Below are 115,343 nucleotides of genomic sequence, written 5' to 3' on the forward strand. Positions count from 1 at the left end.
TGGGGTTACCCATGTGAGAGTAAGTCATCGCCAGCTTTTAAATCTAAAAAGCCCCCTCAAAGCGAGGGGGCTTTTTTTATGGTTAATTCATAAATTAGCTATTTACCTAGTAAATAGCATTTTTGATAAAAGAAAACTTAGCTCAAGTGCCATTTTAAATGCTGTTATAAAGAAAAATGAGTAATATATAATCCAAAAATAGATCTTTCTTAAAAATATGCAAATTAAAAAAGTTGTACCAATTATTTTAAGACAACATGATTTAGGATTACAGTTTTTAGTATTTCAACATCCTTTGGCTGGGATTCAGATTGTAAAAGGCACTGTGGAGTTAAATGAAAGTTTAGAAGAAGCTGCTTTACGCGAGCTCTTTGAAGAAGCAGGGATTCAAAGTACTCATATACAAAGTTTTTTAGGTATTCATTGTCCAAAAGAAAAAGGACCAGATTGGTATGTTTTTGTATGTGAAACGCAGGAAAATCTTTTAGATCAATGGGTACATTATTGCCATGATGATGGTGGTTTAGAATTTAAATTTTTTTGGCATTTTTTATATACAAAACCTACGAGTGACTGGCATTCACTATTTCAGGACTTATTGGTATTTATTCAAGATAATTATGAATCAAAATATAAATGATTATCATGTTTTCGTAAGACTGTCATAAAAATGATTTTAAATGATGTAACACCTTTATTTAAAAAGATTTATATGAAAAAGCTTACTTATTCTTTGTTGACTCTAGTCATTTTAGGATTAACTGCATGTAATGATGATGACAATGATGTGCATAATGAATCTACTATCACAGTGCCAACCTTAGTTTCATTTGCTCGATTAGATGTTGAAACTTATGCTTCGGGACCAAATTCAGGAAGTTTTGTCAAAGGTGCTAATGGTATTTTTCCACCATTTAAAGGGCAACCAGTGCAAGGTTTTTCTGGTGCTTTAAAAAACGGTGATGGTACTTATATGGTCATGGCTGATAATGGTTTTGGTACACAGGATAATTCTTCAGATTTCCTATTACGAATTTATCAAATTAAGCCTGATTTTCGAACTCAGACGACTGGCTCTGCAAAAGTTCAAGTCATGAGCTTTATTCAGTTACGTGATCCAAATAAGCTGATTCCATTTGATATTATCAATCAAAATACAACGGATCGTTTGTTGACAGGTGCAGATTTTGATCCAGAATCGATTCAAAGAACAGAAGATGGTAGTTACTGGATTGGAGATGAATTTGGTCCTTATTTGCTACATTTTGACAAAGATGGTGTACTGATTGATGCACCAATTTCATTGCCGAATCCCCTCAAAAAAGGGACAGAATTGCGTTCACCTCAGAATCAACTGAATAAAGCCAATATTAACTATGTTGAACCTTTAACACAGCAGAGTGGTGGTTTTGAGGGGATGGCATTGTCGAAAGATGGGCAATATTTATATCCATTACTAGAAAAACCATTAATAGGTGAAAGCAATAAGCAGTTACTGATTTCACAGTTTGATATTAAGAAAAAAGCGTATACTGGAAAATATTATTATTTTACTTTGAATGATAAAGCAACAAATATTGGTGACTTCCAACTCTTTGATGACAAGTCAGGTATTATTATTGAGCGTGATCCGAGTCAAAATAAGTTAGATGCTTATAAAAAACTCATTAAAATTGAACTAGGTGAGTCTGGTCAGGCTGTAAAGCGTTCTGATCTTGTCGATTTGATGAATATTGCTAATCCTCATCATTTATATGGCACAATTCGAGACGGAGATATTGGAACTGAAAAGAATTTTGCTTTTCCATTTGAAACAATTGAAGATGTAATTATTGAAAATAGCACAACGTTAACTGTGTTGAATGATAATAATTTTCCTGGTTCATCAGGGCGTAATGGAAAACGTGCTGATGATAATGAAATTATTCAAATTAAATTACCTCAAGCACTTTATTAAATTTTAAGCAGATAAGAACAAGCCCCTTCATAAAAGGGGTTTTGTTTTTATGTAGTTCTAAAACAGGCGTATACTGAACAGACATAAGGAGTGATTATGTCTGATTTAGCCGAAAATGCAGATTATATAGAATATGGTAGTAAGTCTTTTATGGCGATTTTACTATCTTTGTTTTTGGCAGGTTTTGCGGTTTTTTCATCGTTGTATTGTGTGCAACCGATGATGCCATTTTTGGCAAAGTTTTTTCAGATTTCTCCAACTCATAGTAGTTTTCCACTGTCATTTTCGACCATTGCTTTGGCTTTAGGGCTCCTTTTTGCTGGCTTAATTTCGGATCGTTTTGGTCGTAAGCCGATTATGGCAATCTCATTATTTTCTACAGCGAGCTTACTCTTACTAAGTGCATTTTTACCTTATTGGGAGGTATTTCTTGCAACCCGAATGATGGTTGGATTAGCAGTAAGTGGCGTTGCATCTGTTGCCATGACTTATATTGGCGAAGAAATTGCACAAAAAGATGTCGGCTTTGCTATGGGACTATATATTTCAGGAACAGCAATCGGTGGAATGGGTGGGCGCTTGATTGCAGGCGTATTGCTGGATTATATTTCATGGCAAACAGCAACGATGGTTATCGGTGTGCTTAATTTATTGATTGCTTTGGTTTTTTATATTGCTTTACCAGCTTCTAAACACTTTAAGTCTTATCCAATTCAATTTTCTCGTTTTATCCAATCATTTAAGAAAAATTTATCTGATCCTAAGTTACGGTTGTTGTTTGCACAAGGTTTTATTCTGATGGGATGCTTTGTCACTGTGTTTAATTACATGAGTTATCATCTTTTGGAAAAGCCTTTTGAACTGTCACAAACTTGGATCGGTTTAATTTCGATTGCTTATTTATCAGGAATTTACAGTTCACCACGTGCAGCCAGTTGGAGTAGAAAGTTTGGTCGAGACAAAGTTTTAATTGCAATGTTTACCACGATGATTCTTGGTTTATGGATCATGTTAATCCCTTCACTTTGGGTTATTTTAATTGGATTATTGATCTTCACCTTTTCATTTTTCGCAGCGCATTCAACCTCAAGTAGTTGGGTTTCGGTTCAATCTTTACAGTATCGTGCGGTTGGATCATCACTGTATTTATTTTGTTACTATTTAGGTTCAAGCTTTTTAGGAAGTGCTAACGGTTTAGTCTGGGAAAAGTATGGATGGTTGGGATTAATCCTGACCATCACAATGGTATTATTCATTGGTTTATTTATTGCCTTAAAACTACATCAAATGCAAAAAATGACGATACATCATTAATGTTTTAAATTACTTTGAATAAACTCAATACTACTTTTTTTCAATTGCTCCAATGCTTCCGCTTCTACAGGATAATGTCCGCCTTTAGGTAATAATACGACTTGATGCGGAACTGAGAGCCGATCTAAAACAGGTTGACTCAGTTTAAGTGGTGTCCAGTGATCTTCAGCAGGCTGCGTCAATAGAACTGGACATTGACTAAAACTGGATAAATCATATTTAGGTTTATAATTCATATAACTATTTAGAAATTGAATAGACATACTATTACCTGCTGAAGTGTTATCTTGCAGCATAATTTTTAATGCTTTTTTATTATTTGTTAAGGCATACATTTTAGAAACAAGGGACATGGGTAATGGAATACTTTTCACGACTGGGGTCATTGCTCCAATTTTCATACTTGGAAGAAGAGCAGGGCTTAAAGGGCTAAAACGCATGGTTGCTTTTTTTACACCTACTCTTTGTTGGTCTAGAAAAGTCATTCCAATGATGCCTTTAATATTTCTATTTTGCATTGCGACATGCATAGTTAGCATACCACCAGCAGATAAACCATAAAGAAAAATTGGACGATCATCTTTTTGAGCTTCAGTGTTGACAAAATCATTGACCAATTGCACCCAGTCATCATAACGAATTGCACTTTTTGAAGGATATTCAGTTAGCCCATAGCCTGGTAAATCGAGTGCTATAGTTTCATAACCTGCTTGTGCTAAAGGATGCCCTAAAATTAAACTGAGCTGTCTACCATTCGTTCCAACGCCATGTAATAAAATTATTTTCGCGGTAGATTGTGGTTGTGGATAGGTGTCAACATGAACACGGTAACTGTGCCATGACCAAAAATATTCTTGCGGTGCATTTTCATTGGTGAGTCGATATTGTTCTGGTAACTGATTTTGTAAATCTTTCCATGCTTTTTGTTCGGTATAAGTTTTGGCTTTGAGAGAAGAAGCCGATACAAATGTATATAAAAATACGATAAAGGATAAAAAAATCTTTTTTAGAACCATGATGCAGTTCTCGTTTTATTGTTTGAGTGAGATTAAGTGAATTTTTTGAAAAAAGATGTGCAAAAATGTTTGTTTATAAGTATTTTATGATCATTTTTGCCAATTTTATAAATTAGTCATTGAATTTAAATAAAATATAAAATCAACCATTTGTCGGATTTTTATTCGATTACAACTCAAATAGCAAATATCGCTTTTAAAAAGTGATGTATTTTCAAGTAATTTATAAAAAAGAAGTAAATTTTCAGTTATTTATTTTTGTGTGTTTTTTAATCAAGCAACATGAGGTAAATTCATGTTAAAATGATCAACTTTCATCTTAGATCTCTCCCGATCGCCAACTGCCAATCGAGAAATTCACCATGTCGACCGCTTATACTGCTCAAACTGCGCCTACTGCGTTGTTTGATTATGACAAATATTGGGCATCGTGCTTTGAACCCGCACCATTTTTGCCAATGTCACGTGAGGAAATGGATTTACTCGGCTGGGATAGTTGTGACTTTATTTTAGTCTGTGGCGATGCCTATATCGACCATCCTTCTTTCTGTTCAGGGATTATCGGACGTACTTTGGAAGCGCAAGGTTTCCGTGTCGGGATCATTGCACAGCCTGACTGGACTTCTGCCGAAGCATTTAAAGTTTTAGGTAAACCGAATATTGCGTGGGGCGTGACCGCAGGCAATATGGACTCCATGATCAACCGTTATACGGCTGACCGTAAAATTCGTTCGGATGATGCTTATTCACCTGATAATCAACCGAATAAACGTCCAGACCGTGCCGCGACAGTGTATTGCCAGCGTGTACGTGAGGCGTATCCCGATGTTCCTGTTTTGTTGGGCGGTATTGAAGCTTCTTTGCGTCGTATTGCGCATTATGACTATTGGTCAGACAAAGTTCGTCGTTCGGTGTTGATGGACTCGAAAGCTGATTTACTCATGTATGGTAATGGTGAGCGTTCGATTACTGAAGTCATGCACCGTCTGGCACGTGGTGAAAAGATCACAGACATTACCGATGTGCGTGGTACAGCATTTATTATCAATAAACATAATCGTGCGTCTAAAGCGAAATTTGTTGAAATTGCTTCAAATGATGTCGATGCGATTGGTCGTGTAGACCCGATCATCAATCCTTATGTGATGACGGAAGATTTGGACGGTTGTGAAATTGAAAAAGATAAGGGCAATTCTTTAACTCAATATCAAAATTTTCAGAAAGAACTGGTTGCAAATCCAATCGTCCGTGAAGGCGATAATTTGGATGAAAATACTCAAATTGTCCAATTACAGCCCGCATCTAAAGCCATTAAACACAAATTGCCACCACGTGAATTGGCAGTGATTCGTTTACCTGCATTTGAAGAGGTGGCGAAAGATCCTGTTTTGTATGCACACGCTAACCGTATTTTGCATTTGGAAACCAATCCGGGGAATGCACGAGCAATGGTTCAGAAGCATGGTGAACGTGATGTATGGTTAAACGCACCGCCGATTCCGTTGACCACAGAAGAAATGGATTATGTGTTTGACTTGCCTTATGCACGTCTGCCACATCCCGCATATAAAGATGCACGTTTTCCTGCATTTGACATGATTAAATTCTCTGTGAATATCATGCGTGGCTGTTTTGGTGGTTGTACTTTCTGTTCGATCACAGAACATGAAGGTCGTATTATCCAGAACCGTTCTGAAGAATCCATTTTGCGTGAAGTGGAAAAAATTCGTGATACAGCACCGGGCTTTACTGGGATTATTTCAGACTTGGGCGGACCAACGGCAAATATGTACCGTTTGGCGTGTAAAGACCCTGAGATTGAGAAAAACTGTCGTAAACCTTCATGTGTATTCCCAGGTGTATGCCAGAACCTACATACAGATCATGCGCCATTAACACAGTTGTATCGTAAAGCACGTGCTTTGCCGGGCATTAAAAAGATTTTGATTGGTTCAGGACTACGTTATGACTTAGCGGTATTAAACCCTGAATATGTCAAAGAGCTGGTACAGCATCATGTCGGTGGCTATTTAAAAATTGCGCCTGAGCATACCGAAAAAGGTCCACTCAACAAGATGATGAAACCGGGCATAGGCACTTATGACCGTTTCAAGCAAATGTTTGATCGCTTCAGTAAGGAAGCGGGTAAGGAACAGTATTTGATTCCGTACTTTATCGCTGCGCACCCAGGTACGACTGATTATGACATGATGAACCTTGCGATCTGGTTGAAAAAGAATGGCTTCCGTGCCGATCAGGTACAGACTTTCTATCCATCACCAATGGCAACTGCGACCACCATGTACTACACAGGTAAAAACCCACTGGCGAAAGTGGCACGTTATACTGAAGATGTAGACATCGTTAAAGGTGAGAAGCGTCGTCGTCTGCACAAAGCCTTCTTGCGTTATCATGATCCAAACAACTGGCCTTTACTACGTGACGCACTGAGAGAAATGGGTCGTCAGGATTTGATTGGAAATTCGAAACAACATTTGATTCCGACCTATCAACCTGCAAGTGTTGAGGGTGAGTACAAGTCTGCACGTAAGAAAAACTCAAGCGTGGCGGGTGACTCACAAAAACGTACTGGTGAACAAGGTAATCGAAGCAAAGCAGGACAAGCTCAGTCACGTCCATCGAATACTAAAAAACGTCCTGAACGTGGGCAGATCTTGACACAACATACAGGTTTACCACCACGTGAAACAGGTGATAAAAAACCGTTTGGTGGCAATGTGAAAGCGAAGTCTAAGCCAAAAAATAAAGCTTAAGTTTTGAAATAGAAGAGGATGTGTAAGCATCCTTTTTTATTGCTTTAAATTTAGGCAAAAGTTATATTGAGACTTTCTTTTAAGGGCTCCGATGTCCTTTATTTAAAATAATATGACAGAAAATATATCAACTTATACAGTAGAAGAACTCGCCAGAATAGAAGAATTTGAAGCTCCCTATCTACAAAAAATTGCAGAAAGAGGAATTACTCAAAACGATATTGACGCATTAAATACAATTAATCATCAAGCCCTAGTGACTAAAAAGCAAAACAAAGATGACATTATTTTATGGCTTCTTGAACATAGTAATTTTGCTACAGAAGACTATATTTATCCCTATATTTTTAGCCAATATTTAAGAAAAAATAATATTGAAATTGAGCGACCTTTATGGGTTGCACCAAATGAAAGAATGAATCATACACATATATCGGCTGATAATAAATATTATATATTTGATTTACGAATCGGTGGCAATGATGTCTTTATTTCAGGTAGTTTAAAGTTATATGAAACAAAAGATTATTATTTTCCTGAGTTCAAAATCTATAATGATGTTTATATAAAATTTTTTGATGGAACATACGAACTTTGGAATTATCCCGAAGAACAATTTCCACCTGTTTATGAACATACGACTTTATATGATGAGTATACAGATAAATTTTATATCATAGGTGGTTTAGGTTCGGGCGATCGGCAACGTAAAAATATCACCGAAATTTATGCATTAGATTTAGAAACCAAGGATATACAGAAGATAGAGGCTTTAGGTGAATCTCCTCCGTGTTTACATAGTCATAGCGTTAAAATATGGAATCGTGATTTAATCGAAATGAAAGGTGGATTTATTCTGCACAAGGGTATTGCGATTAAAAATTTGTATATTTGGTATTTTAATTTAAAAACAAAAATGTGGTTAACGCAAAATTCTGAAAAATATCAACATTGGATAATTCAAGCAGCTGAAAATGATGAGTTGTTTTTACAAACTTCTCAAGAAATTTTAAAAATGGAAGAAGAAAAATTTTATTCAGTTAAATTTATTGAAGAGCATAAAGAACATTTATTCAAAAACTATAAATATCAACCTAGGTATCAGCTATATCCGCAATTATATCATGCTCATGAAGCTATATATGTATCTAAAATAGAAGGTTTTCCATATCTGAATCCAATTTATCAATGTATTTTACAAGGTCAGGTATATCATTGTTTTGAAGGGTACAATCGAGTTGAAGTCGCATTTCAGGCATCTACTTCAAATGAGTTTCAACAGTTTATTATCAAAGATTTAACATCTAAACTTAAACAAATTTCAGGTCATGATATAGTCGCTGAAAAATTAAGTTAAGAAATAAAGCATGTGTAAACATCCTTTTTCATCTAAAAAATTAAATTGTCTAACAATATTTTGATTATTTCATCGGTTAAAGTTGAATTGCATGAGCATTATCGCTATAAATGGATATAAATGTCATTTCTTTGTCATAAGAAAAAGATATTTTTAATGTCGTTATTGATCAAATCAGCAATACATAAGTAAATGATCAAAAATCTAAAGTATAAGATGGGATCTTATATGTTAGATGGTAAATTGAAGTTATTGATGGAAAAGTGAAATAAAAGACGGTAATAAATCGTTTTAAATTATAAAAATAGATAAGGAAAGGAAATCATGGATTTAATGATTCTTGTGACCCTCGCTATACTCGCTATTGTGAGTTTGATTGCTTATAATGGTTTGAAAAATAAGCAAAAAGTGGATAGCGTGTTACGCCAACGTGCAGTTTTTAATTCGCATGAATTAATGACTTATAGCCGTATAAAAGAAATTTTACCTACAGCCAATATTTTGGCTCATGTTTCTTTTGATGCATTATTAACAACCAAGTATTTACATACACGTCGTAAATATCAAAAAATGTTTGCAGATTTTGTTATTTTAGATCAAGACTTTAAAGTTATTTCAATTATTACTTTAAATGATCCTAATGCTTTGAAAAGAATGAGTACTGATAATAATCAAGATACCTTGCTAGAAATGGCAGGTTATCGTGTGATTCGTTATTTTGGTGTACCAGAATATCAAAAATTACGTGAAGATTTTTTTGAAGATTATATTCAAACACATGATGTACATGCTTTAGATGCTTCATCAGCTCAATTAGAAATATACGCTGAGCGTATTGCCCGCTCTCGTGTTTATGGATAATGATAAAAAATGCATGGCTGAGCATGCATTTTTTAAATATAAAATTTAAAGAATTTGTAGAACAAACAACCGAATTTGAATCATAAATTTAATTCTGATTATTCATTGATTATTCAGGTTTTACTGCAACAACCGTCATTTCAACCAATACATCAGGATGATAAAGTTTAGCTTCTACACACGTTCTTGGTAGAGCTTCAATATCTGCAACCCATGCATCCCATAGTTCATTAAATGCAGCATAGTCATTTTCAATATCTTTTAGATAAATGGTGACGGACATGATATGACTTTTGTCCGTGCCTGCATCAGCAAGAAAACGATCAATGATATCTAAAGTCTGTTGAGTTTGACCTTGAATATCCAAGCTCAGGTCAGAAGCGAGCTGACCCGCCAGATGTACTAAATTGCCTGAAATGGCAATTTCAGAAAAGCGTTTTTCGACATGTAAGCGTTGTACAGCCATGCAAATATTCCCATTGTCTTGATACTGTTCAGTGTAGGGGATTATTAATGATCTGCAAATCAGCTTTATGCAGTTTTAGTATAGTTATCTATACATCTTAATTTTTTCATGTGGAAAATCAGTAGACAATGTGCATCTGGACAAATAATTAGATTGCCCAAATTTAAAAATGGAATCTGTTGAGTTCGCAATAGATTTAGGCAATCAGCAAGGCTGCATTGTAGTGGGCAGAGTTGTTGTATTTTTCTTACAGAATCAATGATTAAGTGATGCATGGTAAGCTCCGTGAAATGGATAAAATGATGGATGGCATTGCACCATCCATAGATGAAAATTAAGGTTGAGGAGGTGTATAAGATTTTAGTTCACGATTAGGTCGATGGCTGATCTGATACCAGTCGATATTACGGGTAATGAACATCACCACAGCGAGTAGGACAAAGGCAATGACAGAGCCGATAAGGAAAGTCTTGCCTGAAGACTGCAACAGCATATACATGATGGCGTAGAGTGAACTGAGAATAATGCCGAATAAGATTGCAGGTTTAAAACCTTTCATCACGAAGAATAAGTACCATGTCATTAAGCCGACACAAGCGATACTCGCCACGACATATGCCCATGCAAAGGCATAGTACTCGCTGATCGAAAGGAGTAGAACAAAGAAAATCCCTTGTGCGATTGCAACCAAAGAGTATTGAATTGGGTGAATACGTAAGCTTTTCAGCACTTCAAATAAGAAGAAACAACCAAAGGTGATGATAATAATGACAATACCGTATTTAATCGCACGGTCAGTTTGAGTGTAGACATTTACCGACTCTAAAAATTCAGTGCTTAAACCACTTTCAGTGATGGCTTGACCTTCTTCATAAGCTGCTTCTGCAGTCGCAGTATTGCTAAACTGACGTAGACATTCATTATTATCACATTCGGCAAGTCGATTCATATTTTGATTGCCTAGTGCAATATTTTTCCATTGAGCACTAAATTGTTGATGACTACTGGTTTTTTCAAAGGGTAAATTTTGCCCAGAATATTTGGCATCTGCCCAGTTCCCTTTAGCTTGGTAGCTGATATGACGACTGGTTGGAACAAGAGTAAATTTACCTAGACCGAGCAGATCTGTATTTAAGTCAAAGCTAAAACCATTTTGTATGGCTTGGATTAACTCAGGATATTTTTTGGCAGAAATACTCATAAAGTCAAAACTAGAACGACTATTGCTTTGGCTGCCCATTTCAAAGGCATATTTTTTATTGAGTATTTGCAAGGTCGGTTGTGTGTTTAAACCTCGTGGATCATGGATTGGAAATACGATTTCGGATTTATCCCATTGATAATGATGGGCTTCCAATGTTGGTTTTTGAAACATACCTTTGGCAGAAAGTTGCGCGTTATAACTGATGGCGCGATAAATCGTACGTTTATAAGTATCATTAGAAACATTAAAATTGGCTTGCCATTGTGTGCTATCTGCATTGATCAGCATGACATGTTCTTGAATACATGAGTATTGCTCATTGTTTTTATTGATACATGTGCTTGCTTCTTTATCTTTATAAGGCACACGGATAAAGGGCGAAATAATGGTTTGTGGGCTGATGTTATTACGTGAAATTTCATTGAGGAAGGCTTGTTGGTAGCCTTGTCGTTCATAGACAAGACTGGAGATAAACAATAAACCTGCCGAAAAGATCGCTACGAGAATGACAATCGCAATGATTTTAAGAGTGAGAAAACTCGAACGCATGATGGTGTCCTGAATCTTATTGTGTCAGGACATAGTCTGCAAAAGTGCTGTGCGTTTTATTTGTTTTACTGTTGAGCTTTGTGTGAAGTTTAGGTGAATTTTGATTGGATCAATGTTCTAAGGCAATTGAATTTTGACCATCACGCCACGCTGATGAGGTTGTAGTCGGGCAATATGATTCGTTTGAATATTTTCAATACTAATCTGCCCATGATGTTGTTCAATCACTTGTTTGACAATACTCAGACCAATCCCCGAACTGCGTTGCTGTGACACAGGACGGGGCAGAGAAAAATAGGTTTCAAAAACTTGGTTCAGCGCATAATCAGGAATCCATTCTCCTTCATTAAAAATATGCAGTGCTGTTTTTTGCTGAGGCAGTCGGTGTAGCTGAATCAGAATTTTTGCCGATTCTGCGGAAAAATCGAGGGCATTGTCTAGAAGATTGGCGAGCGTTTGTTGAATCCAAAAACGATCAGCCATCATCATGCACTGAGCATCCAGATCAAGTAGACACTGTATATTTTTACTGTGCAACTGACTGGCGTGTTGGTCGAGCACTTGTTGAATGAGTTCAGCCAGATCAAATGTTTGCAGCTCAAGCTGATGTTTGGATTTTTCCAGTCGGGTCAGCAATAACATTCGATCAATCAGGCTTCTTAAACGCTGACTTTGGGTATGGATATGTGTGGCAAACTGTTGTTGGTCATACAGTGGCAAATCTTCTTTGAGCAGTTCGGCACTGGCTTGAATGGCAGTCAGCGGGCTTTTTAGTTCATGGGTCAGTGTATTGACATAATGTTCCACATAGGCCCGATCTTCAAGTTTTTCCCGCATGGTTTCAATGGCTTGAGCCACAAGATTCAGCTCCTGTGCTGAACGGAAATGTGGCGTCTGATTGACAGGTGCAAGTGCCTGTGCGTATTTACGTACCCGATCAATGCTGTGTTTCAGCCAATAAGCGACTAAACTGGCTAAAAATAAACTCAGTAAGGTAATCCAGAGGGCTTGTTGAAATAATTGATTTTCTGAACGTTGAATATAGGGTTGTACCGAGCTGTTTGGTTTACCAATGCTGACCACCCCAATCAGTTGCTGCTGTTGATTGACCTGATAATAAATTGGCGCTGCAATGTACATGGTACTGCTGTCACTATCTTCTGCATAACTGCGGGTTGAGCGTACGCCGTATTTACCTTGCAGGGTCAGATAGACATCATTCCATCTGGAATAGTCCTGACCTGTCGCAATGCCCTGAGAATCATAAATGACAATGCCTTTGGCATCGGTAATATAAATCTGTTGGTTAATTTCTTTTTTGTTGTGCTGCCAGATGGTGGCATTCAGTTTACGGTTCAGTGCTTTTTGAATTTTTTCATCGAACTGCGGAGTGCTGACCTGATGCTCATATACATCTTGTGCGACCAACATGGCAATAATATTGGCATTTTCCGCTAAAGTATCTTCGACCACCTGACGTACATTGGGTTTGACTTGCTGGTTAAATGTATAAGACATGAACCACAAACCGAGCAAAATGATCAAACCAAAGAAAAACCAGATACGAATGAAGATAGACATGTTTTAGCTGATCCGTTTTAAGCGATAGCCAAAACCACGATGGGTTTCAATCGGGTCTTGTTCGGGTGCAATTTGTTTGAGCTTATTACGGATACTTTTAATATGTGTATCTACAGTTCTTTCTAAACTATGTTCAGGATGCTCCCAGACATGATCCATTAACTGTTGCCGACTAAAGACTTGTTCAGGGCGGTCAATCAACAATTTAAGCAGACGATATTCATAACGGGTCAGTTGCAGCAACGTACCAAAATATTGAATTTGCAAAGCTTCATCTATACATTGCCAAACAGTGGATGAACCCAACTGAGCACTTGAATCAGACATGTTTTGCACAGCTTGTAATTGTGCCTGTATTTCCATTCTGCGCCAGATGGCTTTGATTCGAGAGACAATTTCACGAGAACTAAAGGGCTTGGTACAGTAATCATCCGCTCCAATTTCCAACCCCACAATCCGATCAATTTCATCATCACGGGCGGTTAAAAACAGCAGGGGAGTATGGCTAAACTGACGGATTTTTTTACAGACTTCAAAACCATTTAAGTCAGGTAAGCCGATATCTAAAATAATAAAATCAAAAGCTTGCTGCTGAATATATTCAATCGTTTGAAGCCCTGTATTTGCCCAAGTCACTTGCCATTCTTCACGTTCAAGTGCATAACGCAGTGGCATTAAAATTGCGGCATCATCTTCGACACACAGAATCTGTTTTTTATTATTCATATTGCTGAAAATATCTTTGAAAATCAGTTTGAGTGTACTGAATTTTAATTTTTTAGGCGAATCATTTCAGTGAAGTTTAGGTGAACTTTAAAAGAGAGAGAATGTTTTGATTTACAGCTTGGGGAAGGGTATTTTGTATAATGAAGCGTTGTACAACGAATTTGAAATAATAAATTTATCCATCGATATTGTCTGAGCGCCCTGTAACATTCGGATTTGATCGTCACGCCAATCACAGGACAGCAGAGCAAAAGTATTGGTGACTTTTGATCTCTCAGCTACTACATGGATAATGTAGCGCGTGGAATAGATTACTCTAATTTAGCGTAAACAGGGTAAATATTTGTACAAAATAGGTTCTTTTGCTTTAAAAATAGCCAAAAGTATAAGATGAAAAATTATGATGAGCCAGTTAACTCATTTTTACCATAAAGAAAGTTGGTTTTCTTGTTGAGCTTCAGCGAGTTGGTAGAGTCCAACACCAATCAGACGAAACTGTAAATGTTCAGCAATTTGCATTTCACTTAATAAAGTCTGTACCACCTGAATCATATCTTGCTGTGAACTAAGTGCCTGTTTAAAACTTTTACTGTGTTGTAAAACCTGAAAGTTTTTAAGTTTGAGTTTAACCGTTACGCCACGTGCTTGAAGTTGTTTTTTGACTAAAGCTTGCCATACTCGTTCAATGAGCTGGTTCCAATGAGGTGTGCACTGCTGTAAGGTCAGATCATCATCAAAGGTGGTTTCATTGGAAATTTGCTGACGTTGGCGCTCAGCCTCAACGGGACGTTCATCAATGCCTTGAGCATATAAAAATAATTGTTTGCCATATTTTCCAAAATGATGAATCAGAATATTTTCTTCAATTTTTTGTAAGTCTCCTAAAGTTTCGAGCTTGAGGCTATGTAATTTTTCTTGTGTAACTTTGCCCACACCTGGAATTTTTTTTAGCGGTAAATTCTGAATAAAGTGCTGTACCTGACTGGGTTTAATAACGCAAATTCCATTGGGTTTATGCCAGTCAGAGGCAACTTTGGCAAGAAATTTATTCGGTGCAACCCCTGCGGAAGCAGTCAGCCCAGTCAGCCTGAAAATATCGGCACGGATTCGTTCTGCCACTTCAGTTGCGCTTGGAATATTTTGCAGATTTTCTGTGACATCCAAATAGGCTTCATCTAGAGACAACGGTTCAATCAAGTGAGTATATTGCTGAAAAATCTGATGAATTTGGCTAGACACGGCACGATATTGATCAAAATGCGGTTCAATCACAATCACTTGCGGACACAGTTTTCGAGCTTGTGACATAGACATGGCTGAGCGTAGACCAAATGCACGTGCAGGGTAAGACGCTGCCGCAATCACCGCCCGAGGATGGTGTGAGGAAATCACCACAGGTAAATGTTTTAATTCTGGTCGCTCTCTCAACTCGACGGAGGCGTAGAAAGCATCCATATCAATATGAATGATTTTTCTCATAAAACACAGTATCAAATCGCTGTGGAATGATTCTAACTGATCTCATGATAAATCGGACGAGAAATTGTGAATTGAAATGTTTATTGCGACCTCAATTGTCTTTTTAAAGTTTTTAAAAAATCATGTAAAGATGAAACTTAAAGATGATTTTGCTCTAAAAACCTGTTCCATTGATCTAAATCTCCATGAAAAACATTTAAATCTACAGGTTTGGCTATACCTTGAATTTTGCCTTGATTACTGCGTTGCCAAAATGTCCAAGGACGACCATCTTTTAAGTCGGGTTGATCTTGATATTCACGAATCCAAATGGGCGTATTTTTAAACTCCCCAATTAAAATGATGTTATAAAAATTTTTAGAGGTATAAAAAATCGGTTGTTTAGCAAAATGTTGTTGCAGTTGATCATGCATGATCTTGATTTGTTTCAATAACTGTTCTTTGGTAAAAGTGTTGATGCAATTACTGTCATATTCTAGATCTATCACGGGCGGCAGAGCATCTGGCTTATTCGGCACACTGCGAATAAAATTTTCAGCCTGAATTTTACCCTCACGACAGAGACGAAAAAAATGATAAGCACCTACTCGCATGCCTCTTTCACGAGCCTCTAGCCAATATTTTTGAAAATGATCATCTTGATAATCACCTCCTTCAGTGGCTTTTATATAAACGAACTGATATTGCTCTGGTGAAATTTTTTTCCAATCAATTTTGCCTTGATGGTGTGAAACATCAAACCCTTGAATTGGATAAGGCTCAGCAGAAGCGACATTGTGATGGAATAAGGTCAAATATAAAATTACCACGCAGCAACACAATGCCAAAGTCATGGCGCTATAACGGATTAGAGTTAGCTGTTTGATAATGGTTTTTTTTGACATTGTGGTTCTGATACAGAGGATGCCGATAGTTTAACGTGATCGACATCTCAATACGATCTTTGTTGTTTTACAAAGTTTAAATGATACGGTTTTTCGGAATCTGATAGAAAATAATGGCGGTGATAATATTTATAACACCTAAGCAAATGAGTGTGCTATGAAATGCTAAAGTAATTTCTGCTTCACCAAAATAGCTTGTAAAGACATTCAGTAAAGTCCCCGCTAAAGCAACACCTATACTCATCGACAGCATCATGATCATGGATAAAAAACTATTGCCACTACTGGCATCTTGCTGTGGTAAATCCTTGAGTGTTAAGGTATTCATTGCGACAAATTGCAATGAATTTAAGGTGCCAAAAACAAAAAAATGTAATGTTCTTAACCATATTGGTGTATCAGCATTCGTTAAGGCAAAACTGGCGATACAAGCACCAACAAGGACAGTGTTGACGAGCAATAAGCGACGATAACCAATTCTGGAGATGATCGGGCGAATAATGGGTTTGGAAAATAACGAACCGAGCACAATAGGTGTGAGCATAACCCCTGTCATAAAGGGTTCCATTTTAAAGGCAACTTGCAGCATTAATGGCAAAATAAAGGGAATGGCATTACTACCAAAACGTGCAAAAAAATTACCTAAAATCCCAATAGCAAAAATTTTATTTTTAAATAATTTACTGCGGAATAAGGCATTTTGATGGGTATGAGCATGGTAAGCATAAATGAATGCTGCCAATACACCTGCAGTCAATAAACCGATACTAAAATAGCGAGAAACTTCATGACTGGTGATATTTTCAATACCCAGTGCGAGTCCAACCATTGCAATGACTAAGAGTATAAAACCACTAAAATCAAACTTTTTAATTGTTGGCTCAGTGATATTGGGCATGGCTTTAAAAGTCACGAAAATACCTAATAAGCCGATAGGCAAATTAATCAAAAAAATCCAATGCCATGAAGCAAATTCAACCAACCATCCACCAAGAATAGGTCCCATTAAAGGTCCCATCAGCCCTGCGAGACTCATTAAACTCATGGCAGACAAAAACTGTTCACGAGGAATGATTTTCAGCATAGCAAGACGCCCAACAGGCAATAACAATGCACCACCAATGCCTTGTAGCACTCGAAAAGCGATCAACATATTAAAGTCATTGGAAAATGCACATCCTAATGATGCGACAGTAAAAATGACGATGGCAGAAAAAAAGATATTTCGTACACCAAAACGGTCAGCCAGCCAACCACTGAGGGGAATACAGGCTGCGACGGAAAGAACATAACTGATGACCACACCATGCATACGCAAAGGGTCTTCCTGTAAGCTCTTTGCCATTGCAGGAAGGGCAGTATTAATAATGGTCGTATCCAGTCCTTGCATAAAAAAGCCAATAGAAACTAAAAAGACCAAGAGATAGAACTCAGGTTGTAACTTTTGATGCAGTGGCGTGGCAGTCATGGCTGTATTGAATTTGACCAATCGGATGAATAGTGTAGAACAATCATTAAGTTAAATCTGTAAGAAAAGATTGTTTTCTTAAAGTATGAAATTTTATATATATTTGAGCGAATGATTGAGCCAATTTTTTGTATATTTTTTAATTTTTTGCAAAATATGAGAAATTAAAAGTTTGAAAATTTATGAAAATGTCATAATCTCGCACACTTTATCAAAATGAAGAATGTGATTTTATGCATTTGACTCGAGGTTTGGTGCAATGAGCATTGATATATTGATGATCATCGGCTTTTGTCTCGCTGCTTACTCAATTGTTGGCAATGATGTACCTCAGACATTAGGCACGTTTATTTCATCGAATGCACATCGTCCATGGTGGATCCTTTGGTTATATACCAGCACTATTTTAACGACAGTTTTATTATATGGTTGGTGGGTTTCAGGTATAGGTGATGCATCGTATGGGCGTTTAGAAACGATACCTTTTCCTAAGGAAGGAATGACATGGTTATATATCATTCCACCGCTGATTTTATTGTTTTTAACACGCTTTGGTATTCCTGTAAGTACAACTTTTTTAGTCCTCACGATTTTTTCTCCAACCAGTTTAAGTGCGATGCTGACCAAGTCAATGATGGGGTATGCCGTCGCATTTATTGTTGGAATTATTATCTATCGCTTTGTGATGAAAAAAGTCACAATTTACTTTCATGAAACACGCCATCAAGCGACCTCTAAAAAGTGGGTTGGCATTCAATGGGTAGCAACAGGCTTTTTATGGAGCCAATGGTTGATCCAAGATTTAGCCAATATTTTTGTTTATGTTCCGCGCGTTGTTCCATTTTGGTTCATGTTATTTGCCATCGCTGTATTTATTATTTTATTAGGAATGGTGTTTTATCAACGTGGTGGAGCCATTCAAAATATTATTGATACAAAAACGGGTGTGCAAGATATTCGTTCTGCGACCATTATTGATTTTATGTATGCATTAATTTTGTTGGTGTTTAAGGAACTCAGCAATATTCCAATGAGCACAACATGGGTGTTTTTAGGTTTGCTTGCAGGTCGGGAATTTGCAATGGCGATGCATTTACACGAAGTCAATAAATACCGCACTTCACGTAATGTCAGTAAAGATGCGATGAAGTTATTGTTTGGTTTAGTAGTGAGTATTTTACTTGCACTGGTGTTACCGTGGGCATATCACTGGATTGAAAATTTACTTTAAATAAAAGATAAAAAATCGAGCCAATTGCTCGATTTTTTTTATCTCTATGATGTTGAGTTTAAATAACAAATTTCTTTGGTGTTTGTAGGTTCTTAATCGCACTAAAAATCTCAGCTTCTGTTTCACAGACAATCAACTTTGCACGATGCTGAGGAGGCAAGAAGCCTTCTTGTACGGCATGATCAAGTTGCGCAATCATATGATTATAAAAGCCATTTACGTTATAGAGCATCATGGGTTTCTGATGTTGATTCAGTTGTCCCCAAGTTGCAATTTCTAAAATTTCTTCAAAAGTACCCAAACCACCAGGTAATGCGACAAAAGCACTTGCACGCTCTGCCATCATTGCCTTACGCATATGCATATTTTCGACTACATGTAGTTCTGTTAAATGATTATGTGCAACTTCGTAGTCCAACATAAACTCAGGAATAACACCTACAACTTCACCGCCATGTTCAGTGACAGTATCTGCGACTTGCCCCATTAAACCAATACTTGCACCACCATAAACAATACCAAAACCATGTTCTGCAATACCTTGAGCCAATTGGATTGCCTTTTCTTTATACACTGGGTTATGACCAAAACGAGAACCACAATACAATGCAATTAAAACTTGAGTTGCTTTATGTTCAACAGGGAGAGTTGTTGAAATTGGATTTGCTAATACATTATTCATAAATTATTTTTCACCTTCTTTATCATCTTAAACCTTTATTTTTCATTATTATTCTACGGTATAAATATGACAAGATTGCATCAAGTTATGTTTAGTTTGCAATAATTTGTAATGTAATTGATATTTCGGTTTGGCTTTGATTGTAATTATTATAGATTTTGAAAAAAAAGATGAATTCCTAAAGAGTCTTGATATAATTCAATTCTGTTTTACAACATCTGAATGAACATGGGTAGTGGTTGTAGTCGCTCCGAAAAAATACATTTTTTATCTATAACAAAAGCATTCCATCAATTGAATCTAAATTCTATTTTATTCAAAAATCTAATGCATCACCGTAACATGGAGGTTCACCATGGTTTTTGAATGGATGTCTGATCCATCAGCATGGGTTGGTTTAGCCACGCTTGTTGTACTTGAAATAGTTCTAGGTATCGATAACCTCGTTTTTATTGCTATTCTGGCGGAAAAGCTACCACCAGAGCAGCGTAATAAAGCACGTATCGTCGGTCTGATGCTGGCACTTTGTATGCGTATGGTGCTGCTTGCTTCTATTGCATGGGTGATTACGCTAACGAAACCACTATTTCATATTCTTGAACACCCATTTTCTGGGCGTGATTTAATCTTACTCTTTGGTGGCGTTTTCTTACTATTCAAAGGTACGATGGAACTTCGTGAACAACTTGAAGGGCATGGCGCAATTAAAGAAGAAAATCCTGTTCATGCTGCCTTTTGGATGGTCATTGTTCAGATTGTTGTGCTTGATGCGGTGTTCTCTTTAGATAGTGTTATTACTGCGGTAGGCATGGTAAAAGAGCTTTCTGTGATGATGATCGCTGTCGTGATAGCAGTTGGAATCATGCTATGGGCATCTAAACCATTGATGGATTTTGTCAATAAGCATCCGACTATTGTGATCTTATGCCTTTGTTTCTTGATGATGATAGGTTTCTCCTTGATCGTCGAAGGATTTGGCTACCATATTCCAAAAGGTTATTTATACGCTGCAATTGGCTTCTCTGTGATGATTGAGTTCTTCAACCAAACGATGCGTAAAAATCAAGAAAAAATGGTCACAACGACAGACTTACGTTTTCGTACTGCATCGGCAGTACTGCGTATGCTTGGTGGAAAAAGCACTTCAAATTCAGACAATCAAAATAGTAAGGCTGATGACGTTTTAGCAACACAAGCATTGGCAGATGAGATTTTTGACTCAGAAAATAGTGCTTACCATAGCGTAATGGTACAAGGGGTTTTAGGTTTATCTGAGCGCCCTGTTAAATCGGTAATGACACCTCGCCCAGAGCTGGAATGGCTAGATTTGGATGAAGATGAAGCAACAATTAAAGAAAACCTAATGTCGATGGCACATTCCCGTCTCATTTTAGCGCATGGCGAATTAGATAATATTGCAGGGATTGTTCCCACGCATAAAGTGTTAAATGACTATATTGAAACAGGTATTCTAGATTTTGAAAAACATCTACGTGAGCCTGTCATTGTGCATGAAAATGCACAAGTTTTGATGGTGATGGAACAATTACGTCAAGCACCCTTGCAAATGGCAATTGTATTGAATGAATATGGATCAATTGAAGGAATTGCGACACCAATTGATGTACTTGAAGCTATTGCAGGTGAATTTCCTGACGAAGATGAATTAGAGGCTGCGGCAGAAAGTCTAGAAGATGGCTCTTTAATGTTAGAAGGGTCTACAGATATTCGTCATGTTTCATTATTACTAGGTCGTGACTTGGTTGATGAGTCTGAGCAATATTCTACGCTTTCAGGTTATCTTCTTTTCCATTTAGGACGATTACCACAAAATGGCGAACGCCTAGAGGCGGATGGTTATTTATTTGAGGTCGTCACAATGGATGGTCACAAAATTGACAAAGTTCATATTGTTGCTTTAGAACAGAAGCAAGATGATTAATTTTGCACACCATTTTTTAAATAAGCTGCTTATGCAGCTTATTTTTTTATATAAAAAATAATGAACGGGTGGTTTTTAAGTAGCGTTTTATCCTCAAAATAGATGATTCAAATTTAAGGTTCACTCTGCACATGTACTAAAAGATGTATAGAAATAAGATCAACACCGATATGAGTCATATTTGATTTAAAAAAAAGAGCGTATATCAAATACGCTCTTTTTTATTTCTAGTTTATGACTCTTTATTGAACTTCATTAATCAAGTTTTCTAAGGAATCATGAGATTCTTGACGTGGTGTTGATGGTTGTTGAGTACGATTATTCATTGCAGGTGGAGCTTGACGCGTAGGTGCAAGTACTTTTTCAACATCATTACTTTGACCTGGTAAATCATCAAAGTCATTTGATGGATTACGAACAGGTGCAACAGGTGCAGGACGATAAATTGGTCGAGCCAATGGTGGAGAAGTACGATATTGATCTTTCTTCGCCTGAGAATTATCTTCACTTGCTGCTTGATCACGTTGATCTCGTGCTACAGGGTCTTTAGCATCCTTGTCTAAACGAACCCATGCTGATGGTGTGCCTTCTAGGGCTTTACCCATAAAGTTTGTCCAAATCGGTAAGGCTGCAATACCACCATATTCACGACGACCAAGTGTTGATGGTTTGTCAAAACCAACCCATGCAATCGTCACTAATTTACCATTGAAGCCAGCAAACCAAGCATCTTTAGCATCATTAGTCGTTCCTGTTTTACCCCCAATATCATCACGACCGATTTTTAAAGCTGCACGACCTGTACCATGTACAATTACGTCACGTAAGATATTTGCCATATCAAAAGCAGATTGAGATTTTAAAATACGTTGTGCTTGACGATACTTACTTTGCTCTTCTTTACTCAGTTCTTTTTGCTCAGTTTTTTCTTCATTAGCTAAAGTCTGATTGGTCATTTCAATGACTTCATCATCTGGTGTAGTCGCTTCAGCATCTACTGTATCGTTCTTTTCATTAATACATGAAATACAAGCATATTCTGGCTTAGCTTCGTAAATGGTTTTACCATAGGCATCTTCAATACGGCTAATGAAATGAGGTTGAACACGATAACCTCCATTTGCAATTGCTGCATAACCTGTCGCCATTTGCACAGGTAACACTTGTGGTGTACCTAATGCAATCGTGAAGTTACGAGGGATTTGATCTTCTTGTAAACCAAAATCCATCAACAATTGTCGAGCACGTTCTACGCCAACACTTTGTAATAAACGTACAGAAACAGTATTACGAGATAAATACAAAGCACGACGTAAAGGAATCATCCCTAAATAACGACCATCAGAGTTTTTAGGCGACCAACGTCCGATGGTAATTGGATTATCATTCACCATACTATAAGGGGTCATACCACGCTCAAGCGCTAAAGCATAAATAAATGGTTTAATGGTTGAACCTGGTTGACGCCAGCCTTGCAAAGCACGGTTAAATTTAGACTGATAAAAATTATATCCACCAACCACAGCTTCAATTGCACCATCATTTGGGTTAATGGCAATCAATTGTCCTTGTACTTTAGGAACTTGAACCAATGACCATGCCGTTTTTTCTTCATTTGGTCGAAGGCGAATAATGTCTTTGACTTTAACGATTTGTGAAGCACGACTAAAACCACCGCCGACACTGTTGGCATTACGATAAGGGCGAACCCACGACATACCTGACCATGGCACAGTGACTTTTGAACCATCTTGCATTAAAGCATCAAAACTATTGGCATAAACTTTAACAACTTGTGCTGGATAGGTATTGGCATAGGCAACAAACTCATTGAGTGGTTTGTCATGCGCTTCAGGACCGCGCCAACCATGACGACGATCATAATCTTCTAAACCTTTTTGAACAGCTTCTTCAGCATATTGTTGACGTTTGCTGTCAATTGTTGTGTAAATTTTATAACCAGAATCAGTTGCTAATTCACCAAATTTTTCAACCAATTCAGAGCGAACCATTTCACCTACATATGGAAATTTATTACTAATTCCACGAGCAGGCATACTTAAATTAATTGGTTCAGCCACTGCTTTTTGATATTGAGCTTGGTTGAGATAGCCTAACTGTAACATACGCCCCAAAATCCAATTACGACGCTCTAAAGCACGTTCAGGATTTGCAACAGGATTGTATTTTGAGGGTGCTTTCGGTAGACCTGCAATCATTGCCATTTGCGCAATGCTAAGTTGATCTAAATTTTTGTCATAATAAATCTTCGCAGCCGCTGCGATCCCGTAAGCATTTTTACCTAAGAAAATTTTATTGACATAAAGCGTCATGATATCTTCTTTAGATAAATTCTGTTCAATTTTTCTCGCTAAAAAAACTTCAGTTAACTTTCGCTTTAAGGTTCGTTCAGGAGAAAGATAATAGTTTTTTGCAACTTGCATGGTGATGGTTGAACCACCTGTTTGGGCACCTCCAGTGACAGATTCACTGACAGCACGTCCTAAACCTTTAAAACTTACACCGCTATGTTCAAAAAATGAAGAATCTTCAGCAGCTAAGAATGCATGAATAAAATTTTTGGGTATTTGATTGTATTCAACAGGTACAGAAAGTTTGCCGCCATACTCTGCAATTAATTGATTATCAGCAGTATATACCTGCATAGGTTTAAGTAATGGCGCCTTTTTTAAAGAGCTCATTTCTGGTAATGATGGCGCAATATAGAGGTACATTCCATAAAAACCCATCGGTATTGCTATTAAAATAATGATAATCAGCAAAAAAAATGGATGAACATACCCTGAACGAGATAGCTTTTTCATAACAAGTAAGTTTTAATAAGAGCTAATAGCAAACTAATTGACGGTCAGTATAGCTTTTCATTTAGCAGATTGTTAGATGACTTATTGTATCTATAAAAAATTTAGACCAACTGCAATCGGTTTGTGACGTTTTTGGGGATAAAAATAATAGGAATTTAATCGTGCTTAGAATAAGTCGTAAGCAAGTTAAGGGGCTTATAGGGGTAGATATTAGTTCGACCTCTGTAAAGATATTAGAACTCTCTGTTAAGAACGGTCGTTATTGGGTGGAAAGCTATGGACTAAGTCCATTGTTAGATGGAAGTGTGGTTGAAAAGAATATTCTCAACCCAGAAGCGGTATCCGATGCTTTAGAGCGTGCGGTTAATCTTGCGAATCCTCACTCTATGAACGCGGCTGTGGCAGTGACGAACTCTATGGTCATCCAAAAAGTGATCGAAATGGATGCAGACATGAATGATGATGAGCGTGAAGTTCAGATTCGTATGGATGCAGAGCAATACATTCCGTTTCCTTTGGATGAAGTGAGCCTAGATTTTGAAGTTTTACCTGACAAATTAGCAAACCCAAATCGGGTCAATGTTGTTTTGGTTGCAACAAGAACTGAAAATGTGGATTCACGTGTTGAAGTTCTAGAAATGACAGGACTTACAGCGAAAGTTGCAGATACAGAAAGCTATTGTATAGAACGTGCTTTTGAGGTGTTCTCAGATACACTACCAATGGGTGCAAATATGGTCGGTATTTTAGATATCGGTCATACGATGACAACACTTTCAGTGATGCAAAATGGCAAAATTATCTACACTCGTGAACAGGTTTTTGGTGGCAAACAGCTCACTCAAGATGTGCAAAGTCGTTATGGCTTGTCTTTTGAGGAAGCTGGGCGTGCGAAAAAAGACCGTACTTTACCTGATGATTATGAAACAGAAGTTCTGATTCCATTTCTTGAAGCCGTCGTTCAACAAGCAGCGCGTTCTTTACAATTCTTTTTCTCATCTTCACAGTTTAATGAAATTGACCATATTTTATTGGCTGGTGGAAATGCAAATATCCCTGGACTTGCGAAATTATTACAACAAAAATTAGGTTACCGTGTCACGGTGGCAAATCCATTTTTACAAATGGGATTTTCTCCACAAATTGACCTTAAAAAAATAGAAAATGATGCACCATCATTGATGGTTGCGTGTGGCTTAGCAATGAGGAGTTTTGATTAATGGCAAAGATTAATTTACTCCCATGGCGTGAAGAACTAAGAGAACAACGAAAAAAGCAATTTGTTGCGATTAGTATTGGAATCGCTGTATTGGGGTTTATCATCGTATTATTGGCTTGGTTATATTTCAATGACAGATTGGATGATCAAGAACAAGCAAATCAACTGGTTGTAAGTACCAATCAAAATTTAGATACACAATTAAAAACATTAGATGGTTTGCAAGAACAACGAAATGCCATTATTGAACGGATGAAACTCATTCAAGGTTTACAAGGGCAACGTCCTGTAACTGTGCGTTTAGTCGATGAGTTAGTGCGTGTGGTTCCTTCAGCAATGTACATTACTAAATTTACTCGTGTTGGAGATAAATTTACGATTGAAGGAAAAGCTGAAAGCCCAAATACAGTTGCTGATTTACTGCGTGGTTTAGAAGCTTCAGAATGGTATAGAAATGCGTTTATGAACTCATTCCTTGCGGCAGAAGAAAATAAAAATAAACCGACTACATCAGTTGTACCAAGAGCTGAAGAGTCTTATGGAAGTTTTGTTGTGAGTGTGGATCTTGGAGAAATTGCACAACCTGCAACAACAGATCCTGACCAAACTCAAGCAGTTGGGGGTGTTAAATGAGTCGCCAAGAACTTGATAAAATAGATTCGGTAAAAGATACACCAAAAAAGAAATCTATGTCGGTTGATAAATTTTTTCAACAATTTAACACACTTGATATGAACAACTATGGAAGTTGGCCTATTTCGGTCAAAATTACCTGTTGGTTGTTTATTCTTTTTGTTGTGTGTGCGATTGGGTATTTTTTAGTTATTAAGCCTAAGCTAGATGCGATTGATTCAGCACGAGCACAAGAACAAACTTTATTAAATGAGTTTAAAGAAAAAGATTCTAAACTGAGAAATTTACAGCAGTATCAAGCTCAGTTACAACAAATGCAAATTGATTTTACTCAACAACTTGAGCAACTTCCTAAAGAAACTGAAGTTCCTGATTTAGTTGAAGATATTAATATGACAGGCGTAAACTCAGGTCTGAAATTTAAAAATATTCGACTTGAAAATGAAGTTCGACAAGAATTCTTTATTGAACAACCTATCGCAATTGAAGCAACAGGGGATTACCACTCTTTTGGTCGCTTTGTGAGTAGTGTTGCGGCTTTACCGCGTATTGTAACTTTACATGACTTTACGATTACAGCAGAGCAAGCAAAAGACAGTAAATCTGATGTTCCAACAGTAAACTATTCTTTAAAAGCAAAAACTTATCGTTATATTGGTACTGATATTGAAACAGTGAAAACAGACAATACCACACAAGCTGGTGTGAATGCTCCTGCTGTTCCATCAAGTTCAGCTTCACCTACAGCTACGTCAAGTTCAAGTGACTCTTCAAATACAACAAGTAAAACGGGGAGAAAGTAAGCATGAATTTATTTAAAATGATTGGCGGCATTTCTCTTGCTGTTGTTCTTGTTGGATGTGACTCACGTATTGACGCTGTGAACCAACAGATGGCTTCGATTCGTAGTCAGCCACCTTTACCGATTGAGCCAGCACCAAGCTTTGATGCTGTTCCAAGTTTTGATTATTCGGCACAACAATTACGCAGCCCGTTTTTACCAAGTTCATTGGCAAATGAACTCAAAATTATGGCTGGAAAAAGGGTTTATCCAAATCTTGCTAGACAACCTGAACAATTAGAAAGTTATGCACTTGAAAACTTAAATTTCAAAGGCAGTATGAAAGCACAGAGTGGGCAAATTGTTGGGTTAATCCAAACACCTGATGGCAAAGTGGAACGTGTGCAAAAAGGTAATTATTTGGGGATGAATCAAGGGCGAATTATTTCAATCAATCCAACTCGAATTGATCTTTTAGAAATCGTACCAGACGGCAGAGACGGTTATATTGAAAGACCTCGTAGTTTGATACTTATCGGTCAATTAGATTGAGAATGAATGAAGGAATAACAATGAAAAATAGTATTAAAAATTTTTGGGGTGGGGACGGCATATTTATGAACACTTATTTACGTCAATTTTCGATGGCAGCAGTGTCAATCGCAGTGATGCAAGCTGCGGCAGCACAAGTAACAATGACGAACATTGTACCTATGCAGCTACCAGGACAAGGTACTGAAATTCGTGTAATGTTCAATGGCTTACCACCGCAACCTCAAGCTTATCAATTAGAATCACCATCTCGTTTGGTACTCGATTTTAATGATACAAAGCCAGCACTGAGCCAAACTGCAATTCCTGTATCAAGTTCTGAGGCATCTTCTATTAATGTTGCTTCTGATGAGAAGCGTTCACGTTTAACTGTTAATTTAAATAATAGTGGTGCATTTACAACACGTGTTGAAGGTAACACTTTTATTTTAAAAATTAATAGTGCAAATCAAGCTAATGCCTTGGAAAATTTAGGACCAAAAGTCACACAACCTGCTCAAGGTGTGGCTGATATTGGTTTCCAACGTGGAAATAAGGGTGAAGGTCAAGTCAGCATTAATTTAGCTGGTGTGAATACGCCTGTAGATGTTCAACAACAAGGCAGTAAAGTTGTTGTTCGTGTCTTAGGCAATAAAATTCCAGCACATTTGATTCGTCGTTTAAATGTCAATGATTTTGCTACACCAGTTGCAACGATTGATGCGCATAATGATGGCAGTAATGGTGTGATTACGATTCAGTCTACAGGTAGCTATGAATACATGGCTTATCAGGCTGAAAATAAACTGACGATTAGTCTAAAAAGACCTGAAGATACACGACCAAATAAACCAGCATCTAGCCAATCATACACAGGTAAGAAGATTTCACTCGACTTCCAAGATATTGAAGTTAGACGTGTTTTACAACTTCTTGCAGATTTTACAGGGGTGAATATGGTTGCTGCTGACTCAGTTCAGGGCAATATTACCTTGCGATTAAAAGATGTACCTTGGGATCAAGCATTAGATATTATTCTTAAAACGAAAAATTTAGATAAACGTCGCAGTGGTGATGTGATCTGGATCGCACCTGTACCTGAGCTAATCAAATCTGAAGAAGATGAAGCAAAAGCGATTGCTCAAAGCATAAAACTTGCACCAATTCAAACTGAATATATTCAGCTAAGTTATGCCAAAGTTGCTGATGTATTAAAGTTATTAGAGGATTCACGTAATAGTAAAGGGGCAGAAGCAAATAGAACGGCAAATGATACTTCTCTAGCCCTTGAAAGTTTACTCAGCTCACGCGGCAGTGCGGTTGCTGATACACGAACCAATACTTTAATTATCAATGATACGGCTACAAATATTGATAAAGTTCGTAAAATGGTTGACCTACTCGATGTTTCTGTAAAACAAGTGATGATTGAGGCTCGTATTGTTCGTGCATCTACAGGTTTCTCCAAAGAAATGGGCGTGAAGTGGGGCATTCTTTCTCAGGGTGTAACGCGTAATAATGACTTACTTGTTGGTGGTAGTGATCAAACACTTTGGGATTTAAAGACACCTGACGATGATGGTAAATATACGATTACAACACCACAAAACTTAAACGTCGATTTAGGTGTGGCAAATGCTGCAGGTAAAATCGCCTTTGGTTTAATTAGTTTGTCTGACTTTATGCTTGATTTAGAACTTTCTGCTTTACAAGCTGATGGTTATGGCGAGGTAATTTCTACACCAAAAGTCATGACAGCAGATAAACAAAAAGCCAAAGTGGCTTCTGGTCAACAAATCCCATATACCACGACGACAAACTCAGCAGCAGGATCAACTGCAACTACAGAATTTAAAGATGCTTTGCTTAGTTTAGATGTGACACCAAGTATTACACCTGATGGTAAAGTGCAAATGCAGTTGAATATTAGTAGTGATTCTGCAGGTGGTGTTGCACCAAATGGGGAAATCATTTTGAATAAAAATGAAATCAATACCAATGTGTTGGTGGATAATGGTGAAACTGTAGTATTAGGTGGTATTTTTGAGCAAGAAACTCAGAACACCACGACTAAGGTGCCATTCTTTGGTGATTTACCATATATCGGAAGCTTATTCCGAAAAGATGTGAAAAAAGATAATAAACGTGAGCTGTTAATCTTTGTTACACCAAGAATTATTAATGACAGTCGTAGCAGAAATCATTAATATACTTTCAATGAAAGCAATTCAATAGGTGACTCCTTGCCAAGCAAAGAGTTTGATTCCCTACCAAATTTATATTTGGTAGGGCCAATGGGAGCAGGAAAAACCACTGTTGGTCGACATTTGGCAGATCTGTTAGGGCGTGATTTTTTAGATAGTGACCATGAAATTGAGCGCAAAACTGGCGCAACAATTCCTTGGATATTTGAAAAAGAAGGTGAACACGGATTTCGCTCTCGAGAGTCTACAGTTATAGATGAATTAACCAAGAAACAAAATTTAGTTTTAGCAACAGGCGGTGGTGCAGTCACTCAAGTGCTAAATCGAGATTATTTAAAAAATCGTGGAATTGTGATTTATTTATATACACCTGTAGAACTTCAATTACAAAGAACATATCGAGATAAGAATCGTCCTTTATTGCAAGTCGAAAATCCTGAACAAAAACTGAGAGAGCTCCTGAATATAAGAGATCCACTTTATCGTGATGTTGCTCATTATATTATTGAGACTAATCAAGGTGCGGCACGGGATTTAGCACAACGCATTTTACAATTGATTATTTCAAAAGAAATTATTTAGTACGAGTTGTTAGGCATAGGTATTCATGCAAACTTTACATGTTGAACTTGGTGATCGTCGTTATCCAATTTTTATTGGTAGTCATTTAAATCCACAACAATTACTTGAGCCTTATATCAAAGGTCAGCAAGTGATGATTGTAACCAATACGACTGTACAAGCGTTGTATTTAAATCATTATGTTGAGTCAATTGGAAAATTAGATAAAAAAGTCGCGACTTGTATTTTGCCCGATGGTGAGAAATATAAAAATATTGAGCATTTAAACCTGATTTTTGATGCATTACTTGAAGCGAATTTTAATCGTGATTGTACTGTGTTGGCTTTGGGTGGTGGTGTGATTGGTGATATGGCTGGTTTCGCTTCAGCTTGTTTCCAACGAGGCGTTTATTTTATCCAAGTACCGACCACTTTGTTATCTCAAGTTGATTCAAGTGTGGGAGGGAAAACGGGTATTAATCATCCTTTAGGCAAGAACATGATTGGTGCATTTCAGCAGCCTCAAGTTGTTTTAGCCGATATGGCACAGTTAAAAACATTACCTGAACGTGAATTATCAGCGGGTCTAGCAGAGGTTATTAAATATGCTTTGCTTGGGGATGAACAATTTTTAACGTGGTTAGAAGCAAATATAGATGGCTTGGTTGCTCAAGACCCTGAACTTTTAGCAGAAGCTGTTTATCATTCATGTGCGCATAAAGCACGTATTGTTGCCAATGATGAAAAAGAGCAAGGAGAACGTGCTCTTTTAAATCTCGGTCATACTTTTGGTCATGCAATTGAATCTTATATGGGATATGGGGTTTGGTTACATGGTGAAGCTGTTGCAACAGGTATGGTGATGGCAGCAGATTTATCACAACGTATGGGATGGATTTCGATTGAAGATCTTGAGCGTACAAAAAAAATCATACAACGTGCGAAATTACCTATAGTATGTCCTAAAATTCCACTTGATGAATTTTTAGCATTTATGTCGCATGATAAAAAAGTATTAAATGGGCAACTTCGTTTAATATTACTGAAGCAACTTGGTCAAGCTGTCATCACGAAAGACTTTGATGTTGAGCTGATGAAGCAAGCAATTCTAGCGAATCAAATATAAAAAGGTACGTTTTACATGGCAGCAGTTCGAAAAAATTGGCAAAATATTCAACAATATATTTGGTTAATTATAGGATTGCTGTGCTTTGTTGCAGCACTAATTTTTTGGGCATTAACAGATACCAAAGAATTGGTTGAAGTTGTCAATCCTATAGAAGAAACTCAAGTACAAATTCAACCTGAAAAAGTGGCTGCAACGACTCATCTTGGTGCATTGATGGATGAAGTACGACCACTAGAATTGACAACACGTGTCGTGGCATCAGGAGATCATGAGCCAGAATTTCGTGGTAATCGCTTTTTTGATGAAAATAAAAAAAATTACATCGTAGAATTATTTAAATCTTCAAATGAAGATGTGATTCGTGGATTTTTAATTAAGCAAGCTGATCGTAAAAATTTTATTTATTTTCGTTTAAGTGCAGAAGATCAAGCAGAGCAATATGTTGTTGCATATGGTGTCTATAAAAATGATGACCAAGCGAAAGCAGGGTTACAGCAACTTGCTGCTTTAAAACTTCCACCTTCAATTCAACCTAGAGTTGTAAATTTAGAAGCTTATTCAAGTTTGGTGAATGATCTTGGTTCAGATGAAATGCTTGGTGGAAATAAGTTATATGCCATTAACTTAAGATCTGCACCATTACCTATCATTGATGAAACCTTACTGGCTGCTCAACCTAAGCCTGTTGTACAGCAGCCACAACGTAGCACAACAACAAATACAAGCGCAGCTGTAAGTCCTCGTAAAGAAGAAACGGCAGAAGTTAAAAAACCTGTAGCAACGACACAGTCACAAACAGCACCTACCAATACATCAACAACGACGACGGAAAAAAAGCCAGTAACGCATGAAATTAGTGATCCATTTAACTAAATGGTGCTAAAATAGAGCAAATTTGGAGCGAAATAAAAGCAATAGCACAAAAATGGTGCAAATAAAGATAGGTAAAATAAAGCAAGAATATTAAAAGATACTTTATTTTTATAAGATTTGAGTTGTTTAGTGAATGAAAATAAAGTTTGGCATATTTTTTGCTTTATTGGTGCACTAATGAAGTTGATTGTCCCTCTTTTGGAGCAATATAGTTTGATTAGTGTACAATTTTGGTCAGAACCATTGCTTTAAATGAGTGCATGAAGTAAGAAAAAATTTCTTGCAATTTAATCCAAAACTGACTGGAGTAGTGTGAATCTAAGGTGTATTACTAAATAGAAGCTTAATACGCTAAATGATTTTAAATATTAGATTTTTTGCCCATATGGGCGTTGATTAAAAGAAGGGTACGCTATGCACATGCCATCGCCTAATACTGTAGCTCCCGCTCAAGGTTTATACCAACCGGATGAGTTCAAAGATAACTGTGGTTTCGGTTTGATCGCCCATATGCAGGGTGATGCAAGTCATGACTTAGTCAAGACCGCAATTCATAGTTTAAGTTGCATGACGCATCGTGGTGGTATTGCTGCAGACGGTAAGACAGGCGATGGTTGCGGATTATTATTGGCAATGCCAAAAGCATTTTTCCGTGAAGAAGCAAAAAAAATTAGTGATATTACGCTCAGTGAAATTTTTGCAGTCGGCACAGTATTTTTAAATTTAGATCCAGCACTTGCAGCACATGCCAAACAAATTTTAACTAAAGAAATAGAAGAAGAAGGTTGTCGTGTCATCGGCTGGCGTGTTGTGCCAACCAATAATGATGCTTTAGGCTCAATCGCCATGCAGTCATTGCCTGCATTTGAACAGATTTTTGTCAATTGCCCAATGGGTGTGACAGAGGTTGAGTTCAATCGTAAATTGTTTATGGCACGTCGTCGTGCTGAGCAGCAAATCAGCAATGACCCGTATTTCTATGTCACAACCTTATGCTCGACTGTGATTAGTTATAAAGGTTTGATGATGCCTGCATATATTGCAGACTTTTATACTGACCTTGCAGATGAGCGTTTAGATTCTCACATTGTGGTATTCCATCAGCGTTTCTCGACCAATACTTTACCGCGCTGGCCATTGGCACAGCCATTCCGTTATTTGGCACACAATGGTGAAATCAATACCATTACAGCGAACCGTAACTGGGCAGCAGCACGTACACCTAAATTTGAAAACCCATTATTACCGGGTCTGACTGATCTGAACCCAATCGTAAACCGTACCGGTTCAGATTCTTCAAGTATGGACAATATGCTTGAGATTTTAGTCGGTGGTGGTATGGACTTGTTCCGTGCGCTGCGTATGTTGGTACCACCAGCATGGCAAAACGTAGAAACTTTAGATGCAGACTTACGTGCATTCTACGAGTTCAACTCAAAACATATGGAAGCTTGGGATGGTCCTGCGGGCTTGGTGATTCAGGATGGTCGTCATGCAATTTGTATGTTGGACCGTAACGGTTTACGTCCTGCACGTTGGGTCATCACCAAAAATGGTTATATCACTTTAGCTTCGGAAATTGGTGTTTGGGGTTACGAGCCTGAAGATGTTGTGTCTAAAGGTCGTGTCGGTCCAGGTCAGATTTTGGTCATTGATACACATACAGGCAAAATGCTTGATACCAAAGATGTCAGCAATCACCTGAAAAAAATGCGTCCATATCGTGAATGGCTACGTGAAAACTCAGTTCGTGTACAAGGCAGTCCAGAACTTGAAGAATATTTATGTGACCAAGGCTTAAAAGGCGATGCCTTAAAAGCAGCACAGAAAATGTTTATGGTGACTTTTGAAGAGCGTGATCAATTGTTGCGTCCAATCGCTGAAAGCGGTCAGGAAGCGGTTGGCTCTATGGGCGATGACACCCCGATGGCAGTTTTGTCACGTCAGGTTCGCCATGTAACGGATTATTTCCGTCAGCAGTTCGCCCAAGTCACTAACCCGCCAATTGACCCATTACGTGAGTCGATTGTGATGTCGTTGGAAACTTGTTTGGGGCGTGAGCAAAATGTCTTTGAACAAGGTCCTGAACATGCAGATCGTTTGATTGTTTCAAGTCCTGTTCTGTCAAATTCGAAAATGCATCAGATTCGTACCAGTGGTCGTAAAGGCTATGAGATTGCTGATCTTGATCTGAATTATCCTGAAGCAGAAGGTCTGGAAGCAGCAATTTCACGTATTTGTGAAGAAGCAGCGCAGGCGGTGCGTGATGGCAAAACATTATTGGTGATTTCAGACAAGAAAATCCGTGAAGGTTTCTTACCGGCAAACTCTGCAATGGTCACAGGTGCCATTCACCACCACTTGATTCATGTCGGTTTACGTACAGATGCCAACATTATTGTTGAAACTGCGCTTGCACGTGATCCGCATCAGTTTGCGGTGATCTTAGGTTTTGGTGCAACGGCAATTTATCCATACCTTGCTTATGATGTCATCAATGATTTGATTGCCAAAGGGGAATTACTTGGTGATCCGATCCATGCACAAGCCAACTTCCGTAAAGGGATCGATAAAGGCTTGCTGAAAGTCCTGTCAAAAATGGGGATTTCAACGGTTGCGTCCTATCGTGGTGGTCAGTTGTTTGAAGCTGTTGGTCTGTCTGATGAAGTGGTTGCCAAATGTTTCACAGGTGTGCCTAGCCGTATTAAAGGTGCGACTTTTGAAGACCTTGAAAATGATCAGAAAAAACTGGCTGAAACCGCGTGGAAAGCACGTAAGCCAATCGATCAGGGTGGTTTGCTGAAATTTGTATTCGATAAGGAATATCACGCATTTAACCCAGACGTGATCAATGCGCTACATAAATCAGTACGTTCTGGCAACTATGCTGACTTTAAAGAATATGCAGAGCTGGTGAATAAACGTCCGATAGCCACCATTCGTGACTTATTAAAACTGAAAACTGAGAATTCAATTCCGCTTGAAGCAGTTGAGTCAGTTGAAGAAATTCTGCCACGTTTTGACTCAGCAGGCATGTCATTGGGTGCATTATCTCCTGAAGCGCATGAGGCAATTGCGATTGCGATGAACACCATTGGTGGGCGTTCAAACTCAGGTGAGGGCGGTGAAGATCCTGCACGTTATGGCACCATCCGTAACTCAAAAATTAAACAGATTGCATCTGGTCGTTTTGGTGTAACGCCTGCTTATTTAACTTCTGCGGAAGTGTTGCAGATTAAAGTGGCACAAGGTGCAAAACCGGGTGAAGGCGGTCAGTTACCAGGTGGTAAAGTGAATGGCTTAATTGCACGTTTGCGTTACTCTGTACCGGGTGTGACCTTGATTTCACCACCACCGCACCATGATATTTACTCCATTGAAGATTTATCGCAATTGATCTTTGACTTAAAACAAGTCAATCCTCAAGCGATGGTGTCTGTGAAACTGGTATCTGAGCCGGGTGTGGGAACGATTGCGGCAGGTGTGGCAAAAGCCTATGCTGACTTCATTACCATTTCAGGTTATGACGGTGGTACGGCAGCATCTCCACTTTCTTCGATTCACCATGCAGGTTCACCGTGGGAATTGGGTTTAAGCGAAGCGCATCAGGCACTGCGTGTGAATGACTTGCGTGGCAAAGTTCGTGTACAAACCGATGGTGGTTTAAAAACAGGTCTGGATGTTGTAAAAGCAGCCATTCTTGGTGCAGAAAGCTTCGGTTTTGGTTCTACACCAATGATCGCATTAGGTTGTAAGTATCTGCGTATTTGCCATTTAAATAACTGTGCAACGGGTGTTGCAACACAACAGGATCATTTACGTCAGGAACACTACATTGGTGAACCTGAAATGCTGATCAATTTCTTCCACTTTATTGCGGAAGAAACCCGTGAATGGTTGGCAGCACTCGGTGTTGCGTCATTAAAAGACTTGATTGGTCGTACTGATCTGCTTGAAATGTTACCGGGTGAAACTGAAAAACATGCACACCTTGATTTAAGTGCATTGCTTGAGTCGCATCCATCTGCGGAAGGTAAAGCACAGTACTGTCAGGTTCAGGGCAATGAGCCATTCGATAAAGGTGTATTGGCGGAGAAAATGGTGGCAGAAATGCTGCCTGCAATTGAAGCAGGTACAGGTGGTGACTATCACTTCACCGTAGGTAACTGTGACCGTTCGATTGGTGCGCGTATCTCAGGTGAGATTGCCAAACGCTATGGCAACCTGAGCATGGAAGCGCATCCTGTAAAAATGAACCTGAAAGGTACAGCAGGTCAGTCACTTGGCGTATGGAATGCAGGCGGTTTACACATCAGCCTTGAAGGTGATGCCAACGACTATGTCGGTAAAGGTATGGCAGGCGGTCGTGTATCGATCTTCCCACCAAAAGGTTCACCATTCCAGACTCAGGAAACCGCAATCATTGGTAATACCTGTTTGTACGGTGCAACTGGCGGTAAGCTCTTTGCAGCAGGTACAGCAGGCGAGCGTTTTGCAGTACGTAACTCAGGCGCATTTGCCGTGATTGAAGGTGCAGGCGACCATTGCTGTGAATATATGACTGGCGGTATTGTCACTGTACTCGGTAAAGTTGGACACAACTTTGGTGCAGGGATGACCGGTGGTTTTGCTTATGTACTTGACTTGGATAATGATTTCGTAGATTACTACAACCATGAACTGATCGAGTTAAACCGTATTTCTACAGAATCAATGGAAGAACATAAAGAATTCCTGCTTCGTATTCTGGATGAACATATTGCTGAAACGGGCAGTGCCTGGGCGTATAAGATCCGCAATGAGTTTGATTTCTACAGCCGTAAATTCTGGCTGGTGAAACCAAAAGCGGCGAATTTACAAACGCTTTTGAAAAGAACTCAAGCAGATCCACAATAATTCTACGACTCAAATATTAGGTAGGTGTGGATAACTTCAACGATATACACAAGTGAACGTATAGAAGTTATCCTCGCTCACCCACGGAGATTGACATGGCAGAACGCCTCAATAATGACTTTCAGTTTCTGGATGTAGCACGCCAAGATCCAGAGAAAAAAGATATTAATGTCCGCAAAGCAGAGTTTGTGGAAATTTATAAACCTTATACAGCAGAAGTGGCAGCCAATCAGACCCATCGCTGTTTAGGTTGCGGTAATCCTTATTGTGAATGGAAATGTCCAGTCCATAACTACATTCCGAACTGGTTAAAATTGATTGCGGAAGGTCGTATTTTCCAAGCGGCTGAACTGTGTCATCAGACCAACACTTTGCCTGAAGTCTGTGGTCGTGTATGCCCACAAGACCGTTTGTGTGAAGGGGCATGTACCCTGAATGATGGTTTTGGTGCAGTGACTATTGGTAATGCTGAAAAATACATTAACGATACTGCATTTGCACTCGGCTGGCGTCCAGACATGTCGTCTGTGAAATGGACAGACAAAAAAGTGGCGATCATTGGTGCAGGTCCTGCGGGCTTGGGTTGTGCAGACATTTTAGTGCGTAATGGTGTAAAACCAGTTGTATTTGATAAGCGTCCTGAAATTGGTGGTTTGCTCACATTCGGTATTCCAGAATTTAAAATGGAAAAAGATGTGATGAAACGTCGCCGTGAAATTTTCACAGGCATGGGCGTGGAATTTCGTTTAAATACTGACATTGGTACAGATGTCACCATTGACCAGTTACTTGCAGACTATGATGCTGTATTTATGGGCATGGGAACTTATACCTACATGAAAGGTGGTTTCGCAGGTGAAGATCTGGATGGTGTGGTTGATGCACTCGATTTCTTGATTGCCAATGTCAATCGTACTCAAGGCTGGGAAAAAGATCCATCTGAATACATCAGTGTAGAAGGCAAAAAAGTCATCGTACTTGGTGGTGGTGATACTGCGATGGACTGTAACCGTACGTCTATTCGTCAGGGTGCAAAGTCTGTGACGTGTGCATACCGTCGTGACGAAGAAAACATGCCGGGTTCACGTCGTGAAGTGAAAAATGCCCGTGAAGAAGGCGTGGAGTTCCAGTTCAACCGTCAGCCGATTGAAATTGTCGGTGAAAATGGCAAAGTGACTGGCGTCAAATTTGTAACCACACAGCTTGGACAACCTGACAGCCGTGGTCGTCGCAGCCCTGAACCTGTACCGGGTTCTGAGGAAGTGTTACCAGCAGATTCAGTTTTATTGGCATTTGGTTTCCGTACTTCTCCTGCTGATTGGTTTGGTGCTTCAAACATTAACCTTGATGGTTCAGGTCGTGTGATTGCAGCGGAACAGCAACAATATAAATTCCAGACATCCAACCCGAAAATATTTGCGGGTGGCGATATGGTGCGTGGCTCTGACTTGGTTGTAACTGCAATCTGGGAAGGTCGTCAGGCAGCAGAAGGTATTTTGGATTACCTTGACGTTTGATTGGACGATAACGTTTAAATTCCAAAGACCCATTTCCAGAACCCGCAGCAATGCGGGTTTTGTTTTTACGATGAAAGGTAAAGTAAGAATGTAAAATTTTATGTTTTTATTTTTTAAGTAAATATTGATTATTCAATTATTTATGTTCAATTTTTGGTTTTACATTTTGTTGGTCATTGGCTTAAATGACATGATTATCTTTTTTGTCAATTGTGTGATCATTTTGGCAATATACAAATGAATTTGATCTGTCACTATAGGATCAAATTCCAACAAATATAGGATTATCCCTATGACAGTTGCTCAGGTTGCGAAAGAAAAATCATATTTAAATCGTCCTAAAGCGATTGGTATTAAAGTGCGTAAGCCAAGCTTTAATCCGAAAAATATTCGTCGACATTTTTTTGCGAATTCTCCTGTAATGTCGCATTTATTGACAGCACTTTCATCAACCTTTCCAATTGGTGAACAGTTTTTTGTGCATAGTGTACGTAATGTTCGTGACAAAATTACGGATGAGAAGTTACAGGCTCAGATTGCGGCTTTTATTGGTCAGGAAGCGATGCACTCTAAGGCACATGCAGATTTTAATGATGCATGGCGTCGTGATGATTATAATCTAGATAGCTTTCAAGCTTGGTTAGGACGTCGTGATGCATTTATTAAAAGTGTGCATCCAAAATTACAATTGGCAGTCACGGCTGCATTTGAGCATTTTACAGCATTGCTTGGTGGCTATATTTTACGTCATCCTGAAGTGTTACAAACCTTAGATGACGATGCGATTAAGCTTTGGGTTTGGCATGCGATTGAAGAAATTGAACATCGCGCTGTGGCTTTTGATGTATATCAAGCGATTTATCATGATGATAAAGTGCGCCGTTCAGTCATGCGTAATGTGACAACTGGTTTTGCAAGTTTGACGTTTTATTCTGCAACACGTTTGTTTATGCAGGATTGGAAGAAAAGCTTACCAAAAGTACCTCAGAATCTTTTTGGAATGTATATGATTTCCAAGATGTTGATTTCATTGATTCCTGAATATTTGTCATATTACAAAGCAGATTTTCACCCTGATGAAATTGATTATTCAAAAATCGTGGCATATTGGAAAGAAAAACTGGCAGATGATTATGGGATGGAGAGCTTCCAAGAAGATGTACATCCACCTTTGTATAGCTAAATAAAATTTTATAAAAACCAATGTTCAGCATTGGTTTTTTTATCTTTGAAAATGCTGATCACGTTATCGTCTTTCTTTATAAAGCCAGATTTAAGTATTTAAAATTAACTTTTATAAAATGAGCATTTACAGATTGAAAATGCTCATTGATTTAAATGACGTGTTTAGATCTCGTCATCTTCAAATTGTTTGATTTTACGCTGACGTTGCCATGGTAATGGTCGATCTAAAGCTTCGGGTACATCTCCTGAGGTTGAGCGTAAACGTAAATGGATGGCTGCTTGTGCGATTAAATTTGCAGATACAGGTGCTGTGATAAATGCAAATAGCGTAATGAGTAACTCAGCAAAACCAAAACGTCCTTGAAATGCAGCATAAATCATTGCTGCTAATAATACGCTACCTAAGCCTAAGGTACTGGATTTGGTGGGTGCATGTAAACGCATGAATAAATCGGGCAATTTAACCATGCCGATTCCACCAACCAATAAGAAAAATGCGCCAATAATCAAAAAGAACGAAACAATAACTTCCATGATCAGTTGCATATTTGTTTCCATATCGTGCTCCTAATCAATGACATGACCAATGGTAAAATAACGTGCTAAAGCGGCAGTTGAAACAAAACCAAGCATAGCGACTAATAATGCACCTTCAAATAGATTGGTACTTGCCCAATAAATACTGAGTAAAATGACTAAACAAGTTGCATTTAAGAACAAAGTATCTAAAGCCAATAGACGGTCAACAATAGAAGGTCCAATAATTAAACGATATAAACATAAGAACATTGAGATGGTCAGCGCCACTAAAAAAATTCCCAATGCATATTGCAAAATAATCATTGATCATCTCCTTGAGTGGCATTAAAAATGGCAATTAAAGGCATTTCATAACGGCTTTTGATCTCTTGAACTTCTGCTTCTGGGTCATCCGAACTGAGAGAATGAACCAAAATATCCCCTCGTTCTTGGTCAATTCCTGCGGTCACTGTACCGGGTGTTGTGGTAATGATCATTGCCAATAATGTATTTACATGTTCATGATCGGTATCTAAAGGTACACGATACCATTTGGGTTTTAGGTTTTTGGTTGGACCTAAAACTTGCTTAGCCACGCGAATATTGGAAAGAATAATATCCCAGAGCACGACAAAAAATAACTTAAATGCCAAAGCCCAATGAATATTTGGCGTACGTACAATAAAAGGTTGTATCAGCTTAGGAATGATTAAACCCAATAAGACAGCACAAAAAATATCAAAAGGATCAAAACTATGCCCCAACATGAGCCAACTTAAAGCCACCACTAAAGAAACAAAAGGATGGGGTAAACAGCGGTCAAGGAATGAAATATTTTTTTTCATTTATTGCTCCATAGGCTGTAATTTAGTGTCATCAAGCGGGGTTAATTCATGTTCCTGATGTTGAATTTGCCGTTGCTTATATTCAGAAATATGATCACCTTTTAGTGTATCTGGCGAAATAATATAAGGAATAAAATGCGCATTTGCATCTGGGTTTTCGCCACCATATTTTGTTTCAGGTAGGTAGTTTGGATCAAAAGGTTGTACGCTAATATACTCTTGGTCACGATCTGTTTTTAAAATCGTTTCTTGATATAAGTCAGCATCTTTGAGTTGTTTTGCTGTCAGTTCTAAATAATGAACAATGGGTTGAGCGCAAATTACATAGAATATCAAACCCGTTAATAACAGATAAATGGTTTTATCATTACGAGCAGGGGCTTGATGAGGTAATTTTTGATATGCAGCAAAAGCTTCTTCTTTTGGATTATCTTCAGGCGTCGTTGCACGCCAAAACAGTACAAAACCTGCACGTGTAAATGCAATAATGCTCAACAAACTGACCAATAAAACAATCACAATAATCCATATTTGATATGGAGAATCTGCTGTCGCTTGTAAAATCAGAACTTTACCTAAGAAGCCACTGAAGGGGGGTAAACCCGCCATCATCAAAGCGATGATAAAAAATGTGATTGCAACAACTTTGTCTTGTTTCATTTTAGGCGCAATTTTGAGATGGTCTTTAAATTGCCCACGTTGTGACGTAATCCAACCACACAATAAATAAAATGAGGCAGCTATGATGGTACTGTGTACCATATAATATAGACCTGCCATCCATGCAGTTTCATTGAGCAATGAAACTGCAATCAAAATGGTGCCTACAGAAGACAAAATCATAAAGCCAACAAAACGTCTTAAACGTTCTGCACCAAGCGCTGCAATTGCACCATACAGCGAAGTCACTAGTCCGATCGGTAATAGCCAATTGCTAAAAATCTGTTGTCCCCATTCATCATGAAAGACTGTTCCATTGACTCTTAAAATGGCATAAATACCCACTTTGGTCATGATGGTAAACAGTGCTGCAATCGGAGTCGCAGCAACTGCATAGGTTTTCGGTAGCCAAAACCCTACAGGCAGCATAGCTGCTTTAATACCAAAAACAACAAAGAGTAATAGCCCACCTGCAACGGCTAAAGTATGTTGATCATTTTCTAAAGTTGGGATGATTCGAGCAACATCCGTCATATTTAGACTACCAACACTGCCGTAGATCATGCCTAAACCAATGAGGAAGAGTGCAGAAGCCAGTAAGTTGATGGTGACATAGTGAACACCAAGTTGAAAACGAGCTTTACCTTGCCCATGTAATAACAATACATAGGATGCCATCAGCAAAATTTCAAAAAATACGAACAGGTTAAATAAGTCACCTGTTAAAAATGCACCACAAATTCCCATTAATAACAAATGAGAAATTGCATGGAAATAACGTCCACGTGCATCCCATTCTTTACTTGCGAACCAAATTAAAGGCGTTGCAAGCGCATAAGTCAAAACCAGCATTAATGCAGATAAGCGGTCTAAAACCAGCACAATACCAAAAGGAGCAGACCATTCACTGAGTTCATAAACAAAGATTTGACCTGTATTTGCTTGATATAAATAGTAAATTGCTGTTGCAAAACCTAAAATAGCCGAAGTTAAACTGATACTACGACGCCAAGGTTGTCGCCAGTCACTTGCCAGTGAACCAGAACCAGGATTACCCAATAAAATTAGCAAAAAACCTGTGAAAGCAGGAATAAGAATGCTGAAAATAGGCATATGTTGAAGCCAAAAATCAAGGAAGTTCATTATGGCGCATCCTCACGTGAGTCAAAGTTGCTCGGCTCATCTTTGGCATCCACATGATCTGTTCCTGATTCATAACGGCTACGTAAAGCAAGTTGTACAATATAAGCAGTAGTTGCAAAGCCAATCACAATCGCAGTCAATACTAAAGCTTGAGGCAATGGGTCAGTAATTTTAGCCGCATTGGTTAAAATAGCAGGTGAATTGGTCTGAATACGCCCCATAGCAAATAGAAATAAATTAACGGCATAACCAATCATGGCTAGACCTAAAACGACAGGGAAAGTACGGGCACGTAGTAATAAATAAATTCCTGTTGCAACCAATAGACCAATTGCAGAGGCAAGTAAAAATTCTAAACTGATCATAAGTTACTCCTTAGGTACAGGGCCTGACATACTCGAATGTCGAGAGTCGCCAAGAACAGAAATGAGCAACATGGTTGCACCAACAACAGTAATATATACCCCTAAGTCAAAAGCTGCGGCTGAAGCGAGATGGAAGGTACCAAAAATACTGGTCTCAGCATAAATATGAGCACTCGTTAAAAATGGTCTTCCCCATAACCAAGCAGCAAGACCCGTTATTCCTGCAATGACTAAACCAGAACCAATCCAAATTTCATATAAACGACCTGATTTAGCACGTAAAAGTTGTTCAGCTTTATCTTGCCCCAAACCAATATATTGAATTACCAATGCCATTGAGGTAATTAAACCTGCAATAAATCCGCCACCGGGTAGATTGTGTCCACGTAAGAAAATATAAAGACTAACAACTAAAGCTAATGGTAGAACCCATGAAGCAGTCATACGAAACATCAATGGAGAGGGATTAAAACGGAAAGTTAAGCCTTGGGTCATGCTTGTGCCATGCGCACGCATACCATCCATAAGACAGAGTGCCCCAATAGCTGCAATTCCTAAAACCGTAATCTCACCGAAAGTATCAAAACCACGGAAATCCACCAAGATCACATTGACAATATTAGAGCCACCGCCTAAAGGCATCGACTGCTGTGCAAAGAACCATGAAATTGAGTTATGATCACGTGTCAAAATAAGCCAAGCAATCCAACCGATACCTAAACCGCCACCTATGGCTAAAACTGCATCACGCCAACGTCGGGTACGACTAGATTCATACGGTGTAAGCTGTGGTAATAACGACAAACTCATTAATAATAAAACAGTGGTGACCACATCGACTGTGATTTGGGTTAATGCCAAATCTGGTGCGGACATGGTGACAAATACCATCGTCACCACTAAACCAACAGCACCACTGATAAGCACTGCTTTAATACGCTCATGATGGAACCAGAGCATCATCCAACAACCAGAGAATAAAACCATCCATAAGACAATTGCGATGATGGGTGCTTTGGTCAGTTCGCGTGTACCTGTCGCTAAACCCTGATTAAACATAGGCGTTGCAACTAAAACGATACTAAAGGCGATGATCCAAAAGAGATAAGTTTGTAATGAGCCTGTTTCTGTTTTTTGTTTAATTTTACGTGCGTAGAGCAACAAATATTTAAGGAAATTTTCAAATAACACATAGCCCTGAAAAGGTCCAAGTTTTGGATCTAAATCTATGTCTCGAATACGACTGCCTTTGGCTAAAGCAAAGTAAAAAATGATACCACCCACTAAAGCAATCGCACTCATGAGCAATGGCAAGTTAAAACCATGCCAAATTGCTAAATGTACACCTTCAAATTGATGGAGTTGTGTACTGGCACGTGTGCCCATATTGACAATATTTTCAACCAGTAGCGCAGGCATTAGACCAACGGCGATACATAAAACAGCCAATAAAATTGCTGGTGCACGCATACCTATCGGTGGTTCATGGGCGTCTTTATTTGGAACATTTTTGCCTAAACCACCATCAAAAAATACACCATGAACCAAACGTGTTGAATAAGCGACAGCAAATAAGCCTGCTAAAGTGGCGATAATGGCAGCAAGGACGACATATCCACCTGATAAATTTGCCAACAGTTCAGTAAAGAACATTTCTTTAGATAAGAAACCATTGGTCAGCGGAACACCTGCCATAGAGGCAGCAGTGATCATGGTCAAAGTGCCTGTAAAGGGTAGTAATTGCCAAATCCCACTGAGCTTTCTTAAATCACGTGTTCCTGTTTCATGGTCAATAATCCCTGCAATCATAAATAATGCAGCTTTAAATGTCGCATGATTGATAATGTGGAAAATTGCAGCAGCAACAGCCAGTGGTGAGCCAATCCCTAGCAAACAAACAATAAGTCCTAAATGACTAATCGTCGAGTAGGCTAATAGACCTTTTAAATCTTCTTTAAAAATGGCAAAAAATGCAGCCATACATAGCGTGAAAAGACCAACAGTCGTCACGATATTATGAAAAAGTGCTGAGCCAACAAAAATAGGCAATAGACGCGCCAGTAAGAAAATACCCGCTTTCACCATCGTGGCTGAATGCAGATAAGCAGAGACTGGCGTTGGTGCAGCCATTGCATTTGGTAACCAAAAATGAAAAGGAAACTGCGCACTTTTGGTAAATGCACCTAATAAAATGAGTAATAAAATAGGGACAAAAAGATGACTATTTTGAATCGTCTCTGACATCGTTAAGATTTGATCAATTTGATAAGTCTGTGTCACTTGACCGAGCAACACAAAACCACCCAGCATGGCTAAACCGCCCATGCCTGTAATGGTTAAAGCCATACGTGAACCACGTTGTGCCGCATCATAATTGCTCCAATATCCAACCAAGAGAAAGGAAGAAATACTGGTTAATTCCCAAAAAACTAACAAAATAATTAAGTTGTTGGAAAGAGAGATTCCAAGCATTGCTGCCATAAATAGCATCAGTAAAACATACAACTTACTTAAAGAATTTTTGGGGCTTAAATAAAAGTAAGCATAAATAAAAATGAGCGTGCCAATGCCTGTGATTAGCAACGAAAAAATTAAACCCAATGCATCTAAGCGAAAGCTTAAATCAATTCCCACTTGAGGAAGCCATTGCCATGATTCGGAAATGACTTGACCTTGAAACACTTGCGGTGCTTGTGAAAGTAACAAGCCTAAACTTGCTGAACTGATGCCAATCGCACCGAATGCAGTTGCCCCACGAGAAAACTGCTTCAGCCACGAGACAAGGGTTGTGCCTAGAATTAACGGTAGCAATATAATAATCGGTAGCACACGTGTATCCATTGTCTTGAATAGGTCGAGAACCTATGATGAATTTATCTTTCAAGCATTTGAGGACAGCAAAGAACCATCCAACGACTTAAATCTTGAAAGCCGAAAAAATCGTAAGAAAACAAGTTGTGTTGCGCAACCTGAGAAACTTAATGTAAAAATAAAGCCGAGCTTTACACTAAGAAATAAATGATATTTTATACTATTACATGAATAAAATAACATCAAACCTTTTTTTGCGCAGACGAGAATATTGTACGCCTTAGGATGATGATTAAAAGTTACAAGGCTTTTATTTCGGTTAAGTGAACGAATAAAAAACAAAAATATAACGAAATATATAAGAATAATTTAGCTGAAAAATTATGAACCTAATTAAGTATAAAATTTGTACTTCATCATCATGTTAAGATAAAAACGTTTGTGATGAACGGTCATCATCAATATGTAACAAAGTACGAAGTTGCTGTTGTTCTTGTTCCGACATATTTTGAAATTGAGCAAAAAGTTGCTCTACCGTTGGGTTTGACTCTGTTGCGACTTCATTTGATAAAAGCTCTGTTTCTACATGTTGTAGACGTTCATAGAGTTTTGCTAAATCATTTTGATATTCATTGATTTTGATTTCCTGAATTTTTTGATTTTTTAATTCAAAACATTGGAACTGATGTGCAGATTCTAAAATAGAGCTGTGCAAACTGCTGCTAATGATTTGAATTTGTGGAAAAGCTTGATGTAAACGCAGCAAAATATTTGAAGCAGAAGTTTCATCTAAATCAACATCAATATGATCAATCAGTAAAATACCATCACCTTCTAGACAAGGATACAAACTCAGAGGATTCAGTAAACATAAACGGCGAACCAGATCGCCGACTAAGGCAATCCAATTTTTTATACTATTGGAAAGTTGCTGATAACATTGTGTTGTGCCTTGGTAAGTCACCATAAGTTGTAATTTAGGCTTATATTCAATAAAAATATCATCAAGTTCTGGTAAAACAATTTTCAAACTATTTTTAAGTGCTTGTAAACTTGGTGTCTGCAAATGACTACGTGCTTGAAATAAAGCATTTTGCAGATTTTGTGTATCATTTTGAGCTGAATTGTTGAGTGAAGTTTCATTTAAAATTTGTTGGAATAGTTGTGCAGATTGAGCATTTTCAATATCACTAATTTCTCGAAACCATTCAAAAAAACGAGCAAAAGTAGTAAAAGGAATCGCTGTTAACTCATAGGCTGCTGATGTTTGCATGACCGCAGGATTGTTTTTACTGAGTAAATTAACTTCATTAATAAAACGTTCAGCAGGATAATAAGCAATCAGAGGTAAACCTTGTAAAGGGTCTTGTTGAATTGCTTTTGTATATAAAGCCGCAAGCTGCTCTAATTCAACCATTTCTGTACGGCTGATCCCGACACCATTGGCATTTAATGTTTTATACAGTTGCCATGAACAGATAGATAAATCCTGTGAATGAGAGTGACTATTTTCAGCTAATGTACCGAGTTCATTAGGTATTTTAATTGCAATATCAACTTTTGCTTGTACTCGATTTTGCATAATATCTTGATCTAACATGACGACACCCGCAGTACGTAAGTCTTTAAAACGTGCGGAGAACCATGTCAGAGCTTGATACAAATTTTTTAAAATTGCAGTTTTGCCTGAAGATTGCTGACCCACAATAATAGCAACAGGATATTGTGTTGGATTTAATTCTAGTTTTAGATCAGTAAAATGAAAAACATGACGCAAATGGATAGAGAGAATTTTCATACTATACCTGCAAAATATAAATAAAAGTTTAGAGCTTTATGCAGTGATTTGAGCTTTTAAAGGAGTTTTGATTTTTAACTGTTGAATAAGATCATAAATATGATGGATATTAAGACTTAATTTTGCACGTGTACAAGCAACGTAAAGTAGCCTTAGTTCTTCATCGCTGATTTTATGCTCTAATCCATTGATTTTAAATTGATAGTCATCTTCTATGTGTACCCGATTCCATTCTAAACCTTTGGCTTTATGTGCTGTAGAAATGACATAATCAGCTTGCTCTATTGGGGTGATTTTGGCAAGTGCTTTTTTGAGAGGTTCTGTACCATGATCATCTACAAGTTTGACTAAGGGCTTGATATCACTACCATCATTTGTTTCACAATATTCATGTACGTCATGCCATGAGTTGAACCATGCAAGCTCTGGTACATCTATCACACGTTTACCTTGTTTGAGTAGACTGGCTGCATCGACAAAACGATTTAATTTGGCATGATCGGCTTGTAAACTGACTTTATCGCCTTGTACCAAACCAGACAATAAAAGCTCCATAGCACGGGCATTGGTACGGCATAAAATTGCATCGCGCATTCTAGTATGGGGTTTATTGACCACACTTGAACGCATTTCAGGATTGCCTAATAAAGGAACAGTTTCATTTAAGGCTCCCAATAAACTATTGGCAACTTCTGCAATGGACTCACCAAAACGAAATGAAGTCGTTAAACGTGACTCAGGTAAAGGCATTTGCTGCATTGCATTGACTGCACCACGCCATGCATAAATCTGTTGATGTGCATCGCCTACATAAATCACTTGCGTACTGCGTTGTCGTAATAAAATACCCAGCATGAGTGGATCAGCATCTTGTGCTTCATCAAACAAAACATAATCTGCGGGAATAATAGGGCTCGACAATGCCCATAACTTTAAATAAATATCGTGCCCAATACCTGCCTGATGACTTTGATCAATAGATTCTAACCAACGACGTTCTACAGCAGGATAAAGATGTTTTTGCAAACTTTCTATATCATCAGGATGTAACCAACTCGGTGCTTGGATGTGACGAGGAGCAGGGTATTGTGAGCTAGTTGAACAAAAATAACTCACTGCATTTGCCACCAAACTGGCTAAGCGGCTTGGCATGAGTGCATAGCGTTCATAACGTCCACCCATTAAACGTCGTAGCGTAATAGGTTCGAGACGATACTCTTTTGCAATAAAACTAGGACTTAAACGTGGTAGACGTAATTTATCAGTAATACCTCGTGGCACACTGCGAAAAGCCAAGGAATGAAATGTACGACAGTCAACATTACGATGAAATTTATGTTGAGCTTCGGTTGCGATTGCTTTATTAAAAGCTAAATACATGCCACGGCGTTGTGGCATTGCATCACTGATCAATTTCAGTGTTGTTGTTTTTCCTGTGCCCGCATAGGCAATGACTTTAAATGATTGCCCCTTTTGTGCCTCTGCAATAGCAAAATTTTGTTCTGAAGTAGCTTTAAAAATATCGGACACAGTATTGAAAAGTCTTTAAAAGAGAGAAAATGAGATATGCCATCATAGCAAAAAACAACCAAGTGTGAGGTTTAAATTTTCCAATGATGGGAAGTGATTTTTTTAAAATACTTAGGTGAAGAAGAACAAAGTCTAAATATATTGATGAATAACAAATATTTGAAATTCATTTCGGATTTTTAACAAATTAACGTTTAAATGGACGTGGTTTTTTCCGACGAATATAAACAGTTTTATGTACTTCGGCGATTCGTGAACCAGAACCATCAAAAATATTGAGAATATAATTACGATGTACAGGCGTATAATTTTCTGCCAAATTTTTGACATGTTCAATTTCACTCGGATCTAAACGAATATCAGCATAAACCGTATCTCGTCCGGGAAGTAAAAAGTGAATGGTGGCAGATTTATCCCATACGATATAACGGTCACCTAAATGATGCATTAAAATCAGCATATAAAAAGGGTCAACCATTGAATATAAACTACCCCCAAAATGTGTACCCACGACATTTTGATTTTTATAAGTGAGTGGCATTTTTACACGAATATGGTAGTTTTTAAGATCCAAAATTTCTATTTCAATACCTGCGCCTTTATAAGGTGAATAATGGTTAAGTAAAAATTTTGAAATTAAGGGGATTGTCTGTAGTTTCTTGATCAGGCTAATCATGGTCAATTCTAATTCACATATTTTAGATCATAATAAATAAACGATTGTGATGTGGCATTGATCGAAATGCCCAAGACCGCCATTGCGTAGTCAATGTGAAAATAAAAAGGTATTTAAATGCAAGCACAAACTCATTGGATTTCGACACAAGACCAACAAAAACTTTATGCAAAAACATGGGGTAAGCCTGAAAATCCTGCTTTAGTTTTGGTACATGGCTATCCTGATAATCAGGAAGTATGGGAGCCAATTATTGAACAATTAATAACAGATTTTTACATTGTAACCTACGATGTACGTGGCGCAGGTCAGTCTTCTGTGGCAAAACGTATTCGTGATTATGCATTACCGCGCTTATCTTTAGATTTAGAATGTGTTGTGAATGTTTTACTTGCGGATCGTAATTTTCATTTAGCTGCGCATGATTGGGGTTCAATTCAAACTTGGGAATCTGTGACTGAAGCAAAATTTAAAGGTCGTATTTTATCTTATACAACAATTTCAGGTCCATGTTTAGATCATGCAGCATTTTGGATGCGTGATCAATTTAAACATGAAAAATCTAAATTTTTTAAACAGTTATTTAAATCTTGGTATATCGTTGCATTCCAACTTCCAGTGCTTGCACCAACCGTATGGCATTTTTTCAATCCTGAACGTTGGGGCGTCGTTTTAAGTCAACTGGAAAAAACTAAAGGTCTACCACTGAATTCAAATATTTCAAAAGATGGTGAGCATGGTATAGCACTATATCGTGCTAACTTTGTACCAAGATTACTTAAACCACGTCAACGTCATGCAGTATGTCCTGTGCAAGCAGTTGTCTTAAAACGTGATAAGTTTGTTAGCCCAGAATTGATTGATGAAATGCCAAAATGGGTAGAGAAATTTGAACGTGTCGAGGTAGATGCAAACCATTGGGCTGTTTTAAGTCGTCCACAAGAAATTGCTCAATATATCCGTAATTTTGCTACGAAAAATCAAAGTTAATACAACCTAAATAAGTTGAATAATATCTCGATAAAAGGGGCAGTTTTGTACAAATTCTCTGTTAAAATGCCCCTTTTTCTATTCATCTCATCTTATGATCGCAATTATTGCTGCTATTGTAGTTATGTTTGGACTATCTCTAGCTCGTGTACCTGTGGTTTTTGCTCTAATTATTGGTGCAATGACAGGCGGACTATTGGCAGGACTTGGTTTACAAGGGACTCTAGAAGCTTTTAATAATGGTTTAGGGGGTGGTGCAAAAATTGCACTGGCTTATGGTGTATTGGGTGCTTTTGCAGTTGCTTTAGCAAAATCAGGACTACCTGATTTATTAGCATACAAACTCATTAACATGTTAAAAGCTGATGCTAATGTTTCTACACAAAAAACAGTCAAGTTTGTCATTTTTTTTACGATAGTTTTGGCTGCAATTTCTTCACAAAATTTAATTCCTGTTCATATTGCCTTTATTCCTGTACTAATCCCACCTTTATTAAGCGTCTTTAATCATCTGAATTTAGACCGCCGAGCAGTGACATGCTTACTAACATTTGGTTTATGTGGAACTTATATGTTAGTTCCTGTTGGTTTTGGTGCGATTTTCCTCAATGATATTTTGGGTCAAAATATTAATACTTTTGGTAAGCCTTATGGTTTTTCAATTAGTTATGACCAAATTCCCAAAGCTATGGCGATTCCTGTACTGGGCATGTTTGTGGGTTTATTATTTGCGTTGTTCGTCAGCTATCGTAAACCACGATATTATCAAGATATTCAAGTTGAAAATAAATCCCAACAAATTTCTGATGCAGTCAAATCAGGTCAAGATGGCAAACCGCAAATTGCAACATTTACATTGATCATGGCATTTTTTGCAATCATAGCAACTTTATCCGTACAGTTATATTCAGAATCAATGATTTTGGCTGGTTTGGTAGGTGTTGCAATTTTAAGTTGTGCAGGAATTTTTAAATGGAATGAGGCAGATGATGTCATTGTTTCAGGTATGCGCATGATGGCTCTAGTTGGCTTTATCATGATTTCTGCTCAAGGTTTTGCATCTGTGATTGAGGCAACAAATCAAGTTCCTGCATTAGTGCAAGCATCAGTTGAATGGATTGGTAATAGCAAAGCTTTAGCTGCCTTTTTGATGCTTTTGATTGGTTTGTTGATTACTTTAGGTATTGGGTCTTCATTCTCTACAGTGCCTATCCTTGCTATTATTTATGTACCTTTATGCATTCAGTTTGGTTTTAGTCCTATGGCAACAATTGCAATTATTGGTACAGCAGCAGCACTTGGTGATGCAGGGTCACCAGCATCAGATTCAACTTTAGGTCCAACATCAGGTTTAAATATGGATGGTCAACATGACCATATGAAAGATAGTGTTATTCCTACCTTTATTCACTTTAATATTCCATTAATGATTTTTGGTTGGATTGCTGCAATGGTATTATAAAGTTTTAAATAAAACGTTATTATGCAATAAAAATGATATTCATTATCATATTCTTGATAATAAATATAATGACCAACCAAGTTGAGATTAAAACCAACTTGGTTGATATGGATTAAATAAATATTTAACTATTTCAGTGTTTTAAAAATAACATTACAAAATATTTTAAAATGAGACTTGCATCAAATTTAATTGATGTGTTTAATAATTAATATAATTATTTTGGGGGATTTTTAAAAATGTTAAAACAAATTGCACTTATTTCATTAATGGGGATTTCAACACTTTCTTTTGCTGATTGGCAAGTGAAAGTAGGTGGTTCTTTAATTTCACCTACACAAGATACAACGATCGCACCTGGAGCAGTTGTAAAAGCTGATCATGAGCTTGCGTTCACACCATCTGTAGAATATATCTTTGGTGAAACACCATTTTCTGCTGAATTATTGTTGGCTACTCCAATTGCGCATGATGTTTTATTAAATGATGAAAAAGTTGCTAAAATTAAACATTTGCCGCCAACAGTAACATTGAAATATAACTTGAAAAATTCTTCACCATTTACGCCATATGTAGGTGTTGGTGGTACTGCATTTGTTGCATGGGATGAGTCGGGTGTTGCAAAAGACGTTAAAGAAGACTTTGGTTTTGCAGGTCAGATTGGGGTGAACTTCAAACCTGCTGATGCAAAAAATTGGGGTGTATTCTTTGATGCTCGTTATGCACAGTTAAGCCCTGAAGTTACATTAGTAGATGGAACTAAATTCGATTTAGACATCGACCCAATTGTATATACATTAGGTTATAGCTATAAATTCTAAGTTTTAGAATAAGTTATTTCACTTGAAAAACCTCAGTAATTTGCTGGGGTTTTTTATTTAAAAGTCTTTGAAAATCTGTATCAGCATAAAATACTGAAAAAAGAGCAAAAAAAGCATATAAAACGGTAATGAAATTTCTTATGCTTAAATTCTAGCGATATGGAAGAATGTTTAAAATGATCAATAAAAAATTATGTGGAGTCATTTGTTTAGCAAGTATTTTTTTACTATCAAATACACAAGCTGCGAGTTTTAAATGTGATGCAGCGAAAACCAAAACAGAACATGCAATATGTGAGCATCGAGTTTTAAATGATGCCGATGTCAAAATGGCAACGACTTATAATATTATCCGCAAACTGGTTCCTATGGGCACACGTGGCGTCATTCAAGATCAACAAGTTAAATGGTTGCAACTGAGAGATCAGTGTCAAGATAATGTAAAATGTCTTAGTGATGTTTATCAAATGCGTCAACAAAAGCTCGATATCTATATGGATCGTGTGTATAAGCAAGGTCCTTTTTAAAAAAAATTAGCATCTGCTATTGAAATATTCTTAAGTCACTCCATTTCTAAAGCATTCAATAAAAATGTGTTATGAATTTAAGGAGTGATTTATGAGCGAGCAAAGCGCACAAAAACATAGTTTTCAGGCAGAAGTTGCCCAACTTTTACATCTGGTGACGCATTCTCTCTATTCCAACCCTGAAATTTTCTTACGTGAACTTATCTCGAATGCCTCAGATGCATGCGATAAATTGCGTTTTGAAGGGATTAATCATCCTGAATATTATGAAAATGATCCAGATTTGCATGTTCGTGTCAGTTTGGACAAAGAAGCAAAAACCATCACCATTTCTGATAATGGTATCGGTTTAAGTCAGCAGGAAGCCATTGATAACTTAGGTACCATTGCCAAGTCAGGCACCAAAGACTTTATGTCGAAACTTTCAGGTGATCAAAAATCTGATGCGCAATTGATTGGTCAGTTTGGTGTAGGTTTCTATTCTGGCTTTATTGTTGCTGAAAAAATTACGGTTGAATCACGTCGTGCAGGTTTAGATACTGCTGAAGGTGTACGCTGGGTCAGTGGTGGTACAGGTGATTTTGAAGTTGAAGTGATCAATAAGGCTTCACGTGGAACAGATATTATTCTGCATTTACGTGATGATGCTTTGGATTATCTGGAAAGCTATAAAGTAAAACAAATCATCAATAAATATTCTGATCACATCAACTTGCCAATCGAAATGCAAAAAGAAGTATGGCAGGAAGAAGAAGTCGCTGAGGGTGAAGAACCTAAAGGCGGTCAGTATGTGAAAACGGATGAATGGGAAGCGATTAACTCAGCAAGTGCTTTATGGACACGTAATAAATCTGAAATTACTGAAGAGCAATATGTTGAGTTCTATAAGAACTTAACCCATGACTTTGAAGCGCCATTGGCTTGGACACATAACCGTGTGGAAGGCAGCACGGAATATACCCAGTTGCTTTATATTCCATCTAAAGCGGCAAGCAATATCTTTACCCGTGAAGCCAAAGCAGGCATCAAACTCTATGTTAAACGTGTGTTTATCATGGATGATGCAGACAACTTGATTCCGAACTATTTACGCTTTGTACAAGGTGTGGTGGACAGTGCCGATTTGCCATTGAACGTGAGTCGTGAGTTATTGCAAGAAAGCCGTGATGTCAAAACCATTCGTGAAGGAAATACTCGCCGTGTATTGACCACTTTGGATGCCTTGGCAAAATCTGAAGATGAAGCAGATCAAGAGAAATTCAAAACTTTCTATGCTGAATTTGGTTCAGTGATCAAAGAAGGTTTGGGCGAAGACATGGGCAACCGTGAGCGTATTCTTAAATTATTACGTTTCTCGACCTCAAACAATGATGAAGTTTCAACCTCACTCGAAGCCTATAAAGCACGTATGAAAGAAGGGCAAAAAGCCATTTACTACGTGACTGCGGACAGTTTGGCTGCTGCGAAAAACTCACCACAACTTGAATTGTTCCGTAAAAAAGACATTGAAGTATTGTTAATGGCGGATCGTGTTGATGAGTGGGCAATGGAGTTCGTTAATGAATTCGATGGCACACCAATGCAAAACGTGGCTAAAGGTGCAGTTGACTTAGGCGACTTACAGGATGCCGAAGAGAAGAAAGCACTTGAAGCTGCTGCTGAGCAGTTTAAGCCTGTAGTTGAAAAGTTGTCTGATTCACTCAAAGCCAAAACCAAAGAAGTACGTGTAACAACCCGTTTGGTGGACTCGCCTGCATGTTTAGTGACGAGTGAGGGTGAGCTTTCTCCGCAACTCGTACGTATGCTGAAACAGGCAGGGCAGGCTGTACCTGAGTCTAAGCCAATTTTGGAGATCAACCCTGAGCATCCATTGGTGAAAAAACTGGAAGGTTCGGCGCAGTTTGATGATTTGGCGAATGTCATCTTTGATCAGGCAGTGATTGCAGAAGGTGGTTTACCAGATGATCCTGCTGAATATATCAAACGTATTAACAGTTTATTATTGAAATAAGTCGTAAAATGTTGAAAGAGAGCCTATCGTAGTGATAGGCTTTTTTTATTTAAATGCAGTGAATATCCATATTAAAATAAAGCTTCTAAACGAACTAAGGCACTTGGATAATGACTTCGATCTTCACGATGATCATTAAAATAGTTTAAATCACCTTGTACATAGAACCATTCACGCCATAAGGGTTGGCGCCAAGATATAAAAGGTCCCCAACTATTCAAACGTAATTGTTCATCATTATAAAAACCGCCTGTATATATACCGTAGTTAAAACGATTTCCCTTAAAAAATTGATGTTGACGATAAGTACGGTTGTCCCATGTTAAGTCATCATCTTGCTCATCTGCATAAGTAATATAAAACTGATTTGATAAAAAAGCTTGGTTAGGACGAGCATGTGTCAACTCTAAATTGGTACGTAAATAGTTTTCACTATCAATGCCATAACGATAAATTTGCTCTGCATGAAAATAAAAGTCATTGCTTAACGTCCAATCTTTTTCAGCTTTTAAACGGGCATAAATATCACTACCAGAACGAATACCTAAATCGGCATCGACCTCAAAAGGTAAACGCTTAGATAACTGTGACCAACGTAACGCAATTGAACTGTTATCATCACGAATACGTTTACCATCAATCGACTTATCAGAAGTACTATTGGGATTTTCATTGGTAATGGCAATATTATTTTGAATCTCATTATCTAGAGAGTCATCACCAAATACGACACTGAGGCGATTTTCCAATGCAGGTAATTTTATTTTGCCTCGAATACGAGGTTTAAATTCATAACCGTCATGTTCGTTCCAACGGTTATCTAACAAAATACGTAAAGTTGCAGAGGCAGGGTCATTAGGATCAGTTTCTCCAAACCAATTATTCATACGGTTTGCAGTACGATCAGCCCAATTGCGGATTCCTTTTTGTTTTTGATCTATCCATGTTGAATTTTCTGTTAACTCAGTATGAGGAACAATAGGTTCATCAGATTGAGCAGGTAAAATATTGGGTGTAGCGTCTAATAATTTAGGGATATAGTCCAGAACATTAAAATCTGTTTCTAAGGCAGGAGGTGGAATATAAACAGGCGGTACTGCGCTTGAATTTTTTTCCTGATCAGCATAGCTATACGCACTGCATAAACAGCTAAATAGAAGGATATAAACTTTATTGAATGGAACGGAGAGTGTAATATTTTCCATAATATTCTGTATTCAACTATTTGATTTAAAATAAAATATTTATAAATTTCATTCAAGCCATTGAATGAATAAAGAAAATTATAGTTGATTTTTCAATAGATGCATGCGCATTAATTTACAAATTACATCTTTATTACAATAAACAAGCGTTTGAGTCTGGTTGGCATATCAGTGACATCCCTTATCTTATACAAAATAAGGGATGGTGACGTGTTTAACAGCATGAGAGGGGCTATATTGAGTTAGTTAAAGGTCATATTTAGGTTGTTTGAGTACAATATTTCTTTTCATATACTTTTCCTGCAATTCCTCCAACCAAGGCACCACTAAAAGTTCCAAAAATTGGCAAAATACTGCCTGCAACTGCACCAATCAAGACACCTTTTACAGTTGGAGAAAAACGTGATTTCTTGTCTTTTTGTGCTTCTGTTGGAGTTGAGTCAGTTGGCGTTGAATCATGAGAATAAAGATCAGGAGTTTGGTTTGTATCAGTCATAATATCTCTCTTAGTTTCAAGTTGTTAAAAGAAAATTTCATGATGAAATCATTCAAATCACATGAAGTATTTAAACATCATAAGCCGACTATACTGAGATATGCTGTAGTGACGCTGTAAATTTTTCTTGGCTTTTGGTTACACCTGATCTGATTAAGTAAATAAAATATGACAATGTGTACAAGGATTAAAATACAAACTTTTAAAGTTTAAAAATAGTGGAATAGTCTAGTTTTATAAATAAATGAAATCATAAAAAATATGTTTATAGAAACTAAAAATCCTCCATAAAAGGAGGATCTCTAGTCTTATAGAATAAGAAAATATAAAAGAAACTTACAGCGCATGAATTCGTTGAACTAAATTCTGTATATAGAATATAACAAGTTTTATCAGATGAATAGTCCTGTAAAATGATAACTAGAGCACTATAAATGGCATGAAGTGACAATTTTTGTAAAATCTTGGAATAATATGAACATGTATTTCAAATACCTGTTATAAAAAAATCTTTGATTTAATGAAATTTTTTAGAAAAATTTATTTAAAAGCTGTTGTTATTTAAAGAAATTATGTTAAAAACTGACAAAAAAAATTCGGCTAAATAAAAAAATTAATAGGGTAAAAAACATACATATCTATGTAATTATTTTACAAATAAGTTGAATAATATTGGAATTGTGCAAATTTTGTAAGATGATGTTGATTGTTTTTTAATCTAAATTGAAAAGCTTGCAGAATCGCTTATGCTCAATTTTTATCTACAAAAGCGAGTGTCGCTATGGCGATTGCAAAAGTGGTTGAAGTGAATTCAAGCAGTGCTAAAAGTTTTGAAGATGCAATACAAACAGGAATTCAAAAGGTCACTGAAACTGTAAAAAATGTGCAAGGTGCTTGGATTAATGAACAAAAAGTCATTATTAAAGACAATAAAATTACAGAATATCGCGTGAATCTGAAAATTAGTTTCTTGGTTGAATAAATTGATTGATCATCTATATATTTACTCTAAATAAAAGCCCAATCTATAAGAATGGGCTTTTTATATGAAAAATTAAAACAAATTATTTAGCATCTGGCGTTTCACAAGATTCCTCATTACATACCGCATTTGGCTCTGAGCTGATGTCATTTTGAATCGTTTCAGAAGCTTTTTCTAAAACTTGCACAAAAACTTCACGTGGTTGAGCGCCTGCAAGTGCGACACGTTGGTCAAAAACAAAAAATGGCACGCCTGTGACTTTGAGTTGTTCACGCGCAACTTCTTGGTCAAATTTAACAAAATCTGCAAACTCATCTGAGTTGAGTACATCATCCACTTCTACAGGATTTAAGCCAATACGTGAAGCAACGTCTTCAATCGTTTCACGCTCACCAATTGGCAAGCCTTGTGTCATATAGCTATAGAAAAATGCTTCTTTTGCTTCTGAGCCTAAACCTTTGCTTTGTGCAAGGTGAATAATACGATGCGCATTAAAAGTATTTCCTGAATTGGCATTTTCCCAATTAAAATCAATACCTTCTTCTTTTGCCATTGCGGCAATATTACGTTGCATTTCTTCAACTTCAGCTAAGCTACGACCATATTTTTGAGCAAGGCGTTCAGAGTTTGAAATTTCTTGGCGTGGCGGTGCTTCTGGATCAAGTTCAAAACTATGCCAATGCACTTCAAGTTCAATACCAACTTGTTGTGCTGCTGCTTCTAAACGTTTTTTGCCAATATAACAAAATGGGCATACAACATCTGACCAAATATCTACACGCATGGGAAATCTCTAAAACTATAAAGGTTAATGAGGAGGGTAGCGTCATCATTGTTGGATTTAAAGTATTTTTTGGCAAATGGCAGATTTTTGGTCAGATTATGTAGAGAAATAGCAGTTATTTTTGCATAAATATTATACAGTTTTGCAAAAATTCAGTTACTCTACATTTTTTATTCGGAACTAAGTTCTACATGCGTCGAATTGTGAGTGTTGTCATTGTGATTATTTTAGGTATTGCGAGTTATTTATTTTATGAGCATACCACTTTAAAGCAGCAAGAAGCACAGCGCCAAATGTTTGACATTGTCATGTCTGAAAAAATGCGTCATTTATATGAAAATGCACAGGATTGGTCAAAACCTGTCAGTCTTGATGTTCATGATGAACGTTTAAAAGGTGATTATAAAATTTTATCTGAATTTGTTTTAAATTATTGGCTGCAAAATATTGAAACACGGAATACCTATTTACGTGATTTAGAAGCGGCAAAATGGAATTATTTTTTGGATATTAATCGTTTAGATGCTGATCGCAAGAAAAATTTTGTTGAAACTGAGCAAATGTTACAAGCAGTACGTAGAATTACGACGCAATACCAAAAACAAAATTTAGTAGATAAACAAGAAGCTTTGGCAAAGGTTAAAGAGCTCAAGATCGAGCAAAACCTAAAACAATCTATGCAAGAAAAACTGGAAAAGAATTTAAAATTAGATCAAGAAAGTGCATTAATTTTATTAGAGCTGAAAATTTTAGATAAAGCTGAGCAAATGTTTGTATTGTTGAAAGAAAATGATTGGCATAAGGAAAATGGACAGATCATGTTCCAAAAAGATGCGCAAGTGAAGCAGTTTAATGCGTTGTATCAGGACGTTTTAAAGTTAAATAAAGAGATTGAACAGAAGAAAAAACAAAATGCAGAAGAGATTGAAGAGGAGTTGTGAGTCAGGTAGTAGTTTATTGATTTAAAGTCTGTTGATAGATGAATTCACATGTATTCAAATTTAGATGAGAAATAGAGTGATTTTCACCATCAGTAAAATGATGACTTAAATGTTGATTTTGATCTGCACTAAACCCTAGTTTAGAGTAGTAACCAGAAAGGAAAATGGTTTTTTGCTGGGGGAAATATTTTTGATCATTGACCAAACAATATATCTTTAAAGGATAATAATTTTTGTCGTCATATAAACTTATAAAAATTTTATATTTCGCAGGATCAATAATATATGAGGGATTACGAGCTGAGCCAAGATTTATATTCTTTTTAAAAGTTGAATTACTTCGATAGATTAATTGTAATCTAAATTCTTTAATCGCTTTTTTGCCAATCATTTCATTGATTTTAATTAAAAAGTAATCAGTAGTATGGAAAATTGGACGACTTATTCCAACTATAAAATATATGGCTAAAAAAACGATAAAAATAATGAAAAATAAATAATTCAGTATTTTTAAAGTTTTATGATAGCGATACTTGTCTAAGTTTTGCTGAATATCCCTTTTGTAAAAATATGTAATTGTTAATAAAGTCAATGGAGTAAATATAATAAAGCATAATAAATAACCTGATATATAACTCAATTTAAAGTTAAAAAAATGAAATTCGTACAGATAGCTATGTGGTAAAAAATAAAAAATTAGTGTAAGGGCTAGCAAACTTAACGAGATAAGAATAATCGGATTGTTATAAATTTTCATTAGAGTTTTGGGTAATTATTTGATTTATTTTAAGAGAGATATTTCAAAAATAAAAGTATCAGTATTGGAATATTGTATTAAAAACCCCGCAATAAGCGGGGTTCTTTTTATCTTAGTATTAATTAAACACGTTCGATAATCGTCGCGATACCTTGACCAAGACCGATACACATGGTCGCAAGACCGATTTGCGTATCTTGTTGCTCCATTACGTTAAGTAATGTCGTTGTGATACGCGCACCAGAACAACCCAATGGGTGACCTAACGCAATCGCACCACCGTTCAAGTTGATCTTGTCTTGTTTGTCATAAATGTTCAAACCTTTCATTACGGCAAGACCTTGAGCAGCAAATGCTTCGTTCAACTCAATCGTTTGGATGTCATCCATACTCAAGCCAGCACGTTTAAGCGCTTTTTGCGTTGCAGGAACAGGACCATAACCCATGATCGCAGCATCACAACCTGCAATCGCCATAGAGCGAATCACAGCACGTGGCTTAAGACCCAAAGCTTGCGCACGTTCAGCAGACATCAACAACATTGCAGATGCACCATCAGACAATGCAGAAGAAGTCGCAGCCGTTACCGTACCACCTTTAGGATCGAATACAGGACGTAAACCTTGGAATGCTTCAAGGTTAGCATCTGGACGAATCACTTCGTCGATATCACATAGGATTTTGAAACCATTGGCATCATGACCTTCAACACCTACGATTTCATTTTTGAAACGACCTTCTTGTGTAGCAGCCCAAGCACGGCGATGAGATTCAACACCAAATGCATCTTGTTCTTCACGACTAATGCCATTCATACGACCTAACATTTCAGCCGTTAAGCCCATCATGTTAGACGCTTTTGCATAGTGTTTAGATGCTTCAGGGTTTAGGTCGATACCGTGCATCATGCCAACGTGACCCATGTGCTCAACACCACCGATGATGAAAATATCACCTTGGTTGGTTGCAATTTGAGCCGCAGCAGTGTGGATTGACTGCATAGAAGAACCACAAAGACGGTTGACAGTTTGCCCACCAACAGTCTTAGGAAGGTCAGCCAAAAGTACGATGTTACGAGCAATGTTCATGCCTTGTTCTAAAGTTTGGTTGACACAACCCCAGATCACATCTTCAACTTCGTTGACATCAAATTGGTTACGAGCAACTAAAGCACGAACTAACTCAGCAGATAAGCTGTCAGCACGTACATTGCGGAACATACCGTTTTTGGTTTTACCCATTGCAGAACGTACGCCATCAACGATGACAACGTCACGCGGATTTAAAGTAGCCATTCACGTCGCTCCTTAACCGTAGAATTTTTTGTTGTTAGCAGCCATGTCACGCAACATCTGTGGCGCTTCATAAGCCTTACCTAAGTGTGCATACTTGTCGCAAAGTGCAACGTATTCAGCAACACCTGTCTGGTCGATATAACGTGCTGGACCGCCACGGAATGGAGGGAAACCTACACCCATGATCATCGCCATATCTGCTTCGTTTGGTGTCGCAACAATGTTGTCTTCTAAGCAACGAACAGTTTCGTTACAGAATGCAAGCATCATACGATCAATGATTTCTTGAGCATCAAATTCACGTTTTTCGCCAGTGATAACTGGAGCAATAACTTCGTAAGCTGTTGGATCAACAGTTTTTGCTTTCTTACCTTTCTTGTCTAAAACGTATTTATAGAAACCGACATCGTTCTTTTGACCGAGGCGTTTTGCTTCATACATCGCTTGGATTGAACCTTTATAATCAGGTTTCATACGATCAGGGAAGCCTTCAGCCATGACTTCTGCACCATGAACGCCCGTGTCGATACCAACAACGTCCATCAAGTATGCAGGACCCATAGGCCAACCGAATTTTTCCATCACTTTATCGATTTGTTGGAAGTCTGCGCCGTCTTTAAGAAGAAGGTCAAACGCACCGAAGTAAGGGAAAAGTACACGGTTTACAAGGAAACCTGGGCAGTCGTTGACAACGATTGGTGTTTTACCCATTTTTTGAGCTAACACAACAGTGGTTGCAATCGCTTCTTCAGAAGTTTTTTCACCACGAATTACTTCTACCAGAGGCATCATGTGAACTGGGTTAAAGAAGTGCATACCAACAAAGTTTTCAGGACGCTCTAATGCATTTGCAAGACGAGTGATTGAAATTGTTGATGTGTTAGAAGCAATGATCGTGTTGTCACGTACTTTGCTTTCTGTATCTTTAAGAACAGCTTCTTTGATCTTCGGATTTTCAGTGACTGCTTCAATCACGATATCCACTTCTTTAAACTCATCGTAGCTTAAAGTAGGGCGGATACGCGCAAGAGTTTCACCCATTTTCGCAGGTGTTAAACGCTTACGTTCAACTTGTTTAGTCAACAAGCCATTTGCTTCTTTCATACCCAAAGCAAGTTGTGGATTACCAATATCTTTCATGATAATTGGTGTACCTTTGCTTGCCGCTTGGTAAGCGATACCGCCACCCATGATACCAGCACCTAAAACAGCTGCTTGGTTGACAGGATGAGCACCTTTCTCATGTTTCTTCGAGGCTTTTTTCACAACTTGGTCATTGATGAATAAACCGATCAATGCACCTGCTTGTGGTGTAATCGCAGCTTTAGCAAATGCTTCAGCTTCAGTACGTAATGCTGCATCACGACCTTGGCTGACACCTGCTTGCAGTGAATCAAGAAGAAGTTTAGGCGCAGGGTATTGTGCAGGGTTTGCTTTTGCAAGAACTACACCTTTAGATGAGTTAAACGCCATCATTTGTTCAAGCATGTCGAGTTTAACAGGCTCTAATTTTTCTTGACGTTTTGCTTTCCAGTCTAAACGACCAGAAATTGCTTGTTTAACAAGATCAATCGCAGCATCTTGTAATTTGTCTGCAGCAACAACCGCATCTACAGCACCATCTTTGAGTGCAGCAGCAGGTTTTTTGTTTGCTGACGTTGCAATCCACTCGACAGCATTGTCGATACCAATCACACGGCTTAAACGAACAGTACCACCGAAACCAGGAATGATCCCAAGTTTAACTTCAGGTAGACCGACTACAGCTGCTTCAGACATGACACGGTAGTCACACACTAAGCACATTTCAAAACCGCCGCCTAATGCAATCCCATTGATCGCAGCGACTTTAGGAATATCTAAATCTTCAAAAGCATTGAAAATTTCGTGAACAGGCATTGCCCATTCCACGATTGCGCTTTCGCCTTGTTTAAAATTTTCACCGAATTCAGTGATATCTGCACCAACAATAAATGTTGATTTACCACTTGTTACGATTAAACCTTTTACTTCACTGTTATTTTTTACAGCTTCAATAGCGGCTTTAAAATCTTCAATCGTTGCACGGTTGAATTTGTTAACCGACTCACCTTGTAAGTCAAAGCGGAATTCTGCGATTCCGTCCGAAAGCAATTGGACGGTAATGGCATTGCCAGCGTGGATCATGCCCTGATCTCCTTTTTTTGGAGGACTTCTACGTTGATGTTTTGAAGTACATGTGTGTTTTTTCTACACACATTTCGACTTCTCTAATCTTACGATAACTATATCTAAAAAGAACATAACAAGTTGTATCAAGCCGTGACGCAAGGGTCATGAATTTTTTTTTGCATAAATCTCATCATTGAGGTTGAGTTTTGATTGTTGTGCTTATATCTATAGTTAATACATTATTTTTATTATAAATTTATGGAAAATACAAATCTTTTTTCATGAAGAAGCATTTTAATATGCTTTTATTTATTTGTATTGTTTTGGTCATTTAGGTCAATGCTTGATACAAAAATAATGATTTTGGTTAAACAAAATGCAAAAAGAAAATTGTACTTTTTTTGAGACATAGATATTATTTTAAACTTAAAAATGAGAAATAAGTTGAAGACGAATGTTCACAAAAAAATTATTGTTATCTATGGTTGCTACATCTTTTGTTTTGACTGGCTGTGGTGGTGGAGGTGGTTCAGATGACGACTATAACACTGAATCTAAAGACTCTTTAGCAAATGGTACTCGTTATTATTATATACAATACTCAACATCTAAAATTACAGATCGTTTAAGAGCGAGCTATATTGAAGTTCAAAATAAACAATTCAAAGACTCAAAATCAAATAAAGCGCTTGGTTATTATCTATTAACTGAAAATAAGCTTTATACACCCAAAGATATTGCACAAAATACAATTGATTTAGATGGTTTAACGCATTGGACATTCAATACCATTGGTGCGGTAAAATCTGATTGGAGATTTGAAAAAGTTAACTTATCAGGCAAAAATATGTTTGATACGGTTTTTCCTGCTTATCGTCAACTTGGTTTTGACAGTGAGAATGCCTATGCTTATGCACGTATTTTCTTAAATAGTTATGGATCAGAGCGTTTTCCAAATGGCAGTAGCTGCTATCGTCTTATTTCTCAAAAAGATCAAGTAGATTCTTTCAACTTTGATGTCAACACTGATAATGAAATTAAGCAGTCTTTTGAAGATTTTGATGATGAAAATCTAATGTATGTTGATCAGCTTAATCAGCAAAAAAATGGTTTAAACTATCGTTATGCAAGTGGTATTTGGCAATCAATTCCTTGGTCAACCGTTTATGATTTAGATTTTGGAATAAATCCAAAAGATGGCACAGCCGTTGAGTTTCAAAATCGACTCTATGCAGCCGAGTTTAATCCAAACTTTGAGCGAACACTTCAACAAGAAGCAAAAGTATTAAATCAATTACTGACAACTTTGACGGATAAACAGCAAAAACGAAATACTCAATTACGTATCGCAGAAATTAATACGGGTTGTTATATCTATAATGAAACAGCAGCAAAATCTTTAGTTGCATTACGAGGACTAAATTGGGATCGCTAAATTTGATTAAGTGAATATTATTTTATTTGGTTGTGCTATGCCCCTATTTTTATTGAGAAAAGTAGGGGGGGTTTTATGGAAATCAATAAGCAAAAAAGAGTAAAGAATAAAAATAGTACAGATTTTCTTTATTGCTTTTGCTAAAATTTGATCATCTTAAGGTTCTATCCTTTGAACTTACACCTTTAACAAGGTGCATTCCCCCCTGAATATTTGAAAGAGTGCTATATGATTAAATGGATCATATTGGCGATTTTTGTGATTTCAGCGTTGTATATCCAAAATCGCGGTAAGGTGCGACATTCGTTTTATCGTCAATTTTTTGACCATTCCACGATCCTCGCACCGATTAATTTCTTAATGTATATGTTCTCTAAAGTGCCAAATCAACCGTATATTGACACTCAACATTTTAAAGACTTAAAAGTGTTGGATGAGAACTGGGAAATGATTCGTGATGAAGCACGAGCTTTATATACACAAGGTGGTATTAAAGCGTCGAGCAGTTATGATGACTTAGGTTTTAACTCATTTTTTAAGACAGGTTGGAAGCGTTTTTATTTAAAATGGTATGACTCCGCACATCCTTCTGCGGCAGATCTTTGCCCAAAAACTACAGCTTTATTAAAAACATTGCCAACTATTAAAGCCGCGATGTTTACAGAGCTTGCGCCTGATAGTCGTTTGGTTCGCCATCGTGATCCTTATGCAGGTTCTTTGCGCTATCATTTGGGTTTAATTACACCCAATGATGACCGCTGTTTTATTGATGTCGATGGGCAAAAATATTCATGGCGTGATGGTGAAAGCGTAGTCTTTGATGAAACCTATATTCATTATGCTGAAAATAAAACTGATCAAAATCGTATCATTTTCTTTGCTGATGTTGAGCGTCCATTAACCACAAAATGGATGGAACGTTTTAATCATTGGTTTGGTAAAAAAGTGATGACTGCAGCGAGTTCACCAAATGAAGCAGGTGATCAAACAGGTGGTTTAAATAAAGTTTTTGGTTATGTTTACCAAATTCGGATCAAAGCCAAAGCATTAAAGAAAACCAATCGTAAATTGTATTATTTTCTAAAATGGTTTTTGATGTTAGGAATTTTCTTCCTTATTTTTGTACGTCCTTATGTTTTTTAAAATCGCAGTTTGTATGTTATAGAACGCCTTTTGGGGCGTTTTTTTATGGGAAATGATTTTGCAGCTAAATAACAATTTTAAGCTTGTACAGCACACATGAACTGTTAAATTGAGAAGGGTGTTAATTAGAATGGAATAAAAAAATGTTTAAAAATTTAGCCTCTGAAGTCATGGGAATAAGTGATATTGGGGTCATTATTGAGCCACATGAATTTAATAAAACCGATATTGATGATTATATTTTTCATGAAGACAATGAAAAAATTTTCTTCGTCATTAAAAGTAAGACGGATGAATATTGTTTTACCAATGTGGCTTTTATGCACCTAGATGGTAAAAGTGCCATGAGTAAAAAGCGCATGCTTTACCGTTACTTATATAAACATCATCCAATCAAAAATGTATTGCTTGAAACCGCAGGTACAGTGGATTTAGATGCAGAAATTAAATTTCAACTAGGCGAACAAACATTCTCTATTGATATTGATAAAAAGCAAATCGAAAAAATTCGTGATTTATATAAAGCCCTATTTACCATTGGTGAAACATGTAGGGAAATTAATCGTAAACGTAATATTTTGCTGCAAAGTAATGAAAATGTGCAAAAAATGTTTAATTTACGTGAGCTGAGTGAGCAAGTGATTTTAAATTTACCTGAAATTATTAATCAAACAGCGCATCAAGTTGAAGAATATGCAAACCAACGTATTAAAGAGATTGAAAATTATGATTTTTCAGAAATTTTTGAGCGTTATTTAAGAAACTAGGCACCAAATACTTTACATTTTGTAGTAGATATTATGCAAAATTAAAGATTAACGTGGTGGTGCTATCGCAGGGCGACATGGATGTCGCCGTTGGACAAGGGTGGATATCTTGCGAAGCTTAGCTTCTCATGTCCAACAAAGGATTTTTGTTACCTTGCGGAATATATTCCTCATCCTTAAAAAGTAAGGCATCATCTACGCAAAAAAGTACAAACTTTGTAATATAAATGAGGCTGTGCTTGAATATTTTTCATTCATTTCAGTATTATCATAATCAGCATACTATTTAGAACATTTCCAAATTTATTTCTTTTGATAAAAATCACTTTTAACAATCAGGTCATTGCTAAATTTCTACATTCTGCATACTTTGTAGAATGGGTGCTTGAAATTGGATGAAAAAGCACGACATTATGCAGTAGAAATGAGAATGATAGGTCAACAGTGAACGAAAACGCACGTGAAAATATCGAAAAGATTTTAGCCAATATGACCACATTGCCAGGCGTCTACAAGATGTTGGGCAAAGATGGTGATTTACTTTATATCGGCAAAGCTAAAAATCTAAAAAATCGTGTGTCGAGTTATTTTGTTAAAACCATTGAACATCCAAAAACGCAGGCGTTGGTTGCACGTATTTATAATATAGAAACACTGATCGTGCGTTCAGAAACCGAAGCTTTATTGCTCGAACAAAACCTGATTAAACTGCACCGTCCACCCTATAACATCATGTTGCGGGACGACAAATCTTACGTCTATATCTTTGTTTCCACAGATAAACCTTATCCACGAATTGCCGCAGGGCGAGGTAAAGGAAAACATCAGGTCGGTAAGTTTTTTGGACCTTATCCGAGTGCTTATAATGCACGAGATACTTTATTGGTTCTGCAAAAATTATTTAATGTACGTCAATGTGAAAACAGCTATTTTTCACAGCGTAAACGTCCATGTTTACAGTATCAAATCAAGCGTTGTACTGCGCCTTGTGTCGGTCTGATCAGTCCTGAAGCCTATAATGAAGATGTACAGAACTCGATCCGTTTTTTAAAAGGCGATACCAAAGAACTGAATCAGGAATTGATTCAGAAAATGGAACAAGCGGCAGAAAAATTAGAATTTGAAAAAGCGGTATTCTATCGCGATCGCATGGCTTTATTGCGTCATGTACAGGCGCAGCAAGCCATTTATAAAGTCAAAGGTGAAGCGGACATTTTGGCGATTGCTTATCAAGCAGGGGTGACCTGTGTGCAAATTATGCATGTACGTAACGGTAAAATGTTAGGTGGAAAAAGTTATTTTCCTGACATGCTTGGTGATGATTTGGGGCAAATGCTGTCGGATTTTATCGCCAATTTCTACTTTCAGGTCGCAGATGAAGTGCCGAGTGAATTGATTGTCAATGTAGAAATTGCTGATCGAAAAGAGTTAGAAGAAGGCTTACAACAGCAGTTTGAGCAGAAAATTCAGATTAAACACAAAGTACGTGAAACCCGTGCCGAATGGCTTGAGTTGGCGGAAATGAATGTTCAGCATGCCATTAAAGGCAAGTTAGCCAATCATTTGGAACTCAATGAGCGTTTTCATCAATTGGAAAAAGTCTGTGGACGTCCGATTGACCGCATCGAGTGTTTTGATATTTCGCATACCATGGGTGAAGCGACCATTGCATCCTGTGTGGTTTTTGATGCGGGCGGTGCAAGAAAACGTGATTACCGCCAGTTTTCCATTGAGGATATTACAGGCGGTGATGACTATGCAGCGATGCGTCAGGCACTGACTCGACGCTATAAAAAAGCCATGTTACCTGATTTACTGTTGATTGATGGCGGTAAAGGTCAACTCCATATGGCAATGGAGGTCATGCAGGAATTGGGGCTGGATGCCTTTATGGTCGGTGTGTCCAAAGGAGAAGGACGTAAACCGGGCTTGGAAACCTTACATTTTACTGATGGCACTAAAATACAGTTGCCTGAGGACAATAAAGCCTTGCATCTGATTCAACAGGTACGAGATGAGGCACACCGTTTTGCGATCACTAAACATCGTGCCAAACGAGATAAACGCCGTGGTGGTTCAGTGTTGGAAGCAATTCCGGGGCTTGGACCAAAACGCCGTCGTGATTTATTGACCCATTTTGGTGGGATTCAGGGTGTATTGAAAGCCTCTGAAAATGATCTGAAACTTGTGCCCGGCTTGGGTGATGTGATGGCGAGAACCATTTATAAGGTGCTACACGAATAGGCAGCCTTTGATTTAAATTTTTTGCAATGCAGATTTAAACGTTTTGGATGTTATAAATTTATGAAATATCATGCACATATCTATTTTGATTTGACGCAAATTGAGTTGATAGAATCGCTTTATGTGCAACTACAGCAAGAGTTTGGTGAAACCATGAGTTATGGTCGTATACATCAAAAATTGGTAGGACCACATACCAAACCTATGTTTCAATTGGCATTTGATCAAGTTGTTTTGCCACAGTTGAAAAATACATTGGATCGTCGTCATTTGGGACTATCTGTATTGATTCATCCTTTATGGGAGAATGAATATCTTGCACATACTGAGGGGGCACAGTGGTTAGGTGAACCGCTTGTATTAAATCTTGAAAATTTGTAAGCATTGCAGTATTCATTTGCCGAAATACTCATTGACCCGACAGTCATTGATCATTCACACGTGAACTATCTATAGGCATAGTAAACCACAACGTTTTAATGAGAAAACCCATGTCTGTATTGGCACAGTTGTATCAGGATATTGAACAAAACAGCGAATTTGAGTTTCCAAAGGGCTGGCTACAAGGACGAACAATCTTTGGTGGTTTGGTGGCAGGCGTGTTGATCCATAAAGCCACACATACCATTGATGACGCTTGCAAAAAACTACTCAGTTGCAGTGTGACTTTTGTTGGACCCATTGAGGAAAAAGCGGTCAGACTGACTGCGGAAATTTTACGTCAGGGTAAGTCTGTCACCACCATCGAAGTACGTTTATGGCAAAATGATGCTGTACAAAGTATTTTAATTGCAAGTTTTGGCAGTCAGCGTGAGTCACGTATTCAGGTTGCACTTGAACCTAAAGTGCCTGCTTTCCCTGCAATAGATGATATTCATATTTTACCTAAAAACTTGCCATTCCCTGAATGTGTACAAAATTTCCAATTGGCTTGGACAGATGGGCAATATCCAATGTCAGGCAGTAAAATACCTGATTTCAAAGGTTTATGCCGTTTTGATCCTGATTTTCATACTCAACGTGCAATGACTTTACCTGATATTTTAACGTTAATGGATGTATGGCCACCTGGGGTTTTACCGATGTTTCGCAAACCTGCACCAGCGAGTACTTTGACTTGGCAGGTGACTTTTGTTCATCCTTTACAAAGCCATTTACATGACTGGTTTAAATATCAAGTGGTTACAGATTATACAGAGCATGGTTATGCCACTGAACATGCTTATTTGTGGGACAGTGAAAATCGACTTATTGCTATTGCCAGACAGACAGTAACAGTCTTTACCTAGTCGACAGTTTCATGTGAATCGTTTAAAGTATTAACGAAATAGAGCTTTACTCTAAATTACAGTTTGCCTTTTCCATAGGTAAATAGGGGACTTACTGGCGGTGTCTATGACTACAGGTCGTATCCTGAATATTCCAAATATCTTGACGCTAGCTCGTATTGCGTTAATTCCTGTTTTTCTAGCCATCGCTTATTGGCCTCCTGCAATTGGGGTTGGTGGGCATGAAGGTGGCATGACTCGTCATTTGATTTTGACGGCAATTTTTGTAATTGCCGCAATCACAGACTGGTTTGATGGTTATCTTGCTAGAACTTTGAATCAGACTTCTGCTTTTGGGCGGTTTTTAGATCCTGTTGCAGATAAATTGATGGTCGCAGCGGCTTTGATTGTGTTAGTTCAATGGCAGCCTTCTATTGCAATGGCATTTGCTGCGATTGTGATTATTTCACGTGAAATTACCGTTTCAGCATTACGTGAATGGATGGCAGAATTAGGCGCACGTACCAATGTCGCTGTATCTACAGTAGGGAAATATAAAACGGCATTTCAAATGATTGCGATTACGGTATTTTTACTGAATTGGCAGCCATTAGAAATGTTGGCTTATGCACTACTTTATACTGCTGTGATCTTGACGCTTTGGTCAATGTTCATTTACCTAAAAGCGGCATGGCCTTATTTAAAACAGCCTTAAATGACTGCTTGATGTGTTTAAAAAACCTTTCTTGATGAAAGGTTTTTTTGTTTTGCGTGAGCGCTAAAACATGCTTAGATTTAGAAAAGATAAAAACGAACAAAGATTAAGCTCACTTTATGAAAATACAGCACAAGCGATGCACTTATGCTGCATAGGTTTTAATCCCGATGTAGAGGATAGAGTTTGTCATCAAACTGCTCTAAGGTTGGAAATGCGATAGAGGGTAAATTTTCGATATTTTGTAAATGTTGACGATAGTCTATGAGCATTTGTTCACGAGCTTCATGAGAAATATAGGGCACATGATAGGCAATAAAAGGAGTTAACACTTCATAGCCAACATAAGCCAGTGTTCCGCGCTGAATAGGAATCAGAATATTCTCAAGTGAGCCATGAATTGCACCATCTCCAAACATATGATCACGTCCACCAAGGGTAAAGCTCAGCATGGCTTTTTTTCCTGACATGCCACCATGGTTATAAAAACGTTTACCGCCATAAAAAATCCCTGATACAAATACTCGATCAATCCAACCTTTTAAAATTGCAGGCATAGACATCCAATACATTGGAAAATTTAAAATCAGCAAATCCGCTTTTTGGACTTTTTCCACTTCAGCTTGAATATCATCAGCTAAAGCATGTTGTTTACTGGCATGGCGTTGTTCTAAGGCATAATTTAAATAGTCAGGATTACCGCGTTCAGTAAAGTCTGCTGCACAGGCAACAGGATTAAAACTCATGGCATAAAGATCAGAAACTTCAACCTGATGCCCTAATTTTTTTAATTCTTCAATTGCTGTATTTTTTAGCGCATTGGTAAAAGACTGTGGTTCAGGATGTGCATGTACAATTAAAATATTCATAAGCTTGCTTTCTCAAATTATTGGCGAGTATTTTTATCGACTTCATTATTACCAAAAGAGTTGCTTTAGCCAATTACTGAACAGACGTTTTCATGTTTTTAAATGTCAATTTTTGCAAAGTGAGCAGACAATAAAAAACCGACATATGATATATCGGTTTTCTACTCTCTGAGGAAGTATTGTTTTCGTAAAAGCAATACTTAAATAGCATTTGTGCTGAAGAACATAATCATATTATGAGAAAAAGTTTAGATTTACAATGATGTAAATTGTAAAATTTCTTTAAATTATCATGTTGCCTTAGATGTGAATTGGAAATAATTTAGGGCTTGGGTTTAGCTCAGACAATTGGTCATTTTCAGACAGCGCCTGATAACGCTTTTCAATTTGTGAAGCAGAATCTTGTAATGTTTCAATTAATTTTTGCAAATTTAAATACTCAAAACGATTTTTTGATGCCAAAACAGTGAGTGCTAATGGTGCTTCTTTATTTGAAAACTTAATTGGAATGGAAAGACCAGAAACGTTTGGATCAAGCTCACCTTGGGAAAAATAGTGACCTTGTTTTTTGATTTTTTTCATTCTTTGAATGAAATTTTCTTCACTTTCAGCAAAACCGACTTGTGCAAGCTCATTTTGAAAACGGGTATAGTAATTTTGCAGATTTTGTTTAGAAAGATGTGCCATGATCACTTTAGGCGATGAACCCATATACACAGGACGAGGGCAACCACGCCCATAAGTTAATAAAGTCTCATCACGATACACTTCATGATGAAGATCAATACAATAATGATCATTCAGTTGGGTGAGTAGACAGCAAAGTTCTGTACGCTCAGAAATCTCTTGCATAAAGGGTTTACTGATTTGCACCAATGGATCTGTTGTTCTTGAAATATAATCCATGACTGCAATTTTAGGTCCAAGTGTGTAATCACCTGAAGTCCCACTTAAACGTTGTAAAATATCTGCTGAAACCAATTCTTTAAGATATCTATAACTTGTTGGTTTTGATAGGTTTAGTTCTTCGCAAATGACATCAACATTAATCACTGGGCGTGACACCGAAAATAAATCTAATACGGTGAGAATTTTACCAAAACTAGAAAGCGCCATTGATTACCTACTTAGTAACTGTAAATCAAAAAATAAATTTTATAATGTTACTTTATAACAAAAAATTATCAAAAAAAAAGAAATTTCATCATAAATCGAATCAATTCAGATATTCTGAGAAAATTCTCTAGGATTTGAGCTATTTCTTATGGATTTTTAAAGAGAAAATAGCAAAAAAATAATATTCACTTATTTTTATTTCTGCCTGAGAAAAATAGAGAATTCTCACTAAAATATAAAATAATTCATTTGTATTATCAATATAAGATATTTTTGTTGACTAAGTCTATTTTTTTTGAAAAAATTAACAGATTAAATATCTAATGATGAATTTTTGAGCTTTTATTTAATATCACTCAGCATCATGTTTTGCCATTTATATCTCTAAGTTGGAATAAAACAGTATTTTTATCTGATTTTATTTTCTCTTTTCAGTGTTTTAACATTCTCTAAATAAATGCGCTATTTACTTTAGGTCAAATGGCGAGTTTTTTGGTCGTTTCAAAATGTGCAGCAAGATATTTCTCAATTTTTTGATTCCAATGAAATAGAGATCATTCATGTTATTGACTAAACAGCTTTTAGCATTTCGACCCAATAAGTTGGATTGGATCTTTGCGATAAAGACTTTTATTGCAGGTATGCTGGCGCTGTTTATCGCATTTGAATTGAATTTAAGTTATCCCATTTGGGCAATTGGGACTGTCTTTGTGATCGCAAATCCCTACTCAGGTATGGTGGCTTCAAAAAGTCTATATCGTTTACTGGGTACAACTTTTGGAGCAATTTTTGCAGTCGCAGTGACTCCTTATTTGATTAATACACCGTGGCTTTTTATTTTTGTTTTGGCGTGTTGGTTGGGTATTTGTCTTTATCTGTCTTTATTAGATCGGACACCACGTAGTTATGTGGTGATGTTGGCTGGTTATACGGCTGTTATTATTTGTTTTAATAGCATTTATTATATCGACAAGATTTCTATTTTTGATATGGCGCTTGGGCGTTTTTTAGAAATCTCGATAGGCGTAATTTGTAGTGCAGTGGTAACAAGTACGATTTTACCTATGCATATTGGTCCTGTGGTTGAAAATCGTGTGGTGAAAACCATGACTGATACGCAAAAATTGTTTGATCTTATTTTATCTCATCCTGATCCACAGCAAAAAAACTATACAAAATTATTGGCAGAAATTGCACGAGATACTTCAGATATTCATACCATGCTTGTGCATTTAAATTATGAAAAATCAAAGCTTAAAAGCATGGCGAAACCTTTGCAAGAGTTATTGCATCAAGTGACTATGTTGGTTGCAAACTTGGTGGCAATGTCAGAGCGTCTGAAACAATTAGATCAAATTGACCTTCACTATAGAGCTGCTTTGCAAGATTTACATACAGAGGTTGACGCATTTTTAGATGATCAACATCAAATTTTAGAATCTGAATTAAATCATTTGCCGAGTGATTTTGAGCAAAAATTTGAATTGATTTTGAAACAAGCACAACCAACGCAATATGTCATGTTAGGAAGTTTAAAAATGGATATCCGACATTTTATTCAAAATGTTCGTGCTGTCCGTTTGATTTGGCAAAGAATGCAACAAGGTGATACCACTTTACCTGAAACGATTGTGCCATTAACAACATCTTATCCAAGTTTACATCGTGATTATGGTGTGGCAGTTCGGGGTGGTTTATCTGCTTTTTTAACGATTATTGTTGCTTCAAGTATTTGGATTTTGAGTGGGTGGACATCAGGTTTTATGATGGCTCAAATGGCAGCCATTAGTGCATGTATTTTGACCGCACTTGATAATCCTGTACCTGCATTAAAAATTTTTATTCGTGCTAGTTTTTATGCTGCGATTATTGTTTTTATTTATGCGTATGGCATTTTTCCACATGTACATTCATTTATAGAACTTATGATTGTACTCGCACCTTTTTTAATTTTTTGCCTCATGCTGTATTTGCATCCTCCGCTAAATGGTTTAGGGCTACCGCTGATTATGGCGGGTGTCATGGGGATGAATATTCAAAATCGTTATTTTTTAGATCAAGTGGCTTTTTTTGACTTTTCGATAGGCACGATTATTGGACCTATTATTTCTGTATATATCGTACATTTGGTTCGTGCAATGTCGCCTGATATGACGGCACAGCGTATTTTGTCTTTACATTATCAGGCAATGAAAAAAGCGGTACGTATGAATTATGGTGCAAACTTTCGTATTCATTTAAGAAGTATGTTAGACCGTATTGGCGTACTCAATACAAAGCAAGTACTGTCAGAACAATTAATACATGAAATGAATGCGGCGCTGATTGAGTCAAGTGCAGTGATTGATTTTACTCGACTACAAGAGTTGGCAGAAAAATTACCAAAAAATTCGCCACTGATTACTCAAATTGCACAATTACAAACGTATTTAGAGTTATGGCTAGGCGAAAAAGAAAAACAACAAGTCACTACAACTTTAGACCAAGTTTTGCTGAAACTAAAAGAAATTCAAGTTGATGCGGAAAGTATTGAAGATCGAGATATACGTCATCGTTTATGGATTTCTGTAAATAATATTCGGCATAGTATTTGCCATCAAGATGAGCAAAGTGCAGCAGATCATACACTCGAACATGCCAGTATTGGAGTTTAAAAATGGGTGAATTTAATCTTTATGGTGTTTATGTTCCCACTTTTTTAGTACAGGCAATTTTAGCGTATTTGCTATTAAAAATAGTCAATTTAGTCACTGATCGTTGGGCGACGCAAGACTGGATTGCATTACCGAGTATTTTTAATTTGTGTATATACGTGTTGTTGCTGTGGGGAGTGCATCATCTTTTTACGATGTATTTGGATTAATGTGGAATTTGATGATTAGGTCAGGTGAAAATGAACAGCTTTGATATGCGTAAAGTGATACGTCCTCTAGGTTTATTGACAGTTGCAATACTGGCAATCATATGTGTTTTACATTTATGGAATTACTATAATGCTGAGCCGTGGACACGTGATGGACGCGTTCGTGGTGATGTTATACAAGTTTCTTCAGACATTTCTGGCTTGGTGACAGAAGTTTTGGTACAAGACAACCAGACAGTCAAAAAAGGGCAAGTGTTATTTAAAATTGATCTTGCACGACAAACCTTAGATGTTGAGCAAGCCAAATCAGATTTAGCCAAAGCAAACTCAGGTTTAGCAGAAGCAGAAGCAGGTCTTGCCCAAGCCCAAGCCAACCTCATCAAATCACAAGCGAATATTCAACTGGCAGATAAAAATGCACAGCGATATGCAGACTTAATGAATGGTGCGATCTCTAAACAAGAACAAGATCAAATGTTTGCAGCACGAGATCAGTCACATGCTGAACATCAACAACTGCAAGCTGCTATTCAACAGTCAGAAGCCAATATTAAACAACAAAAAGCTTTAATCGAAGCTGCAACCAGTAGTTTTCATTTAGCTGAGTTAAATATGCATCGTGCTGAAGTTGTTGCACCAGCCGATGGGACATTATCTAATTTTGATATGCGCGTAGGAAATTATGTCAAAGTTGGTCAAGCTGTGGCTGCTTTATTGGATAGAAAACAACTGTATGTTGTTGGATACTTCGAAGAAACTAAACTGAATAAAATTCATTTAGGTGATGCGGCGACTATACAATTAATGGGCGATTCTGAAAAAATCAAAGGGCATGTACAGGGCATTGCATCTGGGATTGAAGATCGTGAGCGCACTACATCTTCAGGTTTATTGGCAAATGTGAACCCTACTTTTAGTTGGGTACGTTTAGCGCAGCGCGTACCTGTAAAAATTGTGTTAGATGAGTTACCAAAAAATGAATTAGCCTTTGTTGCTGGACGTACTGCAACGATTCATATTTTAGAGCGTGCGCATTAATCAGCTGATAAATCTATCCGTTCAAGTCAAACGATGAGCTATTTGCTTGGCAGAACATAAAAAACCTGCATCAAAATGCAGGTTTTAAAATGTTTCTATCTCTTAAATATTTGAAGAATTAGAATAATTTAACTGGAATGTCGAGGAATACACGCCATTCATTGGTATCACCAATATACGCATTGGTTTGGTAGTCATCACTTGCACGATAATATGAATGACGTAGACGTAAACTTGCATCTTTAGCAAAACCATTTTGAACGGTATATTTTACTTGGTTAAAGAATTCACGTTCTTGCGCATCATCAGTAAGACCCGCAACTTTAATATCCCAACCATAAACAAATGCTGTCGTCCAGTTAAGTCCTGCTACACCATAATTGCTAAAGTCTAAGTTATATTGAAGTTGCGCTGATTTTTCATGATTTCCAATAAAATCAGACAAATATGAGTTTGGTAAATAGATACTTTGGAAACCATCGGCATTTGTGTTGTAGTCATAACCTGTATTGCCTGTATTTTGTTGGTAAGCCAACATAACACTATGAGCGCCTTGGTTATATGTACCTGATAATGCCCAAATATTATTGCTACGACCTTCTATATTTTCATTGCCAATAGTAGAAGAATACGTTGCTGCATCTTTGTCCCATTCAGTATGATAACCACTAAAGTCCAACGTCAAAGAGCTTTTATCTGCAAGTGGAAGTTTGTAGTTCGCATTTACATAATGGCGTTCTAAAGCATTTTTAGAATCTAAGCCATAATATGAAGCATTGAGTTGATCATCAAACTTATATTTTGCACCCCAAACGATGGCATTATCTAAGTGATTTCCATCAGTAGAAATTTGGTCTGACATTTGGTTTTTAGTAAATTTACCCGCAGTCAGTTCTAAATTTTTAATTTCACGGCTTGTGATTAATGTACCTTCAAAATACTCAGGAACCATACGACCTGTATTACTTGCAAGAACAGGTAAATCTAAAACTTGTGTACCATAACGCACAGTGGTATTAGAAAAACGAGCTTTTACATTTGCTCCACCACGCGCCCAATGATCATAAGCAGAACCATCGTTATGTTTCGGGATCATATTGTTGCCAGCATGGTTATTTGAACCCAATTTGATTGAGCCATCGCCTACAGCACCAACACCAAAACCGACGATCCCTTGAGTAAAGCCAGAGTCTACATTGACAATTGCAGATTGGGCATAAGAGCTTTGGTCTTCAACGCCATTTTTTTTATCACGATGTATAAAGCCTGTGCGAAATAGAACAGATGCATCAGCGTCTTCTACAAATCCTTTTGCTTCACTTTGTTCACTTGCATAAGCTGTAGAGATCAGCGCAGCTTGTATTAGGACAACTAAGGTCATTTTTTTTTGGGTTAGCATTAAGGCTGCCTCTTGAATGTTGCTTTTCAATATATTTAAAATAAGTGAATTGTATAATTAAATTACAGAAAAACTAGTATTTGTAACAATTTTATTTTCTAACTTTAGCTTTTTAACAGATATTGTTGTTTGAGTTTAGTGAAATAATACTTAAGTTCTAGTATAAAAATGATTGAATAATTTACCAAGAGTTTAAAAAACCAGTAAAATTCTTCGCTTAAATTTTCCCTCTATATGTGTTGAAAAATGATAGCATTTTCATTTAAAAAATTAATGATGACATTATGTGTTGTAGTGCCATCAAGTGCGCTCTATGCAGCACAAGCCCCAATAACAACTTCAAATGGGGTCTGGTCAGGAAATATTGCTGCTGTATCTCAATATATTTATCGTGGTGGCGTGGAAAATGACAAAGTTGCTATACAAACAGGTTTGGAATATGCCCATAAAAGTGGAATGAGCGTGGGCTATTGGGGTTCAACATTAGATTATGATGCTACAGATGAAACACGTAATCATGGTTTTGAACATGATTTTTATGTGGCGTATGGTAATGAGATTAATCCAGATTTAAGCTACAACCTACAAGCAACCGCTTATGTATATCATCATGGTGGTACTATTTATGGTGATGAAAATAAAAGAAAAACCACAGCATTTGATGTGCTTGGTGAGTTAGCTTATAAAGAAGTCACTTTTGCTGCATCTGTTTTACTGGCTGATGCTTCATTTGGTAATGCAGGTGATGTCTATTTGAGTGCGGCTTATAATCATCCATTGCCTCAAAACTTTATTTTAAATGCTTCAGTCGGTGGTTCTGCTTATAACAGTAGCCGTGACGATGAACTAATTCAGACCACCCAAGATTTTGCATTTAATGAAGCACGTATAGGCTTAAGCAAAAGTATTGCAGAAACGGGTATTGTTGCTTCACTTGATTATGTCATGGGTGGCGAAGACCGTTTAGGTGAAGATTTTGATAATCATGTGGTTTTTGGTTTAGATTACCACTTTTAAAGCATCACTGTTTTAAGGGTAAACTTGAAAATGAGAAAGTGCATTTGGATATAAAATGCACTTTTTTTGTGCATGGGAAAAATGTATAAAAAATAAGTGATCAAAAAAGAATCATAAAATAAATGCAATGATATAGTGGCTGATGTAATCAAAGAGACCAAGCAATTTGCGAATAAATGAAACAAATATGACAATAAATCAACTATAGCAAAGCATATTATCTTTTTTAGTGATGTTTAAAAACTTAATGTAGAAAAATAATTTTTATCTAAAAATTAAATAAAAAACAAAGTGATATTATTTTTTAAGATGATTTTTTTAATCTTTTTTTAAGTTTGGCATAGCAATTGCTAAATATCTAAGGAGTTTGACCAATTTAAACCAAGAATAAACATCCGAGCGATGGGGGAGCATTGAACATGCAAATTATCACTAAACTTTTAGCATTTGGCATCTTGGCTTCAACCGCAACAGTCAGCATGGCTGAAGAAAATTCACTTTCAAATCTAGGCTTAACTTTTTCAGGCAGTGCAGCATTAACCAGTGATTATCGTTTCCGTGGCATCACGCAAACAAGTAATGATCCTGCTGTACAGGCTGGGTTTACTTTGGCACATTCATCAGGTTTTTATGCAGGTGTTTGGGGTTCAAATGTTAATTTTGGTGATGGTGGTCCACATTTAGAACTAGACCCATCGATTGGTTATTCAACAACTTTAGAAAATTTTAGTACGAAACCTGTCATTGATGTTGGGGTGGTTTATTATAACTATCCAAGTTATAGCGACTTAAATTGGGCTGAGCTCTACGGTAAAGTGACTTTAAAAGACACGGTTGTATCGGGAGATAGTTTATTGACCAATATTAACTTTACCAATGACTATGCAGGTGCAGATACCAATAGCTGGAATATTAATTTTGGTTATTCTGTGCCATTTGGTGCTACAGGATTTGGTGGTGTTGCCGCAGTTGGATATACCGTTGTCGATGATGAAGAAAAGTACTCATTTAATGGTGATGATAATTATGTCGATTGGAAACTGGGCGTAAATTATGGCTTTAAATCTGTACAAGGTCTGAGTGCAGAACTTGCAGCCGTTGGTACCAATATTGACACTGATGGCTGGACATCTGCGGCTGAACGTGGTGTTGAAACAGGTGCTGTTTTTACTTTAACTAAAGCATTTTAACCCTATAAAAATAATGCGAAATCATACGTAAAAGATCAAAGGCAACAGTGGTTGCTTTTTTATAACTAATGTTACGCATCGGATTTAAATTAAATAGCTGAAAAAAGCAAAAGCTAAATTTACATGACGGAGTCTTACATCTAAAGTTTAAATTTGGGATCAGCCACTGCGTCTTGCACTTCGTCAAAGTATACTTTGACTTGCTCAGGCTCGACCTACTCTTACGAAACGATGTTTCTCATTCGGCAAAATGAAAAGCGAAGCTTTGCAAGAAAACCATCTTGCGGAGCGTTGCTCCTCACCGCAAAACTCGTCAACCACCGCAAATTGATAAATACATCGCAGAAACATTTCTATCCAAAGTAGTCCTGCCTCAAACACGTTGCGGATGACGTTTTCGCGTATCCACATTTTTCTAGCTCCAAAGTTTAATTTTAGAGTTGCTGCGTAACATCAGTTTATAATTTAAAAAATAAATAAAAATATATACTTAAGATTCTTGTTGGCGATAAGACAACGCCTCACTCAGATGAGCACTGTTAATATCTGAACACTGTGCCAGATCGGCAATACTTCTCGCTACACGTAAAATTCGATGATATGCACGTGCAGATAAATTTAAACGTTGCTGAGCCATTGCCAGCATTTTTTGTGATGCTTGATCAAGTCGAGCATAGCTTTCTAGTTGTTGTGGTGACAAATTTTGATTGGTTGCACCTTGTCGATTGATTTGGAAGTGATAGGCTTGTAAAACACGTTCTCGAACGACAGCAGAGTTTTCAGTAACAGTATCATTTTGCAGTTCATGAGCTTTTAATGGTGGTACATCAATGTGTAAATCTATACGGTCTAATAATGGACCAGAAATACGATTTTGATAACGCTTGATGACTTCACTTGAACATTGACAACGACTGTCTTGATTAAATGCATAACCACACGGACAAGGGTTCATTGCTGCAATGAGTTGAAAATTAGCAGGAAAAGTAATTTGTCGTGACGCACGAGAGATCACAATTTCTCTTGCTTCTAAAGGTTGTCTTAAAACCTCTAAAACTTTTCGGTCAAATTCAGGTAATTCATCTAAAAAAAGCACACCTAAATGTGCCAAAGTAATCTCTCCTGGTTTAGGGTGAGAACCCCCACCCACTAAGGCAATGGCTGAGGCAGTATGATGTGGGGCACGAAATGGACGCTGTCCAAAATGATGTTGTAAATTAGCAATTGAGTAAATACTGGCAACTGCTAAATTTTCCTGATGATTCAGTGGTGGTAAAATACTGGCTAAACGAGAAGCAAGTAAAGTTTTACCTGTACCGGGAGGTCCTCTAAATAAAATAGAATGCCCACCTGCGGCAGCAATTTCTAAGGCTCTGCGTGGTCGTACCTGTCCTTTAACATCTGCTAAATCAAATTTATAGCCTTGTGGTGAAATACTTTGGCAAGTCTCTATCACTTTAATTTTTTGTGTTTCAGTAAAGTGTTCACAGACTTGCTTTAAATGTGAGGCTGCAAAAACTTCAATATCAGGCAGTTGCGCAGCCTCATCTGCATTTACAGTAGGTAACATTAAACGATGTTGAGCCTGTTGGCATGCCATTGCAATCGTCAAAGTTCCTGTAACAGGTCTTAAGTGCCCATCTAATGCTAACTCACCCATAAATTCAAACTGATCTATGGCTGTATCTGGAATTTGTCCTGTGGCAATTAAAATACCTAATGCAATTGGTAAATCTAACCGTGAACCATCTTTAGGTAAATCAGCAGGGGCTAAGTTGATGGTTAAGCGTTTGGTCGGAAATTGAAAGCCACTATTAATGATGGCAGAGCGAACACGATCTTTACTTTCTCTCACAGCAGCCTCAGCCAAACCCACAATAGTCAGTGAGGGTAAACCCGCACTAACATGAACTTCGACTTCAATTAAAGGCGCATGTAACCCGAGTAAACCTCGGGTATAAATTTTTGCGAATGACATTTTATTCTTCCAGTTTGCTTTATTTTTAATCGTTTTATTATTTTTATGCACTTATTTTGTGCAAAAAGAAGTCAATCTTACTTTTGAATGAGAGATTCAAGCATTTTAACTTGAGTTTGAAGTTCTGCTAAACGGAGGTTGGCATTTTGTAGTGCAGTTTTTTGACGCTCTAATTCATCTTTAGAAACTAAATCCATTTGATTAACGGCTTCATTGAGTAGGGCGCGTAAATTGTGTTCTAAATCTTTTTTAGGTTGATCAACTTGTTCCAAAATCGCTTGTAATAATGTTTCTATCATTGTTTATTCCAAAAAATGAGATATCTATGTAGTTTAACATCGCTTTTAATTTGCCCCTAGTGCTAACTGATTAACATCGGTTGAATTAATAATAAAATACAAAAAATCAATCACAAATATAAAATTTTTAAAGTGAAAATGATAAGAAAATGTATAAAATAGGGTATAAGGCGATTTCTGCTAAAGTGGATTAATATCCCCAACCATTAAGACATTTTGGCATGAAAATTGAACATAAAACCTTACTGGTAAGAAAAGCCGAAGGAAAACAACATGAAACTCGTAACAGCAATTGTAAAACCATTTAAGTTAGATGATGTGCGTGAAGCATTATCTGAAATCGGTGTTCAAGGAATTACCGTCACAGAAGTGAAAGGTTTTGGACGTCAAAAAGGGCACACTGAACTTTATCGTGGTGCTGAATATGTCGTTGATTTTTTACCAAAAGTGAAAATTGAAATCGCAATCAGTGACGACATGGTTGATTCAGTAATCGAATCAATTACCCGTGTTGCTAGCACTGGTAAAATTGGTGATGGGAAAATTTTTGTCACTAATTTAGAGCAAGTCATTCGTATTCGTACAGGTGAAACAGGTGCGGATGCTGTTTAATTTGGCATGAAGTTTGCTGAGTAACACATAACTCAGAAAAACTTGGTTGGGGGATACGAATGAAAAAAATGCTACTTGCGCTCAGCCTGTCTGGCGCACTCCTTGGTGGATCAGTTGCGTGGGCTGAAGAAAACGTAACTGAACCCACTTCTACAGCAGTGGCTGAACCAAGTTCAAATGCTGCAACAACAACGATATCAACAACGACAGCAGAAATTACACCTGCTGCACCTGTAGAAGCAACCGCAGAACCTACTTTAAATACAGGTGATACTGCTTGGATTTTGGTTTCTACAGCACTTGTTTTACTCATGACTATTCCGGGCTTAGCACTCTTTTATGGTGGTATGGTTCGTAAAAAAAATGTTTTGAGTACAATGGCACATAGTTTAATGGCGGCAGCAATTGTCAGTCTGGTGTGGGTCGTTGTAGGCTATTCATTGGCTTTTAGTGGCGGTAACGCTTTCATTGGTAACTTAGATAAAGCCATGCTTTCAGGCATTACAACTGATGCGTTAAGTGGCTCTATTCCTGAAATTCTTTTTGTTATTTTCCAAATGACTTTTGCAATTATTACTGTGGCAATTATTAGCGGTTCAATTGCAGAACGTATGAAGTTTAGTGCTTATATTGCATTTATTACGGTGTGGGTCATTATTGTATACGCACCAATTGCCCATTGGGTTTGGGGTGGTGGCTGGTTAATGAATGATGGTGCGCTTGATTTTGCGGGCGGTACTGTGGTTCATATTAACTCAGGTGTTGCAGGTTTAGTGACTGCTTATCTACTGGGTAAACGTATTGGACTGGGCAAAGAGTCTATGGCTCCACATAACTTGACTTTAACTGTACTTGGTGCAAGTTTGATTTGGGTTGGTTGGTTTGGTTTCAATGGTGGTTCAGCATTAGGTGCAAATGGTTCAGCAGCTTATGCTTTAGTGACAACTCAAGTCGCCGCAGCCGCAGCCGCAATCTCATGGTTATTGGTTGAAAAAATCGTTCGTGGTAAAGCATCTGTTTTAGGTGGTGCATCTGGTGCAGTTGCAGGTCTTGTGGTGATTACACCAGCAGCAGGTTTTGTGACAGTAAGTGGTGCTTTGATCATGGGCTTAATTGGTGGTGTTGTTTGTTTCTGGGGAATTTCAGGACTGAAACGCTTACTCAAAGCAGATGACTCTTTAGACGCATTTGGCTTACATGGCGTTGGTGGTATTGTGGGTGCAATTTTAACCGCAGTTTTTGCCAGTGAATTTATCATGGGCGAAAAAGTCCCTACCAATATGTTGCATCAACTTTGGGTACAAGTTGAGGGTGTTTTAGCAACGATTGCATATTCAGCAGTGATGACATTCATTATCTTAAAAGTCATTGACTTGGTGATTGGAATCCGTGTTGGTACAGATGATGAACGTATGGGACTTGATTTAAGTCAACATGGCGAACGTATTGAATAGTTTAAAAAGTTATACTATATATTGTGTAAAACAGCTCATTTGAGCTGTTTTTTTTCTATATATTGAGGAAAGCTCAACAAAATTCCTATTTTTTGATACACTAAATAAAATTTTAAAATGTGTTCAATTAAACCACTATGCATTGTCCATTTTGCAACGCTGCTGATAGTAAAGTGATCGATTCGCGTTTGGCGGCTGAAGGCTGTCAGATTCGTAGACGTCGTGAATGTATCAAATGTGCAGAACGTTTTACCACTTTCGAAACGTATGAAGTGGTGATGCCGCGTGTTATTAAATCTGATGGTAAAAGTGAACCTTTTGATGAGTTAAAATTACGTCGCTCATTGATGCATGCATTACAAAAACGTCCAGTAACTCAAGAGCAAATTGAAACGGTACTCAGTGACATTCAACTCAAAATTCGTAGATTGGGTGAACGTGATGTACGTTCACGTACGATTGGTGAAATTGTCATGCAGTCTTTATTTTCCTTAGACCATGTTGCTTATGTACGTTTTGCATCGGTTTATCAAGATTTCCAAGATGTCGAAGCTTTTCGCCAACAAATAGAATTGATGCAGCATCGCGATCAAGAAAAATCTGATTGATTAGGCAGACATGAGAAGATTATGAATACAACGGTTGAAGCATTACAACAACATCAATATTGGATGCAAAAAGCGATTGCATTAGCACAACAAGGTCAATATTCAACCCGTCCAAACCCTAATGTAGGTTGTGTGATTGTCAAAGATGGGCAAATGGTCGGAGCAGGCTTTCATCCTCAAGCGGGTCAGCCACATGCTGAAGTTTTCGCCTTACGTCAGGCAGGCGAGTTGGCACGAGGTGCAACAGCTTATGTCACCTTAGAGCCTTGTGCACATTATGGACGTACACCACCGTGTGCTAAAGGTTTGGTTGAAGCGGGTATAGCAAAAGTTATCGTGGCTTGTTCAGACCCAAATCCTTTGGTGGCAGGCAAAGGTGTTCAAATTTTAAAAGATGCAGGAATAGAGGTTGAAGTCGGCATTTGTGAGAAAGAAGCTGCTGTTTTAAATCGTGGATTTTTAAAAGCAATGTCTACAGGCATGCCTTATGTACGTTTAAAAGTAGCATCTAGTTTAGATGGGCGTACTGCAATGGCATCAGGTGAGTCCAAATGGATTACGGGCAGTGAGGCACGTCAAGATGTACAACATTGGCGTGCGATTTCTGGAGCAGTGATTACGGGAATTGATACGATTTTGGCAGATGACCCACAAATCAATGTACGTCATTTACCCAATATTGAAATTGATAGCATTGTTCAGCCTCAACGTATCATTTTAGATCGACAAGGTCGTTTACCTTTGACTGCACAAATTTTGCAACAACCTGACACTGTGATGATCATGGGACCATTTCGTGAGGAATTGGCTCAACTGGGTGTGGTACAATTAGAGATTCAATCTTTATTCAATTTATTGAAAACTTTAAAAGATTTTCACATTTATGATGTCATGATTGAGGCAGGCGCGACTTTATCGACTGCTTTTTTACAAGCGCATCTTGTCGATGAAGTCATTAGCTATGTTGCACCGACATTTTTAGGTCAATCTGCACGTGCGATGTTCAACGCTTCTTTTGAGCAGATGGCACAACAACTCCGCTTTAAACTTGAGGATGTCACTCAGTTGGGTCAAGACATTCGCTTAAGATTAATTCCTTTGCAAGAGTCAGTATGAATTCAGAGTCTTCGATATATCACAAACGTCGTCATGCTGCACGTACGACGGATGAATATCTTTTCAATCAGCTCGTCCCTTATTTAGGTAATAAACGCCGATTGTTACATCTGATTTTAGAGGCACTTGAGCAAACAGGAACTTTAAATCAAAAAGGTAAAAGAGCCCCAATTTTTGCTGACTTTTTTGCTGGTAGCGGTGTTGTTTCGCGTTTAGCAAGACAAAATGGTTATCGTGTGATCGCAAATGATTGGGAGCCTTATAGTCATGCACTTAATCATGCAATTTTGGCATGTACTGATGCACCCGCATTTAAAGAGTTAGGTGGCTATCAAAAAGCCATTGATTATTTAAATCGGTTACCTGAAGTGAAAGGCTGGGTGACACATAACTTATGTCCACGTAATGATGAAATTTATGATCCTGCACGTGATCGTTTGTTCTTTAAACGCCGTAATGGGATGCGTATAGATGCCATTCGCCAACAAATAGCCACTTGGCAAGCACAAGGTGCGATTGATGATGTAGAAATGAGTGCTTTGCTTGCACCTTTGCTTTATTCGGCAAGTTTTGTCAGTAATACCAGTGGTGTGTTTAAAAGTTTCCATCATGGTTGGGGGGGTAAAACCCAAACCGCTTTAGAACGGATTGAGTCTTTATTGTGGTTAACGCCAAGCCGTTTTAGTGAAGTCGGTGACAATAAGCAAAAAACACCAATGGCAGAAATGTGGTGTGTAGATGCACAGCATTTGGCAAATCAAATGAGTGGCTTTGAGGTGGATGTTGCATATTTAGATCCACCTTATAACCAACATGCTTATAGTAGTAATTATCATGTGTTAAATTCTTTAACATTATGGGATCAGGTCGATTTACCTACACCAGATACCAAAGGTTTTAAGAGTGGTATTGACCGTGCTTGGCGTAAAGAACGTCCAAGTCAGTATAATTCTTCAAAGCATGCACAAGACGCATATGAAAAATTATTATCTACGATTAATGCACGCTATATTTTAACCAGTTATTCAACTGATGGTAATATCGAAGCCAAAGACTTACTCAAAGCCAATTTGGCACGAGGAAAGGTGACATTACTGACCCAAGATGTACCGCGTTATCGGGTGAGTAAGCAGCGCCAGTCAGAACGCGCACGTGTGTTAGAGTTTATTGTAATTACAGATACACACGCAAAATCTGGTCCACCATTACGTCAATTATTAAGTCAGCTTTATCATTTTGCTGAATTAGGTGGTGTCGATACATCAGGTGTCAGTACTCAGTTAGCACTATGGTAAATTTCCACTTTTAACAAGTCGGAAAATACATAGTGTGAAACGCGATAGATTAAAAACTTAATGATGAAAAGTTTAGGGTAGTATTTATGTTCACAGGCATTATTGAAAGTTTAGGAAAAGTAGAAAGTCTGCAAAATGTAGGTGGTGATGTACGTTTACGTATTCATACTGACTTAGATATGTCTGATGTTCATTTAGGTGATTCTATCGCAACCAATGGAATTTGCTTAACTGTGATTGATTGGGGCGAAAATTGGTATGCTGCGGATGTTTCGCGTGAAAGCCTAAATCGTTCAACCTTAGCCCAGTGGAAAGTTGGGCAAGCTGTAAATGTTGAAAAGGCGATGTTACCAACAACACGTTTTGGGGGGCATATTGTCAGTGGTCATGTGGATGTTGTTGGTGAAATTACAGTGGTGCGTTCAGATGCACGTTCATTGTATTTTGAAGTGACCACACCTGTTGAAATTGCAAAATATTTAGCTGAAAAAGGTTCAATTACTGTAGATGGAATTAGCCTAACCATTAATCATTTACGTGGTAATATTTTGAGCCTTAACCTTATTCCACATACAGCAGAACGTACCAATATTGGGACATGGAAAGTCGGTACTAAAGTGAACTTAGAAGTAGATGTTTTAGCACGTTATATTGAACGTTTATTGTTAGGCGATAAAGCTGCTGAAGTAAAAACTGAATCAAAATTGAGCATGGAGTTTTTGGCTCAAAATGGCTTTTTAAAATAATGAAATACGCCCTCATAAATCAGAAGTCTAATTTATTTTAGGCTTTTTTTTATTTACATCGTGAAACTAGACGAATATATTGCAATTACTTTATTGAGAAGAGAATTGAGTATTGCTTGATTTTTTAATGCATATAGAACAATTATTGCCTGTATTGCTTGATCAATATGGTTTGTGGATTTACGCCATTTTGTTCCTGATTATTTTTGCAGAAACAGGCTCCGTATTTATGTTTTTTTTGCCGGGAGACAGTTTACTGATTGCCATAGGTGCTTTGTGTTCAACAGCAGAAGCTGTACATTTAAGTTATATGGGGATTTTGTTGATTATTGCTTCAATTCTTGGCTATATCGTCAATTACTATACAGGTAAAGCATTAGGTTTTCGTTTTTTTAAAAAGCATCCTAAAATTTTTAAACCTGAATATATAGAAAAAACCAATCAATATTTTTTAAAACATGGTGGAAAAACCATCATGATGGCACGTTTTATTCCCTTTGTTCGTTCATTTGCGCCGTTTGCTGCAGGTGCAGGACATATGAAAATGAGTAATTTTATGTTTTATAACGTGGTTGGTGGTTTTATTTGGATTGGACTATTATTGGGGATAGGTTATGGTACAGGTAATCTAATTTCCTATACTGTTGATTTATTTTAATTATTTATTATATAGAATGAGAAAAATAGCCAAGCTCAAATTTGTATTGAACTTGGTTAAAATCATTAATGTTTGGTGATGGTGAGTGTTGTTTGTTCAAACCAAGAGTTTTTTGCTTGGATTTGATCAATTGAAAAAATACCTTTTTGAGATTCACGTACTAAATATACAGAGATCGAATGAAAATCTGCGCGGCTAATCAGTAAGTCTTGAGCAGAAACAGTCCATTTCTCACCTGAACTGAGTACCGCAATTTGCTTCGAGATTTGGTTGAGCATGTCCATATTCTTTTCCTCGTTATTCAGTTTTGAGATATTCAAAAACTGTTTTTATCGTAAAGAGATTTAAAACATGACTATGATGTGACATTAATATGTCAATTTAGTGACATTGAAAATAAAAATAATGAACATGCGATGTTTAAACTTGATCTGAAAAATGAGTATTTTTTAAAATATACGCAATTTCTTCATCTGAAGCTGCTTTTAACTTTGCTCTAAAGTCGTTGACGGCTTGTTCGATAAAGGTTTCAGCTTCTAGTTCCAAACGTAAGCGCACACTTTCAAGTTCAGACATCATCTCTTGATCAGCGACTTTAAAATGATTATTGGCATAATCAGTTGCAGGTGTTTTTGGGTTTTCAGTATAACGTTCAGTATATAGCTCTGTTTCAATTTGAATTTGTTCTTGAATTGAAGCAAGTGTTTGAATTTGTTGTTGTGTTTGTTTTAGTTCATCTTGAATTAATTGTTGATTATATTGCTCTTGTTGCGCACGTTTTTCAGCTAAAGACTGCTCTAAAGCCAATTGCTTACGAATACGTGCTTCTTCGATCAGTTGTGCTTTGAGGTCGGCATAGGCTTGTTCAACTTTAAGCTGAGCGACTTGCATTGCACGTTTATCATTGTCCATCCATGCTTGAATCGGAGACTCAGGAGTGAGTAAATCACAGACACGACTGAGGTCATCTAAATACGTTTGGCGCACGACTTCAGGGGTATCTAGCCAACGTTTTTTAAAATCTTGACCAACATTTAATGCCACAACGCATCTCCTTTTCGGCGCTTTAAAATGACTTTCTTTATAATTTAAATGTTTGAGGAGCAAAGCCTAAACGTCGATAAGTTTTATACTTTTCACGTCCTATCTGCTTAGCAGGCTCATCATTTTCAATTATTTCAATAATGTGACTAAATTGTCCAACTTGATCAAGTGCTTGATTGTTAAAATTAAACACAATCCATTCAGCTTGGGTTGGCAAATGTGCAGAAATACAAATCGGTGCATCTTTTTGGTCAATGCCATGTGCTAGAAAACTAGCAGGGTCAAATGTCCAAAGTAGCTCATCAAGTTGCTGTTGAACCTCAGGATCTGGACAATAAATCCAAATTTTTGCATGCTGTTTTGAGATCTTGCGGCAGAGACGACAAGTGCTTTGCACTCGTCGTTCTGGGCTTTTTTCAAAAAGATAAAAGCTAATTTTAGCCATTGGCTTTAACACGATTGGCAATGAATTGCATTAATAGCGGTACAGGACGACCTGTTGAGCCTTTTGCCGCACCAGATAACCATGCAGTTCCTGCAACATCTAAATGTGCCCAACGGTATTCACGTGTAAAACGTTGTAAGAAACATGCCGCTAAAATTGCACCTGCTTGTGGACCTGCACCACTGATATTACCGATATCAGCAAAGTTTGAATCTAGCATATCTTGATAATCGTCAATGACAGGTAAACGCCAAACACGGTCAAAGCTTTCTTCACCTGCAAGATTAATTTCTTGAGCAAGTTCATTATCTGGGGTAAATAAACCACTGAGTACTTTACCCAAAGCGACGACACATGCACCTGTTAATGTTGCGATATCAATCACCACCGCAGGATTAAAGCGTTTTACATAGGTTAAAGCATCACATAACACTAAACGACCTTCAGCATCAGTGTTAAGAATTTCAACAGTTTGCCCACTCATTGTTGTCACGATATCGCCTGGGCGAGTTGCATGACCTGATGGCATATTTTCTGCCGCAGCAATTGTACCGACAACATGAATTGGAAGATTTGCTTCACATAAGGCACGTAATGTCCCAAGCACAGATGCAGCACCACACATGTCATATTTCATTTCATCCATGCCAACGCCTGGTTTAAGTGAAATACCACCTGTATCAAAAGTAATCCCTTTACCCACTAAAACAATAGGTGCTTGATCTGGATTGGCTTTATATTCAAGTGTAATGACACGTCCTGGACGTTCCGAACCTTTACTTACAGCAAGGAAAGAGTGCATGCCTAAATCAGCTAACTGCTGTTCTTCAAGTACAGTAACTTTTAAAACATCAGGGAACTCAGCAGCAAGCGCACGTGCTTGATCTGCTAAATATTCAGGAAAACAAATATTGGCAGGACAGTTACCCAAGTCACGAGCAAGATTTTGACCTTGTTGTACTGCCTCAATTAAACTAATTTGTGCTGCATCAAGACTAGTATGTGTCGAAACAAGCTCAATATCAGTTAATGAAAATTCATTTTTTTTACTTTTGAATTCATCATAAGCATAAGCTGCTTGAGTTAAATTTAATGCAAAAAGATAATGTAATTCATTTGGCAAAACAGAAATATCAATACTGATTTGTTTGAATTTTTTTTGTGATGCTTTGATAATGATTTGTGCGATTTTTGCTAATTTTGCAGCTTTTAATTCACTCGCTTGATCAACTCCGACTAAAATGCTGTAAGCATTCTGTGTGACTTGACCAACCAAGGTTAAAGTTTCTGCAACACTTGCTTTAAATTGTGCCGCGCTAATCGCAGTATCTAAATCTTTGATTTGATAGTTAGATTTTACTTCTGATAAGTTGTCTGAACTTGCCAAAATAAAAAGTGCTTGGCTTGATGCACTGCTTGTTACTGAAGTATTAATGCTTAATTTCATATGCGATCTATATGCCTTTAGAGACGTTTGAAAACATTAAACCATTGAAACACTACCAATGATAGAATTTCAATGTGGTTTTATATTTTTAACATTCGGGTAAAATACTAAAACGCATATTCACCCAACTCACTTTGGAAGATTCCCTTGATTATAAGACGTTATCTCGTCAAACAAGTTGTTTCAACATCTTTAGTTGTTGTCGCACTGCTCACACTCATTATGATGGGTGGACGTTTGATCAAGTATTTTGGTGTTGCAGCACAAGGGCGTTTAGATGCCACAATTTTATTTAGCATCATTGGCTACCGTTTACCTGAGTTTTTAACCCTTATTTTACCACTGGGATTTTTCATTGGTTTAATGCTGGTTTTTGGTCGTTTATATGTAGATCATGAAATGGCGGTACTCAATGGGAGTGGTGTCAGTAAAATTCAGCTTGCGCGCTTATTGATTCCTTTAACGATCATTTATTTATTTGTACAAAGTGTACTGATGATCTGGATGTCACCATGGGGCATTCGTGAATATGAAAAACTGGTTTCAACACAAGCTGTTCGTACAGGTTTTGATCTCGTCCGACCCAAAGAATTTATTTCATCAGGTCCTTATACCATCTATGCAGGTTCATTATCTGACGATCGTAAAAATTTAAAAGATATTTTCTTTTATCAACGTGCTCAAAAAGAGGGTAAACCTGATGTCATGATTTTGGCAAAAGAAGCAACGCGTGTTGAAGTTGCTGATGATACGGCAAACGTTGTGGATTTATTGCAAGGTCGTCGTTACGAGATTTTCCCAGGTACAGCAAAATATACACAAGCTGAATTTCAGTCCTATCGTCTACGTTTAGAAAATGACAAAGAAGCTAAGTTTGAAAGTAACGAAGTCGAAGCTTTATCTTTCTCTAAACTGCTCAAAAATACCGATGATCCTGTTGTTGCGAGTGAGTTGGGGTGGCGGATTTTTGTACCATTTAGCATGATTGTGGCATTGATGTTAGCCACAGCGTTGTCTGAAGTGAGTCCACGACAAGGGCGCTATTTAAAGTTATTTCCTGCTTTGCTGATTTTTGCGAGTTTAATTGTTGCACTCATGGCAATCAAAACCCGTATGAGTAAAGGTGAAATTGGAATTTGGGCATATCCTGCTGTTTTACTATTTTATGCAATTGGCGCAGCACTATTTTCCCGTAAGCAAAAATTAGCACCTAAGATTAAGAAACAAATTCAGCGAGTGAAATCATAATGTTAGCACGTAAAATTGTCGCCAAGCATGTGGTCAATACAACAGCGCTCGCAATGTTGGGTGCAACAGCTGTATTGTCAGTCTTACAGGTTTTATTTACTTATTTAGGCGAATTAGGTGATTTAAAAGAAGGCTATAATGCTTGGAATGCGTTGCAATATGTCTTGTGGGGCGCACCCAAATACCTATATGAAATTTTACCTATTTCAGCGCTGATTGGTGCAGTACTTGGACTGGGTTCAATGGCATCAAATAGCGAATTGATTGTGATGCGTGCCTCAGGAATTAGCCTATGGCGTATTGTGGGCTGGGTCATGCGATCAGCCATGCTATTGGTGGTACTGTCTTTTATTCTCAGCCAATTTGTTGTGCCTTATACCAACGAACAAGCTAAAAGTATCAAAAGTAAACAAAGTGTTGCAGCCTTAGGTGAAGTTAAAGGCTATTGGACACGTGAAGGGCAGCGCTTTATTTATATTGATTATGCCAATTCAAAAGGTAATCTAAAGCAAGTACAAGTTGTTGACTTTGATCAAGATTATCGCATGAAGTCGCTTTTGAATGCTGAGCAAGGTAATTTTGTTGAAAATGGTCAATGGAACCTCAGCCAAGCAACACAAGTCAACTTACAAACAGATGGGCGAGCAACCCTTAACCGTGATCGCCAGCATAATTTAGCTTTAGCATTACAACCAAAATATGTACATATGGTGACGATTGACCCTGAAGATTTAGCACCAAGTCAATTGGTAAGCTTTATGCGCTATATGGATCAATATAGCCAAGTACCCAAAACATATTCATTGGCATTTTGGCAAAATGTTGGATCGCCATTTGCTTTATTAGCGTTGGTCTTGATTGCCTGTTCATTTATTTTTGGACCATTGCGTCAACAGTCTATGGGCTTTCGTTTAGTGATTGCTCTATTTGTTGGACTTGGTTTTTACTATATTCAAGACTTTTTAGGCTATGCGAGTTTGGTTTATTCACCATCTCCTGCATGGTTTGTATTTGTACCTATTGCCTTGATGTTTGGTGTCGGTAGTTATTTATTATATCGAGCGAGATAGTAATCTTTCTCATTTAAAATACTGATGGTACTTATAAATGAATACCATCAGCTTCACATAGAGTCTGCCGTAAAAAAACGGTAAGATATGACGATTAATTTGTAAACAGTAAAGAGTGAAAATTATGACGGATGCAACTGCTGGCAAAATCCCTCACGTTCTAGTGATCATGGACGGTGTGGGTCATCGTGAAGCGGTCGAAGATAATGCGTTTTTAGCAGCAAAAACGCCAAATCTAACCATGATGCAAGAAAAGCATCCGCATAGTTTAATTTCAGGCTCTGGTGAAGATGTCGGTCTACCTGATGGTCAAATGGGTAACTCAGAAGTCGGTCACATGAACTTGGGCGCAGGTCGTGTGCTATATCAAGACTTTACTCGTATTACCAAAGATATTCGTGATGGCGCTTTTTTTGAGCATGAAGTTCTCGTCGATGCTGTAGAAAAAGCCAAAGCGGCAAATGGCGCAGTTCACATCATGGGTTTATTGTCACAAGGTGGCGTACATTCACATGAAGATCATATCGTGGCAATGTGCGAGTTGGCATTGAAACGTGGTGCTAAAGTCTATTTACATGCTTTCCTTGACGGACGTGATACACCACCACGTAGTGCACAACCTTCATTAGAAAAGTTGGATGCTTTATTTGCACAATATCCAAATCAAGGTCGTATTGCGACGATGATTGGTCGTTATTTTGCGATGGATCGTGACAACCGTTGGGATCGTGTAGAACAAGCTTACCGTTTAATGACTGAAGGCGAAGCGCTTCGTGTTGTTGACTCTGCGGTTGAAGGCTTGGAACAAGCATATACAGCCAATGAAAATGATGAGTTTGTAAAAGCGACTCGCATCGGTGAGATTGCGAAAGTTTCAGATGGTGACAGCATTGTGTTTATGAATTTCCGTGCTGACCGTGCACGTGAAATCACCAAAGCTTTTGTTGAAAAAGACTTTGCAGGCTTTGAACGTAAAGTTGTACCAAATCTGTCTAAATTTGTCATGTTGACACGCTATCAGGCAACGATTGATGCACCTGTTGCGTATATGCCTGAAGAACTGAAAAATTCAATTGGTGAATACTTATCTTCATTGGGCAAAACTCAGTTACGTATTGCCGAAACTGAAAAATATGCACATGTGACATTCTTCTTTAGTGGTGGTCGTGAAGATGAATATGTAGGTGAAAAGCGTATTTTGATTCCATCACCAAAAGTTGCAACCTATGACTTACAGCCAGAAATGAGTGCACCAGAAGTCACTGAACAATTGGTTGCTGCGGTGAACTCAGGTGAATATGACTTATTGGTGGTGAACTATGCCAATGGTGATATGGTCGGTCATACAGGTGTTTTTGATGCCGCAGTCAAAGCAGTTGAAGCTGTAGATACAGGTTTAGGTCGCCTATATGAAGCAGTGATGGCAAAACATGGGCATATGATTATTACTGCCGATCATGGTAATGTAGAACAAATGCAAGACTATGTCAGCGGTCAGGTTCATACTCAACATACTACTGAATTAGTGCCATTTATCTATGTTGGTCCAACTTCAGCAACCATTGCAGAAGGTGGTGTATTGGCCGATGTTGCTCCAACATTGTTGAATCTCATGAATATTCCTGCACCAAAAGAAATGCAGGGACGTAATTTAATTACGCTAAATCCATAAAATCAAAAAAGGTGAGTGAATGGCTCAAGCTTGGAAATACATTGCTGTTTTAACAGGGTTAATTGCCAGTGGAAGCCATTCTCTTTGGGCTGCGGAGCAATCCGTAGTCCTAGACTTTGATAATGAAATAGAACAAGGGACTACAGAAGTTCCGATTGAGTCCATTGAACAATTTGTACAGATTTATGGCTTAGTGAAAGACAACTATGTACAAGAAAAACCAGATGACACATTATTTTTACAAGCAATCAAAGGGCTTGTTGGTGGACTAGACCGTTACTCGCGTTATTTAAGCCCAGAAGAATATAAACAATTAATACAATATACAGAGGCAGATTTAGCGACTGTCGATTTTAAACTGATCTTTGATACACATATGCATCAGTGGCAAATTAGTCAATTAAAAGAAAACTCAGATGCAGCGAAACAAGGATTAAAAGAAGGTTTTACGGTTTTTAAAATTGATAATCAAGAGTTAAAAAATTTAAATGCCGAACAAGTTGAAGATCTACTACATGGTTCAATCGGTTCTAGTTTTCAACTACAGTTAAACCCTAAAAGCACTGCCATTACGTTATTGCGTAATAAAAAATTAGAAATTGCTGATATTGAACCTATGTTGTTACATAATCAGGTTCTGCTGTTAAAAGTAAAAGTTTTTCAACAAGATACCGCAAATGAAATTAAACGTATTTTAGAAGAATATAATTCGCCTCGTTTAAAAGCTGTCCTTATTGACTTGCGTAATAATCCTGGTGGACTGTTGTCTGCTGCGGTTGAAACAGCCGATTTATTTTTAAATCAAGGAACGATCGTTTCAACTAAAAGTCGTTCAGAAGGTAATCAACAATTTCAAGCTTTGCCTGGAAATGAGTTCCCAAATATTAAAATGGGGATCTTAATTAATCATCGTTCGGCATCTGCTGCAGAAGTTTTTACTGCTGCAATGAAAGAACATCAACGTGCTTGGGTCATTGGTGAGAAAAGCTATGGCAAAGGCGTTGTACAAAAGCTTTTTCCATTGCCTAATGGTGCGGCATTACAAATGACAGTGTCACATTATTTTACCCCGAAAGACAGCATGATTGATGGCACAGGCATTGCTCCAAATCAAGAATATACGTGGTCTTTAGACATGAAAGAAGACACATATTTAAATAATGTGTCTGAACTTTTGTTAAAGCATCACTAGTTTAACTTTAGTCTTCTTCGCTATCTAAACCAAACTTTTTTAAACGATAGCGCAAAGATCGAAAGGTCATACCGAGTTTTTTCGCAGCCAAAGTTCTATTCCAATGGGTTTGATTGAGAGCGTTCAGAAGAACCTCTTTTTCTACATTCTCTAAAAACTGCTCTAAACCTTCTGAAGGAATATTATTGGAAATGGGCTGCGTGGCTAAACGTGGCTCGATATTGATTTGTTCTTCAGTTTTCTCAACGTTAAAATTACGTTTCTGTGAATACTGAAGGTGTTCGATACCGATCACATGTTCATCACATAAGGTGATGGCGCGTTCAATCATGTTGCGTAGTTCACGAACATTGCCTGCAAAAGGCTGCACTTGTAAAAAACGTTTTGCATCTTCATTTAAAACTTTACTTGGAATATCCCATTCCAAACAAATATTTTTAATAAAATGATGTGCCAAGATAAGAATATCTTTGCCACGTTCTCTTAAAGGTGGTAAGTGTAAGTCCATGACATGAATACGGAAAAATAAATCTTGACGAAATTTTCCTTGTTGTACACGTTCTTCTAAGTTTTGATTTGTTGCGCTAATAATCCGAAAATCAACATCAACTTCTTGATCACTGCCTAAAGGACGAATTTTCTTTTCTTGTAACGCACGTAATAACTTGGTTTGAGTGGTCAACGAAAGTTCAGCAATCTCATCTAAAAATAAGCATCCACCATTTGCAGATTGGATTAAACCTAGTTTATCAGGTGTCGTTCCTGCACTTGTTGCAGTCACAGAACCAAATAATTCACGTTCGATTAATTCTTCTGAAATTGCTCCACAATTAATCGCGACAAATGCACTATCACTGCGGTTACTTAATTTATGAATTAAGTGGGCAACAACTTCTTTTCCTGTACCCGATTCACCAGAAATAAAAACAGGGGCTTGTGAGCGAGCTACTTTCTTGATGGTTTCTTTCAATTTCAACATTGGTTTAGATTCACCAATAAGAAGTTGATGCTCAAGCTGTAAATTATCTTCACTAAAATCAACTAAAGGCACATGTAAAGCTTTCGTTAAAAGTTGGTGCAAATGCTGTTGATTAATGGGTTTATTGACAAAATCAAAGGCACCTGCCTTTAAGGAAGCAATTGCAATTTCCATATTTCCATAAGCGGTGAGTACCGCAATAGGAACTTTAGGATAATGCTGTGTAACATGTTTAACCAAGTCTAAACCACTCCCATCAGGAAGATTTAAATCGGTAATACATGCATTGTATTTGTGTTCACTAAAGAACAATTTTGCCTGTTGTAGATGATGTGCAATATGTGTTTTGATCCCCATTCGTGCCAAAGTCATTTGCATTAGCACGCACAAGTCATGCTCATCGTCCACAAGTAGAACTAATGGTTGTCGTGTGGTCATATCCCCAATAACCTAAATTAAGTTTTAAATGGGCACTCTATTCGGAAGCATGCCCCTTGTTGTTTTTTCTGCTCTATGTAAATGAGCTTTGCTTGATTTGCTTCACAGATACTCTGCGATAAATATAAACCTAAACCTGTACCATTAATTTCAGTCGTAAAAAATGGTTGAAATAATTGCGCTAGGTTTTGATGTGTAATACCTTGACCGAAGTCTATCACATCAATAAACAGATGTTGAGCCTCAGTATGCACTAGAATTTGGATAAAATCAGCATCATGTGAATTATGTCTTATCGCATTACGAATGAGATTAATCAAAACTTGTCTTAACTGTGAATCATCAAACTGAATTACATAGTTTTGCGGCAGACTTAACGCAATTTTATTTTTTACATCTGCTAAGTCATTGATGAATAAATCTTTAAAAAATACTTCAAGTTGAATGTCTGATATGGTGGTTTTTTTATTTTTTGCCATATCTAAAGTTTGTTGAATAATATGGTTAATACGATGCGTCTGCTTTTGAATCATTTGATTGAGCATGAGACGTTGCTCTTCATCAGCATCTAAATTTAACTCATTGGCTTGCGAAATTGCGGCAAGTGGGTTACGAATTTCATGGGCAATACTCGCTGAAAGTTGCCCTAAAGATGCCAATTTGAGCTGTTGTGCTTTTTGATTAATTTTCTGTGCATCTTCTAAAGTTAAAAGGCTTAAAGCTTGATGTGGAACGAGAAGCTTTTGTACACGAATATCAATCGTATAATGACTTTGTGCTGACGCAAATTGAAAACGTTGCCCATCCTCTAAAGGTCGTTTTTGTAATAAATCAAATAACTCTTTTTGAAATTTGATCAATGAATATTGTTCATGTGAATAGGCATATAAAGGTGCAATCCCTAATAAAGAACATGCCGCAGGATTACATACCACAATGCGATAATTTTCGTCTAAAACCAAATAGCCGAGTTCAATTTGTTCTAAAATATAACGATTAATATTTTGTAATTTTAAAAGTTCTAGAGATTGTAAAGAATTAATCGTTTCTAAAACTCTAAAGCGTTGAATTGAAATTTGTCCTATGCCATACACAATAAAAAATAGAAAAGCCAAAAGGGCACTGTTACTAATATTATTGAGATTAGAAATATCTAAAAAACTACCAACAAATTGTTGATAAATTACAGCAATGACTGAAATAAGAGTAACAATTAAAGCTTCATTTTTTTGCAGTAAAAAATTGGCTGAAAATACCATAATCACAAAAAGCAGACTAATTGAAAGATTTGGTCCACCTAAGGAAAAGGTTAAAGTACTTAAAAATAAAATATCAACAATAAAAATAGCAAAGAGCTGCTGTGCAATAAATTGATGGATAAATCTAAGTGCAAGTAACTGGATTAGACTCATCACAGCAAAAATAATTAAGCTGTCAAAATACAATTTGCTATGTAGATAATTGAGTCCATTATGTTCAGATGTGAACAAAAAAATGCTGATGAGACAGAAAGATAAAGTGAGTCTATAAACTGAATATAATGTGCCTAAACGGTAAATGGTTTGTTGAAGTGAGTTTGCTACCGCAGGCCACATAGTATTCATTTTTATGCCAAATTTATGGTTTGATTAAACCATAGCGTATTGCTAAATGGGTTAATTTAACATCGCTATCAATGCCTAACTTTTCAAAAATACGATAACGATAAGTATTGACCGTTTTGACACTAACAAAAAGTTTATCAGAAATTTCTTGTGCGCTAATACAATTGACAACCATCATCGCCACTTGCATTTCACGTTCAGATAACGCATCGAAAGGAGAGCTTTGGTTGTCCGACAAATAAGAACTTGCAAGTTGTTCGGCAATATCAGCACTAAAATATTTACCACCTTGCATCACTTTATTAATTGCACGAACCATTTCAGAGATCGGAGCACCTTTCGTGATATAACCACGCGCACCTGCTTTTAATAATAAAGAAGGATAAGGTTCTTCTGCTAAACCACTCACAGCTAATACTTTAGTGTCAGGGGCGGTCTGTAATAAACGACGTGTTGTTTCAACGCCACCAATACCAGGCATATTAACATCAAGTAAAACAATATTAGGGTGTTGTTGGCGGACAATGGCGATGGCTTCTTCACCTGATTCAGCTTGACCAATGACTTGAATATCAGCTTGATCTTCAAGCATACGACAAATGCCCGTACGTACTAATTCATGGTCATCTACCACTAAAACCGTGATCACTAAGACCTCCTTATATTTTCAAAAAAGCAACTTTTTTGTTACACAAAGCAAAAAGTACTTGCAATGTCATAACAAAATTAGCAATGCTATTCGTAATCTTTCTTAAACTTTTATGCACAATGACGTAGCTAATTTGATTATTCAATATTAGTCATGTTTGAGTATAAATGTAAGTCATAATTGAGGTAATTAGCAATAGTGCAAAAAGCCTCCCTGAATGAGTAAGTTACCGTGATAAAGTCAAAAAAAACGTTAATGCATGCCCTGTCTGCAGCAGTGCTACTCAGTTTGAGTTCGGCAAGCTTTGCAGATCTTGTAAATGTTTCAGGGGGGACACAACATGCTTCTATGAGCTGGTCAGCCGATGATGCGAGCCAGTTACTCAATGGCGATATGTCAGTCAGTGAAGATGACGACGAACCATCTCCACCAGGTTCTGTGACCTATTTATCTGCGCCACCAACTAAAACATATACAACAACGACAACAGCCGCAGCACCAATTCAGCAATCTGTTCAAATTTCAGATACTAACCGATATTTAAACCAGCCTTCTGTTAGCGCACGTGCTGCTTTGGTCATGGATGCAAATACTGGTGAGGTGCTTTATAGTAAAAATACCAATACTGCTTTACCTATCGCGTCTATTACCAAGTTAATGACGGCTGTGGTCACAGCAGATGCTCGTTTAAATATGTCTGAAGACATTATGTTGCAATCAATTGATTTTGCTGGAGCTGGTGGTAAAAATTCAAGCTCAACTTTAAAAGTTGGCGATACCATGAACCGTGCAGAAATGTTACTGGTTGCATTAATGAAATCTGAAAATCCAGCAGCAGCCGCTTTAGCACGGACTTACCCAGGTGGACGACCTGCCTTTGTTGCTGCAATGAATGCAAAAGCACGTCAATTAGGAATGAGTTCAACTTATTATACCGAGTCTACAGGTTTAGACCCACATAACATTTCTTCAGCACGTGATTTAGGAATTTTAGTGAGTGCTGCATCTCAGTATGGTTTGATTCGTCAATTCTCTACTACAGCACATTATGACTTTAATCTTGGTTATCGTATTTTAAAATCTAACAATACCAATGCAATGGTGCGTAATGGTGGTTGGAACATTAATATTTCAAAAACAGGTTATATTAATGAAGCAGGGCGTTGTGTTGTAATGCACACGACTGTAAATAACCGTCCTGCCGTTGTAGTCTTGTTGGGTGCAAGTACTTCGCAATCTCGTACTAACGATGCAACCAATCTATTAAATTGGGTGAGTAATTTACCAAAACGTATCTAATAAATATGATGTCAAAATAACCCTTCCATTGTGAAGGGTTTCTTATATTGATCAACAATAACGAAGAAAAAACAATCAGGAAAACAATAATCAGGAAAACAATAATCAGGAAAACAACAATGACGACTTATGTGATTCGTGAAAACAGCTTCTTTTATGATGATAGCTATGATGCTTATGAAGGCTCTAGAATTGCCAGTTATTTTACAGATTGTGCAGCAGCAGAGGCAGAATATAAACGACTGGAAATTGAGGCGACACGCTATATTATTTTGTGGAACCAAGAAGCTTTATGGAATGCACAAGAAGCCTTTGAACCTGAATTAAAATTTTTAAAAGAGTTGGATGCTTTTGTTTTTTCTTGCTGTGGGCAACATCTTTTAGAAGATGGCAGAGTAAAAATAGAATTACCTGAAAATATGCAAGATGATGATATTTTTGAATTTGTACAGCGAGCAGGGATTCAAAAATACGAAATTTTTGAGTTTGAAGAAGAATCGATGTTTTATGCGATTTGGTTAAATTATGAAGAAGAATGGGTACAGAATGAAAGAGAGACAGGAACTTATCTTATTTATGGAATAAGTGAGGAAGCTATATGGCAGGAAGCGAATAGTGGTTATTGTATTAATAATCCAGAAGATTTTATTTTTAATGGTCAACTTGAATGTATAAGTGATGCGCCTATTTTATTACATTCAGTTTTACAGCAGCGAAAATCTATTCAATATGATGAAGAAAACCAAAAAATAACAATAGGTAAGTATGATATTGATGATATTTTAGCGATTAATCCATTGTTAAAAACCCAATTTTTGAAGTAAAAGCATTGTCTTTACAACAAGTGTTAGAGATTGAACAGAAAATTGCACAGTAGGAATATGAACAATGGGAAGCCGAATATCGTGCTCGATGAGCAAAAAACAATCCACCACTTGAGAGTTAAAATAAAAAACCTGCACTTGGCAGGTTTTTTTACATCTATTCAAATTTTACATATTTGAAAGAATAGAATCACGAACTTGGTTAAGCTCAGCATCAATAGATAACATCACTGCATCAGCACATTGTTTGATTGCAGTATCAGGGTCTTTTAAGCCGTTACCTGTTACAGTACATACGATCACAGAACCTTCAGCAATTTTACCTGCTTTAATGTCACGGATCGCACCACCAATAGACGCAGCAGAAGCAGGTTCAACAAATACACCTTCATACATAGAAAGTAAACGTTGCGCTTCTAAAATTTCAGCATCTGTTAATTCATCAAACCAACCATTTGAATCACGAACGACTGCTTTAGCATGGTTAAAGCTTTGTGGATTACCGATACGAATTGCAGTAGCAACAGTTTCAGGGTTTTCTACAGGACCGCCACGTAAGAATGGTGCAGCGCCAGATGCTTGGTAACCGACCATGATTGGACGACCTTCTGGGTTTGGACCTGTGAATTTGTCAGTTTCAGCGTCATAAACCACTTGCTCAAACTCTTCTGCTGGTTGGTCAGCAACTGCTTCGGTATAACCCATCCAGTGTGCAGTGATGTTCCCTGCGTTACCAACTGGCAAGCAGTGATAATCAGGTGCACGACCCAAAGCTTCTACGATTTCGTAAGCAATGGTTTTTTGACCTTGTAAACGGTAAGGGTTGATTGAGTTTACAATCGTGACAGGTGCTTGGTCTGCAACTTCTTTAACAAGACGCATACCATCATCGAAGTTACCATGAATTTGTAAAGTCACAGCACCATACATCATGGACTGCGCCATTTTACCCATCGCAATTTTGCCTTCTGGGATTAAAACAAACGCTTTGATGCCTGCACGTGCAGCATAAGCAGCGGCAGCAGCAGAGGTATTACCTGTAGATGCACAGATGATTGCTTTAGAGCCTTCTTCTACAGCTTTTGTTACAGCCATGGTCATACCACGGTCTTTAAATGAACCAGTCGGGTTTAAGCCCTCATACTTCACATAAATTTCAACATTTTTACCAATAAGACGTGGGATATTGTCTAATTTAATGAGTGGAGTATTCCCTTCATTTAAAGAGATAGCACGTGTAGTTTTAGATACTGGTAAGCGGTCACGATAGCGATCAACAAGTCCTGTATAGCGATTTGCATTAGACATGAGGGTGTTCCAAGTGTTATGTAGAGCAAATAGAGATATTTGTTAATTGTCCTAAGATCGGCATATTCAATGAATTGAGTTGCATGATCACTCCTCTTCAAATCAGAGGAGTTTAGGACAATTTAAACCCGATTAGTTATCAAGCAATTCTAAACGAATTCGTACGATTTCGCCATGAATCACAGGTAAAGCTTGAATTTGAGATAAAGCTTCGTTCATTTTTGATTCAACGACTGGATCAGTTAAAATCACAATAGGAATCAAATCTTTTAAGCGCGGCTGCTGCATGATGGCATCAATACTGATCCCTGCACGGCTGAGAATAGTCGTCACATCAGCAAGTACGCCTGTTTGGTCTTCAGCATTGATACGGATATAGTAACCCGTTGTCATTTTATCACTTTCTAAAATTGGAAGGTCTGAAAGTGCCTCAAATGCCAACTGTGGAATCGTTCCTGCACCATCTTCTGTATAAATAATGTCACGAACAATATCAACCACGTCAGCAATGACCGCAGATGCAGTAGGACCCGCACCCGCACCCGCGCCATAATACAATGTTGGACCAACGGCATTGGCTTGTACCAAGACAGCGTTTTTCACACCATTTACATTGGCGATTAATTCTTCTTCAGGAATTAAGGTTGGGTGAACACGCAGTTCAATGCCTTTTGCTGAACGGCGAGCAATACCTAAATGTTTAATACGATAGCCAAGCTCTTCAGCATATTTGACATCTTGTGCTGTGATTTTGGTAATACCTTCGGTATACACTTTGTCAAATTGTAATGGAATACCAAATGCACAAGACGCAAGAATAGTCAGTTTGTGTGCAGCATCAATGCCTTCTACATCAAATGTTGGATCTGCTTCAGCATAACCGAGCTCTTGTGCTTCTTTTAGTACATCATCAAATGCACGACCTTTTTCACTCATTTCAGTCAGAATGAAGTTGCCTGTACCGTTAATAATGCCTGCGAGCCAGTCAATTTTGTTGGCTGCCAAACCTTCACGAATCACTTTGATAATGGGAATACCGCCAGCAACCGCAGCTTCATATGCGATTTGTACATGATGATCATCGGCAGCCTTAAACAGTTCATTACCATGTTCAGCAAGCAAGGCTTTGTTGGCAGTGACTACTTGTTTACCATGTTTGATGGCTTCCATAATCACTTCATAAGCAGGATGAATGCCGCCCATGACTTCCACAACAACATCGACATCAGGTTGACGAACGATATCAAGAAGATTCGAGCTTTGTTTGACGCTCGCAGGTAAATTTAGATCTGGACGTGGGCGACGTGTTCCCACATAGGTAATTTCAATTTCACGACCGGTGCGACGTCTAATTTCAGCAGCGTTTTCTTGTAATAGTTTAAGGGCACCACCACCTACGGTTCCAAGACCGAGTATTGCCAGACGTACTGGTTTCACGTCACACTCCAAAATATATAAAAAATTTTATTCGCATTAGATCATAGCTAAAAAATGCGCCAGACTCTAGAGGCTGACGCATCTTTATATTTTTCTATAAAAAATAGTAAATTAACTTATAAATATTGGTTATTTAAGGCGTGCAACAAGCTCTTCAGCAGTCATATATGCACCAATATGTTCACCATTTGCATTATAAATTGCAGGTGTACCATTTACGCCCATTTTTAAACCTAACTCATATTGAGCGCGAACAGGGTTTTTACAGCTTGCAGGTGGAAGCTGTGTACCTGAAATTGCTTGATCAAAGGCGGTTTGACGGTCTGCACTACACCACACACTTTCCATTGCAGGCATAAATTGCTCGCCACGTGGCCATGCGATATAACGTACTTCTATACCTTTGGCAGTAATTGCAGGAATTTGCTCATGTAGTTTATGGCAATACGGACAACTTGCATCCGTAAATACGTAAATGACATGCTTGGTTTTGCCTTGGGCAGGGTAGACCAATAAGTCTTCAGTTTTTAATTGTGTTAAATATTTTTTATTTTCTTCAGCCTGAAGCGAGTCACCAATGCTACTGAGTTCTTTATCACCCAAACGAATCACATCACCTTGAATAAGGTATTTACCATCACCTGTAGCATAGACAGAACTCATGCCTTCTAAACTCACCCAATATAAATTCGGCATTTCAGTTGGTTTTACATCTAAAATTTTAGCATTAATATTTGCTTTTTTTAGATGTCCTTGTAATGTCTGAATAAGTCGTTGCTGCGCATTACGTTCAGTCAAATTTGATGCTTCGCCCGTCGCAGGTGCAGTCGCTGTCAAAGTATCATCTTTTTTAGTGTCGGGAGATTTTGAGCAAGCACTGAGTGCAAGTCCACTCGCAAGCATACAAGCAATCATCAATTTTGAACGTTTTAATTGCATAAATAACTCTTTGTGTTTTTCAGCTTTATTGTGAGCAAATAAGCATAGCAAAAAAATCGGGGCAGTTCGTTAAAACTTGATTAAGGGATGGAAATTAACGACATTTGCATTTCGTCTTTGATTAGGCTCTAGGATGATATTGTTGATGTAATTGTTGCATACGAACTTGTGCCACATGGGTATAAATTTGTGTGGTAGACAAATCACTATGCCCTAGCAACATTTGAACTACGCGTAGGTCTGCACCATGATTGATGAGGTGCGTAGCAAAAGCATGTCTTAATGTATGTGGAGATAATTCTATTTGAATATTGGCTTGTAAGGCATAACGTTTAATGGCATACCAAAAATTTTGTCGACTCATGATGCCGCCATGTTGGGTTAAAAATAAATAATCCGTGCTACTTTTATAAAGCTGAGAGCGTGCTTCATTGAGGTATTGTTCCACCCATTCACAGGCAACTTGTCCTAAGGGAACTAAACGTTCTTTATTGCCTTTACCTACAATGCGCAAATAACCTTGTTTTAAATTGATTAAATCTAGACGTAAATTGAGTAGTTCTGATACACGTAGACCACAAGCATAGAGTACCTCTAACATAGCGCGATCACGTAAACCCAATGCTGTTGTTAGATCAGGGGCTTGCAGCAAATCCTCTATATCTTGTTCTGATAAATCTTTAGGGAGCGCACGCCCAATTTTTGGAGTTTTATGCGCAACCATAGGGTTGTCTAAGCGAATTTTTTGTTCACGTAAAAATTTATAAAAAGAACGCAGCGCAGATAAACTACGGGCAATGGAACGAGGGCTTTTACCTTGTTTGGTCAGTGTAATCATAACATCTGAAATATCATCATGTGACCATGTTGGCAGATATTGCGTAGAACATTCACTGCATTGGATGAGATCTGACAAATACGCATTACGCGTATGTGGGCTGACTGTTTGTGCGATTAAATAGTCTTTATAACCATTTAAAAAGCTAAGTGATTCAGGAATCGTAACAGCCGTAGGAATACGAGGTTTTTTATTGAGCATAATGAACAGAAAACTTGAAATTTTTAATCTATTTTTAAAATGTAGACTAAAAAAATAAATAAGTCGAATAAGATAAAGTGGATGAGAATTGTAATCAAACCTTACTTGGTAATTATTCTCATTTGTATGTATAATCGACACAAATACCGTTTCTTTTTTAGGGTCAGTTGCAGTGCGTTTGTCAGAATTGAAAGTGAAGCAGACTGCTATTATTACTAAAGTTAATCGAACATTAGCTGATAATTCAGGTCAACCCGATCTCGTAGCGAGTCGTTTAGAAACCTTAGGTTTTGTACCTGGTACAACGGTGCAAGTGATTACCAAAGGTATTTTTGGTGGCGATCCGATTTTAATTCAAGTTGGATTTACCCGTTTTGCATTACGTAAAATAGAAGCTGCTCGTATTGAAATTCAGCAAGAAATGCAAGGAGCTTCCGCATGAGCGAAACTTTAAGAGTCGCTTTAGTCGGAAATCCTAACTGCGGTAAAACATCACTTTTCAATCATTTAACAGGGACACGCCAAAAAGTTGCCAACTATGCAGGTGTTACTGTTGAGCGTAAGGTTGGTTCATTTACTTTAGCATCTGGACGTGCTGTTCGTGTTTTAGATTTGCCTGGTGCTTATAGTTTAGATGCTACAAGTCCAGATGAAGCGATTACACGTGATGTGGTCTTAGGAAAAATTGCTGAAGAGCAAGATCAACATGCATTTTTATGTGTGGTTGATGCAACAAACTTAAAATTACATTTAGGTTTAGTGCTTGAAATTATTGCTCAAGGTAAGCCAATTCTTTTAGTGCTTAACATGATGGATGAAGCACGTCGTCGTGGCATGCAAATTAATACTGAAAAATTATCACAGCGTTTAGGTGTTCCTATTGTGGAAACCGTCGCAGTGCGTAATGCAGGTATTGAAAACCTCATGGGAGCGTTAGATCAGGAAAAATTCCGTACACCGAATTTTGAGTTAAGTGATGTCATTTTGACAGGTTCAAATCATGACAAAGTTTCTCAAATTTTAAGAGATGTGGTGATTTTTGTTGATCAAGAAGATAAACGTACTGACTTTCTCGATAAAATATTCTTGCATCCTATTTTAGGTTTAGCGAGCTTAGCTTTGATGATGTTCGTGGTTTTCCAAGCTGTTTTTGCTTGGGCAGAACCGATTATGACCCGAATAGAAGATAGTTTTGCATGGCTCGGTGAGTTTGTTGGGCAATTTATTTCTCATCCCTTGCTCAATAGTTTGGTGGTGGACGGCATTATCGCAGGTGCTGGTGGTGTGGTGGTGTTCTTACCACAAATCTTGATTTTATTCTTTTTTATTCTGGTGCTTGAAGAATCTGGTTATTTACCACGTGCTGCATTTCTGCTTGATAAACTCATGTTTAAAGCGGGTTTAAGTGGTCGTTCATTTATTCCTTTGCTGTCTAGTTTTGCCTGTGCTGTACCTGGGATTATGGCGACACGAAGCATTAGTGATCCACGAGATCGTTTGACCACGATTTTTGTGGCACCGCTCATGACCTGTTCGGCACGTTTGCCTGTATATGCTCTACTTATTGCTGCGTTTATTCCATCACAAACAGTATGGGGCTTTTTAAATTTACAAGGTTTGGTGCTGTTTGGCTTGTATATGTCAGGCATTGTCAGTGCTCTGATCGTTGCAACGGTCTTGAAGTTCTTCCAAAAAGATAAATCAGAACATGCGTTATTGATGGAACTACCAAGCTATCGTATTCCTGATATTAAAAGTGTTTGGATTGGCTTACTTGACCGTGCCAAAATTTTCTTAAAACGTGTGGGCGGCATTATTTTTGCCTTATCAATTTTGTTATGGTTCTTGTGTACGTTCCCACAACCGCCAGAAGGTGGCACTTTACCAGCGATCGATTATTCTTTTGCAGGTATGTTAGGACATTTGATGCAACCGATTTTTGCACCACTGGGTTTTAACTGGCAAATTTGTATCGCTCTTATCCCTGCGATGGCAGCACGTGAAGTTCTCGTTGCATCTTTAGGTGTAGTTTATGCACTATCTGCAACGGATGAAGATGCCGTAACTCAAGGCTTATCGCAGATCATCAGCCAAGGTGATTTAAGTTGGTCATTGGCGACAGGTTTATCTTTATTGGTTTGGTTTATCTATGCACCGCATTGTTTAGCAACTTTAGCAACTGTAAAACGTGAAACAGGTTCATGGAAAACAGTTGCAGGTATGACAGCATATTTATTTTGTTTGGCTTACTTGATGTCTTTTCTGACCTACCAAATTGCAACTCATTATTTTGGTTGATAAGACCTCACAAAACTTAAGGAGTTTGAGATGGTTGAAGTATTGATTATTACAGCATTAGTGATTTGGAGTGCGATCTTTGTTTTTAAGAAGGTTTTTCCAAAATCAGCGTATTCGGTATTTTCAAAACTGGCTCAGTTGTGTCGATCGCGTGGCTGGAATGGTCTAGCAAAATGGTTACAACCTGCGATGGTTGCAGGCTGTGGCGGTGGATGTGGTTGTTCAACTGATACATCTGAAGCACCGAAAAAAGTTGAAGTCCAAGCCGTAAAATGGAAATAAAAACTTAAAATATATCGAAAGCCATTCTAATATTAGGGTGGCTTTTTTTATGGGCTAAATAAAAATGAAAAATAAAATGCGAAAAGTGAGTGTCAAAGAAAATGTGTATTTTTACAAGGTGATTTCAGGGCATTGCGATGATGATCGGGCGATTGCCATTTTAGAAATTTATTTAGAAGGTTATCGTCATACACCTTATGTGATTAATTTTCATTGTCGTGGTGATTTTTATGGGGGTATTCCACTTTCTGAAGGGGTTTTATTATTTAATACACAAACGCATCTGACTGAGTTGGTAAATTTACATCGTCCTTATTTTGTACGGCTTTGTATTTTAAAAGCTTTAGAGGAGGAGTGGGATGCCTCAACAAGGCAAGTGAATGATTTTGGGATGCAATTTTTAACGGAGTTAAATTTAGATATAGCACCGATTACGCCGAAAGCACTTCAACATAAATAAAAAATAAAGCGATTTAAACATATTGATTTGTGATGCATGCAGATCGATGCTGAACAGATCTGATTCAATAAAATATGACAGTTTTTTTACGCACTGACACAAAAAATCATAGATAAAGTGAAAACATAAAAAGCTTTCAAATCTGCAAAGTGCTAACATTTTGCAAGTTTCAAAATTTACTCTGAGTGGGACAAAAATGTTAATTCAACGTGGTGGCTTAAAAGTCGTTGCTGGTCTAGGTATTTCGGGTGTTTCAGCAGTTAATTTTTTACATGAAAAAGGCTACCGCGTTGCAGTAACGGATTCACGTGAGGTTCCACCAGGGCATGATCAAATCCCGACAGATGTACAAACCAGTTTTGGACAATTTGACCAAGATTTATTATTGCAAGCTGACGAAATTATTATCAGTCCAGGATTAGACCCTAAGCTGCCAGAAATTCAAGCTGCGATTGCCAAAGGCATTCCTGTGGTCAGTGAAATTCAAATTTTACGCCGTGCAACTGATAAGCCGATTATGGCAATTACAGGCTCAAATGCGAAAAGCACTGTGACGACTTTGATGGGTTTAATGGCACAAGATGCAGGTGTAAAAGCTGCGATTGGTGGGAATCTTGGTCGTCCAGCTTTAGATTTAACACATGATGATCCAGATCTTTATATTTTAGAACTGTCGAGTTTTCAGCTTGAAACTACATCAAATTTAAATGCAGAAGTCGCTGTTGTCCTCAATATGAGTGAAGATCATTTAGATCGTCATGGTGATATGGCAGGTTATCATGCAGCAAAACATCGTATTTTTCAGGGCGTGAAAAAAGTGGTTCATAACCGTGATGATTCTCTCACACGTCCGCTTGTACCCGATGTAACACCGATGCAAAGTTTTGGTTTAAATGCACCTGATTTAAATCAGTACGGCATTTTAAGAGAAGACAACGGCACCATTTGGTTGGCACGTGGTCGTGAACGTTTGCTGAAAAGTTCTGAGATGTATATTCAGGGGACTCACAACGTTGCGAATGCGTTGGCTTGTCTAGCTTTAGGTGAGGCGATTGGCTTGCCTATGGATAAAATGTTAGAGACGTTAAAAACGTTTAAAGGTCTTGAGCATCGCTGCGAGTTTGTCAAAGAGGTCAATGCTGTACGTTATTATAATGATTCTAAAGGCACTAATATTGGTGCGACCTTAGCTGCATTAGATGGTTTAGGCGCTGCAATTGAGGCACAAGGTGGCAAAGTTGCCATCATTTTGGGTGGTCAGGGTAAAGGACAAGATTTCACTGCATTACGTGACTCATTACAAAAGTATGCCAAAGTTGCAGTGTTGATTGGTGAAGATCGCTCGATCATTGAAAAAGCCATTGAAGGCACAACAACGTTATTACACGCCGCATCTTTACAAGAAGCTGTTGCATTATGTCAGCACAATACGCAGCCCAATGATGTGGTGTTATTATCTCCTGCTTGTGCGAGTTTTGATATGTTTACAGGTTATCCTCAGCGTGGTCATCACTTCGTTGAATATGTAAATGCTTTAAACTAAAAGAATCATAAGGAAATAAGTATGGCTGGGTTTGCTCAGACAACGGTCAGTAAGATTAACCAAATGCTTGAACGCTGGATGCCAAAAATTCCAGCAGAAATTACGCCACGTAATGTCCTCATTTTCTGTGTAATTTCCTTATTGTGTTTAGGTACAGTGATGGTAGCTTCAGCTTCTATGCCTTATGCAGAGCGTATGCATGAAGCACCATTTCACTATGTCATTCGGCATACGATATCTATCATTGTTGCTGCTGTGGCTGCATTTTGTGTGTATAAGGTTTCTCTCAATATATGGTTTAAAAATACCTTTCCACTCTGGTTAATTACCATTGCGCTTTTGCTGGCTGTTTTATTGGTCGGGCGAGAGGTGAATGGTTCAACACGTTGGATCAGTATTGGTGGTTTTAGTTTGCAAGCCACAGAAATTGCTAAAGTGATGATGGCAATTTTTACCGCAGATTATGTAGTACGACGTGCCGAAGAAGTCCGAAGTAATATCAAAGGTTTGGTACGCCTAGGCGTGATTATGCTACTGACAGTAGGACTCATTATTGCTGAGCCAGATTTAGGCGCAACAGTCGTTATTGCGGTTTCTATGTTAGGTGTATTCTTTCTCGCAGGAGCACCTTTAATTCAATTTGGTATTGCATTTGGGGCGATTTTAGCTGCATTTGTATTTTTAATTGTATTTGAACCCTATCGTTATGAACGGTTAATGTCTTTTTCTAATCCATGGGCAGATCCACTTGGAACAGGTTACCAACTTTCAAATGCACTGATGGCTTTTGGGCGTGGTGAATGGACAGGTGTAGGCTTAGGGCACAGTATTCAAAAAATGTCTTATTTACCTGAAGCACATACTGACTTTATGTTAGCAATTTTAGGTGAAGAGTTTGGCTTTTTTGGTATTGCGACAGTCTTAATTTTATCTTTTGGGATGTTATTTTGCTGTATTCGTATTGCTCATCGTGCTTTAAAACATCAATACTTACGTGCAGGTTATCTCGCATATGGCATTAGTATCATTTTCTTATTACAGATTTTGGTTAATGCAGGTATGAACATGGGAATGCTGCCTACTAAAGGTTTAACCCTGCCTTTTATTAGTTATGGTGGTTCATCGCTCATTATGTGCGCTGTAATGATCAGCTTAATTTTGAAAATTGATGCAACAACTCAGCAAGCGAACCCTGCAAGAGAACAATCTAGTTTTTAAAAAGCTTTTTGTTTACTGATTTTTTTCACTGAAAATGGTGCTATGAATGATGTTCTAGCACCATTTTTGGCATATGCGTACCACAATTTAAACAAACAACGGCACTTTCTTTGGGTTTGGAAATGGGAAATAATGAAATAAAAAAGACAGAAAAATAACGTCGTTGAACTTTGATTTCATATACACTACGTGTTTTACAAACAGGACATAAAAATTGTCCTTGATCACTTTTTACAGTTTTTGCTGAAATTCCAAAAATAAAAAACATGATCATTCTTTTCCATAAAAAGAAAAAATTAGATTTAAATATAAAATATTTTATTGAAAATATGACGAAGCTTTATTGAAAGATCCCTTGAATCTCAGTACCCGTAGGAATGCGCTGAACTTGCCATTGTGCGACAGCTTGAGCGAGCATCTTGTGAGGGGAGTCAAGGTCTACAGCAGCCTGCCCAAGTGCTGCA

The 115,343-nt window shown here is 37.6% G+C and carries 100 protein-coding genes and 1 pseudogene (1 of these 101 running past the window's edge); 58 read left to right on the forward strand and 43 right to left on the reverse strand.

What is annotated here, in order from left to right:
* From HX124_RS12485 to HX124_RS12500, 4 genes are all read left to right on the forward strand, one after another.
* The coding region (locus tag HX124_RS12485) for a hypothetical protein (protein WP_286383386.1) at positions 1-184 on the forward strand (184 nt) is incomplete at its 5' end.
* Between the two features lie 33 nt (positions 185-217).
* Positions 218-640, forward strand: a complete 423-nt coding sequence (locus HX124_RS12490) for an NUDIX hydrolase (protein WP_286383385.1) — start codon at positions 218-220, stop codon at positions 638-640.
* Positions 641-712: 72 nt separating this feature from the next.
* Entirely contained in the window at positions 713-1,957 is a 1,245-nt protein-coding gene (locus HX124_RS12495; RefSeq protein WP_286383384.1) for an esterase-like activity of phytase family protein, read from the forward strand.
* 96 nt (positions 1,958-2,053) lie between these two features.
* Positions 2,054-3,271 (forward strand): MFS transporter, encoded by a 1,218-nt coding sequence (locus HX124_RS12500; RefSeq protein WP_286383383.1) that lies wholly within the window; start codon positions 2,054-2,056, stop codon positions 3,269-3,271.
* Here the strand turns inward: HX124_RS12500 and HX124_RS12505 are convergent.
* Positions 3,268-4,287 (reverse strand): alpha/beta hydrolase, encoded by a 1,020-nt coding sequence (locus HX124_RS12505; protein ID WP_107008423.1) that lies wholly within the window; start codon positions 4,285-4,287, stop codon positions 3,268-3,270. The two genes, HX124_RS12500 and HX124_RS12505, sit on opposite strands and share 4 nt — an antisense overlap.
* 362 nt (positions 4,288-4,649) lie before the next feature.
* Here HX124_RS12505 and HX124_RS12510 point away from each other — a divergent pair, with 362 nt between their 5' ends.
* The 3 genes from HX124_RS12510 (at position 4,650) to HX124_RS12520 (ending at position 9,279) form a co-directional block, all read left to right on the forward strand.
* Positions 4,650-7,061, forward strand: coding sequence for a YgiQ family radical SAM protein (locus HX124_RS12510; RefSeq protein ID WP_286383382.1), 2,412 nt, complete (start codon positions 4,650-4,652; stop codon positions 7,059-7,061).
* A 112-nt stretch (positions 7,062-7,173) separates the two neighbouring features.
* Positions 7,174-8,418: an FBX42 beta-propeller domain-containing protein gene (locus HX124_RS12515; RefSeq protein WP_286383381.1), complete on the forward strand. Its 1,245-nt coding sequence runs from the start codon at positions 7,174-7,176 to the stop codon at positions 8,416-8,418.
* 324 nt (positions 8,419-8,742) lie between these two features.
* Positions 8,743-9,279, forward strand: coding sequence for a DUF2726 domain-containing protein (locus tag HX124_RS12520; protein WP_286383380.1), 537 nt, complete (start codon positions 8,743-8,745; stop codon positions 9,277-9,279).
* 109 nt (positions 9,280-9,388) lie between these two features.
* On the opposite strand, the gene HX124_RS12525 is transcribed toward HX124_RS12520, so the two are convergent.
* The 7 genes from HX124_RS12525 to mdtD all read right to left on the reverse strand — a co-directional run bounded on the left by HX124_RS12525 (position 9,389) and on the right by mdtD (position 17,636).
* Complete coding sequence (locus tag HX124_RS12525) at positions 9,389-9,745, reverse strand: RidA family protein (RefSeq protein ID WP_107008420.1); 357 nt, start codon at positions 9,743-9,745, stop codon at positions 9,389-9,391.
* A gap of 334 nt (positions 9,746-10,079) precedes the next feature.
* Complete coding sequence (creD, locus tag HX124_RS12535; protein ID WP_286383378.1) at positions 10,080-11,498, reverse strand: cell envelope integrity protein CreD; 1,419 nt, start codon at positions 11,496-11,498, stop codon at positions 10,080-10,082.
* Positions 11,499-11,615: 117 nt separating this feature from the next.
* On the reverse strand, positions 11,616-13,079 hold the full coding sequence (creC, locus tag HX124_RS12540) for a two-component system sensor histidine kinase CreC (RefSeq protein ID WP_286383377.1): 1,464 nt from the start codon (positions 13,077-13,079) through the stop codon (positions 11,616-11,618).
* Positions 13,080-13,082: 3 nt separating this feature from the next.
* Positions 13,083-13,805, reverse strand: coding sequence for a two-component system response regulator CreB (creB, locus tag HX124_RS12545; RefSeq protein WP_286383376.1), 723 nt, complete (start codon positions 13,803-13,805; stop codon positions 13,083-13,085).
* 423 nt (positions 13,806-14,228) lie between these two features.
* Complete coding sequence (gene dinB, locus HX124_RS12550; protein WP_286383375.1) at positions 14,229-15,284, reverse strand: DNA polymerase IV; 1,056 nt, start codon at positions 15,282-15,284, stop codon at positions 14,229-14,231.
* 137 nt (positions 15,285-15,421) lie between these two features.
* Positions 15,422-16,117, reverse strand: coding sequence for a glycoside hydrolase family 25 protein (locus HX124_RS12555; protein ID WP_502872829.1), 696 nt, complete (start codon positions 16,115-16,117; stop codon positions 15,422-15,424).
* Positions 16,118-16,244: 127 nt separating this feature from the next.
* The gene (gene mdtD / locus HX124_RS12560; RefSeq protein WP_286383373.1) at positions 16,245-17,636 is read right to left on the reverse strand and encodes a multidrug transporter subunit MdtD; all 1,392 of its coding nucleotides are present in this window, start codon (positions 17,634-17,636) and stop codon (positions 16,245-16,247) included.
* 259 nt (positions 17,637-17,895) lie between these two features.
* Here mdtD and HX124_RS12565 point away from each other — a divergent pair, with 259 nt between their 5' ends.
* Entirely contained in the window at positions 17,896-18,867 is a 972-nt protein-coding gene (locus HX124_RS12565; RefSeq protein WP_286378240.1) for a hypothetical protein, read from the forward strand.
* 58 nt (positions 18,868-18,925) lie between these two features.
* Here the strand turns inward: HX124_RS12565 and HX124_RS12570 are convergent, their stop codons facing one another.
* The gene (locus HX124_RS12570; protein WP_107008411.1) at positions 18,926-19,549 is read right to left on the reverse strand and encodes an LOG family protein; all 624 of its coding nucleotides are present in this window, start codon (positions 19,547-19,549) and stop codon (positions 18,926-18,928) included.
* Positions 19,550-19,904: 355 nt separating this feature from the next.
* Here HX124_RS12570 and HX124_RS12575 point away from each other — a divergent pair, with 355 nt between their 5' ends.
* Entirely contained in the window at positions 19,905-21,491 is a 1,587-nt protein-coding gene (locus tag HX124_RS12575) for a TerC family protein (RefSeq protein ID WP_286383372.1), read from the forward strand.
* Positions 21,492-21,733: 242 nt separating this feature from the next.
* Here HX124_RS12575 and ponA read toward each other — a convergent pair whose 3' ends face one another.
* Positions 21,734-24,316, reverse strand: coding sequence for a penicillin-binding protein PBP1a (ponA, locus tag HX124_RS12580; protein WP_107008409.1), 2,583 nt, complete (start codon positions 24,314-24,316; stop codon positions 21,734-21,736).
* Positions 24,317-24,477: 161 nt separating this feature from the next.
* On the opposite strand from ponA, the gene HX124_RS12585 reads away from it, so the two are divergent.
* The 11 genes from HX124_RS12585 (at position 24,478) to HX124_RS12635 (ending at position 39,843) form a co-directional block, all read left to right on the forward strand.
* Complete coding sequence (locus HX124_RS12585; RefSeq protein WP_107008408.1) at positions 24,478-25,536, forward strand: pilus assembly protein PilM; 1,059 nt, start codon at positions 24,478-24,480, stop codon at positions 25,534-25,536.
* A complete protein-coding gene (locus tag HX124_RS12590) occupies positions 25,536-26,168 on the forward strand; it encodes a PilN domain-containing protein (RefSeq protein WP_107008407.1) in 633 nt (210 codons plus the stop codon). Before HX124_RS12585 ends, HX124_RS12590 begins: the two co-directional genes overlap by 1 nt.
* 56 nt (positions 26,169-26,224) lie before the next feature.
* Entirely contained in the window at positions 26,225-26,971 is a 747-nt protein-coding gene (locus HX124_RS12595; RefSeq protein ID WP_502872830.1) for a type IV pilus inner membrane component PilO, read from the forward strand.
* 2 nt (positions 26,972-26,973) lie between these two features.
* Positions 26,974-27,501, forward strand: coding sequence for a pilus assembly protein PilP (locus HX124_RS12600; RefSeq protein ID WP_286383370.1), 528 nt, complete (start codon positions 26,974-26,976; stop codon positions 27,499-27,501).
* Between the two features lie 20 nt (positions 27,502-27,521).
* Positions 27,522-29,687: a type IV pilus secretin PilQ gene (locus tag HX124_RS12605; protein ID WP_286383369.1), complete on the forward strand. Its 2,166-nt coding sequence runs from the start codon at positions 27,522-27,524 to the stop codon at positions 29,685-29,687.
* Positions 29,688-29,723: 36 nt separating this feature from the next.
* A complete protein-coding gene (gene aroK / locus HX124_RS12610; protein WP_286378234.1) occupies positions 29,724-30,266 on the forward strand; it encodes a shikimate kinase AroK in 543 nt (180 codons plus the stop codon).
* A gap of 25 nt (positions 30,267-30,291) precedes the next feature.
* Positions 30,292-31,371 carry a 3-dehydroquinate synthase gene (aroB, locus tag HX124_RS12615; protein WP_286383368.1) on the forward strand — a complete coding sequence of 360 codons (1,080 nt, stop codon included), beginning with the start codon at positions 30,292-30,294 and terminating at the stop codon, positions 31,369-31,371.
* Positions 31,372-31,386: 15 nt separating this feature from the next.
* Positions 31,387-32,247, forward strand: coding sequence for a hypothetical protein (locus HX124_RS12620; RefSeq protein WP_286383367.1), 861 nt, complete (start codon positions 31,387-31,389; stop codon positions 32,245-32,247).
* A gap of 420 nt (positions 32,248-32,667) precedes the next feature.
* A complete protein-coding gene (gene gltB / locus HX124_RS12625; RefSeq protein WP_286383366.1) occupies positions 32,668-37,143 on the forward strand; it encodes a glutamate synthase large subunit in 4,476 nt (1,491 codons plus the stop codon).
* Positions 37,144-37,238: 95 nt separating this feature from the next.
* Positions 37,239-38,660, forward strand: a complete 1,422-nt coding sequence (locus tag HX124_RS12630; RefSeq protein WP_286383365.1) for a glutamate synthase small subunit GltD family protein — start codon at positions 37,239-37,241, stop codon at positions 38,658-38,660.
* 292 nt (positions 38,661-38,952) lie between these two features.
* Positions 38,953-39,843, forward strand: coding sequence for a metal-dependent hydrolase (locus HX124_RS12635; protein ID WP_107008399.1), 891 nt, complete (start codon positions 38,953-38,955; stop codon positions 39,841-39,843).
* Between the two features lie 164 nt (positions 39,844-40,007).
* Here the strand turns inward: HX124_RS12635 and HX124_RS12640 are convergent, their stop codons facing one another.
* From HX124_RS12640 to HX124_RS12680, 9 genes are all read right to left on the reverse strand, one after another.
* Complete coding sequence (locus HX124_RS12640) at positions 40,008-40,391, reverse strand: Na+/H+ antiporter subunit G (protein ID WP_107008428.1); 384 nt, start codon at positions 40,389-40,391, stop codon at positions 40,008-40,010.
* A gap of 21 nt (positions 40,392-40,412) precedes the next feature.
* Complete coding sequence (locus HX124_RS12645; RefSeq protein WP_107008398.1) at positions 40,413-40,688, reverse strand: monovalent cation/H+ antiporter subunit F; 276 nt, start codon at positions 40,686-40,688, stop codon at positions 40,413-40,415.
* The gene (locus HX124_RS12650) at positions 40,685-41,209 is read right to left on the reverse strand and encodes a Na+/H+ antiporter subunit E (RefSeq protein WP_286383364.1); all 525 of its coding nucleotides are present in this window, start codon (positions 41,207-41,209) and stop codon (positions 40,685-40,687) included. Before HX124_RS12650 ends, HX124_RS12645 begins: the two co-directional genes overlap by 4 nt.
* Positions 41,210-43,015: a monovalent cation/H+ antiporter subunit D gene (locus HX124_RS12655; protein ID WP_286383388.1), complete on the reverse strand. Its 1,806-nt coding sequence runs from the start codon at positions 43,013-43,015 to the stop codon at positions 41,210-41,212.
* Positions 43,012-43,377, reverse strand: a complete 366-nt coding sequence (locus HX124_RS12660; protein ID WP_107008395.1) for a Na+/H+ antiporter subunit C — start codon at positions 43,375-43,377, stop codon at positions 43,012-43,014. Before HX124_RS12660 ends, HX124_RS12655 begins: the two co-directional genes overlap by 4 nt.
* Positions 43,378-43,380: 3 nt before the next feature.
* Complete coding sequence (locus HX124_RS12665; protein ID WP_286383363.1) at positions 43,381-46,218, reverse strand: monovalent cation/H+ antiporter subunit A; 2,838 nt, start codon at positions 46,216-46,218, stop codon at positions 43,381-43,383.
* A gap of 394 nt (positions 46,219-46,612) precedes the next feature.
* Positions 46,613-47,986, reverse strand: a complete 1,374-nt coding sequence (locus HX124_RS12670) for an ATP-binding protein (protein ID WP_286383362.1) — start codon at positions 47,984-47,986, stop codon at positions 46,613-46,615.
* Between the two features lie 36 nt (positions 47,987-48,022).
* Positions 48,023-49,516: a UvrD-helicase domain-containing protein gene (locus tag HX124_RS12675; RefSeq protein ID WP_286383361.1), complete on the reverse strand. Its 1,494-nt coding sequence runs from the start codon at positions 49,514-49,516 to the stop codon at positions 48,023-48,025.
* A gap of 187 nt (positions 49,517-49,703) precedes the next feature.
* Entirely contained in the window at positions 49,704-50,192 is a 489-nt protein-coding gene (locus HX124_RS12680; RefSeq protein WP_171405120.1) for a DUF4442 domain-containing protein, read from the reverse strand.
* Positions 50,193-50,309: 117 nt separating this feature from the next.
* On the opposite strand from HX124_RS12680, the gene HX124_RS12685 reads away from it, so the two are divergent.
* The 5 genes from HX124_RS12685 to htpG all read left to right on the forward strand — a co-directional run bounded on the left by HX124_RS12685 (position 50,310) and on the right by htpG (position 56,003).
* The gene (locus HX124_RS12685; protein ID WP_286383360.1) at positions 50,310-51,182 is read left to right on the forward strand and encodes an alpha/beta fold hydrolase; all 873 of its coding nucleotides are present in this window, start codon (positions 50,310-50,312) and stop codon (positions 51,180-51,182) included.
* Positions 51,183-51,276: 94 nt separating this feature from the next.
* Positions 51,277-52,644: a Na+/H+ antiporter family protein gene (locus HX124_RS12690; RefSeq protein ID WP_286378225.1), complete on the forward strand. Its 1,368-nt coding sequence runs from the start codon at positions 51,277-51,279 to the stop codon at positions 52,642-52,644.
* A gap of 239 nt (positions 52,645-52,883) precedes the next feature.
* Entirely contained in the window at positions 52,884-53,465 is a 582-nt protein-coding gene (locus HX124_RS12695) for an OmpW/AlkL family protein (protein ID WP_107008389.1), read from the forward strand.
* Between the two features lie 176 nt (positions 53,466-53,641).
* Entirely contained in the window at positions 53,642-53,992 is a 351-nt protein-coding gene (locus tag HX124_RS12700) for a lysozyme inhibitor LprI family protein (RefSeq protein ID WP_286383359.1), read from the forward strand.
* A gap of 91 nt (positions 53,993-54,083) precedes the next feature.
* The gene (gene htpG, locus HX124_RS12705) at positions 54,084-56,003 is read left to right on the forward strand and encodes a molecular chaperone HtpG (protein WP_286383358.1); all 1,920 of its coding nucleotides are present in this window, start codon (positions 54,084-54,086) and stop codon (positions 56,001-56,003) included.
* A gap of 71 nt (positions 56,004-56,074) precedes the next feature.
* Here htpG and HX124_RS12710 read toward each other — a convergent pair.
* A pseudogene (locus tag HX124_RS12710) lies at positions 56,075-57,064 on the reverse strand (hypothetical protein); the annotation flags it as partial.
* Positions 57,065-57,467: 403 nt separating this feature from the next.
* Positions 57,468-57,704 carry a hypothetical protein gene (locus HX124_RS12715; protein WP_286383357.1) on the reverse strand — a complete coding sequence of 79 codons (237 nt, stop codon included), beginning with the start codon at positions 57,702-57,704 and terminating at the stop codon, positions 57,468-57,470.
* A 781-nt stretch (positions 57,705-58,485) separates the two neighbouring features.
* On the opposite strand from HX124_RS12715, the gene HX124_RS12720 reads away from it, so the two are divergent.
* Positions 58,486-58,686 (forward strand): dodecin family protein, encoded by a 201-nt coding sequence (locus HX124_RS12720; RefSeq protein WP_107008385.1) that lies wholly within the window; start codon positions 58,486-58,488, stop codon positions 58,684-58,686.
* 82 nt (positions 58,687-58,768) lie between these two features.
* Here HX124_RS12720 and HX124_RS12725 read toward each other — a convergent pair whose 3' ends face one another.
* Positions 58,769-59,470: a DsbA family oxidoreductase gene (locus HX124_RS12725; RefSeq protein ID WP_286383356.1), complete on the reverse strand. Its 702-nt coding sequence runs from the start codon at positions 59,468-59,470 to the stop codon at positions 58,769-58,771.
* Positions 59,471-59,661: 191 nt separating this feature from the next.
* On the opposite strand from HX124_RS12725, the gene HX124_RS12730 reads away from it, so the two are divergent.
* Positions 59,662-60,411, forward strand: a complete 750-nt coding sequence (locus tag HX124_RS12730) for a hypothetical protein (protein ID WP_286383355.1) — start codon at positions 59,662-59,664, stop codon at positions 60,409-60,411.
* A gap of 13 nt (positions 60,412-60,424) precedes the next feature.
* On the opposite strand, the gene HX124_RS12735 is transcribed toward HX124_RS12730, so the two are convergent.
* From HX124_RS12735 to fadB, 3 genes are all read right to left on the reverse strand, one after another.
* Positions 60,425-61,003, reverse strand: a complete 579-nt coding sequence (locus HX124_RS12735; RefSeq protein WP_286383354.1) for a hypothetical protein — start codon at positions 61,001-61,003, stop codon at positions 60,425-60,427.
* A gap of 287 nt (positions 61,004-61,290) precedes the next feature.
* Complete coding sequence (gene fadA, locus HX124_RS12740) at positions 61,291-62,463, reverse strand: acetyl-CoA C-acyltransferase FadA (protein ID WP_286378216.1); 1,173 nt, start codon at positions 62,461-62,463, stop codon at positions 61,291-61,293.
* Between the two features lie 12 nt (positions 62,464-62,475).
* Complete coding sequence (gene fadB, locus HX124_RS12745; protein WP_286383353.1) at positions 62,476-64,629, reverse strand: fatty acid oxidation complex subunit alpha FadB; 2,154 nt, start codon at positions 64,627-64,629, stop codon at positions 62,476-62,478.
* Positions 64,630-65,068: 439 nt separating this feature from the next.
* On the opposite strand from fadB, the gene HX124_RS12750 reads away from it, so the two are divergent.
* From HX124_RS12750 to pgsA, 7 genes are all read left to right on the forward strand, one after another.
* Positions 65,069-66,049 (forward strand): hypothetical protein, encoded by a 981-nt coding sequence (locus HX124_RS12750; RefSeq protein ID WP_107008379.1) that lies wholly within the window; start codon positions 65,069-65,071, stop codon positions 66,047-66,049.
* Between the two features lie 228 nt (positions 66,050-66,277).
* Positions 66,278-67,192 carry a lipid A hydroxylase LpxO gene (lpxO, locus tag HX124_RS12755; RefSeq protein WP_286378213.1) on the forward strand — a complete coding sequence of 305 codons (915 nt, stop codon included), beginning with the start codon at positions 66,278-66,280 and terminating at the stop codon, positions 67,190-67,192.
* A gap of 143 nt (positions 67,193-67,335) precedes the next feature.
* Entirely contained in the window at positions 67,336-67,959 is a 624-nt protein-coding gene (locus HX124_RS12760; protein ID WP_286383352.1) for a PH domain-containing protein, read from the forward strand.
* A 444-nt stretch (positions 67,960-68,403) separates the two neighbouring features.
* Complete coding sequence (gene uvrC / locus HX124_RS12765; RefSeq protein ID WP_286383351.1) at positions 68,404-70,203, forward strand: excinuclease ABC subunit UvrC; 1,800 nt, start codon at positions 68,404-68,406, stop codon at positions 70,201-70,203.
* Between the two features lie 60 nt (positions 70,204-70,263).
* The gene (locus HX124_RS12770; protein ID WP_286383350.1) at positions 70,264-70,584 is read left to right on the forward strand and encodes a DOPA 4,5-dioxygenase family protein; all 321 of its coding nucleotides are present in this window, start codon (positions 70,264-70,266) and stop codon (positions 70,582-70,584) included.
* A 110-nt stretch (positions 70,585-70,694) separates the two neighbouring features.
* Positions 70,695-71,492, forward strand: coding sequence for a thioesterase family protein (locus HX124_RS12775; protein WP_286383349.1), 798 nt, complete (start codon positions 70,695-70,697; stop codon positions 71,490-71,492).
* 106 nt (positions 71,493-71,598) lie between these two features.
* Positions 71,599-72,186 (forward strand): CDP-diacylglycerol--glycerol-3-phosphate 3-phosphatidyltransferase, encoded by a 588-nt coding sequence (gene pgsA, locus HX124_RS12780; protein ID WP_107008373.1) that lies wholly within the window; start codon positions 71,599-71,601, stop codon positions 72,184-72,186.
* Between the two features lie 161 nt (positions 72,187-72,347).
* Here the strand turns inward: pgsA and HX124_RS12785 are convergent, their stop codons facing one another.
* The gene (locus HX124_RS12785) at positions 72,348-73,055 is read right to left on the reverse strand and encodes an NAD(P)H-dependent oxidoreductase (RefSeq protein WP_286383348.1); all 708 of its coding nucleotides are present in this window, start codon (positions 73,053-73,055) and stop codon (positions 72,348-72,350) included.
* 300 nt (positions 73,056-73,355) lie between these two features.
* Entirely contained in the window at positions 73,356-74,171 is an 816-nt protein-coding gene (locus HX124_RS12790) for an IclR family transcriptional regulator (RefSeq protein WP_107008371.1), read from the reverse strand.
* A 560-nt stretch (positions 74,172-74,731) separates the two neighbouring features.
* Between HX124_RS12790 and HX124_RS12795 the strand changes: the two genes are divergently transcribed.
* From HX124_RS12795 to HX124_RS12805, 3 genes are read left to right on the forward strand one after another with little or no spacing between them, the layout of a single operon-like run.
* Complete coding sequence (locus HX124_RS12795) at positions 74,732-76,825, forward strand: FUSC family protein (protein WP_286383347.1); 2,094 nt, start codon at positions 74,732-74,734, stop codon at positions 76,823-76,825.
* 2 nt (positions 76,826-76,827) lie between these two features.
* Positions 76,828-77,034, forward strand: coding sequence for a DUF1656 domain-containing protein (locus HX124_RS12800; protein WP_286383346.1), 207 nt, complete (start codon positions 76,828-76,830; stop codon positions 77,032-77,034).
* A gap of 30 nt (positions 77,035-77,064) precedes the next feature.
* Entirely contained in the window at positions 77,065-78,072 is a 1,008-nt protein-coding gene (locus tag HX124_RS12805; protein WP_286383345.1) for an HlyD family secretion protein, read from the forward strand.
* A 118-nt stretch (positions 78,073-78,190) separates the two neighbouring features.
* On the opposite strand, the gene HX124_RS12810 is transcribed toward HX124_RS12805, so the two are convergent.
* Positions 78,191-79,471 carry an OprD family outer membrane porin gene (locus tag HX124_RS12810; RefSeq protein WP_107008367.1) on the reverse strand — a complete coding sequence of 427 codons (1,281 nt, stop codon included), beginning with the start codon at positions 79,469-79,471 and terminating at the stop codon, positions 78,191-78,193.
* 246 nt (positions 79,472-79,717) lie between these two features.
* On the opposite strand from HX124_RS12810, the gene HX124_RS12815 reads away from it, so the two are divergent.
* Positions 79,718-80,488 (forward strand): TorF family putative porin, encoded by a 771-nt coding sequence (locus tag HX124_RS12815; protein WP_107008366.1) that lies wholly within the window; start codon positions 79,718-79,720, stop codon positions 80,486-80,488.
* Between the two features lie 419 nt (positions 80,489-80,907).
* Complete coding sequence (locus HX124_RS12820; protein ID WP_286383344.1) at positions 80,908-81,678, forward strand: TorF family putative porin; 771 nt, start codon at positions 80,908-80,910, stop codon at positions 81,676-81,678.
* Positions 81,679-82,168: 490 nt separating this feature from the next.
* Here the strand turns inward: HX124_RS12820 and HX124_RS12825 are convergent, their stop codons facing one another.
* Together HX124_RS12825 and HX124_RS12830 are read right to left on the reverse strand one after the other, a co-directional pair.
* Entirely contained in the window at positions 82,169-83,656 is a 1,488-nt protein-coding gene (locus tag HX124_RS12825; RefSeq protein WP_286383343.1) for a YifB family Mg chelatase-like AAA ATPase, read from the reverse strand.
* A 77-nt stretch (positions 83,657-83,733) separates the two neighbouring features.
* Positions 83,734-83,955, reverse strand: a complete 222-nt coding sequence (locus HX124_RS12830) for an accessory factor UbiK family protein (RefSeq protein ID WP_286378337.1) — start codon at positions 83,953-83,955, stop codon at positions 83,734-83,736.
* A 273-nt stretch (positions 83,956-84,228) separates the two neighbouring features.
* Between HX124_RS12830 and glnK the strand changes: the two genes are divergently transcribed.
* The 7 genes from glnK (at position 84,229) to HX124_RS12865 (ending at position 90,444) form a co-directional block, all read left to right on the forward strand.
* Complete coding sequence (glnK, locus tag HX124_RS12835) at positions 84,229-84,567, forward strand: P-II family nitrogen regulator (RefSeq protein WP_005094485.1); 339 nt, start codon at positions 84,229-84,231, stop codon at positions 84,565-84,567.
* 59 nt (positions 84,568-84,626) lie between these two features.
* A complete protein-coding gene (locus HX124_RS12840) occupies positions 84,627-86,021 on the forward strand; it encodes an ammonium transporter (protein ID WP_286383342.1) in 1,395 nt (464 codons plus the stop codon).
* 137 nt (positions 86,022-86,158) lie between these two features.
* A complete protein-coding gene (gene nrdR / locus HX124_RS12845; RefSeq protein ID WP_107008544.1) occupies positions 86,159-86,629 on the forward strand; it encodes a transcriptional regulator NrdR in 471 nt (156 codons plus the stop codon).
* A 21-nt stretch (positions 86,630-86,650) separates the two neighbouring features.
* A complete protein-coding gene (gene ribD / locus HX124_RS12850; protein WP_286383341.1) occupies positions 86,651-87,745 on the forward strand; it encodes a bifunctional diaminohydroxyphosphoribosylaminopyrimidine deaminase/5-amino-6-(5-phosphoribosylamino)uracil reductase RibD in 1,095 nt (364 codons plus the stop codon).
* Positions 87,742-89,040: a DNA adenine methylase gene (locus HX124_RS12855; protein ID WP_286378334.1), complete on the forward strand. Its 1,299-nt coding sequence runs from the start codon at positions 87,742-87,744 to the stop codon at positions 89,038-89,040. Before ribD ends, HX124_RS12855 begins: the two co-directional genes overlap by 4 nt.
* 86 nt (positions 89,041-89,126) lie before the next feature.
* A complete protein-coding gene (locus HX124_RS12860) occupies positions 89,127-89,786 on the forward strand; it encodes a riboflavin synthase (RefSeq protein WP_107008541.1) in 660 nt (219 codons plus the stop codon).
* A 112-nt stretch (positions 89,787-89,898) separates the two neighbouring features.
* Positions 89,899-90,444 (forward strand): VTT domain-containing protein, encoded by a 546-nt coding sequence (locus HX124_RS12865; RefSeq protein ID WP_107008540.1) that lies wholly within the window; start codon positions 89,899-89,901, stop codon positions 90,442-90,444.
* Positions 90,445-90,509: 65 nt separating this feature from the next.
* On the opposite strand, the gene HX124_RS12870 is transcribed toward HX124_RS12865, so the two are convergent.
* The 4 genes from HX124_RS12870 to HX124_RS12885 all read right to left on the reverse strand — a co-directional run bounded on the left by HX124_RS12870 (position 90,510) and on the right by HX124_RS12885 (position 93,380).
* Complete coding sequence (locus tag HX124_RS12870; RefSeq protein ID WP_286378332.1) at positions 90,510-90,728, reverse strand: hypothetical protein; 219 nt, start codon at positions 90,726-90,728, stop codon at positions 90,510-90,512.
* Positions 90,729-90,864: 136 nt separating this feature from the next.
* The gene (gene blhA, locus HX124_RS12875) at positions 90,865-91,488 is read right to left on the reverse strand and encodes a cell division protein BlhA (RefSeq protein WP_107008538.1); all 624 of its coding nucleotides are present in this window, start codon (positions 91,486-91,488) and stop codon (positions 90,865-90,867) included.
* Between the two features lie 37 nt (positions 91,489-91,525).
* Positions 91,526-91,933, reverse strand: a complete 408-nt coding sequence (locus HX124_RS12880) for a DNA polymerase III subunit chi (protein ID WP_107008537.1) — start codon at positions 91,931-91,933, stop codon at positions 91,526-91,528.
* Positions 91,926-93,380 (reverse strand): leucyl aminopeptidase, encoded by a 1,455-nt coding sequence (locus HX124_RS12885; protein WP_107008536.1) that lies wholly within the window; start codon positions 93,378-93,380, stop codon positions 91,926-91,928. Before HX124_RS12885 ends, HX124_RS12880 begins: the two co-directional genes overlap by 8 nt.
* Before the next feature lie 147 nt (positions 93,381-93,527).
* Here HX124_RS12885 and lptF point away from each other — a divergent pair, with 147 nt between their 5' ends.
* The 4 genes from lptF to HX124_RS12905 all read left to right on the forward strand — a co-directional run bounded on the left by lptF (position 93,528) and on the right by HX124_RS12905 (position 98,562).
* Positions 93,528-94,628, forward strand: a complete 1,101-nt coding sequence (gene lptF / locus HX124_RS12890) for an LPS export ABC transporter permease LptF (RefSeq protein WP_107008535.1) — start codon at positions 93,528-93,530, stop codon at positions 94,626-94,628.
* Positions 94,628-95,698 (forward strand): LPS export ABC transporter permease LptG, encoded by a 1,071-nt coding sequence (gene lptG, locus HX124_RS12895; protein WP_286383340.1) that lies wholly within the window; start codon positions 94,628-94,630, stop codon positions 95,696-95,698. Before lptF ends, lptG begins: the two co-directional genes overlap by 1 nt.
* Positions 95,699-95,822: 124 nt before the next feature.
* Positions 95,823-97,370 carry a 2,3-bisphosphoglycerate-independent phosphoglycerate mutase gene (gpmI, locus tag HX124_RS12900; RefSeq protein WP_286383339.1) on the forward strand — a complete coding sequence of 516 codons (1,548 nt, stop codon included), beginning with the start codon at positions 95,823-95,825 and terminating at the stop codon, positions 97,368-97,370.
* A 19-nt stretch (positions 97,371-97,389) separates the two neighbouring features.
* On the forward strand, positions 97,390-98,562 hold the full coding sequence (locus HX124_RS12905) for a S41 family peptidase (protein WP_107008532.1): 1,173 nt from the start codon (positions 97,390-97,392) through the stop codon (positions 98,560-98,562).
* Between the two features lie 7 nt (positions 98,563-98,569).
* On the opposite strand, the gene HX124_RS12910 is transcribed toward HX124_RS12905, so the two are convergent.
* Genes HX124_RS12910 through gacA form a run of 3 tightly spaced genes read right to left on the reverse strand, consistent with a single transcriptional unit; the run spans position 98,570 to position 102,232 of the window.
* Positions 98,570-99,979: a sigma-54-dependent transcriptional regulator gene (locus HX124_RS12910; protein WP_286383338.1), complete on the reverse strand. Its 1,410-nt coding sequence runs from the start codon at positions 99,977-99,979 to the stop codon at positions 98,570-98,572.
* Positions 99,980-99,996: 17 nt separating this feature from the next.
* The gene (locus HX124_RS12915; protein WP_286383387.1) at positions 99,997-101,574 is read right to left on the reverse strand and encodes a sensor histidine kinase; all 1,578 of its coding nucleotides are present in this window, start codon (positions 101,572-101,574) and stop codon (positions 99,997-99,999) included.
* 22 nt (positions 101,575-101,596) lie between these two features.
* Complete coding sequence (gacA, locus tag HX124_RS12920; protein ID WP_107008530.1) at positions 101,597-102,232, reverse strand: response regulator transcription factor GacA; 636 nt, start codon at positions 102,230-102,232, stop codon at positions 101,597-101,599.
* 255 nt (positions 102,233-102,487) lie between these two features.
* Between gacA and HX124_RS12925 the strand changes: the two genes are divergently transcribed.
* Together HX124_RS12925 and HX124_RS12930 are read left to right on the forward strand one after the other, a co-directional pair.
* Complete coding sequence (locus tag HX124_RS12925) at positions 102,488-103,531, forward strand: serine hydrolase family protein (protein WP_373431887.1); 1,044 nt, start codon at positions 102,488-102,490, stop codon at positions 103,529-103,531.
* A 47-nt stretch (positions 103,532-103,578) separates the two neighbouring features.
* Positions 103,579-104,355: a hypothetical protein gene (locus HX124_RS12930; protein ID WP_286383337.1), complete on the forward strand. Its 777-nt coding sequence runs from the start codon at positions 103,579-103,581 to the stop codon at positions 104,353-104,355.
* Between the two features lie 168 nt (positions 104,356-104,523).
* Here HX124_RS12930 and thrC read toward each other — a convergent pair whose 3' ends face one another.
* The 4 genes from thrC to xerD form a co-directional block, all read right to left on the reverse strand.
* The gene (gene thrC, locus HX124_RS12935) at positions 104,524-105,663 is read right to left on the reverse strand and encodes a threonine synthase (protein WP_107008527.1); all 1,140 of its coding nucleotides are present in this window, start codon (positions 105,661-105,663) and stop codon (positions 104,524-104,526) included.
* Between the two features lie 132 nt (positions 105,664-105,795).
* Positions 105,796-107,100 carry a homoserine dehydrogenase gene (locus HX124_RS12940; RefSeq protein ID WP_286383336.1) on the reverse strand — a complete coding sequence of 435 codons (1,305 nt, stop codon included), beginning with the start codon at positions 107,098-107,100 and terminating at the stop codon, positions 105,796-105,798.
* Positions 107,101-107,229: 129 nt separating this feature from the next.
* The gene (locus HX124_RS12945; protein WP_107008525.1) at positions 107,230-108,039 is read right to left on the reverse strand and encodes a DsbC family protein; all 810 of its coding nucleotides are present in this window, start codon (positions 108,037-108,039) and stop codon (positions 107,230-107,232) included.
* A gap of 121 nt (positions 108,040-108,160) precedes the next feature.
* On the reverse strand, positions 108,161-109,078 hold the full coding sequence (xerD, locus tag HX124_RS12950; RefSeq protein ID WP_107008524.1) for a site-specific tyrosine recombinase XerD: 918 nt from the start codon (positions 109,076-109,078) through the stop codon (positions 108,161-108,163).
* 172 nt (positions 109,079-109,250) lie between these two features.
* Here xerD and HX124_RS12955 point away from each other — a divergent pair, with 172 nt between their 5' ends.
* From HX124_RS12955 to ftsW, 6 genes are all read left to right on the forward strand, one after another.
* A complete protein-coding gene (locus tag HX124_RS12955) occupies positions 109,251-109,520 on the forward strand; it encodes a FeoA family protein (RefSeq protein ID WP_107008523.1) in 270 nt (89 codons plus the stop codon).
* Entirely contained in the window at positions 109,517-111,376 is a 1,860-nt protein-coding gene (gene feoB / locus HX124_RS12960) for a ferrous iron transporter B (RefSeq protein WP_286383335.1), read from the forward strand. Before HX124_RS12955 ends, feoB begins: the two co-directional genes overlap by 4 nt.
* Positions 111,377-111,406: 30 nt before the next feature.
* Positions 111,407-111,658 carry a DUF6587 family protein gene (locus HX124_RS12965; RefSeq protein WP_107008521.1) on the forward strand — a complete coding sequence of 84 codons (252 nt, stop codon included), beginning with the start codon at positions 111,407-111,409 and terminating at the stop codon, positions 111,656-111,658.
* 76 nt (positions 111,659-111,734) lie between these two features.
* Positions 111,735-112,118, forward strand: coding sequence for a hypothetical protein (locus HX124_RS12970; protein ID WP_286383334.1), 384 nt, complete (start codon positions 111,735-111,737; stop codon positions 112,116-112,118).
* 196 nt (positions 112,119-112,314) lie between these two features.
* Positions 112,315-113,661, forward strand: coding sequence for a UDP-N-acetylmuramoyl-L-alanine--D-glutamate ligase (murD, locus tag HX124_RS12975; RefSeq protein WP_286378324.1), 1,347 nt, complete (start codon positions 112,315-112,317; stop codon positions 113,659-113,661).
* Positions 113,662-113,682: 21 nt separating this feature from the next.
* The gene (gene ftsW, locus HX124_RS12980) at positions 113,683-114,879 is read left to right on the forward strand and encodes a putative lipid II flippase FtsW (RefSeq protein WP_286378323.1); all 1,197 of its coding nucleotides are present in this window, start codon (positions 113,683-113,685) and stop codon (positions 114,877-114,879) included.
* 40 nt (positions 114,880-114,919) lie between these two features.
* Here ftsW and HX124_RS12985 read toward each other — a convergent pair whose 3' ends face one another.
* The gene (locus HX124_RS12985; protein ID WP_286383333.1) at positions 114,920-115,147 is read right to left on the reverse strand and encodes a zinc-ribbon domain-containing protein; all 228 of its coding nucleotides are present in this window, start codon (positions 115,145-115,147) and stop codon (positions 114,920-114,922) included.
* 72 nt (positions 115,148-115,219) lie between these two features.
* Positions 115,220-115,343: the final stretch of a tRNA glutamyl-Q(34) synthetase GluQRS gene (gluQRS, locus tag HX124_RS12990; RefSeq protein WP_286383332.1), read on the reverse strand. The gene runs 797 nt beyond the window's last position; 124 of the gene's 921 nt are visible here — the last part of the coding sequence; its start codon lies off the right edge, out of view — the gene reads right to left on this strand; the stop codon is at positions 115,220-115,222.

It is taken from the genome of Acinetobacter sp. 226-1 (genome assembly GCF_030329325.1).
Taxonomy (GTDB): domain Bacteria; phylum Pseudomonadota; class Gammaproteobacteria; order Pseudomonadales; family Moraxellaceae; genus Acinetobacter; species Acinetobacter sichuanensis.

What these genes read in the sequence shown, in the direction of transcription:
- HX124_RS12725 (WP_286383356.1), bottom strand. Translation starts at nt 59,470, where the DNA reads ATGCGTGTAGATATTTGGTCAGATGTTGTATGCCCATTTTGTTATATT.
- HX124_RS12605 (WP_286383369.1), top strand. Translation starts at nt 27,522, where the DNA reads ATGAAAAATAGTATTAAAAATTTTTGGGGTGGGGACGGCATATTTATG.
- HX124_RS12970 (WP_286383334.1), top strand. Translation starts at nt 111,735, where the DNA reads ATGCGAAAAGTGAGTGTCAAAGAAAATGTGTATTTTTACAAGGTGATT.
- HX124_RS12775 (WP_286383349.1), top strand. Translation starts at nt 70,695, where the DNA reads ATGTCTGTATTGGCACAGTTGTATCAGGATATTGAACAAAACAGCGAA.
- HX124_RS12690 (WP_286378225.1), top strand. Translation starts at nt 51,277, where the DNA reads ATGATCGCAATTATTGCTGCTATTGTAGTTATGTTTGGACTATCTCTA.
- dinB (WP_286383375.1), bottom strand. Translation starts at nt 15,284, where the DNA reads ATGAGAAAAATCATTCATATTGATATGGATGCTTTCTACGCCTCCGTC.
- HX124_RS12820 (WP_286383344.1), top strand. Translation starts at nt 80,908, where the DNA reads ATGCAAATTATCACTAAACTTTTAGCATTTGGCATCTTGGCTTCAACC.
- HX124_RS12885 (WP_107008536.1), bottom strand. Translation starts at nt 93,380, where the DNA reads ATGAAATTAAGCATTAATACTTCAGTAACAAGCAGTGCATCAAGCCAA.
- HX124_RS12495 (WP_286383384.1), top strand. Translation starts at nt 713, where the DNA reads ATGAAAAAGCTTACTTATTCTTTGTTGACTCTAGTCATTTTAGGATTA.
- HX124_RS12945 (WP_107008525.1), bottom strand. Translation starts at nt 108,039, where the DNA reads ATGCAATTAAAACGTTCAAAATTGATGATTGCTTGTATGCTTGCGAGT.
- HX124_RS12855 (WP_286378334.1), top strand. Translation starts at nt 87,742, where the DNA reads ATGAATTCAGAGTCTTCGATATATCACAAACGTCGTCATGCTGCACGT.
- glnK (WP_005094485.1), top strand. Translation starts at nt 84,229, where the DNA reads ATGAAACTCGTAACAGCAATTGTAAAACCATTTAAGTTAGATGATGTG.
- HX124_RS12630 (WP_286383365.1), top strand. Translation starts at nt 37,239, where the DNA reads ATGGCAGAACGCCTCAATAATGACTTTCAGTTTCTGGATGTAGCACGC.
- HX124_RS12840 (WP_286383342.1), top strand. Translation starts at nt 84,627, where the DNA reads ATGAAAAAAATGCTACTTGCGCTCAGCCTGTCTGGCGCACTCCTTGGT.
- HX124_RS12660 (WP_107008395.1), bottom strand. Translation starts at nt 43,377, where the DNA reads ATGATCAGTTTAGAATTTTTACTTGCCTCTGCAATTGGTCTATTGGTT.
- HX124_RS12715 (WP_286383357.1), bottom strand. Translation starts at nt 57,704, where the DNA reads ATGACTGATACAAACCAAACTCCTGATCTTTATTCTCATGATTCAACG.
- aroB (WP_286383368.1), top strand. Translation starts at nt 30,292, where the DNA reads ATGCAAACTTTACATGTTGAACTTGGTGATCGTCGTTATCCAATTTTT.
- HX124_RS12810 (WP_107008367.1), bottom strand. Translation starts at nt 79,471, where the DNA reads ATGCTAACCCAAAAAAAAATGACCTTAGTTGTCCTAATACAAGCTGCG.
- HX124_RS12720 (WP_107008385.1), top strand. Translation starts at nt 58,486, where the DNA reads ATGGCGATTGCAAAAGTGGTTGAAGTGAATTCAAGCAGTGCTAAAAGT.
- HX124_RS12730 (WP_286383355.1), top strand. Translation starts at nt 59,662, where the DNA reads ATGCGTCGAATTGTGAGTGTTGTCATTGTGATTATTTTAGGTATTGCG.
- creB (WP_286383376.1), bottom strand. Translation starts at nt 13,805, where the DNA reads ATGAATAATAAAAAACAGATTCTGTGTGTCGAAGATGATGCCGCAATT.
- HX124_RS12590 (WP_107008407.1), top strand. Translation starts at nt 25,536, where the DNA reads ATGGCAAAGATTAATTTACTCCCATGGCGTGAAGAACTAAGAGAACAA.
- HX124_RS12700 (WP_286383359.1), top strand. Translation starts at nt 53,642, where the DNA reads ATGATCAATAAAAAATTATGTGGAGTCATTTGTTTAGCAAGTATTTTT.
- pgsA (WP_107008373.1), top strand. Translation starts at nt 71,599, where the DNA reads ATGACTACAGGTCGTATCCTGAATATTCCAAATATCTTGACGCTAGCT.
- HX124_RS12910 (WP_286383338.1), bottom strand. Translation starts at nt 99,979, where the DNA reads ATGACCACACGACAACCATTAGTTCTACTTGTGGACGATGAGCATGAC.
- HX124_RS12500 (WP_286383383.1), top strand. Translation starts at nt 2,054, where the DNA reads ATGTCTGATTTAGCCGAAAATGCAGATTATATAGAATATGGTAGTAAG.
- HX124_RS12555 (WP_502872829.1), bottom strand. Translation starts at nt 16,117, where the DNA reads ATGACTTTGGCATTGTGTTGCTGCGTGGTAATTTTATATTTGACCTTA.
- HX124_RS12680 (WP_171405120.1), bottom strand. Translation starts at nt 50,192, where the DNA reads ATGATTAGCCTGATCAAGAAACTACAGACAATCCCCTTAATTTCAAAA.
- gltB (WP_286383366.1), top strand. Translation starts at nt 32,668, where the DNA reads ATGCCATCGCCTAATACTGTAGCTCCCGCTCAAGGTTTATACCAACCG.
- HX124_RS12640 (WP_107008428.1), bottom strand. Translation starts at nt 40,391, where the DNA reads ATGCAACTGATCATGGAAGTTATTGTTTCGTTCTTTTTGATTATTGGC.
- HX124_RS12575 (WP_286383372.1), top strand. Translation starts at nt 19,905, where the DNA reads ATGGTTTTTGAATGGATGTCTGATCCATCAGCATGGGTTGGTTTAGCC.
- HX124_RS12965 (WP_107008521.1), top strand. Translation starts at nt 111,407, where the DNA reads ATGGTTGAAGTATTGATTATTACAGCATTAGTGATTTGGAGTGCGATC.
- lptG (WP_286383340.1), top strand. Translation starts at nt 94,628, where the DNA reads ATGTTAGCACGTAAAATTGTCGCCAAGCATGTGGTCAATACAACAGCG.
- HX124_RS12525 (WP_107008420.1), bottom strand. Translation starts at nt 9,745, where the DNA reads ATGGCTGTACAACGCTTACATGTCGAAAAACGCTTTTCTGAAATTGCC.
- feoB (WP_286383335.1), top strand. Translation starts at nt 109,517, where the DNA reads ATGAGCGAAACTTTAAGAGTCGCTTTAGTCGGAAATCCTAACTGCGGT.
- HX124_RS12880 (WP_107008537.1), bottom strand. Translation starts at nt 91,933, where the DNA reads ATGGCTAAAATTAGCTTTTATCTTTTTGAAAAAAGCCCAGAACGACGA.
- HX124_RS12915 (WP_286383387.1), bottom strand. Translation starts at nt 101,574, where the DNA reads ATGTGGCCTGCGGTAGCAAACTCACTTCAACAAACCATTTACCGTTTA.
- HX124_RS12570 (WP_107008411.1), bottom strand. Translation starts at nt 19,549, where the DNA reads ATGAATAATGTATTAGCAAATCCAATTTCAACAACTCTCCCTGTTGAA.
- creD (WP_286383378.1), bottom strand. Translation starts at nt 11,498, where the DNA reads ATGCGTTCGAGTTTTCTCACTCTTAAAATCATTGCGATTGTCATTCTC.
- htpG (WP_286383358.1), top strand. Translation starts at nt 54,084, where the DNA reads ATGAGCGAGCAAAGCGCACAAAAACATAGTTTTCAGGCAGAAGTTGCC.
- HX124_RS12795 (WP_286383347.1), top strand. Translation starts at nt 74,732, where the DNA reads ATGTTATTGACTAAACAGCTTTTAGCATTTCGACCCAATAAGTTGGAT.
- HX124_RS12750 (WP_107008379.1), top strand. Translation starts at nt 65,069, where the DNA reads ATGTTCACAAAAAAATTATTGTTATCTATGGTTGCTACATCTTTTGTT.
- HX124_RS12600 (WP_286383370.1), top strand. Translation starts at nt 26,974, where the DNA reads ATGAATTTATTTAAAATGATTGGCGGCATTTCTCTTGCTGTTGTTCTT.
- creC (WP_286383377.1), bottom strand. Translation starts at nt 13,079, where the DNA reads ATGTCTATCTTCATTCGTATCTGGTTTTTCTTTGGTTTGATCATTTTG.
- lpxO (WP_286378213.1), top strand. Translation starts at nt 66,278, where the DNA reads ATGATTAAATGGATCATATTGGCGATTTTTGTGATTTCAGCGTTGTAT.
- fadB (WP_286383353.1), bottom strand. Translation starts at nt 64,629, where the DNA reads ATGATCCACGCTGGCAATGCCATTACCGTCCAATTGCTTTCGGACGGA.
- HX124_RS12790 (WP_107008371.1), bottom strand. Translation starts at nt 74,171, where the DNA reads ATGGCGCTTTCTAGTTTTGGTAAAATTCTCACCGTATTAGATTTATTT.
- xerD (WP_107008524.1), bottom strand. Translation starts at nt 109,078, where the DNA reads ATGCTCAATAAAAAACCTCGTATTCCTACGGCTGTTACGATTCCTGAA.
- HX124_RS12925 (WP_373431887.1), top strand. Translation starts at nt 102,488, where the DNA reads ATGCATGCCCTGTCTGCAGCAGTGCTACTCAGTTTGAGTTCGGCAAGC.
- HX124_RS12860 (WP_107008541.1), top strand. Translation starts at nt 89,127, where the DNA reads ATGTTCACAGGCATTATTGAAAGTTTAGGAAAAGTAGAAAGTCTGCAA.
- HX124_RS12695 (WP_107008389.1), top strand. Translation starts at nt 52,884, where the DNA reads ATGTTAAAACAAATTGCACTTATTTCATTAATGGGGATTTCAACACTT.
- HX124_RS12620 (WP_286383367.1), top strand. Translation starts at nt 31,387, where the DNA reads ATGGCAGCAGTTCGAAAAAATTGGCAAAATATTCAACAATATATTTGG.
- fadA (WP_286378216.1), bottom strand. Translation starts at nt 62,463, where the DNA reads ATGGCTACTTTAAATCCGCGTGACGTTGTCATCGTTGATGGCGTACGT.
- HX124_RS12760 (WP_286383352.1), top strand. Translation starts at nt 67,336, where the DNA reads ATGTTTAAAAATTTAGCCTCTGAAGTCATGGGAATAAGTGATATTGGG.
- HX124_RS12510 (WP_286383382.1), top strand. Translation starts at nt 4,650, where the DNA reads ATGTCGACCGCTTATACTGCTCAAACTGCGCCTACTGCGTTGTTTGAT.
- gpmI (WP_286383339.1), top strand. Translation starts at nt 95,823, where the DNA reads ATGACGGATGCAACTGCTGGCAAAATCCCTCACGTTCTAGTGATCATG.
- HX124_RS12685 (WP_286383360.1), top strand. Translation starts at nt 50,310, where the DNA reads ATGCAAGCACAAACTCATTGGATTTCGACACAAGACCAACAAAAACTT.
- HX124_RS12815 (WP_107008366.1), top strand. Translation starts at nt 79,718, where the DNA reads ATGATAGCATTTTCATTTAAAAAATTAATGATGACATTATGTGTTGTA.
- ftsW (WP_286378323.1), top strand. Translation starts at nt 113,683, where the DNA reads ATGGCTGGGTTTGCTCAGACAACGGTCAGTAAGATTAACCAAATGCTT.
- HX124_RS12805 (WP_286383345.1), top strand. Translation starts at nt 77,065, where the DNA reads ATGAACAGCTTTGATATGCGTAAAGTGATACGTCCTCTAGGTTTATTG.
- ponA (WP_107008409.1), bottom strand. Translation starts at nt 24,316, where the DNA reads ATGAAAAAGCTATCTCGTTCAGGGTATGTTCATCCATTTTTTTTGCTG.
- HX124_RS12505 (WP_107008423.1), bottom strand. Translation starts at nt 4,287, where the DNA reads ATGGTTCTAAAAAAGATTTTTTTATCCTTTATCGTATTTTTATATACA.
- nrdR (WP_107008544.1), top strand. Translation starts at nt 86,159, where the DNA reads ATGCATTGTCCATTTTGCAACGCTGCTGATAGTAAAGTGATCGATTCG.
- HX124_RS12645 (WP_107008398.1), bottom strand. Translation starts at nt 40,688, where the DNA reads ATGATTATTTTGCAATATGCATTGGGAATTTTTTTAGTGGCGCTGACC.
- HX124_RS12985 (WP_286383333.1), bottom strand. Translation starts at nt 115,147, where the DNA reads ATGTTTTTTATTTTTGGAATTTCAGCAAAAACTGTAAAAAGTGATCAA.
- HX124_RS12515 (WP_286383381.1), top strand. Translation starts at nt 7,174, where the DNA reads ATGACAGAAAATATATCAACTTATACAGTAGAAGAACTCGCCAGAATA.
- HX124_RS12520 (WP_286383380.1), top strand. Translation starts at nt 8,743, where the DNA reads ATGGATTTAATGATTCTTGTGACCCTCGCTATACTCGCTATTGTGAGT.
- HX124_RS12830 (WP_286378337.1), bottom strand. Translation starts at nt 83,955, where the DNA reads ATGATAGAAACATTATTACAAGCGATTTTGGAACAAGTTGATCAACCT.
- HX124_RS12665 (WP_286383363.1), bottom strand. Translation starts at nt 46,218, where the DNA reads ATGGATACACGTGTGCTACCGATTATTATATTGCTACCGTTAATTCTA.
- HX124_RS12670 (WP_286383362.1), bottom strand. Translation starts at nt 47,986, where the DNA reads ATGAAAATTCTCTCTATCCATTTGCGTCATGTTTTTCATTTTACTGAT.
- HX124_RS12565 (WP_286378240.1), top strand. Translation starts at nt 17,896, where the DNA reads ATGAGCATTGATATATTGATGATCATCGGCTTTTGTCTCGCTGCTTAC.
- ribD (WP_286383341.1), top strand. Translation starts at nt 86,651, where the DNA reads ATGAATACAACGGTTGAAGCATTACAACAACATCAATATTGGATGCAA.
- HX124_RS12785 (WP_286383348.1), bottom strand. Translation starts at nt 73,055, where the DNA reads ATGAATATTTTAATTGTACATGCACATCCTGAACCACAGTCTTTTACC.
- HX124_RS12490 (WP_286383385.1), top strand. Translation starts at nt 218, where the DNA reads ATGCAAATTAAAAAAGTTGTACCAATTATTTTAAGACAACATGATTTA.
- murD (WP_286378324.1), top strand. Translation starts at nt 112,315, where the DNA reads ATGTTAATTCAACGTGGTGGCTTAAAAGTCGTTGCTGGTCTAGGTATT.
- thrC (WP_107008527.1), bottom strand. Translation starts at nt 105,663, where the DNA reads ATGTCTAATGCAAATCGCTATACAGGACTTGTTGATCGCTATCGTGAC.
- HX124_RS12800 (WP_286383346.1), top strand. Translation starts at nt 76,828, where the DNA reads ATGGGTGAATTTAATCTTTATGGTGTTTATGTTCCCACTTTTTTAGTA.
- HX124_RS12770 (WP_286383350.1), top strand. Translation starts at nt 70,264, where the DNA reads ATGAAATATCATGCACATATCTATTTTGATTTGACGCAAATTGAGTTG.
- HX124_RS12595 (WP_502872830.1), top strand. Translation starts at nt 26,225, where the DNA reads ATGTCGGTTGATAAATTTTTTCAACAATTTAACACACTTGATATGAAC.
- mdtD (WP_286383373.1), bottom strand. Translation starts at nt 17,636, where the DNA reads ATGACTGCCACGCCACTGCATCAAAAGTTACAACCTGAGTTCTATCTC.
- HX124_RS12905 (WP_107008532.1), top strand. Translation starts at nt 97,390, where the DNA reads ATGGCTCAAGCTTGGAAATACATTGCTGTTTTAACAGGGTTAATTGCC.
- HX124_RS12635 (WP_107008399.1), top strand. Translation starts at nt 38,953, where the DNA reads ATGACAGTTGCTCAGGTTGCGAAAGAAAAATCATATTTAAATCGTCCT.
- HX124_RS12825 (WP_286383343.1), bottom strand. Translation starts at nt 83,656, where the DNA reads ATGTCATTCGCAAAAATTTATACCCGAGGTTTACTCGGGTTACATGCG.
- HX124_RS12870 (WP_286378332.1), bottom strand. Translation starts at nt 90,728, where the DNA reads ATGGACATGCTCAACCAAATCTCGAAGCAAATTGCGGTACTCAGTTCA.
- HX124_RS12650 (WP_286383364.1), bottom strand. Translation starts at nt 41,209, where the DNA reads ATGAAAAAAAATATTTCATTCCTTGACCGCTGTTTACCCCATCCTTTT.